The organism is Solibacillus sp. NPDC093137 (genome assembly GCF_050280445.1).
Taxonomy (GTDB): Bacteria; Bacillota; Bacilli; order Bacillales_A; family Planococcaceae; genus Solibacillus; species Solibacillus isronensis_B.
Window position 1 is genome coordinate 1 of the sequence record NZ_JBNNVH010000009.1, and the last position, 92,173, is coordinate 92,173.

Consider the following 92,173-nt stretch of genomic DNA (forward strand, 5'->3'; position numbering starts at 1 on the left):
CTCTCCATAAAAGTAGTTTGAAAGCTCATTTGCTTTGCTAGCGATCCAACTTCGTTAGAAGTTGAAATCTATTGTTTGCTTCATTTAAGAAGCTTATTTCATTAACGTTGCTTGTTCAGTTTTCAAGGTTCATTTTCTCGTTTGTTATCAGCTCGTTGCTGACGACTATTAGAATATTACACTCCTTTTGATAAACCGTCAACAGTTTTTAAAAACTTTTTTTCACTATTTTTTTTGTTATTAGTTTCTACTTATTTATATATCCTTTGAAAATTATTTTATATTTTATACTAAAAAAACAGATTTCAAGTACTATATAATAAAATGTGAAAGGAGTGAGTAACCTATTATGCAACAAACTTTTATTAATTATGTGAAGAAAATGCAAAACTATTCAGAGGCGCTTTCCGTTATTTATTGGGATATGCGTACAGGGGCTCCCCGAAAAGGGTTGGAGCAACGTGCGGAAGTGATCGGAACATTGTCTGCAGAATTATTTGCTCTCCAAACGAGTGACGAACTGGGGAAAATACTGTCTGCGCTTCAAAATGAAAATTTGGACTTTGTGACACAGCGTCTTTATGAAGAAGTTACGAAAGAATATGACGAGTCTAAAAAGATACCGGCTGAGGAATTTAAAGCTTACACAATTTTAAAAGCGAAATCGGAAGCAGCATGGGAAAAGGCAAAGGAAAAATCAGATTTCCAGATTTTCTTACCGTACTTAAAAGAAGTAATCGATTATCAGAAACGGTTTGTTCAGTACTGGGGTATTAAAAACGGTTCTGCCTATAATACACTATTGGATAAATATGAACCAAATATGACGACGGATAAGCTTGACGAGTTATTTGGTGAGCTGAAGGCTACAATCGTTCCTTTAGTAAAGGCAATCAGTGAATCTAAAAACAAACCGGACACTTCCCTATTATTTAAACGCTTCCCGAAAAACGGACAACATGCAGCTTCACTGGAATTGCTGAAGCAGCTTGGCTACGACTTTGAAGCAGGTCGGTTAGATGAGACGGTTCATCCATTCATGATCGGTTTAAACAGCGGAGATATCCGGATTACAACAAAGTATGATGAAAATGATTTCCGTTCCGCTGTTTTTGGTACGATTCATGAATGTGGACATGCTTTATACGAGCAAAATATTGATGCCTCATTAAACGGCCTGCCATTATCTACAGGTGCTTCGATGGGAATTCATGAATCTCAATCTTTATTTTATGAAAACATTATCGGACGAAATGAAAGCTTCTGGAAACATCATTACGCTATTTTACAAAAGCATTCTCCTGAACAATTTGGGGACGTACCGGCAGAAGCATTTTTAAAGGCAATCAATTTCTCAGAGCCTTCGTTAATACGTATTGAGGCAGACGAGCTTACTTATCCGCTTCATATAATGATCCGCTATGAAATTGAGCGAGAGATTTTCAATGGAGATTTACAGGCGGAAGATTTGCCGCGCGTTTGGAATGAAAAATACGAAGAATATTTAGGGATACGTCCGCAAAATGATGCAGAAGGTGTACTGCAGGATATGCACTGGAGTGACGGCAGCTTTGGCTACTTCCCAAGCTATGCGCTAGGTTTCATGTATGCTGCGCAATGGAAATTTGCAATGGATCAGGACATTCCGAACTTCGATGAGCTTTGCGAACGGGGAGAATTAGCACCTATTAAAGATTGGCTAACGAATAAAGTCCATCAATTCGGTGCATTGAAGAAACCGAATGAGTTAATATTGGAAGGTACCGGAGAACCGCTTTCCGCAAAGTATTTGGCCGACTACTTACTGAATAAATATACGCAGCTTTATAATTTGTAGATTTTCAAGCAAGCCTTTCTTAAAAAGGTTTGCTTTTTTTATTAAAACCCGCCGCTTTTTATATGCGACGGGTGACTACGGACTTATGAAATTATTTTTTGCAGCAGTTGATAACCTAATCCTTTAAACGCAATATCTAAAGCTGTAGCAATCACAATCGCCACTACAACTCCTATATATAACATCTTTTTCCCTTTCATAAATGCCTCCTGATTCTATGTTTGTTATGATTCTCTGTTCTTTGTACCGCTTTATTTAAGCTATATACGATTCTTCATTTTCTACGTGTCAATATTAGAACAATACACTGATTTTAACATAGGATTTATATATTTTCCCGCCTCATCAAAACTATTAATGATCTAAGGCAATCAAAGGAAAAGGCGTCTCCCCGGTAATAGAAAGACGCCTAATTTTTTTATTTTAATTTTTCAATAAAGTGCTTTAACAATCGTGCGGTTAAACCCCAAATTGTGTACTTTCCATATTCATAAAACCATTCTTCCATCCGGCTTGAACGCCATTCGTAATTTTCACCGTTCGCAATTTTATCATACGGAAAATCAATCGGAGGTTTCGGTTCAACCGGAACATAATGCACATACGGCTCATGCGTCAGCAACCAGTTTAACGGGACTGTAAACAGTTCTTCGACTTCATCCTTATTAAATGTATTCAGTTCCGACTGCTCGATGATCCCGATGAACGGATAGACAACAAAAGCCGGTGATATAACAAATGGACTGAGATTGCCTATTAGTTCAATCGACTGTTGATCGATACCGAGCTCTTCATGTGTTTCCCGAAGCGCTGCAGCGAGCGGCGATTCATCTGTCTCATCAATTTTACCGCCCGGAAAGCTAATATCGCCAGGTTGTTTGCGCATTGTTAACGCACGCACCTCAAACAAAATATGCCACTCACCCTGTTTTTTTACAAGCGGGATGAGCACGGCCGACCGAAAAGCAGTGTCTTCCCCTAAAAACAGAGGCTGCGGTTTTGCAAGCTGTCCTTTCAGATGATTTAAATCCATAACATTCTCCACCTTACTAAATAGTTATCTTTATCGTACCATGACCGCCTTGCATGGTGAAATGGAAATATGGAAGTAACACCTCTCACCCCTTTACTGCATACGATACAACAACACTATTAGAGAAAAGGATGACCAAATGAAATGGCTTAGAACCGCCCTTTTCGTTGGGCTTTTATTGTTGTTGGTCGGCTGTGGACAGAAGGATTTACAGGAAGTAAAAGTAGGCGAAGTAACCCGTTCTATTTTCTACGCTCCTCTTTATGCAGCGATTGAAGAAGGCTTTTTTGTAGATGAAGGTTTATCGATTCAACTGTCAACTATCCCTGGTGGAGACAAAACGATGACCGCGCTTTTATCGGATGGCATTGATATTGCCTTAATTGGAGCTGAAACGTCGGTTTATGTATCAGGGCAAAATCCGAACGATAAAGTAATTAACTTTGCACAGCTTACGCAAACAGACGGAACATTTTTAGTCGCGCGTGATCAGAATGTTGACTTTAGCTGGGATGGTTTAAAAGGCAGCACATTTTTAGGTCAGCGTGTTGGTGGAATGCCGCAAATGGCCGGCGAATTTGTGCTGAAAAAACAAGGGATTGATCCACAAAACGATTTAACTTTGATTCAAAATATCGACTTTGCTAATATTGCGAACGCCTTTGCTTCAGGTACAGGTGATTATGTACAACTTTTCGAACCGACTGCAAGTATTTTTGAACAGCAAGGTATCGGAAAAATCGTCGCTTCATTCGGCGAAGAGCTTGGCGCCATTCCATATACGGTATTTATGGCGAAAGAAAGTACATTCTCTGAAAAAGAAATGATGGATAGCTTTACGAAGGCCCTTTATAAAGCACAAAAGTGGGTTTACGAAGCATCGAGTGCTGACGTGGCAAAAGCGATTGCTCCTTACTTTGAAGATACAGACCAAAAAATTATTGAGCAGGTTGTGACGCGTTACCGTGATCAGGAGTCTTTTGCAAAAGATCCGATTATCGATGAAGAGGAATTCCAAAATCTACTTGATGTAATGACCGAAGCAGGCGTACTGGAGTTTGAGCCAGCATACAAAGATTTAGTAAACCGGTCATTTGCAGATGCGGTTGTGAAGTAAATGACTTATTTGGAAGTGAAAAATGTTACCCATCATTTCTTTAAAGAACAGCAAGTCTCAACAGCTCTTGAAGATGTAAATTTTACAGTTAATTCAGGAGAATTTGTCTCCTTTTTAGGTCCGAGCGGCTGTGGGAAATCCACACTGCTCTCTTTACTGGCAGGCTTATTGAAACCAACAACCGGTTCGATTGATTTTGCTGAATCGGATGTTGAAATCGGCTATATGCTTCAGCAGGATTTTTTGTTCCCATGGAAAACAATCGAAGACAATGTCGCACTTGGTTTGAAACTGTTAAAAAAAGAAGAAGATCACTCGATTGTTGATGAATTGCTCGAACAATTCGAATTGGCCCATACGAAAAAGCTTTATCCGCCGCAGCTTTCAGGGGGAATGCGCCAACGTATTGCGCTTGCCCGTACACTCGCCGTGAAGCCAACATTACTTTTGCTTGATGAACCGTTTTCTGCACTCGATTTCCGATCCAAACTATCACTTGAAAACTTTGTATCGGATACATTGAAACAATTTTCAACGACTACTATTTTAGTAACGCATGATATTAGCGAAGCCATCGCGATGAGTGATAAAGTATTTATCTTTAGCCCTCGTCCGGGGACTATCGTGAAAAGCTTCATCATTCCACAGGAAGTTCGTGAACTGACACCATTCGAAGCAAGAAATGCCCCTGCTTTCCAAGTACTATTCCAGGAAATATGGAAGGAGCTTGATTCGGATGAATATTGAACAGCTGCAGCAGCAATATAATGAGAAACGGCGACGTGAAAAACGCAAAATTTTCTCTTTCCAAATACTGCTCCTTGTTGGTCTTCTTCTATTTTGGGAGATTACGACACATTTCCGCATACTGGATCCGCTCATTTTCAGTAGTCCACGTGCGGTTGGGAGCCTATTTATCACAAAAATTACGGACGGCACCTTATTCCCGCATATTGCGATTACATTGTTCGAAACCGTTGTCGGCTTTATATTAGGGACTCTTCTTGGGACATTGCTCGCGATTTCCTTATGGTCTTCCAAAACATTTGCAAATGTAATGGACCCCTATCTTGTCGTATTAAATGCAATGCCTAAAGTAGCGATCGGACCGATGATTCTCGTTGTTTTCGGACCGAATATGCTTGCAGTTCTAGTAATGGGTGTGCTCATTTCAGTTATTATTTCGACCATCGTTATTTTTTCAGCTTTTCAGCAAGTAAACGTAAACTATATTAAGGTAATGCAGCTTTTCCGGGCATCCAAATATGAAACATTCCGGCATGTTATTCTTCCTGCCTCCACCCCGACGATTATCTCTACTTTAAAGGTGAATGTCGGCTTGTCATGGGTTGGGGTTATTGTCGGAGAGTTTTTAGTATCATCAAGCGGTCTTGGTTATCTGATTATTTCCGGGTTCCAAGTGTTTAACTTTACGTTAGTATTCTTGGCGCTTCTCATCATTATTGTATTGGCAACGATTATGTATAAAGGCGTTGAACTGATTGAACGAAAGGTATTGGAAAAGCAGTGATTAGTGAGTTGAAGAAGTCGCCGGGGCAAATTGAAAAACATCCATTTTCTCTGGGAGAAAAGTGGATGTTTTTTTGCTTTTATATGGAGGGAGTGACGAAAACCTCTACTTGGAATTTATATTTTTTCCCTTGGCGGTTAACATACCCATGCGAGGCACTAATTGATGTAGATTGAATTGGAAAATCCATTCGCACCACTGAATCAATTAGCTAAGAAGGTTGAGCTGATAGCCTTTCACAATGATTCCGTCATTCAAAGGTTCCAAGTCGCGTTCTGGAACACGTTGGAAGCCCATACTTTCATAAAGAGCAGATGCTTTTGTCATGAATGAAGCTGTATGGAGTCCGATCTGTTCGGAACCTGTTGCTTTCGCTAATTCTAGGCAATGAACAACTAACGCCCGACCGATGCCTTTCCCCCTAATATCAGGATCTACAGAAAGCATGCGAATCTCTGGAAATTCCTGCACATCATCCGTCCAGTCATAGGCCTGAGTGGAGGCAGGAAATAATACGATGCTGCCGACAATAGCTCCATCGGTTTCGGCCACGAAAATCTGGGCATTATTTTTAATGTCGTTATCCGAAAGCAGACTGGTTTTTAATACACCCCAGTGTTCTGGTGAAACGTGCTGTTCGTATTCCCCATATCCTTTTACACGCAATACACGCACTGCCTGAATTTCCTCTTGCTTCATTTCTCTAATTTTCATTTGTTCAAGCCCCTTTATATTGTTTCTCTCATTACTATACCAAAAGGAGAAATTCCTTTTGGAGCCTCCCGGTTGTAATTAAATTTGGAAGCAGCGTATCAAAATACCATTTAACATATTCCAACTCTACGTTCCGTTTGTTGCGAATCGACTTCAATCCTTTTATGCTAAATACAGTAGGAGGGAAACGAATGGATAATGAAAAAATTGGCCAATTAATTTATACATTGCGTAAGGGAAAAGGGATGACACAAAAACAAGTAGCAGATGCACTGTTTTTATCAGACCGCACCATTTCAAAATGGGAAAGAGGGATCGGATGTCCTGACATTACACTTCTCCCTCAGCTCGCTGCCCTCTTCGATATTCCAATAGAAAATTTACTGACAGGTGAAATAAATCAAAACGCTTTCGTAGGAGGTAATATGAAAAATTCAAGCTATTATGTATGTCCAAGCTGTTCGAATATCGGTTTAGCAACAGGAAATTTTACAGTTTCGTGCTGCGGACGGAAATTAGAGCCATTAACTGCTGTAAAAGCTACGGACGAACAAAAACTAAGTGTAGAAGAAATCGATATGCAATGGTCCATTTCTGCAGACCACCCAATGACGAAAGACCATTACGTATCATTTATCGCACTGGCAACAGGTGATCAGATTCAATTGTACAAGCAGTTCCCTGAATGGGCTTTGCAGGCAACGATTCCTCGTAAAAAACACGGGAAACTAATTTGGTTTGACACTCGTGACGGATTATTTTATCAGTATATTTAATGCCTTAATAAACAGTCTCCAACTATTAGACAACAGCTAATAATTGGAGACTGTTTGTTTTTTATACTACCTCAATAATCGCCTTCACCCCTTCATCCAAAAACGGAATCCCCTCTTCCCTTCCTTCAAGCATAATCGAGAAAATGTAGTCTCTCCCGCTTTTTCCTGTTACATAGCCTGATAATGTATTCACTTCATGAATATAGCCTGTTTTAGCGAATATTCGCTGTTGCAGTTCCGGCTCTAAAAAGCGGTCTTTTAATGTTCCGCCTACTAGTCTGTTTATATTCCCTCCAACTGGAAGTGATTCGTAAAAGTTCTGGAAATACGGTTCTTTTTGCAGCACATACAACAGCTCGGATATACCATTTGAGTGCAGACGGTTATGATGTGATAAGCCCGAACCATCAGCAAATTGCCATGTCGCAAAATCAATTTGCTGCTTTTCCAAATAAGCGCGCACTACTTTTAGGCCATGCACGTAATCGCCTATTCCATGCTTTTGTTTCCCCATCGTTTTCAGGAAAATATCGGCGATGCTGTTATTGCTTAGTTTCATAAAAATTGAAAACATCTCCGCGATTGAACGAGACTTATGCGTGTGTATTAGTTTTGCATGGTTTGGCGTTATGCCGCTATCAATGCTTTCTTCCTGTTCAAAACGGATGCCTGCATCTTTGCATAGTTCTTTGAAAAACAGCAGCGTGTTTTTCGTAGGGTCCTGGTGGGACACCCAAACTTTCGCCGTTTCTCCTTCCGGTATTTCACCTGTAATCATAATTTGACTTGTATTATTAATGCGGTGGATTTCCAATGTGTTTTCAGCACTTTTGTCTACTGATTTTGCTTCATTAGAAAGTTGCATACCACTTAAATGCGGGATGACGTTAAAACTCGGCTTTTCTCCGACATTCCCTGCAGTTGCTTCCACAATAATTGTGCTCGCATCAAAATCTTCATTCGGTGACATCGTAATGGGCGAAATACGGGCCCCGTAATAATGGGTTTCCCCTTCATCATCAACACCCGGTGGCAATGTATCACCCGAGAAATATGTATCATCCCCGATTAGCTTACCCTTCACCTGATGGATGCCTTTTTCCCTTAAAACTTCCGCAAAATGCTTAAGTGTTGCTTCATTTATTGTCGGATCACCGTAACCCTTCACGTAAATATCCCCGTTTAACGTGTGGTCCTCAACATTTCCGTCGATAAAAATTTCTGTTTTAAATCGATAGTCCAGTCCAAGCTCCGAAATTGCAGCTGCCCCTGTAAGAATTTTCATGTTGGATGCAGGACGCATTAAATGATCCCCTCGGTATGTATAAAGAATCTCCCCAGATGTCCGGTCACGCAGCGTAAAAGTGGCCTTATCTCCCCCTAAAATTGTTTCCACTATTTCGTCCAATTTCGTAACTGCATCGCCATTTAAGTTCTTCTCTTGAATCTCCTCCATACTAAGCCCCCTAAATTGTTAGAATTTACTGTAAATTTATTCTAACAGAAATATTTAGTTACGGTTAGCAGGAATTGAAGCGGACGAGACTTTCTAATATAAATGAAATTGTTCTAATATCCCACTCAACTGTTCTAATAAAAACAGCAAACACATAAAAAACGCACTTCCAAATTGAAAGTGCGCTTTGAATCTAAAATTATTGGGCTGTATATCCACCATCAACTGTTAAGCTGTTGCCAGTCATGAATGAAGAATCGTCACTTGCCATAAATAATACAGCTTTTGCCATTTCTTCTGCTTGTCCAAGACGTTTCATTGGTGTCATTGAAGCTAATGCCTGTTTGCTTTCTTCCGGAATAATCGGTGTGTCAATGAAGCCTGGGCATAGTGAGTTCACACGAATATTTTGCTCTGCATATTCAAGTGCAAGTGAGCGTGTTAAGTTAATAACCCCACCTTTTGCTGCATTGTATGCTGCCGATCCTGGTGAACCAACCCAGCCGTACATAGAAGCGGTATTGATGATTGACCCTCCGCCAGATTTCAGCATTTCACGGATAGCTTCACGGGCTACTAGGAAAACACCATCTAAGTCAACATTGACTGTGTTGCGCCACTCCGAATATTCCAGTTCATGTGAAGGGAAAACGCGGCCAATGCCTGCATTGTTAAATACTATGTCTACTTTGCCAAATGCTTCAATTGTCTGTTTGAATATATTTGCTACTTCTTCTTCACTTGTAATATTTGCTTTAACAAATAATGCGTCCGCGTTAAGCGCTTTCAATTCCGCTTCGAAAGCTTTACCCTTTTCTTCATTTAAATCAACTAGTACTACTTTAGCACCTTCAGAGACAAATAATTTTGCTGTAGCTGCACCAATACCTGATGCCCCACCTGTGATGACTGCTACTTTACCTTGTAATTTACCCATCTTTTATTCCTCCTAGTATATCGCTTCATTAAAAATGCACATATTTAAGTTAAATTAAACAAAATAACAGAAATAAGTGTCATTGTTCTACAATTTAATTTTAACAACTTCTATAAGTTCAACAATCATTAAAATATTGTAAAATGTATAATTAGTAGACACTTACTAATATTTTGTCTTTTTCAGATGGAGGAGTAACGATGGAAAATAATCAAATTGATACATCCAAGCGAAAAAATCGAACAAAAGAACATTTTAAATTAGCTTTAATTGAGCTTATTAAAAAGAAGGGTTACCATGCCATTACCGTAAAGGATATTGTCGATCAAGCATCATACAATCGCAGTACGTTTTATGTGCATTACCAAGATAAAATCCAACTGGCAGAAGAATTGCTTGAAACAATGCTTGCTGGTTTAGAAGAATCGGCCGGAAAACCGTACACTCCTGGTCAAAAAATATATACGACAAAATTAAGTGCCCCATCTTTTAATATTATTTCTTACATATATGATAACCGGAATTTTTTTGAACTCATTAAATACGACGATACATTAGCAGGCTTCCATATAAGATTTCCTCAAACAATATTAAAAATTTACGGGGAACAGTTCATATTTCAAACACTCAATAATATCCCAGTAAACATGGATTACTTTAAAAGATATACGGCTTATGGATTTTACGGGCTTATACAAAATTGGATTAACAGCAATTTCAAAGAATCCAAAGAAGATTTTATCGAAGAAGTCATTGCTTTATCTCAAACACATATTTATTCACTGAAGTTTGTGGGGAAACAAAACAAATAAAACTATTATTGAGCTTTAACCATGTGTCTGGGGCAAAAAGAAAAACTAACCCCGTCACAAGGTTAGTTTAAAAATATATTATATGTAAGCCATAAAGTTTATCTGTTTCAGATCAACACCTTCTTCATCTTTTTATTTTTATACATTTTCTGATCGGCTTTATTAAGCAGTTGTCTCATTACGCCATATGAAGAAGGTGAATATTCATATCCAATTGAAATGTGGATAGGCGAGAATGGTAAGGTGTTAGAAAATTCCCTCATTTTAGAGCATACATTTTCTATATATTGTTCAACTTCAAAGTTATCTTTATGCGGCATCAAAACTATGAATTCATCTCCGCCAACTCTTGCAACAATCATTTCTTCGTCTGCAAATTTTTTTAAGCAATCGGCTGCTGCAATAATTAACCGGTCTCCCATTTGATGGCCATATTCGTCATTAATTTCTTTCAAGTCATCTAAGTCTGCGACAATTACAGATATAGGGATTGCAATTTCATTAAATTCTTTCTTTTTCAATTGAAAATACTCTCTATTGTACAAACCTGTTAATCCATCATGAGTCGATTTGTATTCCAGCTGCTCCTGCAAAATATATTGACTATGTACGTTTCTGTACACGCCTTGCACTGCCATCACTTTCCCATCTTTGTAGACAGGTGTAGCATATTCTTCAAACCAAATGTATTCTCCTAAATGGTTTTTAAACCTTACTGTTATCGGTTTATCGAAATTAAGTGTTCCCAATTGTTTCTTCCTTAAAATATCGTGGTCATCAGGGTGAACAATATCAAAAATCATATCCGGATTATTTAAATGTTTTTCCAGCGAATTTGGCCCTAAATTACTGTCTATACTTGGGCTTAAATAAAGATATTTTAGTTTCGGGTAAACTTCACAGTAATATAACATATCCCGGATGCCTTCAGTCGTTTCAATCATTGGTTTAAATAAATTTATTTTTTGTTGCAACTTCGCCTTTTCATTGTGCAGACGTATACATAATACGATGAGGCAAATTAATATACCTCCTACAACAATACTCATAAAAATGACCCGCTTTCAATTTAACTCTCCAATAGCCCCAATAGTATTATTTTACTATAATTATAATTTGATTGTATATATTAAATTCCCTAATAACAAGTACTTTTTGGTATTTTTCTGAAGAGTAAAATCACTATATTTCACCGTTAAACACTACTCCCTAACACCTTAAATAATAAAAACCGTACTCCCATTAAAACGGTAAGTACGGCTCAAATTTTTTAACCAATCCAATCCTCTTTCGGAATATCATTCGCTTCTTTCTTGCTATAGTATCGCCCTTTTGTCGCCAACCCTAAAATGACAGTCAGAATTGCTGCCATAAGGGCTGCGAAAAAGGCGGCAGTATTTTGCAGGAAAGTGCCCATATATCCGAGCGCTGCAATTGTACCGATTATAGTTGGGACAATTAAAGCAATGACACCAACCGGATTCCATTTAAACAGGTTTTCCTGTCTGGATTCGTAATAGCGTGTGCCGATTTTCAGCCATTTTTTGAGCACGAGTGCTTCCGTTACGAGAACTGCTGCCCAGCTCATCAGTGCTACACCTTGGAATGTCATCGCAATTTGAAGATGATCGACAATACCACCAAGCATCAAGATCATCGCAATGACACCGCCTACTACTACCCAAAAACGGCGTCCTGGTGTAAAACCAAACATGTTTTCAAAAAAGTTCGAGAGGGAAAGTGAGCTGCTGTAAATATTCGTTATATTAATTCGAACCTGTGTCAGTACCGTGAATACGACACCACCGAGCCCTAATAATGTCACGATATAAACGCCGGGATTAGCTTCGGCGAATTTTACACCGAACCAAATGCCAAGGCCACCCATTACACCAAAACAGAAGATTTGCGGAATAAATCCGATTGCAATTGAACCGACTTTCAAATCTTTCGGTTTCAGGAATCGTGCATAATCCGAGGCAATTAAAGCCGTAAGTCCCATGATACCATGTTGCATTCCGATACATAACAGCAATGCCGTACCACCTATTTGAACACCCTCAGGCATATAGGTCCAGAAATTTCCGGAGTTAAGTGATGGGGTATTGAAAGCAATAACAATGGCCGTAATGAGGAAGAACCCAAAAATAGGCAATGACCACTTTTGAAGTTTGTCCAATTGTTTAATGCCAAACCAGTTTAACGGAATTACTAAGGAACCAAAGAATACAATTAAAAGCCAGATCGGAATCGCCGGGAAGAATGCATGAACTGCAGCGACTAGAATCATACCTTCAAATGCACAATACATAATAAAGTTTGATGCGTAAATTAATGAGGTTAATGAGGCTCCGATATAACCGAATCCTCCGCGGGATAATAAGTTGACGTTCATGCCGGACTTTGCCGATAAATAAACTATGATGCTTCCAAGAATACCAGCGACAATGATGGCATAACCAGCTGAGATGAGCGCATTGACCGCTCCGAATTGTAGTGCCATAACGCTCCCCATCTGGAAATAGAAGATGGCAGTTGCGATGCCAAACGTTATATTTGTGATACTTAACCAGCCCATTTTGCGCTCTTCACGCGGAACTCGGTCAAAAGTATAGTCACTAGTTGCTTCTTCTTGATATAAGTTTCGTTCTCTTAAATTTTGATCTGCAGTAATCTCAGATCTCATTCAATCAAATCCTTTCTGTACTTATACTTCTTTTGTTTCAAAGGAACTTTTATTAGAGGTGGATGGATCTTTTTAAGGGAAAGGGCGGTTACGGTAAATCATCTGCAATTGATCCCTTCAATTCAGAAACAAAAAAAGAAATGATTTTTTTACCGCGCAGACAGTCGTGAGCGTAAGTTAAATAGCTCCATTAAATATTTTAACATAATTTAACGCAATTATTTGCTTTCTCAGTCTAAGTCGTTCTTTAGTCCCTCAATAACTCCACCATTTTCCAGACAATAAAAAAGCTCGAAAAACATAAAATTCCCTTGTTTTACGAGTACTTATTATAGCCAATATGACCATCTGTTTATTCTACCTATTCTTTTACACTTACCGCAAAATGACTGTTTGGAGTTATTGGTTTCTAAGTTTATAGATGCATTTATAGCATCCCGGTAAGAGTATAATTTCCCTAACACAATATTATTCGTTATTGTTAGCCTGCTAATGGTTCCGTCGTCTTTCCTATTCACCCAGCAATGCATAAAACTGATAGCCCATATACAGCGACATTATCCAAATAATTACCGCCGATATTTTATTAAGATAATTTAAGAATTTTCCGTTACTGTCAATTTGTCCAATCTTTCTCCCGACAATGGCAAGTGACAGAAACCAAACCCATGATACGACTATGCAGGCTACTGTAAACATCCATTTGTCATAACCTGTATAAGCTAATGAACTTGTTCCGATTACCCCGATTGTATCCAAAATAGCATGAGGATTAAGTAGCGACACGGATGCAGCAAATGTTATTTGGCGTCGAGCTGAAAATCCCTTTTGGTCCCGCTTTGCATTTATCGTAGGGTTGTCTTTCCATATCACCCATCCCATATACGCCAAGAAAAAGAATCCCGCTAAAAACAGTGTTATTTTCAACCATTCAAAACTAAAAACAATCACCGATACTCCCGCTACCGCCAAATAAATTAAAATCGTATCACAGATTCCTGCTGTTACTATTGCAGGCAATGCTTTCGTAAATTTCCGGTGTGTGGCACCTTGATTAAAAATAAATACGTTTTGAACACCTAATGGCAAAATTAAGCCAAATGCCAATAGGATTCCATGAATTAATGGTTGCACGCTTATTCCTCCTATTTCCATTATTTAAGAATAACGATGAAGGAACGATTTGTCTCCCCTTATAAAAGAGATTGAGGCATACTCCGTGATATCCATTTACGGAAGTACCTAGCGTTTTTTACGAGTATCTTGACTTACCATTAATTGATAAATTAATGTAGTAAATAGAACATGATAGGCGATAAAGTTCGCCCTAAACCGCCTATAGACGAATGACTCCTGTCAGTTTAGTGAACTGGCGGGAGTCTGTTTTATTTAAGGGAGGTTACTGAATTTGCAAATGATTTTAATAGGAATCGGCGGTGCAATTGGAGCGGCATTAAGATATAGCGTATCCCTGCTTTTGTTAACAAACGAGATCACTGCCTTCCCTTTTGCGACGGTTGCAGTGAATTTGGCAGGCTGCTTTCTTTTAGGGATGCTCTCTTCCGGTCTTGAACTAAAAATTTCAGCAAACCCTGATTATTTATCAGCATTCAAAATCGGTTTAATCGGCTCATTTACAACTTTTTCCACGTTCAGTGTCGAAGTTATCCAGCTGCTGCTGCATCACTTTTATCTTTCCGCCATCCTTTATATTTTCATTAGTGCCATCTTCGGATTAATTTTTGTTGCGTTTGGCATGAAGATTGGAAAAAGCCTTTCGGAAAGGGAAGAACCAGTATGACGAATTTCTTGTTAGTGGCAGTTGGCGGATTTTTCGGAGCCATTTTACGCGCTTTTATTTCTAAGCGGCTCAATCATACAAACCGATTTGTTCACCTTGGCACTTTTACGGTAAATATGCTCGGCTCGTTTGCATTGGGATTTTTGGTTAATATGCATCTTCATATAAATGCAAACCTTATTTTGAGTATCGGATTTTTAGGAGCTTTCACTACATTCTCTACTTTCAAATTGGAAAGTCTGACACTTGTCCATGCAAAACAATGGAAGCAATTTGTACTCTATTCTTTACTCACATATATGGTCGGCCTATCCTTTGCTTTTGCCGGCTTTTGGGTAGCAAAATTATATTTATCCTAATGTTTTCGTCTCCTCTCTAATCAGCATCGGTCTTAACGTGCTATGTTTACAATCAAATGACACGGGTAAATTTACATTGTGCAACATTCAGATAAGGAGGATGATAGAAATGGTAAAACATATTGTGGGTTATTATGATACAGAAGCAGAGGCAATTGATGCAATCGAGGATTTAAAACGACAAGGTTACCGTACTGAAGATATTTCAGTTATCAGTAAAAGCCAATCGGATGTTGATACAATTTCCGATGAAACAGGTGCAAACGTTGCAGAAGGTGCAGCTACAGGCGCAGCTGCGGGCGGTGCATTAGGCGGAATTGGCGGCGTACTTGCAGGTCTTGGCGCATTGGTGATTCCAGGGATCGGTCCTATTGTCGGAGCAGGTCCAATTGTTGCCGGTATTACAGGCGCGGCAGCTGGTGCTGGTGTCGGTGGCTTGACGGGTGCTCTTATCGGAATGGGGATTCCAGAAGATGAAGCAAATCGTTACAACGAACAATTTGAATCTGGTAAAATTTTAATTATGGTAGACGAAAACTCACGTACAACACTTTTATAATAAAACTGTAGAAAGTCATTCTGAATTCATCAGGATGGCTTTCTTTTTTTGTTCCTACAGGAGGCAGGTTTCTCCCTTCCCTGTTTCCTCATGTTTACAAATATTCCTCCAGGGTAAATTTTAATATGTGAAAAGAGATTTGAGAGGATGAGAGAAATGGCAAAACATGTCGTAGGATATTATGATACAGAAGCAGAAGCAATTAAAGCCGTTGAAGAGTTAAAGCAACAAGGATACAGTGCACAGGATATTTCAATCATCAGTAAAAACGTATCGGATGTAGATGCAATCTCCAATGAAACCGGCGCAAATGCCATGGAAGGCGCAATTACAGGTGTTGCTGCCGGCGGAACATTAGGCGGACTCGGCGGTGTTATCGTCGGACTTGGTGCACTTGCGATTCCAGGTATCGGACCTGTTGTTGCTGCCGGACCAATCGCTGCTGGGTTAACCGGATTAGCTACCGGTGTAATGGTCGGCGGAATCGTCGGTGCTTTAGTCGGGATGGGTATTCCGGAAGACGAGGCAGAGCGCTACAACGAACAATTTGAAGCCGGCAAGATTTTAATCATGGTGGCAGAAGATAAACGCGGTTCAGGCACCATTTTATAAATAAAAGAAATTTGGCCATCCTATGTATCGGGATGGCTTTCCTGCTTTTTTTAACAGCCTTTTATGATTCATTTTCCCTCTTGCCCAATCAGTAGGTTGGAGCTGAATTTCATGGTATATTATTGAAGTTGCACTATTAAGTGTTATTTTACAGATGGAGGTTTTACGATGCTCAAAAATTTGCAAGATACAACAACATTAAATAACGGTGTTAAAATGCCTTGGCTAGGAATCGGTACATATTTAGTTGAGGAAGGACCTGACCTGTTAAACGCTATCAAATTTGCGATTAAACACGGTTACCGCAGTATCGATACAGCTGCCGTTTATCAAAATGAAGAGGGCGTCGGCGAAGCAATCCGTGAAGCACTAAAAGAAACCGGCATTTCAAGAGAAGAATTATTCATCACTTCTAAAGTGTGGAATACAGATTTAGGCTATGAGGAAACACTTGCTGCCTACGAAACAAGCTTAAAGAAATTAGGTCTTGAATACTTGGACTTATACCTTATTCACTGGGCAGTTGTAGATAAATATAAAGATGCATGGCGTGCGATGGAAACACTTTATAAAGAAGGAAAAGTGAAAGCGATCGGCGTATGTAACTTCCAGGTTCATCATTTAGAAGATTTGATGAAAGATGCGGAAATCAAACCGATGATCAACCAGGTGGAATACCACCCTCGCTTAGCTCAATCGGAAGTAAAAGCTTTCTGTGAAAACAACGACATTCAGTTCGAGGCATGGTCTCCTTTAATGCAGGCAAAATTATTGGACAACCCTCTATTAAACGAATTGGCTGCCAAATATAATAAAACTGTTTCTCAAGTCATTTTAAGATGGGATCTGCAAAACGGTGTTGTAACGATTCCAAAATCAACGAAAGAACATCGCATTGTAGAAAATGCCGATATTTTTGATTTTGAACTGACTTCTGAAGATATGGAACAGATTAATGGCCTTAACCAGGATTTACGTATCGGACCGGATCCTGATCACTTCAGCTTTTAATTAAACGCTTCATTCAGCAAGCTGTCCTCGTCTCTTATTACGAAGACAGCTTTTTTCACTTAAAAACACATACTTGAAATTTTTTTCGAAAACGAGTAAACTATCAAAGTGCTCATTTATCCAAGTTAATAGTAACTGTATAACCTCAAGAATATGGCTTGAGGGTCTCTACCAGGAACCATAAAATCCTGATTACAGAAAATGATCTTTTTCATTTTTTGTAATCAGGATTTTTTTATTTTCCAAAGAAAGGAAGTTAGACAAAATATGAATTTCAAAGTATTAATACTCGCATTATCAACGGTTGCTGTCGGGTTGGTCGAACTGATTGTTGGAGGGATTCTCCCAATCATTGCAACTGATATGAATATTTCAATAAGCACTGCCGGACAGCTGATTACCGTATTTGCCCTTATTTATGCAATCGCCGGTCCTGTGTTATTAGTTTTAACGAGCAAAGTTGAACGAAAAAAGTTATATCTTATTTCGTTGTTTATTTTCTTCATCAGTAATATCATGATGTATTTCAGTGTGACATTCACATTTATGATGGTTGCCCGTATTTTAAGTGCAATGAGTACTTCACTGATCACCGTGCTTTCGTTAATCCTCGCTGCAAAAGTTGTTTCACCGGCGCATCGTGCGAAGGCACTTGGTTTCATTTATATGGGAATTAGTTCTTCGCTCGTATTAGGTGTACCGCTTGGCATTTTAATTTCCGATTATTTCGGATGGCGTGTAATTTTCCTAGGCATTGCGATTTTATCAGTAGGCTCATTTATTCTCATTTCACTCTTTTTAGAGAAGGTTCCTGGGGAAATGACCATTCCACTTTCGCAACAATTAAAGGCAGTTGCCAGTTCCAAAATCGGCAGTGCCCATCTTGCAACGATGTTTATGCTGGCTGGACACTATACGATGTACGCGTACTTCACACCATTTTTGGAAACAGAACTAAGTCTGAATTCCAGCTGGATCAGTCTTTGCTATTTATTATTCGGGATTGCTGCAGTAAGCGGCGGCGCATTTGGCGGAACGCTTTCGGATAAAATCGGTGCACCTAAGAGTATTATTTTCGTTATTGTTTCATTTGCAGTCGTGTTATTCATACTGCCATTCACGACCTTCTCTCTTATCATCTTCATACCGATTATGATGATTTGGGGAGCGCTAAGCTGGAGTTTATCACCACCACAGCAAAGCTACTTGATTCAAACAGATCCTGCTACATCAGATATTCAGCAAAGCTTTAATAATTCGGCTTTACAGATCGGAATTTCGATGGGATCAGCGTTTGGCGGAATCGTAATCACTCAAACAGACACGATTTCACATGCAGCTTGGTATGGTGGCGCACTTGTACTAGTTGCGTTAGCATGTGCAGTCTTTTCTTTAACGAGAAAAACAAATGGTAGAGAAGAAAAAATTTCTACTTCGGCTGCCCATCATTCGAATCTATAAGTTAAAAGCCCCATTCGTTTTATAATCGAATGGGGCTTCTTCTATTCTCAGATATATTTCTTATAGATTTGTAAATCTGTAGATTGATTCGTGATGATAAGGAATTCCTTTTTTTATAATAGAACTTGGTAAATGTTTATATTTCATGCTATTTGGAGCATTTTGTACCTCTAAACAAATACCTAAATAATTTTGTGCGGGTGCTTCCTTAAATGAGTAGCCACTGCCGATTTTACTGCCAGTATATACAACTAAAGCTTGTTCATCCGTTATGATTGTAAGTTTGCGGCCACTTTCTTCCTCCGATAATACAATTTCACTTTTTTCTAATAAAAACGGATGGTCTATACCTCCGCTCGCCAACTTAACTTGCGGAAAGTTACTCTCCATGACTTCCTTCAAATATTTCTTTTCATTAAAGTCAAATATTGTTCCAATTACATTTTCTATATTGCCCAGCGGTAACCCCTGCTCATCAATATAAAGCATTCCTCTACTGGAAAATTTCAATGTATGCCCTTCAATCGTACGCTTTAAATTTCCGCTTAGATTAAAGTAACTATGATTTGTACAATTTAAAATCGTATCAGTATCGCTTATACCCTCATACGAAGTAATTAGCTCGTTACTGGCTGTTAATGTATAGGTAATAGACATATTTAACTTTCCAGGAAAATCAACGGATTCAAAATTGAGAAAGTATCTTACATATTGTCCACGCGAGGAAACACCTGTTTCAAATTGCCATAGCTGATTGTGAAAGCCGTCATTTCCACCGTGCAGTAAATGGTGCCCTTCATTTGCCCTCGCTTGAAAAGAAACTCCATTGATTTCTAAAATAGCATCTTCAAGACGGCCTGCAAAAGGTCCAATCGCCGCACCAAAAAACTGGGGATATTGTTTATATTTTTCTGCTGTATCAAATGAACAAACAACATTCTCAATTATTCCATTAGCATCAGGGGGAGCGATTGCCGTAATCGTACACCCTAATGTACAACTGCTTACATACATCCCATTCGTATTCGTTAAAATAACTTCATAAACGGGATACTTGTTTATTTGTCCAAAAGATCTAACTTCAATCATTGCAAACGTAATCAGCTAATACGATTTGTTGATTTGTGGCTACCGATTGCTGAATCGCGTGTAAAATCCCCACGTTTTTGCGTGAATAATTATGCTGTACTGTCAGGTCTCCATTAGTACGTACAGCATCGGAGAAGTATTCAACCTCTTGCTTGTATATATCTCCTCCGGTTTGTTCGATACGTTCTGTTGTTAAAGTATTGATAGTAATTTGTCCATTCCCGCTTAAACGGTCTGGTCTAAATGCATTTTTAACTTTTACCGTTCCCTTCGTCCCCACTATTTCATATTCATTTCGTTCTGTCATATCAAAACTACAATCGATCATGCCATGGATTCCATTTTCTAGCTCGACTATTCCAAACGCAGAAATATCGACAGTAGTTTTTGAATCTGCAACCCTTTTAAATGAAAGTGACTTAACGTCATTTCCCAAAATGAGTTGCATTGCATGAACCGAATAACAACCAACATCCCAGATAGCACCCCCACCTTTTTCTGCGTTCATGCGAATGTCACCTTCACGATCTGTTAAATAAAATGAGTGACTTGATTTAAAAAGTTTTACTTCACCAATTTCTCCAGAATCGATAATTTCTTTTACTCGCATATGCTGTGGATGAAATTGGTACATGAACGCTTCCATAAACTGTACATTCTCTTCATTACAAACTGTAATCATTTCTTCTAAATCAGCTTCATTTAATGCAGCAGGTTTTTCACACAAAATGTGCTTTCCTGCCTTTGCTGCTTTAATGACCCACTCTTTATGTAAATCATTTGGGAGTGGAATATAAATTACTTCTACCTCATGATCATTTAATAATTCATCATAACTCTCGTAAGCTCTTTCGATTCCTAGTTTTTCAGCGATCGCATGTACCTTTGGACCACGGCTGGCAATTGCAATGACTTCCGCATTTTCAGCACGTTTTATAGCCGGAATCAGTTGCGTTTGCGCAATATTGGCTGTACTTAAAATACCCCATTTTACTTTGTTCATTATGAATTCCTCCCTAGCGAAATAGTTTTAATTGTTCATTTAACGCTTTTGTCTGAGTGTAAATCTGTTGATATACCGCATATAGCTGATTGTATATTTCAACATTCTCAGGATTCGGTTCAAATTTCCCTTCTACTTGAACACAAGCCTGAACAGCTTCTTCAAAATCTGTGTATATATTCGCTCCTACCGCTGCAATCATACACGCACCGATACTTGGCCCTTGCTCATTTTTTAGTTTATACACCGTTACATTAAAAATATCGGCCTGCATTTGTAGCCAGACTGGACTTTTTGCGCCACCGCCGATAGAAACCATTTCGGTAATATCTTTGCCAGAGTTACGGAAAATCTCTAACGAATCACGCAGTGAAAAAACGATTCCCTCCATCACAGCCCGTGCAAAATGTTGCTTTGTATGTGATGCATCTATGCCAATATAGCTTCCACGAATCGTAGAATCTGCATAAGGTGTGCGTTCACCTACAATATATGGTGTAAATAATAACCCGTTACTTCCCGGAGTAATTGTATTAATCCCCGCAAACAATTCATCATAAGACTGCCCTTCCGCAAATCTCTCTTTAAACCAGCTAAGGGAGTGCCCCGCCGACAACGTAACCCCCATTGTGTAGTAAGCATCCTCTACAACATGGTTAAAATAGTGTACCTTTCCTTCAAAATCCTTTGTATTGGATTCTTCATATGATAATAGAACTCCCGATGTACCAATACTGACCATTGTTTTACCATCACCTGCAACACCAGAACCAATTGCCCCACAAGCATTATCCGCACCACCAGCATAAATCTTAGTTGCGGTCGTTAATCCTGTGCTTTTAGCAAATTCCTCTGTCAATTGCCCCACTTCTGTTGCCGATGACACAAGCGGTGGACATATTGCTAAATCAACTCCCAGCACTGCAGCTATTTCCTGACTCCATTCGCTCTTTTCTATATCCAGTAATAATGTGCCTGCCGCATCGGAATAATCCATATGCAAATTTCCAGTCATCACAAAACGCACATAATCCTTAGGTAATAGAAAAGTTTTTATCGCTTTGAAAATTTCCGGTTCATATTCCTTTACCCATAGAATCTTTGGTAACGTAAAACCTTCAAGAGCATTATTTTTAGTAATTCTCAGCAGGTCCTCCTGCCCAACTTGTTCAATAATTTGCTTACACTGCTCTGTTGTCCGCGTATCATTCCATAAGATTGCAGGTCGAAGAATATCATTATTTTCATCAAGTAGCACCAATCCATGCATTTGTCCAGAATAACTAATCCCTATAATAGTAGAAACATCTCCTGTAAACCGTTTAACAATTTCCTGAATTGCCGCTTTAGTTCCAGTCACCCAATCATTTGGATTTTGCTCTGAGTAACTTGGCTTTTCATGAATAAGCGGATAGCTCCTTGATGCTTCATCGACAATAGTTCCTTGCTCATTCATTAACAGTGCTTTTACAGCGCTTGTTCCTAGGTCAATCCCGATTACATACTTCATATTTCTGCCTCCACCCGTATACTGCATAAAAGGCTAGACCAAAAGTATAAATCTTTTGCTCTAGCCTCAAAAAGCTTCTTGACCCCAATTATTCAGCTATAACATTTAAAATGTACTGATTTATAATCATTTTCAATTTTTCTGTGCGACCTGAGCTGTTTTTAACGTCCCCAAGCCCTAAAGCATATTCTTCCAACTCTTTGAAGCCGACAGTCCCATCAACAATTTGTTTGCCAATGCCTTCGTTATAACTGCTATAACGATTATCTACGAAGTTTTCCAACACACCATCCTCCAATAGCTTGTGGGCAACCTTCAGTCCGACAGCAAATGAGTCCATTCCCGCTATATGTGCATAAAACAAATCATCCTGCTCAAATGATCCACGGCGTACTTTTGCATCAAAGTTCAAACCGCCCTTTCCGAGGCCGCCATTTTTCAAAATTTCATACATCGCTAACGTGTTTGTGTAAAGATCTGTAGGGAATTCATCCGTATCCCATCCAAGTAATGTATCGCCCTGGTTGGCATCCACTGAGCCCAGCATACCGTTAATACGCGCTGTATGTAACTCATGCTCAAATGTATGCCCGGCTAATGTTGCATGGTTTGCTTCTATATTGAATTTGAATTTGTTTTCTAATCCGTACGTACGCAAGAAACCAATCCCTGTTGCTACATCGAAGTCATATTGGTGTTTTGTCGGCTCTTTTGGCTTTGGTTCAATCAAGAATTGACCTTCATAACCAATTTCTTTTGCATAATCTACCGCCATGTTCAAGAACATACCAAGATTATCTTGCTCTAACTTCATATTTGTATTAAGCAGTGTTTCATAGCCTTCACGACCACCCCAGAAGACATAATTTTCAGCACCTAAACGCTTTGCTACTTCCAAGCCCTTTTTCACTTTCGCGGCCGAATAGGCAAAAACATCTGCATTCGGTGAAGTCGCAGCACCGTGAACAAAGCGTGGGTTTGAAAACATATTGGCTGTATTCCATAGGAGCTTAGTTTTTGATGTAGCCATGTATTTTTCCATCATGTCTATAATTTCATCCAGGTTTTTATTCGTTTCCGCCAATGACTGGCCTTCCGGTGCAACGTCTACATCATGGAAGCAGAAAAATGGCACATTTAACTTTTCATAAAATTCAAATGAAGCTTCTAAACGTGCCTTTGCTAGGTCCATGCCGGAAAATTTGTCCCATGACCGCTCCATATTTCCTGCACCAAACGGATCTCCGCCATCATACGTAAATGTATGCCAATAGGCTACACCAAAACGTAAAGTTTCCTCCATCGTTTTCCCGCCAACAACTTCCTCTGGATTGTAGTATTTAAATGCTAAATCACTTGTTGATTTTGGTCCTTCATACTTGATTGCTGAGATATTGCTGAAATATGACATATAATATTCCCCCGATTCATTTGTTTTTAGAAATGATGTCAACCCATACCGCCAAAATTAAAATCAAACCTTTTACGATATACTGCCAGTAAGCGCCGATATTCATCATCGACATTCCGTTATCAATACTTGCCATAATGAGTGCACCGATAATCGCACCAAAGATCTTCCCTTTACCGCCCATTAAAGATGTACCGCCAATTACGCAGGCTGCGATGGCATCCAATTCATAACTGTTCCCGGCAGATACTGTTGCTGCATTTAAACGTGCTGTTAATAACACACCTGCTACTCCAGCTAAAGCACCCATGCTGACGAATACATATAGCGTATTTCGTTTAATATTTATTCCCGATAATGCTGCTGCTTCCGGGTTGCCGCCTATTGCATAAATCCGGCGTCCAAATGCTGTTTTTGTTGTAATGAACATGAAAACAAGCGCAATTACCGCTACAATTAAAAACGGGATTGGAATACCTAAATAACGATTCAACATATACGTAATGACTACTAGAACAACAGAATAAACTGTCACTTTTCCATAATCGATTACAGAAGGCAATAATAATAAGCCCATTTCCTTACGCTTTCTACGACTATTTACCGTGAAAGCTATCATTAAAATAACGGCTATAGCAGCTATAATATAACCTGGTATAAATGGTAAGTAACTGTTTCCGATTTGTTTGAAACTTGGGTTTAATGATGAAATCGTTTGACCATCCGATAAACCAATTAGAACCCCTCGGAATATCAACATTCCGCCAAGCGTAACAATAAATGCGGGTACTGCTCGGTATGCGACCCACCATCCTTGCCATAACCCAATTAAACCTCCAATTATAATTGCTGCGAGTACAACAACCGGTGTACTCCATCCTTGCCAAACTTGCAGCATTGCGGCAATTCCACCTGTAACCCCTACAATCGAACCTACCGATAAATCAATGTGTCCTGCGACAATTACCAATGTCATTCCTACCGCAAGTACAGCTATGATCGACATTTGGGTAAATAAATTGGATATATTACGAGAAGATAAGAATTCCCCTCCAGTAAAAAATGTGAAAATAATAGCAATAAAAATTAAAGCAATAATTAAGGTATAGGATTGTAAATCGAATTTGAAGGATAATTTACTTTCTTTTTTGATTGTCTGTTCATTAATCACGTTTTTTCCCTCCAGTTGCACACATCATTACTTTTTCCTGTGTTGCTTCTTCTCTTGCAAATTCTCCCGTAATTTCTCCTTCACACATAACAAGAATTCGATCTGACATTCCTAAAACTTCAGGCAGCTCAGATGAAATTAGTACAATCCCTACACCTTGGTGGACAAGCTCATTCATAATTTTATAAATTTCATATTTAGCACCAACATCAATCCCTCTAGTAGGCTCATCTAAGATTAATAGTTTTGGATTATTCATAATCCACTTACTCAAAACAACCTTTTGCTGGTTTCCTCCACTTAGCTTTCCTACCTCTATGTCTAGATTAGGTGCTTTTAATTTCATCTTGGTTGTAATCTCTTCTGCTGCTCTTACTTCAAGTGCTTGGCTAATCACATTTAGTTTCATCACCTTGTTTAATGCAATCAGTGTCGTATTTTTTGCGATATCCATTCCTAGTACTAGACCGTATCGCTTACGATCTTCCGATACATAAGCAAATCCCTCTTTAATAGCATCCGCTGGTGATTTAATTGTTACGGTTTTATCATTTAATTTGACCGTACCTTCTTTTTTACCAGGCATTCCGCCAAACAAACTAATAAACAGCTCTGAGCGACCTGCTCCCATCAAGCCGGAAAACCCTACAATTTCACCCTTTTTAACATTGAAATTTATATTAGATACAACTTTTTTTCCCGATTTATTGTATGAAGTGTAGTTTTCTACATGTAATACATTTTCATCACTAATTTCATGCACCTCATAAGGGAATAACTCCGTCAGTTCACGACCAACCATCTTTGTAATGATCATTTCCTCAGTGAGATACTCGATGGAGTTCGTTGAGATTGTCTGACCATCACGTAAAATTGTTACAGAATCAGCCAGCTCCATTACTTCTCCTAATTTGTGCGAAATGTATATGCATGTTACACCTTGTTTTCGAAGTTCATTTAACAATTTAATTAAAACAGCTACATCACTTTCTGTAAGAGCAGCTGTCGGCTCATCTAAGATTAGAATATCCGTTTCCTTCGTCAGAGCTTTTGCAATTTCCAGAAGTTGCTGCTTTCCTACCGTTAATTCGGATACCTTCATTTGTGGATCCAGATCTAAACCAACCTTTTCAAGTGCTACCTTCGACTTTTTATAAATTTCATTCCAATTAATAACGGCCGAGCGCATTAAATCATGTCCTAAAAATAAATTTTCAGCAATCGTCATTTCACCAACCAATGCCAGTTCCTGATAAATAATTGCCACTCCTGCATCTTGTGATTCTTTAATATTTTTGAAACTTGCTTCTTTGCCTTTGATTAAAATTTTCCCACTGTATGTGCCCGCCGGATAAACGCCGCTTAATACTTTCATCAAGGTCGATTTCCCTGCACCATTTTCACCACATAAGGCATGGATTTCACCTTTTCGGACTGAAAAAGTAACATTGTCCAGAGCCTTAACACTTGGAAACTCTTTTGTTATTCCTTTCATTTCTAAAACATATTCAGTCATGTTTCCACCACCATTCTCCATATCCTCATTTAAAAGAAAGGAGGGAAATTCTCCCCTCCTTTTGCTGTTATTTACGGACGGTCACTTTCCGGAACATTTTTATATACATCATCATAGCTATGGAATTCATCTTCAATAACTGTTGTCATAAGTTCATCTTTACCTACTGAAATTGGGTCCAGCTTAATGAATGGAACATCCATCTGGCCATTGTTTACAGAATCCGTAGCAGTAACTTCCTCACCTTTTGCTAATTGAACCGCTACTTCTGCACTCTTTTCAGCAATTGCTTTTATTGGCTTGTAAACGGTCATTGTCTGTAATCCCTCTGCAATACGCTGAACACCTGCCAGGTCAGCATCTTGCCCAGAAATTAATACTTTACCAGCTAATCCCTGAGCTTCTAACGCCTGAATTGCGCCACCAGCCGTATTATCGTTTGAAGCAACGACAACATCAATATTGTTTTTGTTTGCAGTTAATGCGTTTTCCATGATTTTTAATGCTTCATTTGCATCCCAGTCTTTCGCCCACTGATCGCCTACAATTGTAATATCACCTTTATCAACTAATGGCTGAATAATATTCATTTGCCCTTCACGGAACATTTTTGCGTTGTTATCCGTTGGAGATCCCCCCATTAAGAAGAAGTTTCCATCAGGTTTTAAATTCACTAAATACTCCGCTTGCATCTCGCCCACACGTACGTTATCAAATGAAACATATGCACTGATATCTGCCCCGTTAATCAATCGGTCATATGCTAATACTGGAACGTCTTCTTCATTTGCCTGCTCCACAACAGTGGATAAAGAATCTGAATTAATCGCAATAATTACTAATGCATCTAAATCCTGAGACAGCATATTTTGTATTTGCGATAATTGCTTTGCTTCATCACCATTTGCAGACTGCACTACGACTTCTGCACCCATTTCTTCGGCCTTAGCTACGAAGAAATCACGGTCATGCTGCCAACGTTCTAATGTTAAGTCCGATACCGATAAACCAATCTTCAATTTATCGCCTGCTGAATCACTTGAATTTGCCTTGCCTGTATCTTTGCTTGAGTCGCCTGCATCCTGTCCGCAAGCTACCAATAACATTGATATTACTAACAGAATTCCAAAAAGAAAGCCCTTACATTTACGCATGAACTACACCCCTTTAATATTTGTAATATTCTCAATTTAAAAATAGAATAACATGTTAATATTTGTTTGTCTATTGGATGAACAAAGTTTTTTTGTTATACTTTAATTAAAATTATCGATCGTTTTGTATTGGAGGGATTGTTACTTTGTCTTGGAATCAACAAGTAGGGAAAAAATTTAATAAGCAGCAAATTTTAAATTATATTTTCTCTAAAAGGATTGTTTCTAGAGGAGAAATCATTGAAGAAATTGGGTTAAAAAAAGCAACTGTTGCAAATTTAGTAACAGAACTAATAGAGGACCGATTAATCGTAGAAGATGGCAAAGATTGTTCAACTGGAGGGAGAAGATCCCGGTTATTAAGGTTTAATGAAACAGCTGGTTTTGCACTTGGCATTGATATTGGCGTTAACTATTTATATGGTGCAGTCTTTAATCTAAAAGGGGAAATTGTTTTCGACCATTTCCAACTCGTACCATCAATTCAACTTGACGCGTATTTAAAAAGTATTTTGAGTTTAGTTGAATTACTCGTAAATAATGTGCCCCCTAGTCCATTCTCAATCGTCGGATTAGGAGTTGCCGTTCCTGGTTCTGTTAATAAAGACGGCGTAATTATTATTGCACCTAATTTACGTTGGGGAGATTTTGATATCAGTGGATATTTGCGTGATCGCTTTGACTTCCCCATCTATATTTCAAATGAGGCAAATGCTGGTGCCTATGCAGAGTATATTTTCGAAAATAATAAAGAAACTTCAAATCTATTATATTTAAGTATAGGTATCGGATTAGGTGTTGGGATTATTATTGATCATAATATTTATCTAGGTGTTAACGGCTATTCGGGCGAAAGTGGTCATACAATCATACATATGAATGGTCGTAAATGCACTTGCGGGCGCAACGGATGTTGGGAAGCATACGCCTCAGAATACGCTCTCATTCATGATGCGACTTATATGTTAAAAGAAAGAGAACTATCATTAGAGCAGCTAATTACCTTGGCTGAAGAGGGTCATGAAGATGTTATTCAATTATTTAAGGAAACCGGGTACTATATCGGTCTCGGGATTACTAATTTAATTCAAACATTTAACCCCGAAAAAATTATTATTGGTAATCGTATAGTAAAAGCGCAAAAATTTATTGAGCAATCTATATTAGATACAATTCACGCTAATACTATGCATTTTCAGCGGGATAACTACTCTGTGCAATTTTCGAAATTAAAGGATCGTGCAATCGCCCTCGGTGCTGCCTCTTTTATCATTGATCAATTTATTCAGCTACCATTCGATTAATCTCTACTTTCATAGGGAAAATATATTTAACTTATCTCGTATAGTTAAAAAATGTATATTATGTTATGATAAGCAAGCCTATAACACTCTCGAATAATAATATAATATTGGAGAAAACTTATGGAAAACCTTAATTTAATGCTTGAAAAAAACAGTCATTTGGAAAGCGAACGTCTTTTTTTACGTCCAATTTCAATTGAAGATACTGAAGATATGTATGAATACACAGCAGATGAAGAAACAACGAAATTCCTTTATCATGCACACAAAGATCTAGAACAAACGAAGAAAATGATTGAGAATTATTTTATGAAAGAACCTGCCGGGAAGTATGCGATCGTATTAAAAGAAAGCAATAAAATGATCGGTGCAATTGAATTCCGTGTCCATGAATGGAATAAAAGCGGCGAACTTGGCTTTACATTGAACCGCAGTTTCTGGGGAAAAGGCTATATATCAGAAGCCAGCAAAGTTGTACTGGATTTAGCCTTCAATACACTTGGCTTAGAACGAGTATTTGCGGAATCACACGTTCATAATGCGGCTTCCGCTAAAGTAATGCAGCGTTTAGGGATGACCCATGAAGGAACGATGCGAAAAAATCATATGATCAAAGGTACTCTCGTAGATAGTGTATATTACTCTATTTTAAAAGAGGAATTCCAACAGGCTTAACAAAAAAACTCGATCATTACAAATAAAGCCCTTCATTCTGTTTTTAGAATGAAGGGCTTTTCAAATTCAATCGGTTCTTAAAGTTGCATTATTATTAGAACGGATTTGTATTCATTAATGTTGCGTTTTTAATATACATGCGGTTGTTCAGCTTCAATTGCGCGATAATATAGTCTGCAATATCTTCAGGGTGCATATATTGATCTCTTTTTTCATCAGGCACTAGGTTCAGTGCATCAGCCAAATCTGTTGCGATTGTACTTGGCGCTAATGCTGTTACACGAATATTGTTGCGGCGCACTTCTGCTGCTAGCGACTCTGTTAAGCCGATGACACCGAATTTAGAAGCACTGTATGCACTTGATGTTGCTGCACCGTTTAAACCGTTTGTAGATGAAATATTAATAACATCACCTGCATTTTTTTCGATTAATTGCGGTACAATTGTGTGCGATACATAAAAAGTACCCATTACATTGATGTCGACAATTTCTTTAAATTCTGCCGGATCCATATCAACAAGCTTATCAAATTTCCCTACGCCCGCATTGTTAACTAAAATATCCGTTAAACCCAACTCTTCTTTTAGATGGGCAGCAGCCTTCTGTACTTGTTCTAAATTTGAAACATCCGCCACTGCATAGGCAGCTTTAACACCATGGCTTTCGATTTCTTTCGCCACGTTCTGTAGTGCTTCTTCTGAACGTGCAATGATCCCTACGTTCACACCCTCTTTTGCTAATGCTACCGCTACCGCTTTGCCGATTCCGCGTGCAGCACCTGTTACAACTGCTACTTTACCTTGTAATGACTGACTCAATATTATCGTCTCCTTTAAACATTATTTCAATAAAATTTTAACATAGCGTACTTCCATCCGTCATATTTCGTGTTCGGACGATATAGAAAGTATTTTTAATTGTTGCGATCTGATAAATCTAAAATATTTTCAATTCGCCCTCTGTTATAACGTTGCGTTAATATAAATGGTAGATTGGCCAAGAGTGCGTAGATAATATTAATCCAGCCTGCCCAAACAGGATTCCACAGGAAAAATAGTGGCGCAGGTAAAATAAGCAGCCAATGCGTCATTTCAGCCCTTTTTGTTTCAGCGGCAAAGACGATCAGATTTTCCCGCTTCGTACCATGTAAATGGCTTTTATTATAACTTTTCTTTGCAATCGAAGAGCCATCAATTAAGTGCTTTTTCCATTTCTTCACTAAAAATAACCGATTCCAGATTTCCCCGTGCTCCTCCCACTTTGCAATACGGAAAAATACAACATCCTTCAGAAAAAAGCGTAAAGGAATGTTGAAACAGAGCGCTGAAATTGATAAGTGAAGAACGAACCATGCCACTATGTTAACAACGAGAAGCCAAATTGCATTAATAACTGTCATACCTCTCTCCTATTACACTTTGATTTTTCTGCCTCTCCACATGACCGAATGCAAAACATGCGTACGGTATAATGAGTACAAAAATACGGATGTAAAAAATAAAACAAAAAAAGGATAAATCAAGAAAACAACGAGATGAAAATCCCCTACTCTTTTCGCAAGCAAATACAAATGCGCACCGTATAATAAATAGACGACAATGCTGCTGAAGAACGCTACAGAAGATTCCGTTAAAAAGGCGATGAAGGGAGCCATTGCGACCATAATAACACCAAAAATCCAAAGCTGTATGAGCAGCATGACAAATTTATGAGTGGATTGGGAAGCTGTCGCCAAATTTTTTGTCCAGCCTTCCATTAGTTGCTTCGGTCCCTCTTCATACATTCGCATATTTATAATCCCTTTTCCGGCATAATTGGTCACCGGTAAGTCTTTCGCTATAAAAACATCACTCAGCGCAAAGTCATCCATAATCGATTCTTCCGCAGCTTCATGACCTCCCGTTGCAATGTAACTCTCATTATCACAAAGAATACATGGTCCAAATGATCCTGCCGTTGCAAACTTTTCTTTCCAGACAGTAAATACATTCATTCCTGTCAGCACAATAATATTAAATATTACCGATAAATTTTCATATCGTTTTACAATTTGGTGATATGGCTGAATTGATAATATCCCTTTTCCTTCTTGCTTGCTAAAGCTGTTTACAATGCGCTCAAGGCTGTCTTCAGCAGCAAGCTGAACATCCGCATCCAAAAAAAGGAGCCATTCTCCTCTTGCAGATTGTGCCCCATACGCACAAGCATTGGATTTACCCGGGCTCATCTCGCCTACTTGTTTACATATTAAAACCTTCGCTCCGTATGACGATGCAACTTCAGCAGTATGATCCGAGGAACCATCATCGACTACAATTATTTCAAAACGCTTCCAACTTTGTTGCTGGAGTGATTTTAACAATGGCGGCAACCGAAGCGCTTCATTTCTGGCTGGTATGATGATCGACAATAAAGGTAATGGCGGATTCCCCTCTTTTGCTGGTGGTTTTCTTGTAGACCAAAACATCAGGACACCACATAATAAACCGAGTAAGGATAGTATTTGCACAACCAAATACAAAGTTTCCATTGATCATGTTCCTTCCATTTGCATTTGTCTTATAGCTAGTACTATTTACTTCTTCCTATCTTTTTCGATCAGTTTCTTCGCCACCTGTTGCCCGCTAAGCGTAACCATTGGCATACCGCCACCCGGATTAACAGTTCCCCCGACGAAATATAAATTATCATAGCGTTCACTTTGCTTCGGATGTTTAAATCCTTTATTTATTTTCTTATCGGATACAGTTCCGTAAATTGCCCCGCGGTCCGAAGAATACGTCCGTTCAATATCATGAGGTGTCCACATATCCTTTGTAACAATACTTTCTCTAAGATTGTCCAAACCCATATTTTCCAGCTTTATTAATACCTTTTCCGCAAACTCGGTATATTGCTGCCGAGCTAGAGGCTTATCTTGAAGGTGAGAAATATGTGGAAGGATTTTAAGGTTCTCATGACCCGGCAGTGCTTGTTTTGGATCTGTTTTATTCACGTTCACTAAATAAATGACAGGATCATCCGGAAGTTCATGCTTCTCAAAAATCATATTCATTTGCTTTTTCATATTTTTAGCGAAAAAGAAATTATGATGGGCCAGTTGAGGGTAGCTATTTTTAACCCCTAAATGTAAGACAAGGCCCGAGCTTGCTGGCTCAAATTTTTCATCTAATTTATCGGTATAACTTTCTTTTTCCTCAGTTAATTGTTTATATGTTGGGATAACTTCCATATTGGAAACAAAATAATCAGCAGACAGTTTCGTCCCATCATCTGTATAGGCTGCCGTAATAGTTCGTTTGTTTTTATCCAATTTCACTATCTTTTTTCCAAGATGGAAGGTTACACCAATATCTTCAGCTAACTTCACTAAAGCGTTTGCCAAATTGTGCATCCCACCAGGCACATACCAGATTCCCTGGGCGTGCTGCATGTAAATCATCATATTCAGAACTGCCGGCGCATGATAAGCGGAAGATCCAACATATTTTACAATATAGCTCAGCATATCCCGGAATTGCGGGTTCTTAATTCTTTTATCAATCGCATCAAACATAGTCGATGATAAATCAAATTTCCTCAATGATTGAAACGCACCATGAAATTGGATCACTTCCTTTAGATTATCTAACCCTTGATTAAAATAACCTTGCTCCGTTATCTCGTATAATCCCTTGGAATAGTCCAGTAATTTATTGTATTGTTTAATATCTTTTTTCGTTAGAGATGGATTCAAGTTTTCCATATCGTGCAGATTTTCATATAAATCGATTGTATTACCTTCCGGGAAAAATGAGCGCCACTGATGGCTCAATCGCTGAATCTTCACATAATCACTCATTTGTTTTCCGCTTTGTTGAAATAAAGTTTCGAATATATGAGGCATCGTTAGGATCGATGGCCCTAAATCAAAACCGAAACCATCCTGCTCTAAACGGTTCAACTTTCCGCCGAGATGATTGTTCTGTTCATATATGTCAACATCGTACCCTTTTTGCTGGAGTGAAATTGCTGCAGATAAACCTCCAAGCCCTCCGCCAATTACAACCACTTTTTTCTTACCGGACATAGTGTCTCCCCCTCTATTTTCCATTTATTTAAACTCTAATCTGCTCTAACCGTTCCCGGACAACAAAATTTCTTTTCGTTAAGCAGTCATATTGGTTTTCCCGAATCACATTTAAAATCTCGCGGTAAACATTTGCCGCCCTCATAAGCGGTACTTTACTATCGTTATCAAATTTCACAAGATGATTTGAAAATTCATCATATAAAGTTTCGGCTCGTACCGCCAAATGTTCCCAAAGAGTAATAAACGAGTCATCAATTATCTGTTGATCCAATTTTTCTTTACCATATCCGAAGCGTAACTGCTCCATTACCGGAAGATAAATGCGGTTCTTTTCATAAAAATCTTCGCCTATATCTCGTAAAATATTCGTAAGCTGCATCGCAATACCGAGTTTAACCGCAGTCTTTTTAAGATATTGATGATTTTCCGTTGCAATAATCGGAAGTAGCATCAAGCCGACAGAGCCAGCTACATAATAGCTATACTCTTCTAATTGTCGGAGTGTTTTTGGTGAGGAAAAATAAATATCCATCTCTTGTCCTGTCAATTGATCGTAGAAAGGCTGAATATCCATATCAAATGTATTAAATACATGCCGCAGCGCTCTCCATAATGGATGATTCCGTTCTTCATGGTGACTGAAAAGATCGAGTTCATGGCGTAATTGATTTATAGCCGCGCTCTTAACCGCAATAATTGGATTTTCGTCCACACTATCGTCGGCTATTCTGCAAAAAGCGTAAATTGCATAGACAGCATATCTCTTTTCTGCCGGAAGTCCGGAAAATGCAAAATAAAAGCTTTTGGAATGCTTTTTAATAATATTTTCGCAGTATTTTAAATCCGAGTTCAATTGGTGCTGTATCATATCAATCTCCCCTTTTGATAGTTTAGTAGTCAAACTGAATCCCTTGATCATCTGATATGAGTTCCTGAGCAGCTATTTTCGCAGAAAGGAGAACGATTGGCACACCTGCACCTGGATGCGTACTACTGCCTGTAAAGTACAGGTTTTCACAATGGGTCGCTTTACTTTGCGGGCGCATATGATTACTCTGCCTCAACGTTGGCTGCAATCCGAATGTTGCGCCATTGTATGCATTAAACCGCTGTTTGAAATTCAATGGTGTTGTGTATGATTCCGAGACAATTTCTTCTTCCAGATTTTCAAACCCTTTTATTTTTTTCATTTCACGAATCAAATAATCACGGTAATATTGAATCGTTTCTTCATTCCATTCATACTTCGCTGTTGAAAGTTCGGATACCGGCAGCAGAACATAAATTGCTTCCTTCCCTTCCGGTGCCATCGACGGGTCAGCTTTTGACGGGATATGAATATAAAATGCGCCATCCTGAAGCTTTTTTCCTGAAAAAATATCATTTATATTTTTCTTCATCTCACTTTTGAAAACAAAATTATGCACTCCCTCTACTTGATCGTATTTGCGGTTAGTTCCTAAATAAAGGAGGAAGCAGGAGCAGGAATATTTCATCGCATCGATTTTTTCATCGGTATATTTCCCTTTCGCCTTTTTATCTTGAACGAGCTCTTTCATTGCATAAGGAAAGTCTGCGTTACACATAACGTAATCAGCCTCTTCCCTTCTGCCATTCACGTAAATTCCATTGGCATGGCCGTCCTCGATGGAAATTTTCTCGACGTCAGCATTGTAGTGGACCTTACCACCAAGTTCATAAAACAGTTTTTCCATCGATGTCGCCATTGTGTGCATCCCGCCTTTGATAAACCAAACTCCGTACAAAAATTCAATCATAGGAATAATCGAATACAGTGAAGGCCCGTTATATGGGGAGATGCCTATGTACAATGTTTGAAAACTAAGCATATTTTTAATTCGTTCATCTTTAATATATTTACCAATAAAATGATCGGCGCTGTCGAAGGTTTTTAATTTCAAAGTTTGTTTGATCATAAATGGATTGTAAAAGTCTTTAAATTTGCGGAAAGGCCGTTGGATAAAATAATTCTTTGCGACGATAAAACGTTTATATATTTCCTGTAAGTAATCCAAAAAACCTTGTGCATCATCAGGGTTTATACTTTCTAGTGTTTTCATCATTTCGGTTAAGTCGGACGAGCCTTTATACGGGCGATCCATCTCGTCTTTAAAATAGACTTGAAACATCGGATCGAGCTTCTCCATTGGTATGTAATCGTCAGGGTCCCGGCCGCATAATTCGAAAATCTCCCTGTATAATTCAGGCATCATCACAATAGTTGGCCCCAAATCAAATTTAAAACCATCCTTTTCAATACGATGCATTTTTCCTCCCGGCATTGCTTCCTTTTCAAACAGTTCCACTTCGTAACCCGCTTGCTGTAGACGAATTGCACTTGCCATCCCTGCTACACCAGCTCCAATAACAATGACTTTTTTTTTCATATTTGTGCTCCCCTAATTAATTATTAAAATGACATTTGCCTTTCCTCATATATGTAGATTGATAGCTTTTCGTCAAACGTTATACATTAATATTAATGTTGTATAACCTTTGATGACAATGGGTTTTCAAGTTTTTTACTTTTTCTCTAAAACGTTTACCCTTTTTCCCTACTTTCAATCCTAATTAATATGTAACTTTTTCAGATTTATTGTTCGAATTTTTAATTCCAATCCTTTTACAATCCCCATCAAATTTCATTAGCTTTGTATAATGTTTATAGAGGGTAATCCAGCATCACCCAAACAAAAAAGACACTAATTCAAATTGAATTGTGTCTCCGTTACTTATAGCTCTGTTATTTTAATCGTTCCACACCAAATTACTATTTAAGCTTCTGTACATGTAAAAACTATAGGCATTACATAACGCCGCCTATTACAGCGTTGCCTATACGCAATGTATTGTTTGAATATGTTCAATATTTACATACGTTCGTTTCTCTTTCGCTGTTTTCAGCTCCAGCATCTTGCCATTAATACTTTTTACTTTCCCTATATGATGAGTCTTCTCCCCCATATTTAACACAATCAGCTTATTTAATAGTATCGCCAGCTGCTTTTCGAAATTCGCTTCAAATCCCTCTTCTGCTTGTTTTCCGCTATATTCCGCCTCTGATAAACCATACGGCCGCTCATTAGGCGTATAAGGAATAATCCATTTTATATGGTTTATTGGAATATAGATCTTTTTATAAACAGGTGAAAAGAACACAAGATAATCATCCATAACTTCTAGAACTGTGCCATATAAGTACTTTTTATTGATAATGCATATTTCCTGGTTAATTCCCTTTGCCTCTTTTAGGATACTCTCAAATGTTAAATTCTTTTTATTATCATCCAAAGGAATAATTGGGGAATCGGAAGGCCCTGCAAATTCAGTATCTGGTGTATCGGCTACAATATATTCAATATGGCTGACGGGGATATAAACAAAATTTTCGCCGTTAAATAATACAATAATGTCGCTGCCGCTATCGAAAATAATACCTTTGAAAAGCTGATCTCCTATTAAACTGACTGTGACATATTCTTTCTGTTCTCCTTGCCATATGTGATACAAATTGCTTCCTCCTATCTACTGAACAAACAACATAATCCATAAATATAAACTAAATAAACTGACAAACAATCCAATTGGAATGACAAGGAATGTTACCTTCAAATATTTCCGCCAAGTCATTTTCACACCATACTTTTTAAGTTCGAACATCCAAATTAATGTGGCAAGTGTACCGATTGGTGTTAATAGTGCCCCTATATCGCTTCCGATTACACTGGCAAGATATGCAATCTGTACAATTAGAGGATCCAGTCCCATATCGACAATTGCCATTGTACTGAACATGACAGCCGGTAAATTATTTACTAAATTTGAAAGCACAGTTGTCAGCATTCCCATAATAATTGTTGCCTGTAAAGCATCCTGAGCTATGAACTCTCTCAATGAAGATACAATGAAGTCATTTAAACCGACATTTTTGAGCCCATAAACAAGGACATACATATTAAAGGCAAATAGAAATATTTGCCATGGTGTATTTCTTATCACATCTTTAATTCCAATGCGGATACGAATCCACCGATAAATAATGAGAATGGCAGCACCGAATAATCCGATAAATTCAAGCGAGATACCAAAAGGAGTGAGGGCAAAAAACGCAATTCGAGTTGTTATTATAATGAGTAAGCATACTTTGAACATCTTCCAGTCGATATCTTCCGGATTACCTGCCGGATCAAGAGGATGTGTATATAATTGAGTAGAATGGAGGTGTGCACGTTTAAAGGGAATCATGGTAGAAACTTTCGGTATATCCTTTTTGAAATATAAAAAAAGCAGCCAGGCGATAACAAAAATACCAATCATCGACGGGATAAACATCATGAGTACATAGTCATTTAAAGTGAGGCCAACAATTTTCAGTGCAATTAAGTTCGAAATATTACTAACTGCAATGGGGGCACTGGCAGCTGTAGCAATAAGAGCACCTGAAATTAAGTATGGATACATTTGATGCGGTTTAAATTTGAGTAGTTGGACTATACGAATGATGATTGGTGTAGTAATTAAAATACTGCCATCATTATTAAACAGCATTGTCATTAAAAAGCAGAGCAAATTTGTATAAATATAAAGCCTAATACCAGATCCTTTAGACCTGTTGACAATGTTGAATGCAATCCACTTGAAAAAGCCGATACTTTCCAAAACAATCGTCATCATAATGGTCGAAAGGATTGTAAGTGAAGGTCCACTGACGATGCCCATGATATCAAGAATGTCAGTCCACGATACAATACCCAGGATTAACACAATTGCCGCCCCCATAGTTGTTGGGACCGTTTCATTAACATTCATAGGTCTCCAAAGCATAAAGACAATCGTGAATGTAAAGATAATAAGCATCATGATGAGCGAGCTATCCCACATTAATATCCGCCGCCTCATTACTAATAAATTTCGATCTTACTGGTTCATGTGCGAATTCTTTCTCTAGTTCCAGTACTGGTTCGACTCCCGGCCCGTTGACTATTCTTTGTTCAATTGGAGCTGAAATATATAATTTATAAAATAAACCTCCCACTATTGTGAAGTAGAGGATTATAAATAAAATGAGCACCATTTCACCTCCTTCTTTTGGAATTTTGTTGCGAATATTAGTCTAATGAGTTTTAAGTGGCTAAGTACTGTATTACTTTCTTCTGTTCCCTGAGGACTTTGTATTCGTACTGCTTTTTGCTTCTTGACTTTGAGCTTCTTGGCCTTCTTCTTGGCTCTCTTCTTTTACACCGAAGCTGATATTTCGAATATGGAACATTGAAAGCTGGATAACTTCTTCTTTAGAGAAAATCGTTACGTAATCGTCTTCTACCTCATTTAAAATTCCCTCAAGTGATTCCGGGCCTCCGCGGTTTACCTTTACCCAACTATGTCTAAAATTCGAAATGACGGACTTGAAATCTTCGCCTTGGTAGTAACCCATATTTTCATTTCCTTCGAACCCTTTGTCTAGACTGCCTTTAGCATGAAGTGTAATACTCTTTACATGTTGCATTTTATAGTAAACAACACCGTCATCTTTCGTGAATAGCACAAAATAATCCCCTTCTACTGCCAGCAACATTCCAACGCGTGACTCTGGACCACCTCTGTCGATTTTTACAACTTTCCCGACAAGCGAAAGCATTAAGTCTCTGTTCATGATGTTATACTCCTCCTATTTTTAGCTTACTGAAATAATATGAATTGAATTTTTTAATAAAGAGGTAAAGCGCCCACTGTTTTAAAACTTTACATTAACGGCATTTAACCCGAGCGTACTAAATTGTCTTTTAGTAATGAAGTAACTATGAGGTTTAACGGGCCGAGCCTTTGTACTACAGGGCTGTTTAATAAGCATGCCTTTCCGGAAATAGGGGGTGGCAATCTTAAATAAAGGTAGTTTTTGCTGTTATTTTAAAACCAAAAATAACAACAAACACCTAACTGTGATTACTTAAATAAATTTCACTCCAATATCCTTTTCATAATTCAATCGCTATATATATTATGAAAACGTTGTGAAGAAGGTTAAAAAGAGGCATTTTATAATGAAGAGCAAACAACTTTAAAAATCGGGGGGGGCTGTACTTAAAAATTAATACAAAATAAAAAACCAATCCCATGCAGCTTTCGCTTTGTGGGATTGGTTTGGAATTAGTATAATTTCCAAGAAAAATATTGGTTAATCCTCAATAGGTTTTGGTGCGGGTGTAGTCACATTTGTTGGAATAACAACATGATCTGCAGTACCGTCTGAATTTTTCGCCTGAATTATATTACCAAAGTTATCGACAGTAAAGAAGTAGATTTTTTGTCCGCCACCAAATACATTTGTTGTATTGGAAGGTAATGTTAAATCCCAAATTCTGCTTCCGTCACGAGCTTCGTCCATAATATTTGTTCCAGCTATAGTCATACCTGTTATTTTTGTACCACGTTGTGCAGCTCTTCTTGCATCTTCAAAGGTTGGTGGAGTAGATGCATTACTATTCATTACTGCATAATAGAAGCGTTGTCCATTTTTAACTGGGATACTTGATTCTACTCTAATTTGAACAAAGTATTTTCCATAGTTCGTGACTTCTTTAATATTAACTGCAAGTGCTTCAGTCGGGTAAATATACTTACCAATCTTGGAAATATCGAATCGATTATGTCCTTTATAATCATATACATCAACCGAGTCATCCATTGTAACTGTTATTGTTTTATTAGCAGTTGTAACATCTTTTGCTTTAATTACTAAAGCAGATTGATTTGTTGTAGCTGGAGTTCCTTCAGTATAAGAAACAAAATCAAAATCAGCTTCTGATATACCGTCTCCTGTAATATTTAAAATTCCTTTCCAGTTGGAAGAATTTAAACTACTCTTATTAAAATTATTTACCGTATTTTGGCGCATTATTGTTTCATTGAATGTAATAGTAAATTTCAATTGATCAGCATCACTCGAATCTAACTTTTCTCTATAAATTAACGCTTCGTTCTCCGCTAAAACATACTCTTGATCGATCGGTTTAACCACATCATTTCGAGTAGAATCAATAATATGCGGTTTCACACCATCTGTATAAAAATTCTCAACAATTAGTTCGCCATTTGGTTGATCTGAAGAGGTTAACGGTTTGTCCTCATCTACTTTTCGAACAGTAAAGTTTCCGTATGCATCTTCCACACCGATTAAAAAATTGTATTCCATATGTGGGTCAAGGTTTTCAATTGTTACTGTAGGGTTTCCAACCTCATATTCTTTCGAAATATATTTTCCTGCTTTACTTCCAAAATCTTTAAAGTACTGCAAACGTGCAGCATTATTATAAGTATTAATATCATCAATAATATTTATATCTCTACGTACCGTATCTAGTTTGCCACTACCCGTATTGAAATAACTTTCTCCAGAAGAGTCTTTATTCCAAATATAATTGTTGTTATTTGGCGGCAAATCCTTCTTATATTTTGGAATTGCAGCAACATGAATTGTACCGCTTTCATCAGCATTAAATGTTATTAAAGCTGTTTTATTTTTATAACTATCATCACCTGTCACAGGTGGTTGAACTTTATAATTCGATGTTAAAGGTGGTTTCGTATCAGTAATTAATGTCTTTTGATCCCATACTGAGATTTTTCCTGAACGATCCTTCAGCAAAATATAAATGGCGTAATCTTTAAATTCACTAACTCCACTTGGTCTTGAAATAGGCGGTAACTTAATTTTACCTACTTCTGCCGGTCCTGAACCTTTAGCTAAATAATCATTTAAGCCGTTTGATTGAAATGCCCCTGTTACTGTTCCAGAATCAAACTCATCGACAAAATCGCGTGGTGTAATATTAGAATTTTTATCAAAATATCCCTTCTCTAATATCATGTAATAGTAAGTACCAGCTTTATTAGTCGTTACATCAATTAAAAATTTGTTGTCTGTTGGTGAAGCTTCAACTTTATCGATCTTTAATTTTGGCGCTAATGCGTCAGTATGGTTATAAACCGCATAGTTACGTGGCGGGTTTCCTCCTGGAGCTGTTAGTGCACTTTCAAATTCATTTTCCGCTAAGTCTTTTACTCCTGGCAATATCGTCGCACGAATTGTATCCCCATTTACTAACGCTGTAACAGATGGAATTTTAATACGAATACGTTTATTCAAGTAAACTACTTCACTTGGTTTGATTTCCTTTTGACCTGTAATGTTGACAATACCGGTTCCTGATAATACGTAGTTATTAACATTTTCAGCACTTGCTTTATCTAACTCTTCACTGACTGAAATGTAAAAATAACCTTCATTTGAATTAGATGAACTTGCAGGCATTAATTCTGAATTAATAACATACGGATAAGTCGTATCCGGTGCTTCTGTCTTCAACGTAATCTTCGGTGCAGGGTTGCGCATTTTATTGCCCGATTTATCAACCATCACCGCATAAATTTCATACTCTGTATTTGGCTTAATATCACCAATCGCCGGAGTTGCACCATATTTAGTTTCGGTAATGACGATATCATCAGGTTTTGTAATAGTCCCTTTTCCTGTATAGCGCTTCATAATTTCATCGACAGTCGGATCCGGCATCGTAACTGGAGACTTTTCACGAATATAATAGTAGTATTCGCCCGGCTCGGTAATTCCCTTAATGACAAATTGCACGCGCTTTCCGCCGTACATCGTTTTGCCTTTATCGAGGCGGAATGTCGGTGGTCGGTTATCGATTGTCGAGAATTCCTGTTCCTCCTTCTCCGAAACATTGTCCGCATCATCAATGACAATCGCATAAATCACATAGTCCGTCATCGTTTCCAGGCCGGATACCGTAAATTTCACAGGCTCGTCCATTACGAGGGGCCCATTTCCGTTGTATTTTGTACCACCTGTTTTAATCTCGCTGATTGTTGGCGCTTTTTCATTGGCCTTTTTAATGACATAGTAGTACGTTCCATCTTCATCGGCTGTTAATGTCACATCGGCTGTTGATCCGCCGGCTGCCACATCCAGTTGTGTAATGGTTGGAGACGTAACGTCAGTAACAATGGTATTTTCCACCGGATCACGATCAACCGCTTTTCCGTTTTCATCCTCTACATAGCCAATGTTCGGGTCATCCGTTTTATAATCGTCAAACACATCATTTACGGTTTTATTGTTCGGAATGATCGCTTTAGAAATATAGGCATGTGTGCCAAGATTCGTAAAGCCGTTGCTTGATGTAATGTAATAATAATCATATGTGCTGTCTGTATTCAGGTGCACATTTTTCAATGTGTTTTTATACATGTATTGAATATCATGAACGCCATAAATAGAAACATTGTAGTCCGTATCGATATACATCGCGTTCGGGCTTGCATACAGTTCCACATTTGCTACATTTCCTTGTACTGTCAGGCGGTCGATATCATAGTTAGCCTTTAAAAATGTACGGTCAGCAGTTACATACAATTGACGAATATCCGCGTTTTCAAAGTCCACGTACTTCTTAACGTTTGCCATACGTTCTGTGTATTTTTGCAGGTGCTCCGGTTTTGTCGGGTCCGGCTTGTTCTGTAAATTCTCGTTTTCACTAGGGTTGAGGAAATCTTCATTTTTCGGATCTGTAGGTGTTCCCCAATCGATAAACGATGCGAAGTTTCCTATACTTGCAATACGCACATTCTCTAGTGCACCAAGCGAACGTCTTGGTGCTTCCGCAACTTCTACACGTCCGGTAAAATTAATATTTTTGAAGCGCACATAGCTTCCATGAACGACAAGCTCCCCTGCAAACGAAGAATAGCCCCCATCAAGCGCCAGTAAACGTGAGGAAGTTCCGCTCGCATTGATCGTCAGCTTCGAAATGTTTTGAAGGGTCTTTCCTGAATAGCTTCCTTCAATGTAAGCACCTTTTAATACATTTTGATTTCCCGCATTAATAATACTGCGTAAATGGGATGCCACCGTGTACGCGACACCGTTTATGTATATTTGATTCCCTACAATATCCCCGACTGTATAAACAGGATTGCCGCGGTCCGCTTTTTCTGCACGCCAAATAAATGTCGCCATCTGCCCGCGTGTTACGGTATTAAAAGGATCAAATGAAACAGGGGTTTTTCCTTTTGTAACATTCAGATCGTAAAGTGTCTGTATGAAATGCGCATTGGCATTTTTATTTGAAACGTCCTTGAAACCGTGATTAAGTTTTGTAGAAATGCCAAACTTGAAGCCAAGCGTTATAATTTTTGCCATTTGTCCGCGTGTAATCGGCTCTTTTGGTTTAAAGGTTTTATCTGAATAGCCATTAATGACACCCGCCTCTGCCAATGCGGCGATGTAACGGTAGTTCGGGTTATTCACCGTCACGTCTTTAAAGCCGGGGTTTTTTGGATTTGTTATATTTACATCAATCGTCAGTGCCAGCATTTTTGCGGCATCTTCACGAGTAATTGCTGCATTTGGTTTAAATGTACCGTTTGAATAGCCTGTTGCAATTTTACGGTTGGCTAAATCAATAATCGGTTCATAATAATCCGCATTTGGATTTAAATCACTGAAAGAATAGGCATTTGCCTGGTGGGGCATTGCGACTAGCACACCACTTGTCGCCAAAACCGTTGCAACCGCTGCCTTTGAAAGTTTTTGTGCTTTTTTCGAGTCCATGTTAGAAAATCCCTCCCTTTTGAAATGTCGTAACATGTTCAATCTAGTAAAAACTTCTGTTGTTTATATCGGCTAACGGTGCGCAAAACTGTATGAAATTTATGGAGTTTTTCATTTTAATTCTGGATTTTTAAATTTGGACAAAAAAAGGAACGACATTGCTCCGACCTTGAAAGTCATAAAGCAAAATCGTTCTATAAATAAATAGCCAACCATCCATACTTTACCCTAGCTAAAAACTTTCTAATCTTTAATAGGGTTTCTATACTTAGTTAATATTCACTAAAATTACATTTTATTCCTTACCGTGATTATTTTTTTCAAAAAATAGATAGCAAACTACGTCTGGTTGTTTTTCCTATATTTCTGCACAATTTGCTTATTTTCGCACTATAATTTTCAGAGTATTTAAAATATAATAGATAATAGAGAATTAGAAAATAAGGGGACTCTTTTTCTTATATTTACATTTTATTAAAATTGTTGGCATATTTAGCTTTTTAAAGCTCTCATTTTGGGTTGGTTCTACTTTTCACTCAGAACTTTCCACTTTGTCATCAATACTTTCTACTTTTACTTAATTTGATTCAACTTTTACGCCAAAAGTATCTACTTTCCGGCAAAGGGTTTCTACTTTCCACACTTAACATTCAATATTTCTTACAAAAACAACTGTTCAACACATAAGGGGGATGGGTATGACTATTTTAAATGGGTTAAAAGTTTTGGATTTTTCTTCTCTATTGCCTGGACCGCTTGCGTCCATGATGTTTGCGGATCTCGGGGCAGATGTGATTCATGTGGAGTCAGAGCGCCGTGTTGATTTAATGCGGATTATGCCGCCGTATGATGAGGACAAGGAATCTTACTTCCATCAGCATTTAAACCGTTCAAAAAAATCTTTGCAGCTAAATTTAAAGTCTGCGGAGAGCATTGAAATTATTAAAAAGCTTATACAAGATTACGACATTGTCATTGAAGGGTTCCGTCCTGGTGTGATGAAGCGCCTAGGAATCGACTATGAAACATTGCGCGAATACAATCCGCGCCTCATTTACTGTGCAATTACAGGCTATGGGCAAACCGGACCATATGCAACGCGGCCAGGCCATGATAATAACTACTTATCAATTGGCGGAGTGCTCAATCATTCCCGTTTAAAGGATAAAAAACCTGTGGCTATGGGCATTCAAATAGCGGATATTGCAGGCGGGACAATGCATGCTGCTATCGGAATTTTAGCGGCTGCTCTTCACCGTGAAAAAACCGGTGAAGGGAAATTTATCGATGTTTCGATGACCGATGCGATGTTTTCGATGAATGCTTTATATGGGACGCAATATCTCGGAAGCGGCCGTCCACCTCAGCCGGAAGATGAAATTTTAAATGGTGGAACATTTTATGATTACTACCGGACGAAAGACGGTCGTTACTTTTCAGTCGGTAGCCTGGAGCCACAATTCCGCAAACTCCTATGTGAAGCGCTTGGCATTCCGGAACTGATCGACAGCACATTTAATGACTCCTACTATACACAGCAACGTTTTAAAGAAGCAGTTACTGATGCGTTTTGCTCGAAAACATTTGATCAATGGCTTGAAATTTTCAATGAAGATTTCCATGGATGTGTGGAGCCGGTTCTTACATTTGACGAAGCTTGCGAACACCCGCAAATCAAAGCACGGAATATGCTTGTAGATGTTCAGAAACCGGACGGATCCTCGCAGCGCCAAATTGGAACAGCCTTGAAAATAAGCGGTGTTGAACCGACTTACAAACATGTCGGGGCAAAAATAGGTGAACATACCGAGGAAATTTTAACTGCTTACGGCTATACAAAAGAGCAAATTGAACAGCTAACAAACGATGGCGTATTACAATAAAACAAAGGTGAAGCATGCATCGGCATTGCTTCACCTTTTCATTATTAGCATAGTACAACACGGCGCTCAATAAACTGGCGCAAATATTGGAAATGATGCGGTATGAGCAAATATTTCTTATAGACTGCCAATAGTTTCTCCACTATCAGGTCTTCTTCTGCCCAAAATAGTATTTTCAACAAATTGCAAATATGCTGTGATGTCATTTCTGCTATACAAAAATAATCGCTGTTTTTGTTTAAATATTGCTGTTGCCAAATAATAATCGATTCCCGGATATTTTGTGGCGAACCATCAACGAATAGTGCAATATCGCGTTGAACAGTTGCCTCGATCATATGCAGAATCATTTCCGTTTCATCGGTATGAAGGAGCTGAAATATGGCTGCACATGACGCAAGCTCATAATTTTTCAACAGCTCTATCCCAAGCTCAAACTGCTCTTCTTTAACAACACTATTAATCAGTTCATAAAAGACATGCTCCAAGTAGTTTTTCCGGTAATCTTTCACAAGTGTATCGGGCTGCGGGTTCATGCTGCTCAATACATCCGCATATTCAACAACAAGTTCAATCGCATGATTATTTATCCGCTCTTCCTCAATTAAATACATTCCTTGAAGTAAAATACTCCGATAATCTCTTTTATAAACCGCTTCCTGGAACAACATATAGCCAAGCAGTGTTTGCTCTTTCGTATTCAATGCAAACTTTCCGGTAGACCAATTTTCAAGTAATGCCTGAATGCATTTTCGAAGCTTTAGCATATGGCGTCGCCCGCTTGTAAAATGTGTGCGGACATTTAATAGGTGCAGCTGCTTTACTTCATCTGATTTAGGATTTTCATAATCAATCTTTTTTACGAGCTTATGGATAATTGTCGCAATCCGATTTGCCGTCAATTGACCGGCTAGCAAAGCTTTAAAATCTTTCATTATTTCAACAGGTCTCGTAATCTTCATTAAAGGGACCTGTAAAAACAGTGAATAAATCTTTTTTGCCCCAATTATGTTCCAGTACTTCTCATTTGTACTGTAAATTGGCTGCACCAAAAAAAGATTGTTCACTTTGTACACATAAATCTTCTTAAGCTCTGTTTGTATATGTGTTACTGGGACCGGCTTTGAAAAAATATATTCAATCAGCTGGTCAAATGTCACTTCCCCCTGTGTATTTAAAAATGAAAATAACACTTTTCTGTTTTGCTGCTTGGCAAAAAACTGCTCCATTTTTTCATTCACTATATTCGTCTCATTAACTGAATTATTAATAAATAATTCTAATCTTCCCCAATAGTTTTTGATTAACTGAAAGCAAAACTTCTCTGCACGCTCCTGCTCCAACAAAAATTCATTGCTTTGTATAGGTGCGCCCCAAATCGCAGTTTGTTTTACAAATAGAAACTTTTCTTCCAAAGCTTGCTCTAGCTTTTCCCCTGTTTGTCCGTTCGTCTGTTGAAAGAGCTGCTCATCAAATGAAAGCAACAACGAAGATCCCTCCATTTTTCCCACCTTATTTCTATACAAAAATATACCAAAAAATAAATGTGTATGTAACATTTTTAATTTTTTAACTTTCATTCAAGCTGATTCAACAAAAAAAAGCATATCGTTTCATTTGCAGCAATTTGTATGAAATATTGCTTAAAACATACGTACTGACAATAGAAATCGATATGCATCATAATTATTCGTTATGCAAAATAGAGGTCACGATAATTTTTGATGGATTGGCCTGCACTGGTTTGCTTTTTGTTGCACGGTCATAAAAAACGAACAGCATCTTTCCTTCCAAATCTTTCTGATCCACGCGCTTTCCAGTCAAATCGACTATTTCTGTTTTTTCACTGACATGGAGTTTAAGCTTCAGCTGATCACAGTAAAGTTGCCGGTCAAATGCACCGACACATACTTCGCCATCTTTATCAAACTGATCAAAAATGATCAATAGTGGTGTTGTATGCGGCGGGGAAACCATCGGCAAAGGATTTCTGGAATCAATAAAGGCAATAATTTTCGCCTTAACAGGAATGGCAGATGCCCCAATTTGGTACCCGTCCTTTGTCATTAAAGGCGTTTTTGATGTAATTTGGAATATGACTTTCTTATTGCCGTCTTTTTCACTTATTGCTTCAATAATACCAATACCTGACTGAACGCTAATCGAGATGACAAGAGCTTCTATCTTCTTGATCAATGGCTGCATCGCTTCATCCCCTCTACTTTTCTAGTAATTTCCTATTTCCCAAAAAATAAAGAACAAAAACTTATCTAATTAACTATGATATTACTGCTTTTAACAATTGATCAACTGTATTCAGTCATATTGACGCTTAACTGTTTTAAACAGTCGTGCTTTTTTCAAAAGTGTTTTTGGCATTTGAACTGTAGCAGTCACAACACCCGGATGTCTTCCTATTTCAATTCCACCGGTAATGGTTGCACGGTTTCTCACTTCTTCCACTGTCAGTTCAAATAACTTTGCCGTGCGCTCGAGTGCATTTTCTGTAGCCACATTTAAGTTAATCCCTGTTCCTACAATCGATAACGGGAAACTTTCCTCAACCTGCTTCACACCAAATTCCTCTGCCAAATCACGAGCAATGCGCTTTTCTTCTTTCGTAAAAGGTTTTGCGGTATAAGGCAAATCTTCAACATTCGGCAGCAAGATAGGACCGTCCAAATTTACTTTTTTCAGTACACTTACCTGTAGCTGTACAATACCCGATACATCAGTCGTATGTCCGGCAATTTCACCATCGCCCTGCATTGCATGCATATCCCCTACATATACACCCCCACCAGGAACCTTTACAGGACAAATGACAACTGCCCCTTCGCGCACACGGTTAATATCCATATGTCCATCTGTACGGTGGATATTCAGCTCGTCTTCGGTCATTGTAAATTCATGTGGCGCTCCAATTAGAAATGTTCCGAAATCACCAGCATTATGAGAATCCGGCATCGCTTTTGACGGCGTTGTCCCAAGCTGTCCAACAAACGGACGCATTCTTGCTAGTACCCCGATCAGGTCACTCGGCGCGAATGAAGTAATCGGATTTTGAATCGAATTTTCCGGAGTTCTCATATAATTTTTGCTGTCTTGGGCAATCCGGCGAGCAGCTTCTTTTCCGACCGTCAATCCGACATTCCCTTTTGAATTAAATGCCATCGTATAGCCGTTGGAAATTTTAAATGGTGTTGTATCCGTCCCGCATGTCATACATTTTACCGACTCCTGACCGATTCCTTGTACAATTGTCGGCGGATGTAGCTTCCCGCACCCCGGACATTTCACCTTTACGAAAGGATCCCCGATAAAGCGTTCATTTTGTGCTTCGTCTGTTCCCGAAGAAGTCGCAATCGATGTAACTTGAATCGATTTAATTTGAATAACGATTGCATCCCCGACTTCCGCCCCTTCCACATATACGGGCTTTGTTACTTCGTGCCCCCCGCGAATCGTCGGTGTAATCATTGGGCCCCAACAACCAGGTGCTGTATTGGCAATGATTGTACCCCCATTTTTTAAAGGTCCTAACATTGGTGCATTCGGATTTAACACACCATCTGTAAATTCATTGACGAAAATTGTTTCGGCAGCCTGAATAACTGGTTTATCCCGGTATACCGACTCTCCTGTTAATTGTCCATTCACTGTTGTTAGTTCATTTACCATTAGAACCCCTCTTTTCCTTCAATTTTAAGTAAATTCAGTAAATTCAAAAGCTATCTTCATTATACAAACTTTTTACACTATAAGTTGGATTTGACTCCTTATAAAAGCAAAACTTTTATCTATCTTATATAATGTGAACAACTAGTAGATTATGCAAAAGTGGAATGGGAGGATGACTCTTTTATGAATCAAAATAAGACGGAAATCCTTTGGCGTGAGGAAAAATACAATGTGATGTTTTATAGCCAAAATCATTACAATGTAATTCGTCAGGCGATGAAAAATAAAGCCTCTTATGAAGAAATTTCAGCGCTGATCGAACAGGCATTAAGCTTAACACCAACAAAAGGCAGCATGCGCAATGCTTGCCAACATATGTGGGGTTATTTTAAAAAGGTTGCAACCGAAGAAGAGAAAAAACAGTATGAACAATTGATACAAACAACAAACTTCAGTGAACTATTAACCTTTTTAAAAGGACTGGCTGAGAAATACGAAGTAACGTATTTATTGGAAAGCCGGGTATTGAAGCGTTAAAAAAGAAAGAGAATCAATGAGGACAAAAAATCCCCTTAAATGTTTTAAGGGGATTACCATTTAATATTTATAGGACTGCCCGCCGTCGATTGGAATAACCGCTGCGTTAATGAAGTCCGCTTCGTTAGATAGCAGGAATGCTACTAAATAACCGACTTCTTCCGGCTTACCGAAACGTCTCATCGGATTTGGCTTTACAAACTCCTTGCCGACTTCCTCCCAGTTATCGCCACCCATTTGGCGCAGTGACCCTTCTACCATTGGCGTCATAATCGCACCCGGGGCAATTGCTTTAATCGAAATTCCGTATTGGCCGTATTCAATCGCCGAGTTACGCGTTAACCCGACAACACCATGTTTACTAGCCGCATAGCCTGACTGGTTTCCGACACCGCGGATTCCGCCAACCGAAGCTGTATTGACAATCGAGCCGTATCCTTGCTCCTTCATCACTTTCAGCACATATTTCATACCATAGAAGACACCGTTCAAATTGACGGATATAACTTTATGAAATTCCTCAATATCGTAATCTCCAGTTAAGTTTTGCTTCCCTTCAATTCCCGCATTGTTAAAGAAACCATCAATTTTGCTGAATTTCTCAACCGTTTGATTCACAAAATTTTCAACTTCACTTTCTGTAGCTACGTTTGCTGTCACTAACAATGTTTCAGCATTTGGTGCTACTTCAAGCACTTTTTTCTTCGTTTCATCCAGTCCTGCCTGATTTAAATCAACGAGTACAAGCTTTGCGCCTTCCTTTGCAAGCTGCAATGTGGCAGCTTGTCCTAATCCAGAACCTGCACCGGTAACAATTATAACTTTTCCTTCAAAACGATTCATGAGTTGTCCTCCTTTGTAATGAAAAGCTCACCATCAGCATACAGTATTTTCTGTTTGAGTAAAATTTATAGCCCCTAAAAAATTTATTATTTCGAAAACTCATAAATTATTTTAAAATAATATTAATCATAGAGGTTCTGCATCACAAAATAAGGCATGGACCCGATATCAATTCGGATCCATGCCTATTAAAATTCTTTTCCTAATTAAAAAGCTCAAATAGTAAGGCTGTTCGTTTATTGAATTCATCCAAATTGATAGCGGCATCTACTGCTTCACGAACTTTCCTTTCTTGTTCTGCGTATTTCGCTGCAAATTGTTTTGCATCTGCCATCGTCGCTTTGTACTTTTCTACGATTGCTTCTATATTCTTTTCCTCTACTTCTGTCGGATGACAATGCTGGGCAATATCGAAAATTTCATCACCAGGGCGATTTCCATCAGGGAAATACACGTGCGGCTCCGTACTGTCAAAAATACAGAATTTCAATTCAGGTATAATGACCATATCGATCGAATTGGAATCCAGTCCGCACCAAACGAGTTGTACATCAAAGCCTCTGCTTATCGCTTCATTGGCTAATTTCTTCATCATCGAAGATTTTCCTGTTCCGGGATACCCTTTAATAAATAATCTCTTTTCAAGGTTTTGCGTAATGCTTTGTACTGTGTCCTGCGCTCCTGTTGGGGTTAATGTTCCGAGTAAGCGATGTGTAAGCTGGCCGGATTTCTGCCGATTCGTTTCGCCAAACAGTTCGTTCGTCAACTCCGCAAACTGCTGATCCAACCCGCTCCATTCCATTTGCCTTCTCGTTTCCACTTCCCAGTCATCATGAATCTGAATAGCATTGGAAAGCTTGGCAAAGCACTGCTCATAGTAGGCTTGTTTCGATTCGTTTACCGAAGTCAAATTTTCACTCAATGCAATGTGTTGTTCATTCAAACAGTCATAAAGGGAAATGACATGATCCCGTACCCCTGGCAGTACCGGTTCTATTGACGGGTTTGTCGCTTGAACAATTAATATACGATGAGGGGCTTGAATATAAACTGCTTCGACCGTATTTTCAAATAAAGGATCATAGAAAAACTCAATGTGTGCACCTTTTTCATAGTAGTGCGACCCGATTTTCTGCAGCAACTCCGAAACTCTGAAACCGTGCGCTCCTTTTAGTAAATACACAGCTTGCGCTTCATCCATCAGCTCTTTATAAATATTTTTAATGCCCTGCCCTGTCATTGCCTGGCCGAAGAAATGTTTAATTGTCGTGCTAATAATGTCATCCTTCCATAACCTTGTTAACTTTATTTTTATGTTAACCAGCTAAAAAAGTTGCCATATACTGTTTTGTTCATTACATTTTCTATTTACGCCTTGGCAGATCCGAAAAACAGTTTACGAACCTGGATAATAACTAACGGCACTAACGATAATCCATAAATCATTAAATATTGGCTACTCGTCAAATCGGCTACCTCGAATAACCCGTTGATCAGGACAAAATTCAATATTGTAAACCCGAGTAAAAAGGCAATCCAAACTGCCAAATTCGAGAAAATTCCGATTTTAAAAATGGAATCTTCCGAACGGCAATTGAACCCATGCAGTAGTCTTGATAAACATAATGTTGCAAACGCCATTGTTGTCGCAACTGCTGTATCACCTGTCGATAAGCCTACTTGAAAGGCGATGATTGTGACTGCCGCAATAATTACTCCTTCAAATCCTACTTGGGATACGAATTTTTTATTTAGCAGTGACTCATTTATATTCCGCGGTTTTTCCTTCATCAGTTTCTTATTATGCGGTTCTAAACCAATCGCAATTGCTGGCAGGCTATCCGTCAATAAGTTGATAAACAATAGATGGATCGGCAGAAACGGAGCCGGTAATGCGAAAAGCGTTGCATATAAAACAACGAAGATCGCCCCTGCATTTCCGGATAACAGGAATTTAATCGCATTTTTTATATTGGCATAAATACTTCGTCCGTTGGAAATCGATTTGACGATTGTTAAAAAATTATCGTCGGTTAAAATCATTGCTGACGCATCTTTAGCCACTTCAGTTCCTGTTTTCCCCATTGCCACACCAATTTCAGCCTGTTTTAGTGCCGGGGCGTCATTTACCCCATCCCCCGTCATTGCAACAACATGTCCTTTTTCTTGCCAAGCCTTTACAATACGGATTTTGTGCTCTGGAGATACACGAGCATAGACAGAGAAGCTTTCCACCTTATTTTTCAATTCCCGATCCGAAAGCTTTTCAATGTCCTTTCCTTCAATTGCTTCATCAGGACTTTTTAATATACCGAGCTGTTTCGCGATCGCGATTGCCGTAATTTTGTGGTCCCCTGTAATCATGACAGGTTTAATGCCCGCATCCATACAGTCTGCAACTGCCTGTGCCGATTCATCGCGCGGAGGGTCCATCATCGCGATTAGCCCGACAAATGTTAAGCCTTGCTCGTCCTTTTTACTTATATTAGAAGAAAAGACTTCTTTATACGTAATGGCAATTACCCGTAATCCGGCATTCGAAAATGCGGTATTCGCCTGATTAATCTTTTCTAGCTGCTCGTTCGTAATAATCGAACTGCTGCTTGAATCGACGCGACTAATACGGGGAAGAAGCTCGTCCACTGCCCCTTTAGTAATCATGACATTACGGTTCCCCATACGGTGAACAGTACTCATCAATTTTCGAGTGGAATCGAAAGGAATCTCTCCTACACGCGGATGAAGCCCGCGTATCAGTTGCTCACTCATTTCAAATTCATGTCCTAACTTTACAAGTGCAAGTTCTGTTGGATCTCCTATTGTTTTATCCCTTAGCATCATAGAATCATTGCAAAGAATCGCAAAATCAAGCAGTTTTTTATGACTCGGGTTGGTCGGCTCCAGCTCGTTGGAGGAGAAGAACTGCTCGCCCGTATAAACTTCCTGAACCGTCATTTTGTTTTGTGTCAGCGTCCCGGTTTTGTCTGTACAAATAATCGAAACACTTCCCAAACTTTCTACTGCCGGCAATTTGCGGATAATCGCATTTTCCTTTGCCATATTTTGAGTCCCTACTGCCAGTACAATCGTTACAATCGAACTTAACGCTTCAGGAATTGCCGCGACCGCCAATGAAACTGCAAACATAAAGGAATCAATCAGCTCACGCCCCCGAATAATATCCAAAGCAAAAATTACGATACAAATCAGGATAATTCCAATGGCAAGACGTTTTCCGAATTTATCAAGATTGATTTGCAAAGGTGTTTTTTTCTCTTTCGCATTATCGATCAACTTAGCAATTTTTCCGATTTCCGTATTCATACCGATTGAAGTAACTGCTACTGCCCCACGACCATTTGTCACAAAGCTGCCGGAGTACACCATGTTTTTTCTGTCTCCTAGTGCAAGCTCTGTTTCAACAATTGTATTGGCTACTTTATCGACCGCCAAAGATTCGCCTGTTAATGAACTTTCATTTATTTGCAAACTATGACTTTCGACTACTCGTCCATCCGCACTAATAGAATCGCCCGCTTCCAAAATGAGCAGATCCCCTACTATTACATTTCTAGATGGTATTTCAATAATTTCCCCGTTACGTTTAACTTTTGAAACGGGTGCCGCCATTTCCTTTAAACTGTTCAATGATTTTTCAGCTCGGGCATGCTGAACCGTTCCGAGAATGGCATTTAATATAATGACGATTAAAATGACAATGGAACTGTCCATATCTCCAAGGAAGATTGAAACAATTGCCGCAACAATTAAAATGAGCACTAAAAAATCCTGAAACTGCTCGAAGAAAACTTCGAAAATATTTTTCTGCTTTCCTTCTTTTAATTCGTTATAGCCGTACTTTTTCTGGCGGCCGCGGACTTCGTAATCAGTTAATCCATACTGCGTCACATCTAACTTTTTCATTACTTCTTGTACAGATGCTTGGTAATATTCTGTTACTTTCATTTAAAGCCTCCTTCAAGTCATTTGATTGGTGCAAATAACTATTTTGAGCAATCCTATTTAAAATAGAAGAACTCTCCCAAAACACTGTATGATAGTTTTAGTATGAAAATGAAAACTTCCCAACAAAAATCTCATAAAACTTAGCTCTGTTTTATACAAAAAAAAACGTTAATCTAAAAATTAAGATTAACGTTTAAAATGGGTTATTTATTTATAAAATAAAAAAACGCTATTTAAATGAGTCCCTTCTAGCTTTGGCTGCTTTTCTTTCTCTGATTTGTTCTTCCAATTGGGCAATGGCTGTTCTGCGACGCGCATTTTTTTCTTCAATATTTTCCAGTTCATCAGGAAGAGCAAACTCTTTACTAATTTCAGCCTCGTGTATATTTTCTTTTGTATTGTTAATCATTTTTCCTAAACTTATCGCATTTTCCGATCCTTTGTTGAAAACATCATGTCTGTCGTTTTTCATCATGATTCCTCCTTTTCGATGATAAGTTTAGTTTGTTTTGCTTCACTTTATTTATTCCAACATAATATTTCTTTATTTCGTCACAGATGTCATATTATTGTTATACAAATACAATAAAAAATTTTCAAAAAGCACTAAAAACACCTTTAAACCCTTGATACGAAAGGTTTTGCTATATAATCAGCTATTTTACATGTTATTTACATATTCATTAAAATGGCGTTTTGCTAATAATTATGCGCTATAGTATGGATAAGTTCAAAACAAGTAGTGAGCCTTCATCATGATTCCACCTTTGCAGAAAGTCATAGCTGCTAGCATGAATGAACGCATAACTATACATAATTAATTTGAACAAATTTGACTAACCACCTCTTTGCCGATTACGTCACAGCGTAATTGTATCCAAACGTTGGATATCCACCTGAGGTTTTAACTTCATTTAGCGAGTGTTTATAACACACACTTTAAACAAATATAAACACTTCCTCCAGCCATCTTGCAACCTTTTATATAGGTGGGAAGATGCTACTAAAAGAAGTTAAGCAGCAAAAAGCTCCAGCTATTTCCCAATAGTAGCTGGAGCTTTTGATGTTTTATCTTTTTTTACCATAGCGTTTTGGTGCCTGCATAATCGCATCCCACACGCCGCTAAATGGCGGTGCATAAGCTAAATCCAAGTCCAACAGTTCCTCGAAGGTCATTTTATTGTAAAGCGCTGTCGCAAATACATCAATCCGTTTATCGACCCCGTGCTTTCCTACTATTTGGAGACCAACGAGCTTGCGGCTTTGCTGTTCGACAAGCATTCGAAGCTTCATCGGCTGGACATTCGGATAGTAGCTTGCAATATCATTCACTTCCATTACATACGCTTCTACAAGTGCATTTAAACGATCTGCAGCCTGATTATTTAATCCTGTCATGCCTATATGCAGATCAAAAAACTTTAAGATGGATGTTCCGACAATTCCAGCGAACTTCTGATTAAAGCCAGCAATATTCAACCCGGCAATTCGCCCCTGTTTGTTTGCTGTCGTCCCAAGCGGTAAATAATCGTCCTTCTGGTTTACACGGTTAAAATGAGATGCACAGTCCCCTGCCGAATACACATTAGCAATCGAAGTCTCCATTTTTTCATTGACGATAAGTGCTCCATTTTCCAGCTTGGCAAAACCTTGTGCAAAATGTGTATTTGGACGGACTCCTGTCGCGACGATGACAAGGTCTGTTTTATGCACACCACTGTTTGTCCGAACTGCCTCCACAAATTCTGTTCCTTCGTAGCCTATCGTATCTTCATTTAATAAAACTTCCACACCATTTTTGACTGCTTCCTCATAAATAATATCGGTCAGCTGCTCATCAAGAATCGACATTAATGTGCTTCCCCGTTGAATGAGACGCACATCCAGACCGCGCTCCCGTATTGTTTCAACAACTTCAAGACCAATATAACCTCCACCGATGACCGTAACGTGCTTCACATTCGGCAACTGTTCCATCAGTTCATTCATTTGTGGAATTGTTTTTACTGTATGAATCCCTTTTAAATGAGCATTTTCGATTTTCGGCATTGTTGGTGATGCTCCTGTTGCGATGAGCAGTTTATCGTATATAAATTCGAATGGCTCCTTGCTGTTTACATCAATACCACTCACTTTTTGGAGTTTTGTATCAACTGCTGTCACTTCATGGAAAATGCGTGCATCAATTCCGTATTTCGAGCGGAACTCCTCCACATCCCTTGCAATCAAATCTTCTGCATGAGGAACTTTTCCATTAATTACGTAGGGCAATCCGCATTGTCCATAAGAATAAACTTCGCCTTTTTCTAATACGACAACGTGGGCGGCCTTATTATTACGCACAATTTCCATTGCTGCACTCATTCCTGCCGCGTCTCCGCCTATAATTACAACTTTCATATTTGATCCACTCCTCAATACACTTTTCTCTTTCTTAATAAAATGCCACCGAAAATTATTTCTATTAATAGCATATCATTCCTTGCTGTTTTGTAATCCTATGTATTCCCAAATTATGTTACACTAACTATCAGAAAAATCCCATATTTCTTTCGTCCGGCATACACCGGACGAAAGAAATAAAGCCTCCGGCGGATGTCATGGATTCGATAAGGACATCTTTGCACCGGGGCGCAAAGCCGAATCCAGACGCAATTACGCCAAGGCATAATTGATAAAAAAAGGAGAATCTTTAATGACTAAAACAACGATTGGCATTATCGGTACTGGTGTTGTCGGTGAACGCATTATTAACCAGGCACTGCAAAACGAACATTATGAAATTGCCGCAATATTTGATACGAATGAAGCACGTACAGCACAATTGGCGGCTAAATATAATGTACCCACAACGAATGATTTACAAGCGCTATTAAATTTAAAACCGGATTGGGTTTACATCGGCACACCACCTGTCAGTCATGCAACACTTGCTGCAGAAATTGCAAAGCACAAATTACATATTCTCTCGGAAAAACCGCTTGCCCATGATGCAGCAGACGGAGAAATAATGGTTCGTATCGCAAATGAATCCAATGTTCAAACAGCGATGCATTTTCCGTTAATGTACGGTGCGGCAGTCCATCAGCTGAAACAAGAGCTTGCAAAAGATATGGGTGACATTACCCGTATTGAACTGCATACGTATTTCCCTGAATGGCCGCGTAAATGGCAGCAAAATCCTTGGATTGCTTCACGTAAGCAAGGTGGCTTTATTCGGGAGATTTTCCCGCATTATTTGCAATTAACACACCATTTATTCGGTGATGTTGAAATTTTGGCGCATGAAACAGCTTACCCTGAAGATCAAGCACTTTGTGAAGTCGGGGTATCTGCTTTAGCGAAAACAGCAAACGGCATCCCGATGGTCATTAACGGGCTTGCAGGTATCGGACAGGAAGAGCGCATCGACTTTAAAATTTTCGGAACAGAAAAAGTTGTAACATTACGAAACTGGTCTAATGTCTACACAAGCAAAGCCTATGAGCCGGAAGTGGAGATTACCCCTGCCGAAGCCCCTGAAACAATGCTTGATGCATGTCGAAAAGTCCTTTTAGGCGAAGAAGCATTTGTCGTACCATTCGAGGAAGGCTTAAAAGTGCAGCGTTGGATTGATGAACTGTTAAAGTAATATGATTTCGAAGCTGTTTGGAAAGCCTAATCCCCCTTTCCAAACAGCTTTTTATTTCGGAATCTGAAATATTTAAATTGTAATGAACCTCCTTCTGTACTAAAATAGTCGTAATATTCGTTTTATTGGGCCATTAGATTCAAAGGGGGATTTTTTTTGGACTTTTTACATTATCCATTTCCAAGTAAGCGTAATACAGTCATCGCCAATCGTGGAATGGTCGCAACATCCCAGCCGCTCGCAGCACAGGCGGGACTGGATATTTTAAAAAAAGGCGGCAATGCAGTCGATGCAGCAATCGCGACAGCAGCAGCACTTACTGTTGTTGAGCCTACATCAAACGGAATCGGCGGAGATGCATTTGCCCTCGTCTGGATGAAAGATGAACTTTACGGGTTAAACGCTTCTGGTCCTTCTGCCAAGTCGATTTCCAAAGAAGCATTAACAGAGCGAGGATTAGATTATATACCGATGCATGGAGTTATCCCCGTTACTGTTCCAGGGGCACCATCAGCATGGGTAGCCTTATCAAAGCGATTTGGGAAATTGCCGTTAAGCGAAGTATTAGCCCCTGCCATCTCCTATGCAGAAGAAGGATATCCGATTTCCGTAACACTCGGACAATACTGGCAATCGGCTTATAAAAAGTATAAAAAGAATTTCACATCCGAAGAATTCCAACATTGGTTTGAAACATTTTCAATCGATGGACGGATGCCGGAAATTGGCGAAGTATGGAACTCTCCAGCACACGGAGATACGTTGCGTAAAATCGCCAAAACAAATGGCGAGGCTTTCTACAAGGGCGAAATCGCAGATAAAATTGATGCCTTCATGAAAAAACATAACGGCTTTATTTCAAAGGAAGATTTGGCAAGCTATGAACCTGAATGGGTAAACCCGATTAAAGTGCATTACAAGGGCTATGACGTATGGGAAATTCCGCCGAATGGACAGGGTATTGTTGCACAGATGGCGCTGAACATTTATCAGCATGCCGAGTCAAAATGGCAGGATGCACAAACATTACATAATCAGATTGAAGCGATGAAGCTAGCATATACGGACGGTAAGGCGTTTGTCACAGAATCAAATGACATGCCGGTCGATGTCGATACACTTTTATCAAACACTTACGGAGAGTCACGCTTTGCTGAAATCAGTGAGACAGCAATTGATCCAAAACCTTTCGAGATTCCAAAAGGCGGTACGGTGTATTTGGCAACAGCTGATGCGGACGGCAATATGGTGTCGTATATCCAAAGTAACTATATGGGCTTCGGTTCAGGCATTGTCATTCCGGAAACAGGTATAGCGCTTCAAAACCGGGGCTATGATTTCTCACTGGATGAAACACATCCAAACTTCTTAAAGCCTGGAAAACGAACATTCAATACAATTATCCCAGGATTTTTGACAAAGGATGATGAAGCGGTCGGTCCATTTGGCGTAATGGGTGGATATATGCAGCCTCAAGGGCATTTCCAGGTCGTTACATCCACAATCGACTTCGCACTCAACCCGCAAGCAGCACTTGATATGCCCAGATGGCAATGGATCGGTGAAAAGCGCGTCGAAGTCGAGCCGCACTTCCCTAGTTATTTAGTGCATGCATTGCAACGTAAAGGCCACGACATCCGAGTTGCAGTCGACGGCGGCAGTTTCGGACGCGGTCAAATTATATGGCGGGACCAGAAGACAGGCGTGCTGTATGGTGGAACAGAGCCACGTACAGATGGCGCAATTGCCGCTTGGTAAGTAGTTTTTACAACAAAACAGGAGTATCCCGTTGAAGTAATTTTGCGGGATACTCCTATTTATATTTTTTCATTTTTTACTATCTTAATGTATGATTAAACTGCAAAAACTGCAGTGGCAACAAGAGGTTGCTGCCTTACGCACCTATAACTATCTTTACTTTACCCGTACATTTCATCAATACTGAAAACAAGGAAGGGGATGACTCACATGATTTTTAGTGAACGATTAAAAAAAGAGCGAGAAAAAAGAGGTTGGTCACAAGCGGATCTTGCCGAAAAAATCCATGTTAGTCGCCAATCCGTTTCTAAATGGGAAACCGGGAAGAACTATCCGAGTATTGAAGTAATCATTGATATGAGTGATTTGTTTGGCATCACAATTGATGAAATGTTGAGGAGTGATGGTGAATTGAAAGAAAAAGTAATTCGTGATAGTAAGAAATTGGCGTATCCAAAATGGAAAGCGTTCTTTGATAGCGTATTTTTAATAGGTGCATTTTTATTGGTTGCAAAACTGATTATTATGGGTTTAAATCATTTTGCTGGTATGGATGTTATTATTCCTGAAGGCTTACCAAAAATCCTATCAAACTTCTTGCCGCTAGCTTTAATGGTAATCGGCGGGATTGGTGCAGACCAGTTAAAAACAAAATATATTGAATAAAAAAAGGTAGCGCATTCGCTACCTTTTTTATACCGATTATTCAGCTTCTGTTTCACTTGAATCAGCATATAATTCCTCTTTGCAAAACTCCAATATCATCGCTTCTTCGTCTTCTTCCAATGCAAAATCCAAAAACTCATTATTAGATTTATCAATAATAAAATAGTTCACGATGCGTACATTGTCGTCAATTACCCCTACAATCACACGAATCTCTAATCCTGCAGCGGAATACAGTTCATCTTCCTCATCCACTTCTACATCTAATAAAAACTCATAACGCTTACCTTCAATAATCTTTGTCGGATCTAAAATTTCTTCTATTGAAAATTGCGTAATATTCATATTCATGCTCCTTCCGGGAAATGCTTCTATTTTATCATAAACGAAAATTGCCCCGCGTCAAATAACAATCATTATTTACACCGTGACAGCAACGTTTTCATATGACAAACTAGAAACTAAGGAGTGATGGACTTTGAAAAATCTATTTTATTACGAAGATGCAATGATGAAGGAATTTACGGCACAAGTTGTGAAAACAGGTAAAGACGACACAGGAAATTTCATTGTACTAAACAATACGGCATTTTATCCTACTGGTGGCGGGCAACCCCACGATACGGGCTGGATTAATGAATTGGAAATTATCGATGTTGAGAAAGTTGATGAGGAAATTCGTCATTATATGGCAGCCGATGTGTCGAATATTTCCGGGGAAATATCCGGGAAACTTCATTGGTCGCGCCGATTCGACCATATGCAACAACATGCGGGACAACATATTTTAACAGCAGCCTTTGTGGAATTATTCGATATGGTGACAGTGAGCTTCCACTTAGGGACAGAGCTTGTCACAATCGATTTAAATGTTGGCGAAGTATCGGAAGATCAGCTGGCAGCAGTGGAAAAACGGGCTAATGAAATTATTTTGGAAAACCGTCCTATTGAAACTAAGTGGGTGACAAAAGAAGAATTAGCACAATATAACTTACGGAAAGATGTAAAAGTCGACGAAGATATTCGTTTAGTTATTATCCCTGACTATGACTACAATGGCTGTGGTGGTACACATCCCACTTCTACCGGACAAGTAGGCTTATTGAAAATTTTAGCTACAGAAAAAATGAAGAAGCAGATTCGTGTACACTTCGTCTGCGGCAATCGCGTGTTACAGCAGCTGGCTATGCGTAAACAGGTTTTAAGCGATGTGGCACGCCAATTGAGCGCACCGGAAGAAGAAGCTGCTGATGCGTTGCGTAAATTCGCAAAAACAGCAAAGCAAACAGAGAAGAATTTAACGGAAGCACAAGATGCCCTTCTTGAATTCGAAGCAAAAGAATTAGCAAACGAAACAGTTGCTGCAGCGACATTTGAAAACCGCTCGATTCAAAGCCTGCAGAAGCTGGCGCGTTTTATTACACAGCAAAATGGTGAGGCAATCGCACTGCTCGTTGCCAATAATGAAGACAAGCTACAATTTGTTGCGGCACGCGGCAGTGAGCAAACAAAATCGATGAAAGATATTTCTGCAACTGCTTTACCGCTCATTAATGGTAAAGGCGGCGGAAATGATGCACTTGTCCAAGGCGGCGGTGAAAAAACCATTTCAGCTGAAGCGCTGATTGAGGCAATGAAAGAAGCAGTTCGATAAAGTGAAACTTCAATCCGTGGGGGTTTTCCCCACGGATTGTTAGTTGAACCAATCGGGCTTTTACGGGTAGTTGATCTCCCGCCTATTTCTTTGCCCTGCCTAAACCTGGAGGTTGGAGTCTTACTACCCGTTAATGCGGGATAAATGAAAAAGAAGCTAATGATGGGTTGAGCCATTCATTAGCTTCTCTTATTTTATCCTGCACGCAGTCCATTCATCCCACGGCGAACATTTGTTATATCGGTATAACCTAGCTTTACGAGTTCCTTGCACGCTTTATTACTGCGCGCACCACTTTGGCAAATGACAACAACAGGACGATCTTTCGGCAAATCTCCTAAATACGTTCCAAGCGGACGATTAATAAACTGAGGAATATGGGCCTCTTTATATTCTTTTTCCGTCCGGACATCCACAAATACATATTTCTCGTCTTCCAGTAAAGGCTGCAGTTCTTTTGTAGTAATATATTTCACGCCTTTTTTCGGCATAAAACGCACAATCATTGCAATAATTCCCACCATTGCAAGTAGTGTAATAATCCCTTCCATTTGCATACTCCTAAAATCTATTTTCACTTATTTTACGATAATCTGCATAAGCTTACGAATATTTTGCGCTGTGAGAACGGGAATTCCGCCCTTTATTGAAGGTCTGGAAATATATTAGAACTTTTTGCAGTTTATTAGAAAACCTACAGCATATATTAGAAAACTACTAACTAGCTTTCCTTTTTCAACTCAACGACATAAATTTCAGGCAGATTAAAGACCCGGTAAGGAAACAGGCTGTTCCCCAAGCCCCGATTTACAATCATTTCCGTATCCTGCTGTTCATAAATACCTGCTGTGTATGTTGGCATGAAACCTTGAGTTGGCGCAAAAAGTCCGCCGATAAATGGCAGACGAATTTGACCACCATGTGCATGTCCTGTTAACACTAGGTCAATATCCTTTTCAACATATGTTTCAAACACCTCAGGACGGTGCGACAGTAGCACTTTAAATGCATCTGGATTCATATTGTACAGTGCTTCATCGATCGACTGTCCCACTTCTTTCCCCATTAACGGGTCCTCAATACCCGCAATGACAATGTGCTCTCCGTTTCGCTCCAACTGTACCGCATCATTCGGTAACACATGGACACCCAGCTCATTTAAAGCCGCATAAATTTCATCTGTTAAATTCAATGCAACCTCGTGATTGCCAAGAACATAGTAAACATCCGCAATATCGACTAATTGGCGCACAGCCTGCAAGCTGTTTTCCAAGTCATAGCGGCGACTATCCACTAAGTCACCCGTTATGAAAATAGCATCCGGTTTGGTAGCCCGCACTTTTTCCACTAACCTTGACTGATTTTCCCCGAATGTCGCATCATGCAAATCGGTAACTTGGGTAATCCGGTAACCATCAAAGCTTTCCGGAACTTTCTCTGATTCATGTACATAATCGGTTGTTACAAGCCAATTATTATTTATATATAAAAATAGATAGACAACACCTATAAAAATGATTAATTTCAATAACTTTTTCAATTTATTCGCTCAATTCATTGTGAGTTTTAAGCAGCGACTAATACCACCCATCTTTATCAATAATATTGAACTGTTTCGGAACATTCAAGTGTAAAATCCGTTTACCAATTAATTCGTTGAGTGGATTATTATAGCTTTCGTACATGGAAGTGTTCAGTAAATCTATTGATAAACTAAGCGGCATACAATCATTCACTCACACCTCCTTTTGAATATGCTTGATCAGCTCAATCAAATCTTCATCCATCACGCCTAAACGTTTTGCTTCTTCTACGATTTCCTTTGCCATCTTCGTCAATGTGTCACTTCGTCTTGTTGTTAAAATCCGATGTTTTGCATCCCCGATTACGAACATTCCAAGTCCTCTCTTTTTATATAAAATTTCTTTTTCTACTAAAATTGTCAGGCCTTTTCCTGCGGTTGCCGGATTAATATTAAAAATTTCAGCAAGCTGATACTGCGAATACACTTTTCCTTCCGGAAGCAGCCGATCCGCCAATATCTCATTTTCAATCCATTCCGCTACTTGCATATAAATAGGCATTGTACTTTGTGTGTTAAAAATCAATGAGATTCTCCTTTCCAAGTTATCCAGTACATTAGTGTTGTAATGCACTATACAAAAAACGAGCTTATTTGTCAATAAATAAAGAAATATTATCCACATATACTATTTATCCACAAAGTTATACACATTAACGTTAATTATCCACAATTTAATCACGATTTTTCAACAGATTGTATTATACTTATCCACAAAGAATATTGTGGAATTCTATTTTAGAACAAGATTCCAAAAAAATATTCGAATATATTTTCATTTGTTCTAAAAATCGTCACATTTTTCTAAGTTAAACCTGCCCATTCTTATAAAAAAATGAATAATTTTAATTTCTCGTAATAATGCTTAGTTAAAAAATAAATAACTGTCCCTTTACCTATGATAAGTACCGAACTTTATCTACAAGTTATCCACATTGCTCTATTTTTTATCCACTAAAAAAAGCATTCTAAAAGCGACATGCCATCACTTTTAAAATGCTATTCCATTCATTATTTAATTTCTTTCAATGTAGCTTCCACTTCTTCTTTTACTTGCAAATTTTCTTCGCCGAACAGGATTTCATTTAATGCATCGTCTCCAGAACCTTCAGCTAGCGGTACGCGTGAACGATATGCCGCGCGACATACTAAATGCCCGGAAACAGGGGCTGTAATAAATACGAAGATAATCCCTAAAATGAGGCGAATACTCACATAGCCATCATGGATCCAAAAGTAAATGAAACCGCCGAACAAACAAAGCAATACAGAGAGTGTCGCACTTTTCGTTGCTGCGTGTGAGCGTGTATACACATCTGGTAAACGTATCATGCCGAATGCGCTAATGACACTCACAATTGCACCAAACAAGATAAGAAGTGCCGCCATTAATTCAATCAGCTGATTTACGTTCAACAATGACACCTCTTTCTATATATTTCGAGAATGCGATCGTTCCGATAAATGCTAAAATACCCAATATTAAAATGGCTTCCAAAAATGCCTTTGTTTTTAAAACAATCGACACGATGGCGATCGCAGAAATTAAATTTACACCAATCGTATCAAGAGCGATTGCGCGGTCAGGTAATGACGGCCCTTTTATCACGCGAAATAGGGATAGTCCGATTGCCACCATAAATAGAACAAGTGCCGCCTTTAGAATCAAATCGATCATTGTGTCACCTCCAAAATGGCACGTTCAAACTTGCCGATTGAACGGAGTACCGTTTCTTTCGATTCTTCTATATCCATCGCATGAATATAAAACGTGCTGTTATCTTCTGAGACTTCCATTACAACAGAACCCGGTGTCAATGTTAATAACAGGGCCAATGTCGTTACTTGGTAGTCCCCTCTTAATTCTGTTTCATAAGTAAAAATGCCCGGTGTAAAATTCATCTGTGGATCCAGCACTTGTTTTAATACAGAAATACTTGATGAAAGCAGCTCTCGAATAAATATGAGGATGAGCTTAATAATCTTTAGTACACGACGCAAGTAAAACTGTGTTCCGAAAAACCTGTGCATAGCATATAAAATCAATGTTCCGACTAAAAAGCCTGACATAAACGTCGTAAAGTCTGCAGTTGGATCATCCTTCAACAAAAACCATAGCGCCGCAATAAATAAATTAATAATAAATTGACCTAACATGTGCTCACCCTCCTTTACTTATTCGTATTTAAAATCGCATCAATGTATACGGAAGGGTTGGATAATGTGTAGGCTGCATCATTCACATAAACTGCCAGCCCTTCTGCGCCAACTCCTAAAGCAACGATACAAATCGTCAATAGCACAAACGATACCATCGCACCGCGTGGCATCCGAATCTTGTCCTCTTCATTAATCGATGTTTCTCCAAAAAATGAAGCAAGGAAAATACGCATTAATGAATAGAGTACGATGATACTCGAACCGAATGCTAGTGCCAATAAAATATACGCCTCTGCTTCAACAGCACCTTGGCCGACCAATACTTTTCCGATAAACCCGCTTAACGGCGGAATTCCGACAAGCGCACACATCATAATAAAGAACAGCCACCCAAATACCGGATAAATTCGAATTAACCCATTCATATTTTTCACGACAATTTCCCCTGTTAAAAGCACCATTGTTCCAATAAGTAAAAACAGCAGCGCCTTACCAAGCATATCGTGGATTAAATAATAAACCGCGCCTGCCATTGCTGACTCAGTTCCGATCGCAAGTGCCACCATTATAAAGCCAACACTAATGATGACGTTATACGTAGCAATTGTCCGAACATCGCGTCCGGCAAATGCACCCATACATCCCGCAATAATCGTCAGCCCTGCCATCACACCGATGGCCGTATGCGTAATTTCCGGCTGTAACGGGAACATAAGCGTGAACGTACGGAATAATGCATACATGCCGACTTTTGTTAATAGCGCAGCAAATAATGCCTGTACTGCTGTTGGAGGCACACTGTAAGAACCAGGCAGCCAAAAGAATAGCAGCAATCCTCCTTTTAAAGCAAAAACAATGAGGAAAACAAGTGCGACAACCGTTAATAACGGATCTTGACCGGCTTCTGCAACGCGCTGTGCAATATGTGCCATATTAAGCGTCTTTAACGTTCCATACATAAACGCCAGTGCAACGAGGAAAATCCAGGATGCGACAACATTAATGAGTACATACTTGATCGACTCGCGCAGCTGTATCTTTCCCCCGCCTAATGCAACTAATACATATGACGCCAGAAGCATTACTTCAAAACAAACGAATAAGTTGAAAATATCGCCTGTTAAAAACGAACCGTTTACACCTGCCAGTAAAAACAACACAAATGGATAAAAATACATTCTTTCATGACGCTCGCCAATTGTGGAAAAAGCATAAATTAAACAGATCGTTGTAACGATGCTTGCCGTTAAAACAAGCAGTACCGCGAATGAATCGGCGACAAATAAAATACCGAACGGCGGTGCCCAACCACTAAAGTCTATACGCATGATACCTTCTGTTTGAATAAGCTGTAGCAGGACAACAGAAGTCCCTATTACAAAAATCATTGTAATTAAACTTACAACCCGCTGAAGTTTAATATTATTATTTAAAAATACTAATAATGCGGCCGTTATTATCGGCACAATCATTGGTAAAACTATTATATTATTCATCTGATGACCCTCCAAGTTCCCCTAGATCATCGGTTCCGTTCATTAAATACATCCGATAAGCCAGCACAAGTAAAAATGCCGTAACAGCAAAGCTAATAACGATTGCTGTTAAGATCAATGCTTGTGGCAAAGCGTCGGTATATGGTGCGGCCGCTTGACCTAATAACGGCACACTCCCCTTCTTCAACCCGCCGACCGTCAATAACAATAGGTGAACGGCATGAGATAAAATGGCGGTGCCGACAATCACGCGTATGACACTACGAGAGAGGATTAAATAAGTAGCGACTGCGACTAGAATGCCGACAAGTACAATCATTAATGATTCCATACTATTCATCCTCACTTATATTTAAAATAATCGTTACGAGTGTACCGATAACCGTCAATGCGACACCTGCTTCAAAAATCGTAACAGTGGACAAATGCTTTTCTCCTATTAACGGGAGATTATAATAGCCATCCGTCTGCGTTAAAAATGGTACGTCAAAGAAAATCGAGGCAATGGCCGAGCCGGTCGCCAGCAATACACCGATTGCAGCAACTTTTTTAAAGTCGAACGGCATCCCCTTATGCACAGTTTCAATATCGTATGTCAAATATAACAGGACAATCCCCGAGCCAAGAACTAACCCGCCGATGAATCCTCCGCCTGGAGCATTATGTCCTGCAAAAAATAAATACATACCAAGCGTAAAGACGATGAAAACAACGCCTCGTACAACTGATTTTAAAATAACATCATTTACTTTCAACGTCTCCATCCCCCTTTTTCGCCTTAAGCTTAATAAGTGTGTAGACGCCTAGACCTGCAATGAAAAGTACAACTACTTCAAGCATCGTATCAAATGCACGGAAATCGCCTAATATCGTGTTGACGATATTTTTCCCGCCAGCCAGATCATACGAGTTCTCAAAGTATTTCGAGATTGGTTCAAAACGATCGTAATTCATTACAGCTAATCCGATCAGTGTCACAGTTGCACCGACCGCAACCGAAATTGTCACCTTCGCGAAACGCCAGCTTTTCGAAATATACTCATTTTTAAGCTTCGGTAGATATTTAAATGATAGTAAGAACAGTGCTGTTGTAACCGATTCAACGACAAGCTGCGTCAGCGCCAAATCAGGAGCTCTAAATACTACGAAGAAAAAGGCAACAGAATACCCGAGTACTCCATTCAACAGCACGACTGTAATACGCTGCTTTGCAAAAATAATCGCAATTGCAGCCGCAATCATAACGAATACAAGAACTAATTCATATGGCTCAATCACCGAGTCTTTCGAAGGATTCCAGCTGAATACGTCCGCATAAATCATATACCCTGCCAGTAGCGTTACAAAAAATACATAGATATAAACGAAATAATACGTTAAATTACCGTTCATATAACGGTTTGTTACACGTCCTGATACACTCTCACTTGAATTAATCACACGTTCATAAATCGCATTTAGCGTAAAGCTTTGCGGTATCCACAGATAGACAGGACGCCATTTTTTTAATGTACGGTATAAGAAAACCCCTACAACAATGACACCAAACGTCATAATAAGCTCCGTATTTATATAACCATGCCATGCTGCGATATGAGGCGTCATTTCCTCTACAGATGGGAACATTGGGTAAATGCTTGCCATCGCCGGACTTAAAATATAATGTCCCAAAACATTCGGGAATATAAAAATTCCAATCACGAAGGCAACTAAAATAAATGGTGAAATTAACATACCAAACGGCGCTTCATGTGGCGGCTTTTCCAGACGATCCGGCTGTATTTTCCCGAAGAATGTACGCATGACGATAATGACACAGTAAATAAACGTAAATACACTGGCCACCCAGGCGATAATCGGGAATAAAAGGCCGATGCTATCAAGTGAGAAAATATCAAGCTGTGTAATTTTTAATGTTGCTGCAAAGAACATTTCCTTACTTAAAAAGCCATTGAATGGTGGTAAACCTGCCATTGAGGCACTGCCGATTACAGCAATCGTAAATGTAAACGGCATTAACGACATCAATCCGCCTAACCGTCGAATATCGCGTGTTCCTACTTCATGATCGACAATTCCGACCATCATAAAGAGCGCACCTTTAAATGTCGAGTGGTTGATTAAATGGAATAGTGCAGCAAATGTAGCCTGCGTATAAATAACCGATTGTGTTGAATAACCAAAATGCAGTGCTGCAGAACCAAGACCAAATAAAGACATTATCAGTCCAAGCTGACTAATTGTGGAGTATGCCAGCAGTGCCTTTAAATCATACTGGCGAACCGCATTGAAGGAACCCCAGAATAATGTTAGAAGACCTACCCCGCTCACTGCCCAGAACCATACTTCATGCCCGCCGAAAATCGGTGTTGTACGAGCTACTAAGTAAATACCTGCTTTTACCATCGTTGCAGAGTGTAAATAGGCGGAAACAGGTGTCGGTGCTTCCATCGCATCCGGCAGCCAAATATGGAACGGGAACTGTGCTGACTTTGTAAACGCACCTAAAAGTACAAGACACATTGCCGGAACAAAGTACACGCTCGATTGCACGACATCCAAATTCGCAATAATTTCGCGAATACTAAACGTTCCGGATGCAACATATAACATTAAAAAACCAGCGAGCATCGCAACACCACCAGAAACGGTAATGGTCATTGCTTTACGCGCACCTGCACGAGATGCTTTACGATGATGCCAAAATGCAATTAACAGGAATGACGATACGCTCGTTAATTCCCAAAATACATAAAGCACCATTAAGTTATCTGAAAAGACGACGCCTAACATCGCGCCCATAAATAATAGTAAATAGCAATAGAAATGGTGTAATGATTCTTTCGTTGATAAATAGAAAATTGAGTAAAGTATTACTAAACTGCCTACCCCAGTAATGAGTAAGCTGAAAATCATACTCAAGCCGTCTAAATAAGTAGTAATATTAATACCGAAAGAGGGGATCCACTCAAATGTCTTTATGAACACTTCACCATTGGCAATTCGAGGGATATATGTAGCTAAAAGCGAAAATAAAGCAACAGGGACAATTAATACGAACCAACCTAAATGTATATTCTTAAATCTCCTGTATATTAATGGGATTAATGCTGCAGCAAGAAACGGAAGCATAATCGAAAAAGCAATAAGCAAAAGCAATAACCTCCTAACCGAGTGAGCCAATAAAATATGTAAAGTTCGGCAATCGAACAATCACACTTGACTATCTATATAACTATCTTCATAATAATGTGGCATATGGGGAATATATTTTCAAACAAGGGTAATTTAATAAAAATTGGAAAAGCAAAAATATAACAAAAAATTTACTGAATATAAATATGCATCATAGAAATAAGTATACAATAATAATGGGTGCATTGCACTGTAATAGCCTTCGTTTTATCTCAATTATGCTTAATTTCTCAATATATATTCGGATTCAATTCATTATTATAGGATAAGAAAAAGAGGTGCGAACTAAAATGAAACATGTTAAAGGCCGATTAGACGAAAGTATTTTGGTTTGTGTATATTACGGACAAAATGGTGAGCGTTTAATTCGCCGAGGACACAAGCTTGCTACATTACTTGACTGCCCATTATATGTGTTGACTGTTGATTCAAAGCCACTTGATGCATTTGATGCAGAAAAATCCGGCTATATCGAACAGTGGAAAGAACTGACTGATGAATTGGAAGTAGAACAATTCATTATTAAGGATAATGAAAAACGCCCATTCCATAAAGTGATTACAGAAATCGCAATGGATTTTAATATCACGCAAATCATCGTAGGTCAGAGTGCTCAAAGCCGCTGGGAGGAAATCACAAAAGGTTCTTTCTTGAATGTTCTCTTAAAAGAAGTACCATTCGTTGATTTTCATATAGTATCGGTAAAGCGTCCTTCTGAGGATGAACTGATCGATGTTTACGAAAAAGGTGTACGTGCTTATATAATCCAGGAAAATGATTATTATAAAGTCGTGTTTACATGCCCTAAAATTATTGCTCTGGAAGGGATTTTCTTTAAGGAAATCGGGACAGACTTTGATAATGGTATATTCAAGTTTAATTATAACGGGAAACTTTTAGAGGCCGATATAACAGAAGGTACTGTTAACAACCCTGAAATTCTTCCTAAAGATCGCTTTACTTCATTAAAACCTTAATACAAAGCTGTTTCCAAGTTATTGGAACAGCTTTTTTTAGAATTTATAAAGCAGGAAGGATTTTTAAAATGAAATTTGAAGTACCCAAAACAAAAAAACTATATGAACAAATAGCCGCTATTATTGAACAGAAAATTATGATCGGGGAAATATCACCTGGTGATAAATTGGATTCCGTTGAACAGCTTGCAAAAAACTTTGAAGTTGGTCGCTCTGCAATTCGTGAAGCTTTAACTGCTCTTCAGGCACGTGGTATTATCGAAATCCGCCAAGGAGAAGGAACTTATATCCGCAAAGTAACGGCCCAGGATATTTCGTTAAATATTCCTACATACGCATCCTTTTCACAGCAGGATTTACAGCAAATATTTGAAGTACGAAAAATTTTGGAATTAGGATTAATCGAAAATGCGGCAAAACGCAGAACAAATCGTCAGCTTGAACAATTAAAAGAAGCACTCAGTAAAATGAACCATGCTCTAATCGATCCTGAGACAAGCAGTAATGCCGATATGCAATTTCATGCAATCATTGCTGAAGCAGCGGACAACCCTTTACTAGTTTCAATGCTGCAAAGTGTTTCAAAGCCGATTGCACGCCAAATCCAGCATACTCGTTCCATTTTATCCACTACAGATCATGCTGCTTTATACAACTTACACGAAGAACATACCGCGATTTACAATGCTTTAGTGAATGCAGATGATATACAGGCTAAAAAGGCGATGGCAAAACATCTTGAAACCGTCGAATCATTACTTTTCAACCAATAATGTTTTAATACAATATTATTCTCTTTAAATACTAATTTCCCAAGTCATCAGATGACCTGTTGACTTAATTATCAGAAAGTTGTAAATTTAATGGAACAGGGGGGATTGGATGAATATATCATTATTCGCTACATGTTTAGTCGATATGATTCAAAGTAATATCGGGAAAAACACGGTTGAGTTATTGGAGCGCTTAGGTTGTACAGTAAGTTTTCCAAAAGGCCAAACTTGTTGCGGTCAGCCGGCCTATAATAGCGGCTATGTAAAAGCTTCTAAAGAAACGATGAAAAACACAATTCGAGTTTTTGAAGATGCAGAAGTCATCGTCTGTCCATCAGGTTCTTGTGCATACATGCTGAAAGAATATGTTCATATTTTTAAAGATGAACCGCTTTGGCAGGAAAAGGCACAACGAATCGCAGACAAGACTTATGAACTGACACAATTTATTGTCGATGTACTTAAAATTGAGGATGTTGGAGCAAAACTGAACGGAACGGCTACTTATCACCCTTCCTGTCATATGACGCGCTTATTGAAAGTGCAGCAGGCTCCTCTCACATTGCTCCAGAATGTAGACGGTCTTGAACTGCTTGAAATGCCTCTAAAAGATAATTGCTGCGGTTTTGGCGGAACATTCTCTATTAAAATGGGACAGATCTCAGAACAGATGGTAGATGAAAAAATTGCTTCTGCCGAGCAAATTGCTGTCCATTATTTAATAGGAGCTGATGCCGGATGTCTCATGAACATCGGCGGACGGATTGACCGGAAAAACATTGAAATTAAAACAATGCATATCGCAGAAATATTGAATTGCCGCTAATAGAGAGGACGTGTTTCAAAATGGCGATGAAAATCAGTCAGCAAAAATTTAAAGAACGTCTTTCGACCAACTTGGAAAATGATTTTATGCGCGGTGCGGTAGCAGGCGCTCAACATCGTTTTCAAACAAGACGGAGCGCTGCTGTTGATCCTTTAGATTGGGAAGAATGGCGCAATCATGGAGAAGAAATCCGGCAGCATGTATTGGAAAATCTTGATTACTATTTACATGAATTGAGTACAAACGTTGAAACGCGAGGCGGCCATGTGTTTTTTGCACAAACTGCAGAAGAAGCTACCGAATACATTTCAACAATTGCCCAACAGAAAAATGCAAAAAAGATAGTGAAAGCTAAATCGATGGTAACCGAAGAAATCAATTTAAACTCACACTTGGAACAACTGGGATGTGAAGTAATTGAAACCGATTTAGGCGAATATATTTTACAGCTTGATGACCATGACCCCCCTTCACATATCGTGACGCCGGCACTTCATAAAAATAAAGATCAGATTCGGGAAGTATTTGAACAAAAAATTGGCTATACAGCTTCCTCCCAACCTGAAGAACTAGCACTGCATGCCCGCAAAGTTTTACGTGATCATTACTTAACGGCGGATATCGGTATTACAGGATGCAATTTTGCCGTTGCCGAAACGGGTTCTGTTTGTTTAGTAACTAATGAAGGAAATGCGGATTTAGTAACTGCATTACCAAAAACGCAAATTTCCGTCATGGGGATGGAGCGTTTAGTACCAACATTTGAGGAAATGGAAGTACTTGTCGGCATGCTGACACGCAGCGCGGTTGGCCAGAAGTTGACGAGCTATATTACAGTGCTGACAGGCATCAAAGAAGCTCTCGAAGTCGATGGCCCCGAAGAATTCCATTTAGTCATTGTAGACAATGGACGTTCCTCGATTTTAGGTGGCGAATTCCAATCGATTTTACAATGTATTCGCTGTGCGGCATGTATTAATACATGCCCTGTTTACCGCCATGTCGGCGGACATACGTACGGATCTATTTACTCAGGTCCCATTGGTGCCGTGTTATCCCCCTTATTGGGTGGTTATGATGATTATAAAGAGCTTCCTTACGCTTCTACTTTATGTGGTGCATGCACGGATGTATGCCCAGTGAAAATTCCATTGCACCAATTGCTTCATAAGCATAGGGAAGTGATTGTGGAACGGGAAGGCCGTGCCCCGATCAGTGAAAGTTTGTTAATGCAGGCATTTGGAATGGGCACTTCTTCGCAATCAATCTACCAGTTGGGCACTAAAGTAGCTTCAACCGTTATGAAGCCGTTCACGAAAAACGAGAAAATTACAAATGGTCCCGGTCCTCTGAAAAACTGGACAGCGTATCGTGATTTTCCTTCCGTACAAAAAGAACGTTTCCGTGACTGGTTCGAACAGCATAATAAAGGAGGCAAATCTAAGTGATTCAAAATCGAGAACCCTTTTTACAAACTGTCGCTGCTCGTCTTGGCAGGTCCGCCCCCTTCTTTAACAAAACCGGAACGAAACTGGAAGCACCTCCCTCAACACGAAGTATTGAAGGATGCTTCGATGGAAGAACTTATCGAAGTGTTGAGAGAACAATGCTTGAACATCCACACTACATTAAAAAAATGCACACAGCAGCAGTTGCCTGAAATATTAAATGAAACAATTGCAGAATACGGTGGTGGGCGTGTAATTTACAGCAATGATCCGCGTTTTAGAGTATTGAATGTGTTATCGGTTTTTGAACAATATGAACATTTAAAGTGGCAATCTGCAAACGGTAAGGAAAGTATCGATTTTGCTGAACAGGCAAATGTCGGTGTCGTAATCAGCAACGTGACATTAGCGGAATCCGGCACAATTATGCTTCAAGCATCACCGGAAGTCGGCCGGACGCTTTCATTTTTACCTGAAAATTCTATTGCCATTATACCGAAAAGCAGCATCGTTCCCCGCATGACACAAGCTGCCCAGTTTTTACGAGAGCAGTCACATGTCTCGTCCTGTGTTAATTTCATTACAGGGCCAAGCAACTCCGCAGATATCGAAATGAACTTAGTCGTCGGCGTACACGGGCCGGTGAGAATGACGTATATTTTGGTGGAGGATTATTAAAAAAGAACTTCGGACATAAAAATCCGAAGTTCTTTTATTTTCCTATTCCCCTACTCGATCACGCGGCAGGAAAAATGCTACGAGCAACAATAATGTCAGTACCGATATAGCATTCATTGTGAAGTGTATTCCCATTTTGTCGATAAGGATTCCGATAACAACCGAGCCAATTGCTCCCATTCCAAATGCAACACCGACTGTTAAACCGGCCATTGTCCCGATTTTGGATGGGACAAGTTCCTGTGCATACACAACAGTCACTGTAAAGCTAACCATAATCAAGAGTCCGATAATAATAAGTAAAACCATTACAGCAGGCAAAGGAACAAACGGAAGTGCCAAGCAAAACGGAATCGGGGCGATCACCGAAAGCAATATAACATTTTTCCGACCGAAGCGATCTGATAATGGACCACCAAAAAATGTGCCTACAACCCCAACTGCCATGAATATAAAGATAAACAGCTGACCGCGCTCAATACTCATCCCATATTGTTCTGATAAATAAAAGACATAGAAACTTGTTATATTCGTAACGTAAAACGAACGAGCAAATATAATGAACAGCAGTACGATTAAAGCCATTCCAACCTGCTTTTTCGTTAAAGGAGGCAAGGATGAAATCAGCATTTTTTTAATTTTTGATCTCTTTTCCGCTTCGAGCTGACGTTTATACCACATCGATATTTTCGTTAATAAAAAGATTCCGATTGCTGTAAAAATAAGAATAACGGAAACGCCGTACATTCCGAAAGGCAAAATGATAAATGCGCTTAGTAATGGGGCTAATGCCTGTCCGCTATTGCCCCCTACCTGATATATGGACTGAGCCAAGCCTCGCTTATTACCTGCCGCCATAAACGACACGCGTGAGCCTTCTGGGTGGAAAATAGCTGAACCAAGTCCCAAGAATAGAACCGACACTAAAATCATCCAGTATTCGCCCGATAATATGAGCATTGTCAGCCCGATAAACGAGCTCACCATCCCAAGCGGCAATGCATACGGAAATGGCTTCTTATCTGTCATAAATCCGACGGCCGGCTGTAGAAGGCTGGCAACCATATTCAGGACAAACGAAATCATACCAAGCTGCGTAAACGTTAATCCTAAGTCCCTCTCCAATAATGGGAACATTGCCGGTATAACTGCCTGCATCGTATCATTAATTAAGTGACATACCCCTATCGAGACCATAATTGGGTAGACAGGGTTTGATTGTTTTACTGTTGTAGTCGACATTTTTTCACATTCTTTCTGCTATCAATACATTACTCATAATTTTTAATTCAGCAACTCGCTAATTTTATAAAAATACCCCTCAATTTTGCCTCTCGTATTGAATGCACTAAGGGTGCATAGATAATCGCATTTTATTCATACTACCCTTTATAAGGAGGGATTATCATAGAACTGAACCTTGGCGAAATGATTTTACGTGCAAGCTTTTCCTTTTTCGCGATATTAATACTCGCCCGCATCATCGGTAAAAAGCAAGTGAGTCAGCTCACTTTCTTCCATTATGTCACGGGGATCACTTTTGGTTCGATTGCTGCCGAAGTCTCGACTCAAGTGGAAACCCCTTTTTTAGACGGCATGGTTTCTTTAATCGTGTGGGCTGCATTAACAATTACCGTTAGTTATATTTCATTCAGATCTTCAAAAGCACGTATCCTTTTTGACGATAAACCGTCGATTGTCATTAATAACGGTGTCATATTAAATAATGAATTGAGAAAAGCACGGCTTCATCCGGACGAGCTCGCTATGCTGTTGCGTGAACAGAGCATTTTCTCATTTGATGAAGTACTATATGCCGTTTTTGAAACAAATGGAGAATTAAGTGTCCTGAAAAAGCCGCTTGCCCGGACTGCAACAAAAGAAGACGTATCAGTGTCTGCCCCTGCCCCGCAATACTTTCCTCTGGAATTGATTTCGGACGGGAAAATTATTCAGAAAAACTTAACGGAGCTTCAGCTTACTGAAGACTGGCTCAGAAAAAAATTAGCGAAGAAAAATATCCACGAGATCGATAATGTTTATTATGCGCAAATTTTAGAAAATGGATCACTTTATATTAGTATTAAAAATGCTAGTCCACCTTCATAACCATTTGAAAAGACATTTAATCTTCATTATATTACCAATTTTCTTGAAAGTTAATACAAAAAAGCAGAAATCAATTGTAAAACAACGATTTCTGCTTACTATTTATACTTTTAAATAACGAATATTGTTCTTGCTCATTTTAATGCCAAGCAGTACGAAGACAAAAATTAAGATGAGGACAACTAATAAAGTATACCAATAATTTTCCATTAATACGCTATCTGTCAGAAGGCCTGTTCCGTATTGTGCAAGCTTCCAAGGTGTCACACTCCAAAAGCTGCCGATTAATGTATCAATAAGCAGACCGACTGGGATGAGAATAATTGTAATCGCAGCAGCGACCGATGTTTGGAAGGCTGCACTCATCGCAACAGTAAGCGCCATAACTAGCATCAGCCAAACACAATACGTACCGAGCATTGCTAAAAATTTTGATAAATCAACATTCCCGTAAAGCAGTACGGTATAATACATACTCCCCGCATATCCCGCCAATGCGCTGAGAATAGCAATCATGCTTGCAACAATCCATTTACTGAAAAACAACGCAGTAAAAGACATTGGACGTACATAAAGAAGTGTCGCAGTACCATTCTGACGTTCACGGCTCACGGAACCGATAAAGGCAGTAATTAATACAAGCAGTCCAATCGATTGAAATTGCCCGGTTGATGCCATAAGCAGATCAGCAGGCTGAAGTTCAGGCATTGTCATCATAAATCCATCGGGCATATTGCCGACCGCCTGCAAAATATCTTCCATAAAGTAATTCATGAGCGGATCACTAATACCGAGCAATACAAAAACGAGCGGAATCCATAAAATTTTAAAGCTGCGAACACTTTCACGCCATTCTTTTAAAAGTAATGCTTTAAATTGCTGCATGCTTCCCCGCCACCTTCATAAAGATTTCTTCCAGGCTTGCCGTTTCCCTCTCAACTTTTACAACTTCATATGGTGATGCCGCCAACTGCTGAAGCAGCTGTTGCATCGATGGGCGTTCATCTACAATTTCCACATATGCTGCTATTCCGTTGGCTACAGCTCCTAATGTAGACTGACTCGCAAATTGCCGTGCTTCTTCCGCATTTGTGAACATTATTTTATAACGCGGTTCTTCAAACTTTTGCTTCACCTCTGTCAGTGACCCTTGCTCGACAAGTTGGCCGTCCCGTAAAAACAGCAGCTGATCGGTCATTTCCTCAGCATCGTTTAAAATATGCGTTGAGTACAAAATCGTCGTTTGCTGCTGCACTTCTTTCAATAAGTTCATCACTTCCCGACGTCCAACCGGATCTAGTGCCGATACCGGTTCATCCAGCAACAGGAGCTTTGGCTTATGAACTATTGCCTGGGCAATACCTAAGCGCTGTTTCATTCCTCCTGAAAACGTCTCGGTCTTTTTATTCATCGCATCCTGCAAACCTACAAATTCCAGCATCTTTTTGCATTCACTTTTTAATGAACGCTTCTCAAGACCGCTTAAGTTGGCTACCATCTCCATATATTCAAGTGCAGTCAGCCAAGAATAGTACTGGGGATATTGAGGTAAAAAGCCGATTGCACTGCGTATATCCTTTACATCCGGCATGATGATCTTGCCGATTGTCGGCTCCAGTATATTAGAAAGCATCGAAAGTGCCGTCGTTTTCCCTGCGCCATTCGGACCGATCAGCGCTGTAGATGTATGCATCGGCAAAGTGAACGATAAATCATCCACTACTTTTTTCGCACCAAATTGCTTTGTGAGACCTTTCACTTCAATACAGATCATTGGCTTTTCCGTCCGAACAGAAAGTAGGCGATCGGTCCGAGTGTATTAACAAACAATGATACGAGGACCCATACCCATTTCGGGCCGCGTGTCTCATAACTACGTACAATATCCACTATGGCAACCGCCGCAAGCACAAACTGCAATACTAATAACGGCGCAATGAGTCCCCAAGGAATATTCGATAATAGATCCATTTTAAATCCCCCTTAAATTTTTAAATGATGTTTTAAATTGACGAGTAAACTTTTATAGCGCGTATCGTTTTGCACACTGGCCAACATCGGATTATCGGCAATACTTTCATAAATAGATTTTTTGATTGTTTCTTCATCACGCGGTGTTTGCGTGCTCAGCATAACTTCCTTTGCGATCCAGCCATCCAGCAAGTAGAAATAATTATCCCCTGTAATTTGAAATGGAAATTTGATTTGTGTACAAATTTTTACATAGCGCTCAATACAGCGAATTGCTTCTTCTATATTATTTTGTGTTGCATATCCGCTCGCTGCCTTTATATAAAACAGCAGTGTGTTGTGTATATTCAGTTTATCTAAATGAAAAGTGTCTATTATCGTTTCAATCCGGCTGACCGACTGTTCGAAATAAGATACATTTCCTATTTCCAATCCAAGTGCTTCATTCGCATTCGTAATCATATACAGCAAATGCTGGTACATGTTGACCTGGTGAATTTCTTTCGCCTTTTCTATATTGCCCAGCATCGTTTGTGCAGTAGCGATCAGCTGCTCAGTCCCAAGCTGAACTACAGCATCCTCCCCTAATAATTTAAGCACATGCTGAGGTTCCCCTTTTAAAATATACGTATATGCCTCCAGTAAATTCGCCTCGTTTTTCAGCCGGTAATTTCCGCTGAACTCCTTTACACGTTTACAGAGTTCCTGTATTTTGTCCGCAGCGGCTTCTTTATTCTGTGCAAGATTAAAGTAATTGACGTAAAGCTGTGCCATCTTCAGTAAAAACGGGAAGCAACTATAATATTCTTCAATAAGTTGATCAATTGCTGTATCCACTTCAGCAAATGGTTCCTTTGAAAAGCGCTGTGCTAATTCCGCATACATTTTTAAAATTCGTTCATTCGTCAATTGCGGCTCATAACCGAGCAGTGCATCAATTGAAATGTTGAAAAATGTGGCAAGTTTCGGCAACAATGCGATATCCGGATAGCTTTGCCCCTTTTCCCACTTTGAAACAGCTGCCCTTGATACTCCGACATGCCTTGCAATTTCCTCTTGTGTCACTTGCAATTGCTTGCGGTGCTCTGAAAAAATGGCCGCAAATTGAAAGTTGGTCATCCCCCTCACCTCTTATTCTTATTATAAAAGAACTTTGGCTGATTAATAGCGACTAATTCTTTCGAAATATAGATTTTGTCAACTAATGGTTTCGTTTGGCAGTGGTGGCTAGTATTGTGGAGGTAGGATATTCTAATAAAATGGGGGGGAAGTTCTAATATATTTTTATTTTTTCTAATAAAATCGCGTTTTTCTAATTTCTAATATAACCGATCATTGTTCTAATAAAAATTAAAACGCCCTTCATTCTCCTCTATTCATATTTAAATGAAGACCTTGTCACTCGCAATTCCACCTCGTTTTCTAATAATACCGCCCGTTGTTCCAATAACCTCAACCCAAACCTGCGTACAATAAAAAAACTGCCTCCAAAATGTAAAAACACTTTGGAGACAGCTTGCTCTATATAAAGTTTATTTAATTAAATGCTTAATTTCCTCGAAGCTTGGCAGTGCCGTTAACGCACCTGCTTTAGTTGCGGCCATTGCGCCCAGCTTGTTGCCGAATGCGACACAGCTGATTAAATCTTCTGTTACTGTAGGTAAACCATTGAAATGAACATAACGGAGTACGCCTGCCATAAACGCATCGCCTGCACCTGTTGTATCTACCGGAACAACTCGTTCAACTGGAACATGTGTTACTTCACCGTTTAATACAGCATATGCTCCATCAGCTCCAACTGTAATCAGCACGATCGGTACTAACAGCTCATCCAACTTTTGAAGACCTTCTTCAATTGTTGTTGTTTCTGTAAGGAAGTATAATTCCTCATCAGTAAGCTTTAAAATATCTGCATCTTCAAAGAATGAAGTAATCGTCTCACGGCAGATTTCTTCGGATTCCCAACGAAGCGGACGGATATTCGCATCGATTGCGATAATTGCTCCTTTATCCTTGGCCATATCCACTGCGGCACGTGTTGTTTTTAATGCTGTTTCTTCAAACATCGTTCCTGAACAAACATTTAAAATCGAAGCACGTTTGAATGCTTCTTCCTGTAACTGCTCTGGTGTTACTTGTAAATTCGGCGTCTCATCGACATAATCTTTAAATACTCGTTCACATTTTTCAGTTAAATGAACATATACACCACTTACACGCTTCTTCGCATCAAATACAGCGAAATCAAGATTTACACCTTCTTTTGTAATCTCTTGACGGCAAAATTCCGACGTTTCGTCATCGCCTGTAATTGTAATAAGTGCTGACGGTGCCCCAATACGACTAATCCCTGCTGCAACATTGATTGTTGCGCCACCTAAATACTTCGTGAATGAAGTATTGGTCTGATCATTTGCAATATAATCAACGAATGCATCTCCATAAACTAAGATGAATTCTTTGTCTATTTGGCTCATTAATTGTCTAACCTCCGACGTTGTATGTTCTTACTAATTTACCATAGAAAAGATATATTTATAAAACTTTATACTATTCTGAAACTAATGCTTTCTTCGCGAATGAATTTATTTTCTGTTATACTTTGTTCGGTAAGGAGTTGATTGTAATGACCATTACCATTAGACAAGCAAATCGAAATGACGCGAAAGCTGTCGCACCTTTAATTTATGACGCAATTGGAGACATTGCAAACAATTTGACTGGTGAAGAGGAAGTTTCGCAGATTTTAGCTACTTTAGAACAGTATGTCACAGAAACGACAAATCGACACAGCTATTTGAATACATTTGTAGCGGAACAACAAGATGAAATAGTTGGGATTGTCGTACTTTATGATGGACGTCTAGGGTACAAGCTCGATCGCCAGCTTGAACAGCAACTGGCTAAAAAAGGAATACAGACTACATTGGACGTCGAAGCACATATGGATGAATATTACATCGATACCATTTGTGTCTCGAAGAAAGCGCGCGGACTTGGTATCGGCACGCTCCTTTTGCAGTTTGCCGAACAAAAAGGCAAGGAGCTTGGCTTCGAAAAAATTTCTCTAAATGTGGAACTAGAGAAACATGATGCACGGCGCTTGTACGAAAAAATAGGCTATCGTACAATTGAACGCTGGACAATAATTAATGAGCCATTTCATCATATGGTGAAGTCGCTATAGAATAGGAAGAAACACTAAATGAAACAAAACTGGATTTACCCGCTATTAATCGTAATAGCGGCTAGTAGTTACGGAGTATTATCAACAATTGTAAAAGTTGCGATGCAGCACGGCTATACATCGTCAGAAGCCGTGACGAGCCAATATTTCGTTGGATTTTTACTCGCACTCGTGCTCTTTGTTGTAACACAACGCACATTACCGAAGCTTTCAAAGAAAGGTGCCATCACTTTACTTTTAGCCGGAATATGTACAGCGATTACGGGTATTGTTTACGGACACTCCCTAAATTATTTACCTGCATCATTGGCAGTTGTTATGCTGTTCCAATTCACATGGATTGGATTGTTCATGGACTGTTTCCTGAAAAGACGTCTGCCAACACGTATTGAATTAATTTCGTTAGTGTTTTTATTTATAGGTACGGTTTTTGCAGCCGGTGTAATTGATGTAGATTTATCGCAAATTGCTTGGCAAGGATGGGCACTAGGGTTACTCGCCGCCTTTACTTTTGCTGCCTTTATGCAATTTAATGCTCAGCCTGTTGAAGGAGTAACGACGATCGGACGTACATTTATTTTATCTGTTGTATCATTGATCATCGTTTGTATCTTTTTATCGCCTGAAATTGTATGGAACGGCCAATTGACAGGCGGTCTTTGGAAGTTTGGTCTGGCACTTGGGCTCTTCGGTATTATTTTGCCGATTTTACTATTTTCGATTGCCGCGCCAAAAGTCGGTGGTGCACTTGTACCAATTCTGAGTGCAATGGAGCTGCCTGTAGCAATTACAGTATCTGTTATTGTATTAAATGAAAATTTAACGCTTCTCCAAGTTTTCGGTATCGTACTTGTACTGTTTGGTATGGTATTGCCATCCTATTTTGCTTCAAAAAAAGTACGTGTTATCGATAAAAAACAGCAGCTGTCCTGATTTTAGGGCGGCTGTTTTTTTATATTTACCGTTCGTTTACTTTATTTATTTGAATTGATAAAATTTTCTAATAATTGTAGAATGAGATTATCAGGTAGTAGTTTCTATCATTTGATTGGAGGCCCATTCAACATGTTCTTTCAGAATTACCGCAATCTAATAAATGAAAAAGAAGGAATTTTATTTCCTTCCAATAGTTATCGTCAAATGGTTTTACAGCCCGCTTATGATGAGGCACGCAAGCATTTTTTGGATGCGATGCTTCAGATTCATATTGCCCATTTAAAGATGCTTGAAGAACAGGAATTGGTTACCCCAGAAAATGCACGTCGCATCGGTCAAGCTATTCAAAAAATTGATCTGGAATATTATAAAACCCGGGATTATAACCCGCAATTTGAAGATTTGTTTTTCCGCATTGAAAACAAGCTAATCGAACTCGGAGGCGACATTTCCGGAAATTTACATATTGGACGCAGTAGAAACGATATGGGAATCGCCATTTACCGCATGACATTACGTAAAAAGATGCTCACGCTCATGCAGGAACTTTTGAATTTACGTCAATCGCTAATCGCCTTTGCCGAAGAGCATGTAGAGACGATCATGATTGGCTATACACATACACAGCAGGCACAGCCGACAACGTTTGCCCATTATTTAAAGGCTGTCATTGACCAGCTCACTAGGGACTATAAACGAATGCAGGCAGCATACAATACCATTAACCGCAGTAGTATGGGCGCGGCGGCTTTGACAACTACAGGCTTCCCGATTAGCCGTGAACGAATGCAGGAATTACTTGCATTTGATGACTTAATCGAAAATGCTTGGGATGCCGTTGCTGGTGCCGACTATATCGCGGAAGCAGCTAGTATCGTTCAGCTAGCCGCACTAAATTTAGGGCGCACATCGCAGGACTTTTTACTATGGGCAACGCAGGAATTCAATGCTTTTAAGCTTGCCAGTCCTTATGTGCAGATCAGCTCCATCATGCCTCAAAAACGCAACCCTGTTTCAATCGAGCATACACGTTCGCTGCTTTCATCGGTTGTCGGTGATGCGGCAACAGTACTACAGATGGTCCACAATACACCATTTGGAGATATTGTCGATACGGAAGATGATATGCAACCTTATTTATGGCGGGCAATCGACCGGTTAGTCGGGATTTATAAGCTCTTTGCAGGTATGGTCCTCACGATGGATGTAAATAAGGAAAACTTACTGAAACGTGCGCAAAACAGCTTTGCCAACGTAACAGAGCTTGCCGATTCTCTCGTACGCTCCGAGGATATTTCATTCCGCCAGTCACACAAAATTGTCAGCCTTTGTGTACGAGAACTGATGGAAAATAATAAAGAATCGCTCGCAAGCCTGACATGGAACTTGGCCAACGAGAAATGCATAGAAGTTACAGGAAAGTCTCTTCAAATTAATGAGATTGCCTTTTACCAGGCGATCCAGCCGGAGTACTTCGTTAATATACGTACATTAAAGGGAGGGCCTGCGCCTGCAACAATGCGAAAATCGTTAAAACAGGCACAAGATGATACAGTCCATCTTGAAAGTTGGCTGAGAGAAAAAACAGAGACAATTTTAAAAGCCGAAAATCGATTGGAACAAATTTTAAAGGGGTGGACGGAACATGAGTAATCGTTATGTATTAGCCGTTGATGGTGGTGCATCAAAAACAGTAATGAGCATTCGTTCTACAGATGGGCGTGAACTATTTACCGCAACTTCTACAGGATCGAATTACCAGGCAGTAGGAATTGAACATGTCCAACATGTGTTTACCGGCCTGCTCAGGAGTGCAGCAGCCCATTTACCGAGTCTGTTTATTGATGTAGCGATCTTTGCGCTTTCCGGCATTGATACCGATCAGGACAGAAAGATTATCGAGGAAATTATTGTAGGAAGTATCGCCCGCTCCCCTTTCACATTCGGTCAAATTCTAATAGAAAATGATGTTGAAGCAACATTAAAAGGACTCGGGAAGAACGATATTAGCCTGCTTATTTCAGGTACAGGGGCTATTTGCTATAGTCTGATGAATGACAAGATTAGCCGTGGTGGCGGCTGGGGACACCGGATTGGTGATGAAGGAAGCGGTTACTGGATCGGAAAACATATTGCGAAGGCGATATTCCGCGCTGCTGATGGACGCAACAAGCCGACCGTATTAACAGAGCTTGTTTTAGCAGGTCATCATGTTAACAGCACAGATGAATTATTTAATCTCATTTATTCAGCTGATTATACTAATGCCCGATTAGCCAGCTTCGGGTCCTATTTGCAACAGGCGGTTAAAATGGGCGATGCCGTTGCACAGAAAATCATGCAAAAGGCAGCGGATGAACTCGTTTTATTGGCAGCAACGACATTAAAAAATGCGGGTTATGCAAATAATGACCATACACTGTTTTTAAATGGAGGAATTTTAAAAAACAATCCCGGTCTGGTTGAAATAATAACTACACAGCTTCAAACAACACACCCGAATATAACGTTAAAGTTATGTGAAGAAAAGCCGATTGAAGCTATTTTTAATCGTGGCTTACGTGAATTAAACGGGGCCCATTCTGTAAAGTGAACATATAAAAACCCCCTTTAGCATCAATTGCCTAAAGGGGGGTCTATTTTTTATTGTACTACGTCTTCCTGACTTCCCAGCTTAGACTCGATTAAACCTTTTGCCTCATCCTTCATCTCATCTGTAATCGATAAATAAACTTTCCCCAGCGCCGTTAAAATGATAAACGCATCATCTGTTAACCCGACTAATGGAAGAAAATCGACAACTAAATCTAATGGTAAAATGAAGTACCCTAGCGCTCCTAAAACAATGAGTTTACTCGATTTAGGCATGTCCGGACTACGGAGGGCGACGTAAAGTGTGGCAGCTGCCTGCATCGCTTTATAGCCTAACCCACCACCGAATTTTTTTATTTTATGCAGAAACTTTTTATCTGAGTAATGTTGGTCTTGGCCTTCAATCATTTTTTCAAAGTTATATTGTTCGCTCATACGTATGCTCCTTTCCTTGCTATTACTTTATTGTTCCTCAAATATGCGACTTGTAATCCTATACGTTTTCGCAATAAGAAAAGATTCATTTCGTATTTTGCCTTTTATGTAGGAAATTTAACCAATGTTGCTGAAATATTTTTGTCGGGTTCAACACTTCGTCATAGTAAATAATTGAATTTTTCCGGAGCTTTGCATGACCGATCGGCACTTCGTAGACAGGAACCTTTCGTCTTATCGCCTCAATCAGCATGTTCGTGTCATAGTGGTAAGACTCCCCTTTCACTTTACAAAGCCATGGCAGATGTCCTCTTGGAATGTAACGTAATCCTGTTTGGATGTCGAGCAAACGTTTCCGGATAAGCAGTTCAAACATCATCGAGTAGGCAAGATTTTGCAGTTTACTAATGAACGGGTAGTCTGAGTCTTTGAAATCACGAATGCCTAGTATAATCCCGTCCGAAAAGATTTTCGTACTCGATAACACTTGTTCCACATCCAATACCGAGTGCTGACCATGTGCTCCTACTGTAATAATTCCCTTTGCCTGCAATCGAGACTTTAAAATATACTCCATCCCTGTTTTAAGTGCGCGACCTTTCCCCAGGTTTTTGTCATGTGTTAATATTTCGCAACCTTCTTGCTGTAATTGTTCAAACAGACCGTTATATTTTTCCTCACTGCCATCGTTAATGACAATAATATTGGCAATCTGCAATGCACGCAGTTTCCTGACAAATTGCAGAAGGGCCGGTAAAGGGTTTAGCGCTGGAATCATAACAATGACTTGCTCCATTTTGCATGCTCCTTCATAGAGTATTTACGATAAATTATTTATTTGAACATTATTCATCCGCATTTAATACAGCGGGAATATATTTTCTATATATAAAAGGGGACGCTCAAATATTGCACCGTCCCCTTTTCGTAAATATTTCCCCGGTCATTGCCAGATAATTTTTAGCTTTGTACCGTTGCTGCTTCTATTTCTTGGTTAAATACGCTTTTTGCCTTTTCAATATCAACTTGCAGCTGTTGCTCTTGCAATGCTTCACCAATCACAACAATAGCCTGCTCCAGCATTTCCGCTGTTGTATTCCCCATATGTCCAATGCGGAATGCTTTTCCTGCTAAGTGGGCTAAAGAACCCGCTACGATAATGCCGCGGTTCGCTAGACTTGCTCGGAACTTGCCATCTTCAATACCTTCAGGATATATAATACAGCTTAATGTCGGCGCAGCTACTTCTTCATTAGCCAGTGGTGTCATCCCGTAAGAACGCAGTGCCGCACGAATCGCTTTACCAAATGCGATATGACGCGCTTCACGTTTCTCCATACCTTCTTCTAATACAATATTCAGTGCAACATCATATGCGTAAATTAAGTTAACCGGAGGCGTCGCAAAGTACATTGCCGGGTTATCCATAATATTGCGCCAATTATGTATATCCGCATAATAGGCCGGCACTGTCCCGATTTGTTCACGGGCAGCCAATGCCTGCTGACTGAAAGCTACAATCGCCAGCCCTGGTGGAATACCAATTGCCTTTTGTGATCCTGTTAACACAATATCAATTTTATAGTCTTCTTCACCGTAAGCTTTACTCATGTCCTCTTGCAATGCCGCTGTTGCGACAACACCATCGACAATGACAAGTGCACCAGATGCTTTAATAATCGGTACAAGTGTCTCTAAATCCGATACGACTCCAGTAGATGTATCGGCATGTGTAATTGTTACTGCCTTATAATTGTTAGCCTTCACTGCTTCCTCAACAAGCGTTGGGTCTACACGCTCACCCCATGTTGACTGCAGTACATCGACTTCAATTCCAAACGCCTTTGCAAGTGGTGTAAAACGGTCACCGAAGTAACCGTGACTAATAACAAGCAGACGTTCACCTTTTGCAATAGTATTTACTATTGCCATTTCCATTGCCAATGTTCCTGAACCTGCTACAACATATACTTCTCCATCTGTATTAAACAGCTTTTTCGTATTAGCCAGCGCATTTTTAAATGTCTCCACAAACCTAGGATCGGTATGGCCTCTCGTTTCACTTGCCAAGGCGTCATAAATCTCATCCATTACCGGTGTCGGTCCTGGTACTAATAACAATTCTTTATTTTTCATTTATATTACTCCCTTTTCTTAATAGTAAAAATATTCTATCTATATAATATTCTCTACACTTTATTAGAACTCCTTTATTTCTACAAAATAGAAAATGCCTTTTTAGCCCCATCCAAGCTAAAAAGACATTCATCTTTATAAAAACCCCTTAGTTTTCTTTATATGTTGGGAGGCATCCCATACTAAACCGCGTTCCAATTCGATTTAGCATTGTTCATAGTAGTCAAGCTGTTCAAGTTCAAGAAATTATTCCTCTTCCGCATCCTATGTTTCATTCAATAGTCGCTTCGGCATAACGTCTATTTACTAAGTGCACATTCCCCAATGTCACTTGAATCGGTAAGATAGAAGAAAAGGAATACGTTAATCCGAAGTAAGCAGTTCCCCGTTTATGAATCTATTCATAACACTGCCTAGTAAACTTCAACCTTATACAAATTGCTCTGTTTCAGTAGAGCCGGACATAGCAGTTGTCGAAGATGTACCACCTGAAATTGTTTGTGATACTTCATCAAAGTAACCAGTACCTACTTCACGCTGGTGACGAGTAGCAGTGTAACCTTTACTTTCAGCAGCAAACTCTGCTTGTTGTAGTTTAGAGTAAGCAGCCATACCATTGTCTTTGTAGTCATGCGCAAGCTCGAACATTGAGTAGTTTAAGCTGTGGAAACCTGCAAGTGTAATGAATTGGAACTTGTATCCAAGTTTACCTAACTCACGTTGGTACTCTGCAATCTCTTCATCTGATAACTTAGCTTTCCAGTTGAATGAAGGCGAGCAGTTATACGCTAACATTTTTCCTGGGAACTCAGCATGGATTGCAGCAGCAAACTCACGAGCTTCTTCCAATGACGGGTGAGAAGTCTCACACCAGATTAAGTCTGCATATGGTGCATAAGCTAAACCGCGTGCAATCGCTTGCTTAATACCTGGTTTAGTACGGTAGAATCCTTCTGGAGTACGTTCACCCGTTAAGAACTCTGCATCACGTGGGTCAATATCTGACGTTACCATATCAGCAGCATCTGCATCTGTACGTGCGATTAAAATTGTATCAACGCCAGCAACATCAGCAGCTAAACGTGCAGCAATTAAGTTACGTACAGCGTTTTGCGTTGGTAATAATACTTTCCCGCCTAAGTGACCGCATTTTTTCTCAGAAGCCAACTGGTCTTCTAAATGCACACCAGCAGCACCTGCTTCAATCATCCCTTTAACTAATTCGAATACGTTTAATGGACCACCGAAGCCTGCCTCCGCATCAGCTACAATCGGCGCAAACCAGTCGAAGCCATCTTCACGGCCTTCTGCATGGTCGATTTGGTCAGCACGCTGAAGCGCCTGGTTAATACGTTTTACTACTGCTGGTACAGAGTTTGCCGGATATAAAGACTGGTCAGGATACATTTGACCAGAAAGGTTTGCATCAGCCGCTACTTGCCACCCCGATAAGTAGATTGCCTGTAAACCTGCCTTTACTTGCTGTACTGCCTGATTCCCCGTTAAAGCACCTAAAGCATTAATGAAAGGTGCATCATGTAATGACTTCCATAAACGAGCAGATCCTCGTTTTGCTAATGTTTGCTCCTGGATGAATGAACCTTGTAACTTTACAACCTCTTCTGCTGTATAGCCACGCTCAATTCCTTTCCAACGCGGGTTTTCCGCCCATTCCTTTTGTAAAGCTTCGATTCTTTCTTGACGAGTTGACATAATAAATTTCCACCTTCCCCATTGTGTATGGATATTCTGTTAGAAAAATTTGTAATTGACTGTTCCATAACAGAACATCTTGCTGTAATATAATGTATAACAGAATGTTTAACTTTTCATTATTTTCTGACAAATTAACTTTAATTTAGGATGAATGGGTATATTTAGAGGATGAATTGTCAATTAGGCAATAATACAGAAGGAGTGGATTTGCATTGTCCTTACAAAATATTGAAGTCGAAAAGAGCATATTAAATCAGTATAAAACTATTTTAGAAGATTGGATTCCTCAAGATGCATCGATTGCAATAGCAGTAAACAATAGCTTTATTTATTTCAGTACAGGTCATCACCATTTTTCATTGAAAGTAGGTTCTGCTGTACCTAAAGACAGCATCGCTTACAAAGTACTTCAAACAAATCAAAAAGTTGATGCTGTTATGGAGAATACACTTTTTGAAATACCTTATTATGCGATTGGTTATCCAATTTTGGTGAACGGTGAACAAGGTGCCTTAGTTGTCGTCCTGCCCCCATTATTTAAAGTTAAGAGTTCAGATATGTATCAGTTTTTAACAGGGAAACAAATGGAAGATTGGGTACCGATTTCGATTGATGAAATTTCTCATATTGAAAGTCTTCAAAAACGGACATGGTTTTACTCCAAAGGAGAACAATACAAAACAGCCATTACACTTAAAGAGCTGCAGACTCGATTACCAAATAACTTTCTTCGCATTCATCGTTCTTATATTATAAATATTTGCTTTATAAAGAAAATCTCGAGGGATCTGACTTCTAATTTTATTGTTCAACTGAAGGATGGCGTAGAGTTACCAGTAAGTCAGTCCTATATCAATAACTTACGGGCCGTTCTGGAGTTTTAATAATAGAATGGGGAATCTTACAAAAGCTTTACTAATAAAAAATTCAATAAAAGGAAAACAAAAAACCCACTGATTTCTCAGTGGGTTTTACATGTGCGAAGCGACGTCCTACTCTCACAGGGGGAAGCCCCCAACTACCATCGGCGCTAAAGAGCTTAACTTCCGTGTTCGGTATGGGAACGGGTGT

General features: G+C 39.3%; 84 protein-coding genes, 1 rRNA gene, 1 pseudogene and 1 riboswitch. Of the genes and pseudogenes, 31 read left to right on the forward strand and 55 right to left on the reverse strand.

Annotated features, from left to right (window positions below; genetic code table 11):
* Positions 1-349 precede the first annotated feature (349 nt).
* On the forward strand, positions 350-1,837 hold the full coding sequence (locus ACQKN3_RS18925; RefSeq protein WP_427714015.1) for a carboxypeptidase M32: 1,488 nt from the start codon (positions 350-352) through the stop codon (positions 1,835-1,837).
* A gap of 418 nt (positions 1,838-2,255) precedes the next feature.
* On the opposite strand, the gene ACQKN3_RS18930 is transcribed toward ACQKN3_RS18925, so the two are convergent.
* Positions 2,256-2,870, reverse strand: coding sequence for an NUDIX hydrolase (locus tag ACQKN3_RS18930; protein ID WP_079523288.1), 615 nt, complete (start codon positions 2,868-2,870; stop codon positions 2,256-2,258).
* 139 nt (positions 2,871-3,009) lie between these two features.
* On the opposite strand from ACQKN3_RS18930, the gene ACQKN3_RS18935 reads away from it, so the two are divergent.
* From ACQKN3_RS18935 to ACQKN3_RS18945, 3 genes are read left to right on the forward strand one after another with little or no spacing between them, the layout of a single operon-like run.
* Positions 3,010-3,987, forward strand: coding sequence for an ABC transporter substrate-binding protein (locus tag ACQKN3_RS18935; RefSeq protein WP_427714019.1), 978 nt, complete (start codon positions 3,010-3,012; stop codon positions 3,985-3,987).
* On the forward strand, positions 3,988-4,734 hold the full coding sequence (locus tag ACQKN3_RS18940) for an ABC transporter ATP-binding protein (RefSeq protein WP_427714022.1): 747 nt from the start codon (positions 3,988-3,990) through the stop codon (positions 4,732-4,734).
* Entirely contained in the window at positions 4,724-5,518 is a 795-nt protein-coding gene (locus ACQKN3_RS18945; RefSeq protein WP_427714025.1) for an ABC transporter permease, read from the forward strand. Before ACQKN3_RS18940 ends, ACQKN3_RS18945 begins: the two co-directional genes overlap by 11 nt.
* A gap of 207 nt (positions 5,519-5,725) precedes the next feature.
* Here ACQKN3_RS18945 and ACQKN3_RS18950 read toward each other — a convergent pair whose 3' ends face one another.
* On the reverse strand, positions 5,726-6,232 hold the full coding sequence (locus ACQKN3_RS18950; protein WP_079523284.1) for a GNAT family N-acetyltransferase: 507 nt from the start codon (positions 6,230-6,232) through the stop codon (positions 5,726-5,728).
* Positions 6,233-6,423: 191 nt separating this feature from the next.
* On the opposite strand from ACQKN3_RS18950, the gene ACQKN3_RS18955 reads away from it, so the two are divergent.
* Entirely contained in the window at positions 6,424-7,008 is a 585-nt protein-coding gene (locus ACQKN3_RS18955) for a helix-turn-helix domain-containing protein (protein ID WP_427714027.1), read from the forward strand.
* Positions 7,009-7,069: 61 nt separating this feature from the next.
* On the opposite strand, the gene dacB is transcribed toward ACQKN3_RS18955, so the two are convergent.
* Together dacB and ACQKN3_RS18965 are read right to left on the reverse strand one after the other, a co-directional pair.
* Positions 7,070-8,464 (reverse strand): D-alanyl-D-alanine carboxypeptidase/D-alanyl-D-alanine endopeptidase, encoded by a 1,395-nt coding sequence (gene dacB, locus ACQKN3_RS18960; RefSeq protein WP_427714029.1) that lies wholly within the window; start codon positions 8,462-8,464, stop codon positions 7,070-7,072.
* Positions 8,465-8,663: 199 nt separating this feature from the next.
* Positions 8,664-9,401: an SDR family NAD(P)-dependent oxidoreductase gene (locus ACQKN3_RS18965; protein ID WP_079523281.1), complete on the reverse strand. Its 738-nt coding sequence runs from the start codon at positions 9,399-9,401 to the stop codon at positions 8,664-8,666.
* A 200-nt stretch (positions 9,402-9,601) separates the two neighbouring features.
* Here ACQKN3_RS18965 and ACQKN3_RS18970 point away from each other — a divergent pair, with 200 nt between their 5' ends.
* Entirely contained in the window at positions 9,602-10,213 is a 612-nt protein-coding gene (locus tag ACQKN3_RS18970; protein ID WP_251691476.1) for a TetR/AcrR family transcriptional regulator, read from the forward strand.
* 107 nt (positions 10,214-10,320) lie between these two features.
* Here ACQKN3_RS18970 and ACQKN3_RS18975 read toward each other — a convergent pair whose 3' ends face one another.
* From ACQKN3_RS18975 to ACQKN3_RS18985, 3 genes are all read right to left on the reverse strand, one after another.
* Positions 10,321-11,262, reverse strand: coding sequence for a sensor domain-containing diguanylate cyclase (locus ACQKN3_RS18975; protein ID WP_427714031.1), 942 nt, complete (start codon positions 11,260-11,262; stop codon positions 10,321-10,323).
* Positions 11,263-11,483: 221 nt separating this feature from the next.
* A complete protein-coding gene (locus ACQKN3_RS18980) occupies positions 11,484-12,899 on the reverse strand; it encodes a purine-cytosine permease family protein (RefSeq protein WP_079523275.1) in 1,416 nt (471 codons plus the stop codon).
* A gap of 510 nt (positions 12,900-13,409) precedes the next feature.
* Positions 13,410-14,033 carry a LysE/ArgO family amino acid transporter gene (locus tag ACQKN3_RS18985; protein ID WP_427714033.1) on the reverse strand — a complete coding sequence of 208 codons (624 nt, stop codon included), beginning with the start codon at positions 14,031-14,033 and terminating at the stop codon, positions 13,410-13,412.
* 280 nt (positions 14,034-14,313) lie between these two features.
* Here ACQKN3_RS18985 and crcB (ACQKN3_RS18990) point away from each other — a divergent pair, with 280 nt between their 5' ends.
* The 6 genes from crcB (ACQKN3_RS18990) (at position 14,314) to ACQKN3_RS19015 (ending at position 18,702) form a co-directional block, all read left to right on the forward strand.
* Positions 14,314-14,700: a fluoride efflux transporter CrcB gene (gene crcB / locus ACQKN3_RS18990; RefSeq protein ID WP_427714157.1), complete on the forward strand. Its 387-nt coding sequence runs from the start codon at positions 14,314-14,316 to the stop codon at positions 14,698-14,700.
* The gene (crcB, locus tag ACQKN3_RS18995; protein WP_427714035.1) at positions 14,697-15,059 is read left to right on the forward strand and encodes a fluoride efflux transporter CrcB; all 363 of its coding nucleotides are present in this window, start codon (positions 14,697-14,699) and stop codon (positions 15,057-15,059) included. Before crcB (ACQKN3_RS18990) ends, crcB (ACQKN3_RS18995) begins: the two co-directional genes overlap by 4 nt.
* A 109-nt stretch (positions 15,060-15,168) precedes the next feature.
* Complete coding sequence (locus ACQKN3_RS19000) at positions 15,169-15,618, forward strand: general stress protein (RefSeq protein ID WP_251691468.1); 450 nt, start codon at positions 15,169-15,171, stop codon at positions 15,616-15,618.
* 156 nt (positions 15,619-15,774) lie between these two features.
* Positions 15,775-16,230, forward strand: coding sequence for a general stress protein (locus ACQKN3_RS19005; RefSeq protein ID WP_251691466.1), 456 nt, complete (start codon positions 15,775-15,777; stop codon positions 16,228-16,230).
* 168 nt (positions 16,231-16,398) lie between these two features.
* Entirely contained in the window at positions 16,399-17,241 is an 843-nt protein-coding gene (locus ACQKN3_RS19010; RefSeq protein WP_251691464.1) for an aldo/keto reductase, read from the forward strand.
* A 115-nt stretch (positions 17,242-17,356) separates the two neighbouring features.
* Positions 17,357-17,456, forward strand: a riboswitch (purine riboswitch).
* A 52-nt stretch (positions 17,457-17,508) separates the two neighbouring features.
* Complete coding sequence (locus tag ACQKN3_RS19015) at positions 17,509-18,702, forward strand: MFS transporter (RefSeq protein WP_427714040.1); 1,194 nt, start codon at positions 17,509-17,511, stop codon at positions 18,700-18,702.
* A 60-nt stretch (positions 18,703-18,762) separates the two neighbouring features.
* Here ACQKN3_RS19015 and ACQKN3_RS19020 read toward each other — a convergent pair whose 3' ends face one another.
* The 7 genes from ACQKN3_RS19020 to xylF all read right to left on the reverse strand — a co-directional run bounded on the left by ACQKN3_RS19020 (position 18,763) and on the right by xylF (position 27,556).
* Positions 18,763-19,791: an aldose epimerase family protein gene (locus ACQKN3_RS19020; protein ID WP_427714042.1), complete on the reverse strand. Its 1,029-nt coding sequence runs from the start codon at positions 19,789-19,791 to the stop codon at positions 18,763-18,765.
* Positions 19,784-20,794 carry a Gfo/Idh/MocA family protein gene (locus tag ACQKN3_RS19025; protein ID WP_427714044.1) on the reverse strand — a complete coding sequence of 337 codons (1,011 nt, stop codon included), beginning with the start codon at positions 20,792-20,794 and terminating at the stop codon, positions 19,784-19,786. The genes ACQKN3_RS19020 and ACQKN3_RS19025 overlap by 8 nt, the downstream gene beginning before the upstream one ends.
* A gap of 13 nt (positions 20,795-20,807) precedes the next feature.
* Positions 20,808-22,304: a xylulokinase gene (gene xylB, locus ACQKN3_RS19030; protein ID WP_427714046.1), complete on the reverse strand. Its 1,497-nt coding sequence runs from the start codon at positions 22,302-22,304 to the stop codon at positions 20,808-20,810.
* Positions 22,305-22,392: 88 nt separating this feature from the next.
* Positions 22,393-23,715 (reverse strand): xylose isomerase, encoded by a 1,323-nt coding sequence (xylA, locus tag ACQKN3_RS19035; RefSeq protein ID WP_427714048.1) that lies wholly within the window; start codon positions 23,713-23,715, stop codon positions 22,393-22,395.
* A gap of 16 nt (positions 23,716-23,731) precedes the next feature.
* Positions 23,732-24,886, reverse strand: a complete 1,155-nt coding sequence (locus tag ACQKN3_RS19040) for a sugar ABC transporter permease (RefSeq protein ID WP_340716969.1) — start codon at positions 24,884-24,886, stop codon at positions 23,732-23,734.
* Positions 24,879-26,402 carry a xylose ABC transporter ATP-binding protein gene (locus ACQKN3_RS19045; RefSeq protein WP_427714052.1) on the reverse strand — a complete coding sequence of 508 codons (1,524 nt, stop codon included), beginning with the start codon at positions 26,400-26,402 and terminating at the stop codon, positions 24,879-24,881. Before ACQKN3_RS19045 ends, ACQKN3_RS19040 begins: the two co-directional genes overlap by 8 nt.
* Before the next feature lie 71 nt (positions 26,403-26,473).
* Positions 26,474-27,556 (reverse strand): D-xylose ABC transporter substrate-binding protein, encoded by a 1,083-nt coding sequence (xylF, locus tag ACQKN3_RS19050; RefSeq protein WP_427714054.1) that lies wholly within the window; start codon positions 27,554-27,556, stop codon positions 26,474-26,476.
* Between the two features lie 146 nt (positions 27,557-27,702).
* Between xylF and ACQKN3_RS19055 the strand changes: the two genes are divergently transcribed.
* Together ACQKN3_RS19055 and ACQKN3_RS19060 are read left to right on the forward strand one after the other, a co-directional pair.
* Complete coding sequence (locus ACQKN3_RS19055; protein ID WP_427714057.1) at positions 27,703-28,860, forward strand: ROK family protein; 1,158 nt, start codon at positions 27,703-27,705, stop codon at positions 28,858-28,860.
* A 120-nt stretch (positions 28,861-28,980) separates the two neighbouring features.
* Positions 28,981-29,535, forward strand: coding sequence for a GNAT family N-acetyltransferase (locus ACQKN3_RS19060; protein WP_427714059.1), 555 nt, complete (start codon positions 28,981-28,983; stop codon positions 29,533-29,535).
* A gap of 94 nt (positions 29,536-29,629) precedes the next feature.
* On the opposite strand, the gene ACQKN3_RS19065 is transcribed toward ACQKN3_RS19060, so the two are convergent.
* From ACQKN3_RS19065 to ACQKN3_RS19110, 10 genes are all read right to left on the reverse strand, one after another.
* Entirely contained in the window at positions 29,630-30,355 is a 726-nt protein-coding gene (locus ACQKN3_RS19065) for a 3-ketoacyl-ACP reductase (RefSeq protein ID WP_340716965.1), read from the reverse strand.
* 95 nt (positions 30,356-30,450) lie between these two features.
* A complete protein-coding gene (locus ACQKN3_RS19070; RefSeq protein WP_427714062.1) occupies positions 30,451-30,936 on the reverse strand; it encodes a glycosyl-4,4'-diaponeurosporenoate acyltransferase in 486 nt (161 codons plus the stop codon).
* Between the two features lie 12 nt (positions 30,937-30,948).
* Positions 30,949-32,067: a glycosyltransferase gene (locus ACQKN3_RS19075; protein ID WP_427714065.1), complete on the reverse strand. Its 1,119-nt coding sequence runs from the start codon at positions 32,065-32,067 to the stop codon at positions 30,949-30,951.
* 45 nt (positions 32,068-32,112) lie between these two features.
* Positions 32,113-33,606: a phytoene desaturase family protein gene (locus ACQKN3_RS19080; protein ID WP_427714067.1), complete on the reverse strand. Its 1,494-nt coding sequence runs from the start codon at positions 33,604-33,606 to the stop codon at positions 32,113-32,115.
* 28 nt (positions 33,607-33,634) lie between these two features.
* On the reverse strand, positions 33,635-34,477 hold the full coding sequence (locus ACQKN3_RS19085; protein ID WP_427714070.1) for a phytoene/squalene synthase family protein: 843 nt from the start codon (positions 34,475-34,477) through the stop codon (positions 33,635-33,637).
* Positions 34,478-34,499: 22 nt separating this feature from the next.
* The gene (locus tag ACQKN3_RS19090; protein ID WP_427714073.1) at positions 34,500-36,017 is read right to left on the reverse strand and encodes a phytoene desaturase family protein; all 1,518 of its coding nucleotides are present in this window, start codon (positions 36,015-36,017) and stop codon (positions 34,500-34,502) included.
* 448 nt (positions 36,018-36,465) lie between these two features.
* Complete coding sequence (locus ACQKN3_RS19095) at positions 36,466-37,140, reverse strand: DUF6897 domain-containing protein (protein WP_251691427.1); 675 nt, start codon at positions 37,138-37,140, stop codon at positions 36,466-36,468.
* A gap of 15 nt (positions 37,141-37,155) precedes the next feature.
* Complete coding sequence (locus ACQKN3_RS19100) at positions 37,156-38,511, reverse strand: arsenic transporter (RefSeq protein ID WP_427714076.1); 1,356 nt, start codon at positions 38,509-38,511, stop codon at positions 37,156-37,158.
* Between the two features lie 262 nt (positions 38,512-38,773).
* Positions 38,774-39,283 carry a hypothetical protein gene (locus tag ACQKN3_RS19105; RefSeq protein ID WP_427714079.1) on the reverse strand — a complete coding sequence of 170 codons (510 nt, stop codon included), beginning with the start codon at positions 39,281-39,283 and terminating at the stop codon, positions 38,774-38,776.
* 522 nt (positions 39,284-39,805) lie between these two features.
* The gene (locus ACQKN3_RS19110) at positions 39,806-44,263 is read right to left on the reverse strand and encodes an S-layer homology domain-containing protein (RefSeq protein WP_427714081.1); all 4,458 of its coding nucleotides are present in this window, start codon (positions 44,261-44,263) and stop codon (positions 39,806-39,808) included.
* A 698-nt stretch (positions 44,264-44,961) separates the two neighbouring features.
* Between ACQKN3_RS19110 and ACQKN3_RS19115 the strand changes: the two genes are divergently transcribed.
* Positions 44,962-46,146 (forward strand): CaiB/BaiF CoA transferase family protein, encoded by a 1,185-nt coding sequence (locus ACQKN3_RS19115; RefSeq protein ID WP_427714083.1) that lies wholly within the window; start codon positions 44,962-44,964, stop codon positions 46,144-46,146.
* A 44-nt stretch (positions 46,147-46,190) separates the two neighbouring features.
* Here the strand turns inward: ACQKN3_RS19115 and ACQKN3_RS19120 are convergent, their stop codons facing one another.
* The 3 genes from ACQKN3_RS19120 to ACQKN3_RS19130 form a co-directional block, all read right to left on the reverse strand.
* The gene (locus tag ACQKN3_RS19120) at positions 46,191-47,633 is read right to left on the reverse strand and encodes a Fe-S-cluster redox enzyme (RefSeq protein WP_427714085.1); all 1,443 of its coding nucleotides are present in this window, start codon (positions 47,631-47,633) and stop codon (positions 46,191-46,193) included.
* A 199-nt stretch (positions 47,634-47,832) separates the two neighbouring features.
* Positions 47,833-48,351, reverse strand: coding sequence for a hypothetical protein (locus ACQKN3_RS19125; RefSeq protein WP_079523257.1), 519 nt, complete (start codon positions 48,349-48,351; stop codon positions 47,833-47,835).
* 111 nt (positions 48,352-48,462) lie between these two features.
* Positions 48,463-49,758, reverse strand: a complete 1,296-nt coding sequence (locus ACQKN3_RS19130; protein WP_427714160.1) for an acetamidase/formamidase family protein — start codon at positions 49,756-49,758, stop codon at positions 48,463-48,465.
* Between the two features lie 252 nt (positions 49,759-50,010).
* On the opposite strand from ACQKN3_RS19130, the gene ACQKN3_RS19135 reads away from it, so the two are divergent.
* Complete coding sequence (locus ACQKN3_RS19135; protein WP_427714088.1) at positions 50,011-50,364, forward strand: YbgA family protein; 354 nt, start codon at positions 50,011-50,013, stop codon at positions 50,362-50,364.
* 60 nt (positions 50,365-50,424) lie between these two features.
* On the opposite strand, the gene ACQKN3_RS19140 is transcribed toward ACQKN3_RS19135, so the two are convergent.
* From ACQKN3_RS19140 to ACQKN3_RS19160, 5 genes are all read right to left on the reverse strand, one after another.
* Complete coding sequence (locus ACQKN3_RS19140; protein ID WP_427714091.1) at positions 50,425-51,207, reverse strand: SDR family oxidoreductase; 783 nt, start codon at positions 51,205-51,207, stop codon at positions 50,425-50,427.
* Positions 51,208-51,409: 202 nt separating this feature from the next.
* A complete protein-coding gene (locus ACQKN3_RS19145) occupies positions 51,410-52,447 on the reverse strand; it encodes a nucleotide kinase (RefSeq protein ID WP_427714094.1) in 1,038 nt (345 codons plus the stop codon).
* A 128-nt stretch (positions 52,448-52,575) separates the two neighbouring features.
* Entirely contained in the window at positions 52,576-55,173 is a 2,598-nt protein-coding gene (locus ACQKN3_RS19150; protein ID WP_427714096.1) for a cation-translocating P-type ATPase, read from the reverse strand.
* 229 nt (positions 55,174-55,402) lie between these two features.
* Positions 55,403-55,645 carry a spore protein Tlp gene (locus ACQKN3_RS19155; RefSeq protein ID WP_251691408.1) on the reverse strand — a complete coding sequence of 81 codons (243 nt, stop codon included), beginning with the start codon at positions 55,643-55,645 and terminating at the stop codon, positions 55,403-55,405.
* Positions 55,646-56,241: 596 nt separating this feature from the next.
* On the reverse strand, positions 56,242-57,573 hold the full coding sequence (locus ACQKN3_RS19160; protein WP_427714098.1) for an FAD-dependent oxidoreductase: 1,332 nt from the start codon (positions 57,571-57,573) through the stop codon (positions 56,242-56,244).
* A 295-nt stretch (positions 57,574-57,868) separates the two neighbouring features.
* Between ACQKN3_RS19160 and ACQKN3_RS19165 the strand changes: the two genes are divergently transcribed.
* The 3 genes from ACQKN3_RS19165 to ACQKN3_RS19175 all read left to right on the forward strand — a co-directional run bounded on the left by ACQKN3_RS19165 (position 57,869) and on the right by ACQKN3_RS19175 (position 61,228).
* The gene (locus tag ACQKN3_RS19165; protein WP_427714101.1) at positions 57,869-58,804 is read left to right on the forward strand and encodes a Gfo/Idh/MocA family protein; all 936 of its coding nucleotides are present in this window, start codon (positions 57,869-57,871) and stop codon (positions 58,802-58,804) included.
* A gap of 156 nt (positions 58,805-58,960) precedes the next feature.
* Complete coding sequence (locus tag ACQKN3_RS19170; protein WP_251691402.1) at positions 58,961-60,562, forward strand: gamma-glutamyltransferase family protein; 1,602 nt, start codon at positions 58,961-58,963, stop codon at positions 60,560-60,562.
* 210 nt (positions 60,563-60,772) lie between these two features.
* Positions 60,773-61,228: a helix-turn-helix domain-containing protein gene (locus tag ACQKN3_RS19175; protein ID WP_427714103.1), complete on the forward strand. Its 456-nt coding sequence runs from the start codon at positions 60,773-60,775 to the stop codon at positions 61,226-61,228.
* 36 nt (positions 61,229-61,264) lie between these two features.
* On the opposite strand, the gene ACQKN3_RS19180 is transcribed toward ACQKN3_RS19175, so the two are convergent.
* Positions 61,265-61,573 (reverse strand): DUF6509 family protein, encoded by a 309-nt coding sequence (locus ACQKN3_RS19180; protein WP_251691398.1) that lies wholly within the window; start codon positions 61,571-61,573, stop codon positions 61,265-61,267.
* Between the two features lie 133 nt (positions 61,574-61,706).
* On the opposite strand from ACQKN3_RS19180, the gene ACQKN3_RS19185 reads away from it, so the two are divergent.
* On the forward strand, positions 61,707-62,882 hold the full coding sequence (locus tag ACQKN3_RS19185) for an alanyl-tRNA editing protein (RefSeq protein WP_427714107.1): 1,176 nt from the start codon (positions 61,707-61,709) through the stop codon (positions 62,880-62,882).
* Positions 62,883-63,076: 194 nt separating this feature from the next.
* Here ACQKN3_RS19185 and ACQKN3_RS19190 read toward each other — a convergent pair whose 3' ends face one another.
* From ACQKN3_RS19190 to ACQKN3_RS19240, 11 genes are all read right to left on the reverse strand, one after another.
* Positions 63,077-63,433 carry a rhodanese-like domain-containing protein gene (locus ACQKN3_RS19190; RefSeq protein WP_251691388.1) on the reverse strand — a complete coding sequence of 119 codons (357 nt, stop codon included), beginning with the start codon at positions 63,431-63,433 and terminating at the stop codon, positions 63,077-63,079.
* 170 nt (positions 63,434-63,603) lie between these two features.
* Positions 63,604-64,422 carry a metallophosphoesterase gene (locus ACQKN3_RS19195; RefSeq protein WP_251691386.1) on the reverse strand — a complete coding sequence of 273 codons (819 nt, stop codon included), beginning with the start codon at positions 64,420-64,422 and terminating at the stop codon, positions 63,604-63,606.
* Positions 64,423-64,459: 37 nt separating this feature from the next.
* Positions 64,460-64,618 (reverse strand): hypothetical protein, encoded by a 159-nt coding sequence (locus ACQKN3_RS19200; protein ID WP_427714111.1) that lies wholly within the window; start codon positions 64,616-64,618, stop codon positions 64,460-64,462.
* Complete coding sequence (locus tag ACQKN3_RS19205; RefSeq protein ID WP_427714114.1) at positions 64,619-64,990, reverse strand: GntR family transcriptional regulator; 372 nt, start codon at positions 64,988-64,990, stop codon at positions 64,619-64,621.
* Positions 64,991-65,475: 485 nt separating this feature from the next.
* On the reverse strand, positions 65,476-65,880 hold the full coding sequence (locus tag ACQKN3_RS19210; protein WP_251691382.1) for a Na+/H+ antiporter subunit G: 405 nt from the start codon (positions 65,878-65,880) through the stop codon (positions 65,476-65,478).
* Positions 65,858-66,142 carry a Na(+)/H(+) antiporter subunit F1 gene (locus ACQKN3_RS19215; protein ID WP_008407457.1) on the reverse strand — a complete coding sequence of 95 codons (285 nt, stop codon included), beginning with the start codon at positions 66,140-66,142 and terminating at the stop codon, positions 65,858-65,860. The genes ACQKN3_RS19210 and ACQKN3_RS19215 overlap by 23 nt, the downstream gene beginning before the upstream one ends.
* Entirely contained in the window at positions 66,139-66,621 is a 483-nt protein-coding gene (locus ACQKN3_RS19220; protein WP_079523224.1) for a Na+/H+ antiporter subunit E, read from the reverse strand. The genes ACQKN3_RS19215 and ACQKN3_RS19220 overlap by 4 nt, the downstream gene beginning before the upstream one ends.
* Before the next feature lie 14 nt (positions 66,622-66,635).
* Positions 66,636-68,120: a Na+/H+ antiporter subunit D gene (locus ACQKN3_RS19225; RefSeq protein ID WP_427714118.1), complete on the reverse strand. Its 1,485-nt coding sequence runs from the start codon at positions 68,118-68,120 to the stop codon at positions 66,636-66,638.
* Positions 68,113-68,451: a Na(+)/H(+) antiporter subunit C gene (locus tag ACQKN3_RS19230; protein ID WP_008407452.1), complete on the reverse strand. Its 339-nt coding sequence runs from the start codon at positions 68,449-68,451 to the stop codon at positions 68,113-68,115. Before ACQKN3_RS19230 ends, ACQKN3_RS19225 begins: the two co-directional genes overlap by 8 nt.
* A gap of 1 nt (position 68,452) precedes the next feature.
* Positions 68,453-68,875, reverse strand: coding sequence for a Na(+)/H(+) antiporter subunit B (locus tag ACQKN3_RS19235; protein WP_251691378.1), 423 nt, complete (start codon positions 68,873-68,875; stop codon positions 68,453-68,455).
* On the reverse strand, positions 68,862-71,273 hold the full coding sequence (locus ACQKN3_RS19240; protein WP_427714121.1) for a Na+/H+ antiporter subunit A: 2,412 nt from the start codon (positions 71,271-71,273) through the stop codon (positions 68,862-68,864). Before ACQKN3_RS19240 ends, ACQKN3_RS19235 begins: the two co-directional genes overlap by 14 nt.
* A 332-nt stretch (positions 71,274-71,605) precedes the next feature.
* Between ACQKN3_RS19240 and ACQKN3_RS19245 the strand changes: the two genes are divergently transcribed.
* The 5 genes and pseudogenes from ACQKN3_RS19245 to ACQKN3_RS19265 all read left to right on the forward strand — a co-directional run bounded on the left by ACQKN3_RS19245 (position 71,606) and on the right by ACQKN3_RS19265 (position 76,017).
* Positions 71,606-72,292 (forward strand): histidine kinase, encoded by a 687-nt coding sequence (locus ACQKN3_RS19245; protein ID WP_251691374.1) that lies wholly within the window; start codon positions 71,606-71,608, stop codon positions 72,290-72,292.
* A gap of 68 nt (positions 72,293-72,360) precedes the next feature.
* Entirely contained in the window at positions 72,361-73,065 is a 705-nt protein-coding gene (locus ACQKN3_RS19250; protein WP_251691372.1) for a FadR/GntR family transcriptional regulator, read from the forward strand.
* A gap of 109 nt (positions 73,066-73,174) precedes the next feature.
* Complete coding sequence (locus ACQKN3_RS19255; protein ID WP_427714125.1) at positions 73,175-73,891, forward strand: (Fe-S)-binding protein; 717 nt, start codon at positions 73,175-73,177, stop codon at positions 73,889-73,891.
* A 20-nt stretch (positions 73,892-73,911) separates the two neighbouring features.
* Positions 73,912-75,339: a LutB/LldF family L-lactate oxidation iron-sulfur protein gene (locus ACQKN3_RS19260; RefSeq protein WP_427714128.1), complete on the forward strand. Its 1,428-nt coding sequence runs from the start codon at positions 73,912-73,914 to the stop codon at positions 75,337-75,339.
* A pseudogene (locus ACQKN3_RS19265) lies at positions 75,336-76,017 on the forward strand (LutC/YkgG family protein). The gene ACQKN3_RS19260 and the pseudogene ACQKN3_RS19265 overlap by 4 nt, the downstream one beginning before the upstream one ends.
* A gap of 42 nt (positions 76,018-76,059) precedes the next feature.
* Here ACQKN3_RS19265 and ACQKN3_RS19270 read toward each other — a convergent pair.
* Positions 76,060-77,259, reverse strand: a complete 1,200-nt coding sequence (locus ACQKN3_RS19270; protein WP_251691364.1) for an MFS transporter — start codon at positions 77,257-77,259, stop codon at positions 76,060-76,062.
* A 186-nt stretch (positions 77,260-77,445) separates the two neighbouring features.
* Between ACQKN3_RS19270 and ACQKN3_RS19275 the strand changes: the two genes are divergently transcribed.
* A complete protein-coding gene (locus tag ACQKN3_RS19275; protein ID WP_251691362.1) occupies positions 77,446-78,126 on the forward strand; it encodes a YetF domain-containing protein in 681 nt (226 codons plus the stop codon).
* Positions 78,127-78,228: 102 nt separating this feature from the next.
* Here ACQKN3_RS19275 and ACQKN3_RS19280 read toward each other — a convergent pair whose 3' ends face one another.
* From ACQKN3_RS19280 to ACQKN3_RS19300, 5 genes are all read right to left on the reverse strand, one after another.
* A complete protein-coding gene (locus tag ACQKN3_RS19280) occupies positions 78,229-79,011 on the reverse strand; it encodes an ABC transporter permease (protein WP_427714132.1) in 783 nt (260 codons plus the stop codon).
* Positions 78,998-79,900 carry an ATP-binding cassette domain-containing protein gene (locus ACQKN3_RS19285; RefSeq protein WP_427714135.1) on the reverse strand — a complete coding sequence of 301 codons (903 nt, stop codon included), beginning with the start codon at positions 79,898-79,900 and terminating at the stop codon, positions 78,998-79,000. Before ACQKN3_RS19285 ends, ACQKN3_RS19280 begins: the two co-directional genes overlap by 14 nt.
* Entirely contained in the window at positions 79,897-80,097 is a 201-nt protein-coding gene (locus tag ACQKN3_RS19290) for a PLD nuclease N-terminal domain-containing protein (protein ID WP_251691356.1), read from the reverse strand. Before ACQKN3_RS19290 ends, ACQKN3_RS19285 begins: the two co-directional genes overlap by 4 nt.
* A gap of 12 nt (positions 80,098-80,109) precedes the next feature.
* Positions 80,110-81,216, reverse strand: a complete 1,107-nt coding sequence (locus ACQKN3_RS19295) for a helix-turn-helix domain-containing protein (protein WP_427714139.1) — start codon at positions 81,214-81,216, stop codon at positions 80,110-80,112.
* 413 nt (positions 81,217-81,629) lie between these two features.
* Complete coding sequence (locus ACQKN3_RS19300) at positions 81,630-82,577, reverse strand: carbohydrate kinase family protein (RefSeq protein WP_251691353.1); 948 nt, start codon at positions 82,575-82,577, stop codon at positions 81,630-81,632.
* A gap of 149 nt (positions 82,578-82,726) precedes the next feature.
* Between ACQKN3_RS19300 and ACQKN3_RS19305 the strand changes: the two genes are divergently transcribed.
* The 4 genes from ACQKN3_RS19305 (at position 82,727) to ACQKN3_RS19320 (ending at position 86,816) form a co-directional block, all read left to right on the forward strand.
* Positions 82,727-83,287 (forward strand): N-acetyltransferase family protein, encoded by a 561-nt coding sequence (locus ACQKN3_RS19305; RefSeq protein WP_427714143.1) that lies wholly within the window; start codon positions 82,727-82,729, stop codon positions 83,285-83,287.
* An 18-nt stretch (positions 83,288-83,305) separates the two neighbouring features.
* Positions 83,306-84,220, forward strand: a complete 915-nt coding sequence (locus ACQKN3_RS19310) for an EamA family transporter (RefSeq protein ID WP_251691348.1) — start codon at positions 83,306-83,308, stop codon at positions 84,218-84,220.
* A gap of 132 nt (positions 84,221-84,352) precedes the next feature.
* Entirely contained in the window at positions 84,353-85,876 is a 1,524-nt protein-coding gene (gene argH, locus ACQKN3_RS19315) for an argininosuccinate lyase (protein WP_251691346.1), read from the forward strand.
* Positions 85,869-86,816 carry an N-acetylglucosamine kinase gene (locus tag ACQKN3_RS19320; protein ID WP_251691344.1) on the forward strand — a complete coding sequence of 316 codons (948 nt, stop codon included), beginning with the start codon at positions 85,869-85,871 and terminating at the stop codon, positions 86,814-86,816. The genes argH and ACQKN3_RS19320 overlap by 8 nt, the downstream gene beginning before the upstream one ends.
* A 50-nt stretch (positions 86,817-86,866) precedes the next feature.
* Here the strand turns inward: ACQKN3_RS19320 and ACQKN3_RS19325 are convergent, their stop codons facing one another.
* The 4 genes from ACQKN3_RS19325 to aceA all read right to left on the reverse strand — a co-directional run bounded on the left by ACQKN3_RS19325 (position 86,867) and on the right by aceA (position 91,099).
* Positions 86,867-87,250 carry a YkvA family protein gene (locus ACQKN3_RS19325; protein WP_251691342.1) on the reverse strand — a complete coding sequence of 128 codons (384 nt, stop codon included), beginning with the start codon at positions 87,248-87,250 and terminating at the stop codon, positions 86,867-86,869.
* Between the two features lie 85 nt (positions 87,251-87,335).
* The gene (locus ACQKN3_RS19330; protein ID WP_427714148.1) at positions 87,336-88,046 is read right to left on the reverse strand and encodes a glycosyltransferase; all 711 of its coding nucleotides are present in this window, start codon (positions 88,044-88,046) and stop codon (positions 87,336-87,338) included.
* Positions 88,047-88,210: 164 nt separating this feature from the next.
* The gene (locus tag ACQKN3_RS19335; RefSeq protein ID WP_427714151.1) at positions 88,211-89,386 is read right to left on the reverse strand and encodes a pyridoxal-phosphate-dependent aminotransferase family protein; all 1,176 of its coding nucleotides are present in this window, start codon (positions 89,384-89,386) and stop codon (positions 88,211-88,213) included.
* Positions 89,387-89,815: 429 nt separating this feature from the next.
* Complete coding sequence (gene aceA / locus ACQKN3_RS19340) at positions 89,816-91,099, reverse strand: isocitrate lyase (RefSeq protein WP_427714154.1); 1,284 nt, start codon at positions 91,097-91,099, stop codon at positions 89,816-89,818.
* A gap of 215 nt (positions 91,100-91,314) precedes the next feature.
* Between aceA and ACQKN3_RS19345 the strand changes: the two genes are divergently transcribed.
* Positions 91,315-91,986: a LytTR family DNA-binding domain-containing protein gene (locus ACQKN3_RS19345; protein WP_251691334.1), complete on the forward strand. Its 672-nt coding sequence runs from the start codon at positions 91,315-91,317 to the stop codon at positions 91,984-91,986.
* A gap of 95 nt (positions 91,987-92,081) precedes the next feature.
* Here ACQKN3_RS19345 and rrf read toward each other — a convergent pair.
* Positions 92,082-92,173 (reverse strand): 5S ribosomal RNA (gene rrf, locus ACQKN3_RS19350); the annotation flags it as partial.

What these genes read in the sequence shown, in the direction of transcription:
- ACQKN3_RS19010 (WP_251691464.1), top strand. Translation starts at nt 16,399, where the DNA reads ATGCTCAAAAATTTGCAAGATACAACAACATTAAATAACGGTGTTAAA.
- ACQKN3_RS18940 (WP_427714022.1), top strand. Translation starts at nt 3,988, where the DNA reads ATGACTTATTTGGAAGTGAAAAATGTTACCCATCATTTCTTTAAAGAA.
- ACQKN3_RS18950 (WP_079523284.1), bottom strand. Translation starts at nt 6,232, where the DNA reads ATGAAAATTAGAGAAATGAAGCAAGAGGAAATTCAGGCAGTGCGTGTA.
- xylA (WP_427714048.1), bottom strand. Translation starts at nt 23,715, where the DNA reads ATGTCATATTTCAGCAATATCTCAGCAATCAAGTATGAAGGACCAAAA.
- aceA (WP_427714154.1), bottom strand. Translation starts at nt 91,099, where the DNA reads ATGTCAACTCGTCAAGAAAGAATCGAAGCTTTACAAAAGGAATGGGCG.
- ACQKN3_RS18980 (WP_079523275.1), bottom strand. Translation starts at nt 12,899, where the DNA reads ATGAGATCTGAGATTACTGCAGATCAAAATTTAAGAGAACGAAACTTA.
- ACQKN3_RS19295 (WP_427714139.1), bottom strand. Translation starts at nt 81,216, where the DNA reads ATGACCAACTTTCAATTTGCGGCCATTTTTTCAGAGCACCGCAAGCAA.
- ACQKN3_RS19070 (WP_427714062.1), bottom strand. Translation starts at nt 30,936, where the DNA reads ATGACAGTTATTAATGCAATTTGGCTTCTCGTTGTTAACATAGTGGCA.
- ACQKN3_RS18930 (WP_079523288.1), bottom strand. Translation starts at nt 2,870, where the DNA reads ATGGATTTAAATCATCTGAAAGGACAGCTTGCAAAACCGCAGCCTCTG.
- ACQKN3_RS19330 (WP_427714148.1), bottom strand. Translation starts at nt 88,046, where the DNA reads ATGGAGCAAGTCATTGTTATGATTCCAGCGCTAAACCCTTTACCGGCC.
- ACQKN3_RS19105 (WP_427714079.1), bottom strand. Translation starts at nt 39,283, where the DNA reads ATGAACAGAGACTTAATGCTTTCGCTTGTCGGGAAAGTTGTAAAAATC.
- ACQKN3_RS19310 (WP_251691348.1), top strand. Translation starts at nt 83,306, where the DNA reads ATGAAACAAAACTGGATTTACCCGCTATTAATCGTAATAGCGGCTAGT.
- crcB (WP_427714035.1), top strand. Translation starts at nt 14,697, where the DNA reads ATGACGAATTTCTTGTTAGTGGCAGTTGGCGGATTTTTCGGAGCCATT.
- ACQKN3_RS19220 (WP_079523224.1), bottom strand. Translation starts at nt 66,621, where the DNA reads ATGTTAGGTCAATTTATTATTAATTTATTTATTGCGGCGCTATGGTTT.
- ACQKN3_RS19160 (WP_427714098.1), bottom strand. Translation starts at nt 57,573, where the DNA reads ATGAAAGTTGTAATTATAGGCGGAGACGCGGCAGGAATGAGTGCAGCA.
- ACQKN3_RS19260 (WP_427714128.1), top strand. Translation starts at nt 73,912, where the DNA reads ATGGCGATGAAAATCAGTCAGCAAAAATTTAAAGAACGTCTTTCGACC.
- ACQKN3_RS19280 (WP_427714132.1), bottom strand. Translation starts at nt 79,011, where the DNA reads ATGCAGCAATTTAAAGCATTACTTTTAAAAGAATGGCGTGAAAGTGTT.
- ACQKN3_RS19175 (WP_427714103.1), top strand. Translation starts at nt 60,773, where the DNA reads ATGATTTTTAGTGAACGATTAAAAAAAGAGCGAGAAAAAAGAGGTTGG.
- ACQKN3_RS18965 (WP_079523281.1), bottom strand. Translation starts at nt 9,401, where the DNA reads ATGGGTAAATTACAAGGTAAAGTAGCAGTCATCACAGGTGGGGCATCA.
- ACQKN3_RS19275 (WP_251691362.1), top strand. Translation starts at nt 77,446, where the DNA reads ATGATTTTACGTGCAAGCTTTTCCTTTTTCGCGATATTAATACTCGCC.
- xylB (WP_427714046.1), bottom strand. Translation starts at nt 22,304, where the DNA reads ATGAAGTATGTAATCGGGATTGACCTAGGAACAAGCGCTGTAAAAGCA.
- ACQKN3_RS19225 (WP_427714118.1), bottom strand. Translation starts at nt 68,120, where the DNA reads ATGAATAATATAATAGTTTTACCAATGATTGTGCCGATAATAACGGCC.
- ACQKN3_RS19025 (WP_427714044.1), bottom strand. Translation starts at nt 20,794, where the DNA reads ATGAACAAAGTAAAATGGGGTATTTTAAGTACAGCCAATATTGCGCAA.
- ACQKN3_RS19005 (WP_251691466.1), top strand. Translation starts at nt 15,775, where the DNA reads ATGGCAAAACATGTCGTAGGATATTATGATACAGAAGCAGAAGCAATT.
- ACQKN3_RS19100 (WP_427714076.1), bottom strand. Translation starts at nt 38,511, where the DNA reads ATGTGGGATAGCTCGCTCATCATGATGCTTATTATCTTTACATTCACG.
- ACQKN3_RS19290 (WP_251691356.1), bottom strand. Translation starts at nt 80,097, where the DNA reads ATGGATCTATTATCGAATATTCCTTGGGGACTCATTGCGCCGTTATTA.
- ACQKN3_RS19335 (WP_427714151.1), bottom strand. Translation starts at nt 89,386, where the DNA reads ATGAAAAATAAAGAATTGTTATTAGTACCAGGACCGACACCGGTAATG.
- ACQKN3_RS19115 (WP_427714083.1), top strand. Translation starts at nt 44,962, where the DNA reads ATGACTATTTTAAATGGGTTAAAAGTTTTGGATTTTTCTTCTCTATTG.
- ACQKN3_RS19180 (WP_251691398.1), bottom strand. Translation starts at nt 61,573, where the DNA reads ATGAATATTACGCAATTTTCAATAGAAGAAATTTTAGATCCGACAAAG.
- ACQKN3_RS19155 (WP_251691408.1), bottom strand. Translation starts at nt 55,645, where the DNA reads ATGAAAAACGACAGACATGATGTTTTCAACAAAGGATCGGAAAATGCG.
- ACQKN3_RS19135 (WP_427714088.1), top strand. Translation starts at nt 50,011, where the DNA reads ATGAATCAAAATAAGACGGAAATCCTTTGGCGTGAGGAAAAATACAAT.
- ACQKN3_RS19090 (WP_427714073.1), bottom strand. Translation starts at nt 36,017, where the DNA reads ATGAAAAAAAAAGTCATTGTTATTGGAGCTGGTGTAGCAGGGATGGCA.
- ACQKN3_RS19320 (WP_251691344.1), top strand. Translation starts at nt 85,869, where the DNA reads ATGAGTAATCGTTATGTATTAGCCGTTGATGGTGGTGCATCAAAAACA.
- ACQKN3_RS19305 (WP_427714143.1), top strand. Translation starts at nt 82,727, where the DNA reads ATGACCATTACCATTAGACAAGCAAATCGAAATGACGCGAAAGCTGTC.
- ACQKN3_RS19285 (WP_427714135.1), bottom strand. Translation starts at nt 79,900, where the DNA reads ATGATCTGTATTGAAGTGAAAGGTCTCACAAAGCAATTTGGTGCGAAA.
- dacB (WP_427714029.1), bottom strand. Translation starts at nt 8,464, where the DNA reads ATGGAGGAGATTCAAGAGAAGAACTTAAATGGCGATGCAGTTACGAAA.
- ACQKN3_RS19215 (WP_008407457.1), bottom strand. Translation starts at nt 66,142, where the DNA reads ATGATCGATTTGATTCTAAAGGCGGCACTTGTTCTATTTATGGTGGCA.
- ACQKN3_RS19145 (WP_427714094.1), bottom strand. Translation starts at nt 52,447, where the DNA reads ATGACAGGGCAGGGCATTAAAAATATTTATAAAGAGCTGATGGATGAA.
- ACQKN3_RS19080 (WP_427714067.1), bottom strand. Translation starts at nt 33,606, where the DNA reads ATGTCCGGTAAGAAAAAAGTGGTTGTAATTGGCGGAGGGCTTGGAGGT.
- ACQKN3_RS19250 (WP_251691372.1), top strand. Translation starts at nt 72,361, where the DNA reads ATGAAATTTGAAGTACCCAAAACAAAAAAACTATATGAACAAATAGCC.
- ACQKN3_RS18955 (WP_427714027.1), top strand. Translation starts at nt 6,424, where the DNA reads ATGGATAATGAAAAAATTGGCCAATTAATTTATACATTGCGTAAGGGA.
- ACQKN3_RS19085 (WP_427714070.1), bottom strand. Translation starts at nt 34,477, where the DNA reads ATGATACAGCACCAATTGAACTCGGATTTAAAATACTGCGAAAATATT.
- ACQKN3_RS19015 (WP_427714040.1), top strand. Translation starts at nt 17,509, where the DNA reads ATGAATTTCAAAGTATTAATACTCGCATTATCAACGGTTGCTGTCGGG.
- ACQKN3_RS19045 (WP_427714052.1), bottom strand. Translation starts at nt 26,402, where the DNA reads ATGACTGAATATGTTTTAGAAATGAAAGGAATAACAAAAGAGTTTCCA.
- ACQKN3_RS19165 (WP_427714101.1), top strand. Translation starts at nt 57,869, where the DNA reads ATGACTAAAACAACGATTGGCATTATCGGTACTGGTGTTGTCGGTGAA.
- ACQKN3_RS19000 (WP_251691468.1), top strand. Translation starts at nt 15,169, where the DNA reads ATGGTAAAACATATTGTGGGTTATTATGATACAGAAGCAGAGGCAATT.
- ACQKN3_RS19230 (WP_008407452.1), bottom strand. Translation starts at nt 68,451, where the DNA reads ATGGAATCATTAATGATTGTACTTGTCGGCATTCTAGTCGCAGTCGCT.
- ACQKN3_RS19245 (WP_251691374.1), top strand. Translation starts at nt 71,606, where the DNA reads ATGAAACATGTTAAAGGCCGATTAGACGAAAGTATTTTGGTTTGTGTA.
- ACQKN3_RS19075 (WP_427714065.1), bottom strand. Translation starts at nt 32,067, where the DNA reads ATGGAAACTTTGTATTTGGTTGTGCAAATACTATCCTTACTCGGTTTA.
- ACQKN3_RS18935 (WP_427714019.1), top strand. Translation starts at nt 3,010, where the DNA reads ATGAAATGGCTTAGAACCGCCCTTTTCGTTGGGCTTTTATTGTTGTTG.
- xylF (WP_427714054.1), bottom strand. Translation starts at nt 27,556, where the DNA reads ATGCGTAAATGTAAGGGCTTTCTTTTTGGAATTCTGTTAGTAATATCA.
- ACQKN3_RS19110 (WP_427714081.1), bottom strand. Translation starts at nt 44,263, where the DNA reads ATGGACTCGAAAAAAGCACAAAAACTTTCAAAGGCAGCGGTTGCAACG.
- ACQKN3_RS19325 (WP_251691342.1), bottom strand. Translation starts at nt 87,250, where the DNA reads ATGAGCGAACAATATAACTTTGAAAAAATGATTGAAGGCCAAGACCAA.
- argH (WP_251691346.1), top strand. Translation starts at nt 84,353, where the DNA reads ATGTTCTTTCAGAATTACCGCAATCTAATAAATGAAAAAGAAGGAATT.
- ACQKN3_RS19020 (WP_427714042.1), bottom strand. Translation starts at nt 19,791, where the DNA reads ATGATTGAAGTTAGATCTTTTGGACAAATAAACAAGTATCCCGTTTAT.
- ACQKN3_RS19150 (WP_427714096.1), bottom strand. Translation starts at nt 55,173, where the DNA reads ATGAAAGTAACAGAATATTACCAAGCATCTGTACAAGAAGTAATGAAA.
- ACQKN3_RS19255 (WP_427714125.1), top strand. Translation starts at nt 73,175, where the DNA reads ATGAATATATCATTATTCGCTACATGTTTAGTCGATATGATTCAAAGT.
- ACQKN3_RS19190 (WP_251691388.1), bottom strand. Translation starts at nt 63,433, where the DNA reads ATGGAAGGGATTATTACACTACTTGCAATGGTGGGAATTATTGCAATG.
- ACQKN3_RS19270 (WP_251691364.1), bottom strand. Translation starts at nt 77,259, where the DNA reads ATGTCGACTACAACAGTAAAACAATCAAACCCTGTCTACCCAATTATG.
- ACQKN3_RS19140 (WP_427714091.1), bottom strand. Translation starts at nt 51,207, where the DNA reads ATGAATCGTTTTGAAGGAAAAGTTATAATTGTTACCGGTGCAGGTTCT.
- ACQKN3_RS18975 (WP_427714031.1), bottom strand. Translation starts at nt 11,262, where the DNA reads ATGAGTATTGTTGTAGGAGGTATATTAATTTGCCTCATCGTATTATGT.
- ACQKN3_RS19125 (WP_079523257.1), bottom strand. Translation starts at nt 48,351, where the DNA reads ATGCAGCCATTGATCAAGAAGATAGAAGCTCTTGTCATCTCGATTAGC.
- ACQKN3_RS18970 (WP_251691476.1), top strand. Translation starts at nt 9,602, where the DNA reads ATGGAAAATAATCAAATTGATACATCCAAGCGAAAAAATCGAACAAAA.
- ACQKN3_RS18925 (WP_427714015.1), top strand. Translation starts at nt 350, where the DNA reads ATGCAACAAACTTTTATTAATTATGTGAAGAAAATGCAAAACTATTCA.
- ACQKN3_RS19060 (WP_427714059.1), top strand. Translation starts at nt 28,981, where the DNA reads ATGGAAAACCTTAATTTAATGCTTGAAAAAAACAGTCATTTGGAAAGC.
- ACQKN3_RS18945 (WP_427714025.1), top strand. Translation starts at nt 4,724, where the DNA reads ATGAATATTGAACAGCTGCAGCAGCAATATAATGAGAAACGGCGACGT.
- ACQKN3_RS19300 (WP_251691353.1), bottom strand. Translation starts at nt 82,577, where the DNA reads ATGAGCCAAATAGACAAAGAATTCATCTTAGTTTATGGAGATGCATTC.
- crcB (WP_427714157.1), top strand. Translation starts at nt 14,314, where the DNA reads ATGATTTTAATAGGAATCGGCGGTGCAATTGGAGCGGCATTAAGATAT.